Origin of the sequence: Domibacillus sp. PGB-M46 (genome assembly GCF_022668875.1) — a bacterium.
Classification (GTDB): domain Bacteria; phylum Bacillota; class Bacilli; order Bacillales; family Domibacillaceae; genus Domibacillus.
The window spans coordinates 57,672-171,263 of sequence record NZ_JAKGCR010000007.1; the positions used below are offsets into that span (position 1 = coordinate 57,672).

General features: G+C 46.3%; 116 protein-coding genes, 2 pseudogenes and 3 riboswitches (2 of these 121 running past the window's edge). Of the genes and pseudogenes, 38 read left to right on the forward strand and 80 right to left on the reverse strand.

All coding sequences use genetic code 11. From position 1 onward, the window contains the following. Positions 1 to 163, reverse strand: partial view of a DUF378 domain-containing protein gene (locus tag L2D08_RS10965; RefSeq protein ID WP_242233815.1) — the 5' portion only. Its footprint begins 59 nt before the window's first position; only the first 163 of its 222 coding nucleotides appear in the window; it begins with the start codon at positions 161 to 163; its stop codon lies beyond the left edge, outside the window. 175 nt (positions 164 to 338) lie between these two features. On the opposite strand from L2D08_RS10965, the gene L2D08_RS10970 reads away from it, so the two are divergent. Then, entirely contained in the window at positions 339 to 1,601 is a 1,263-nt protein-coding gene (locus tag L2D08_RS10970; protein ID WP_242233816.1) for an erythromycin esterase family protein, read from the forward strand. Between the two features lie 15 nt (positions 1,602 to 1,616). Here the strand turns inward: L2D08_RS10970 and L2D08_RS10975 are convergent, their stop codons facing one another. Beyond that, complete coding sequence (locus L2D08_RS10975; RefSeq protein ID WP_242233817.1) at positions 1,617 to 2,273, reverse strand: M50 family metallopeptidase; 657 nt, start codon at positions 2,271 to 2,273, stop codon at positions 1,617 to 1,619. 561 nt (positions 2,274 to 2,834) lie between these two features. Beyond that, on the reverse strand, positions 2,835 to 3,332 hold the full coding sequence (gene queF, locus L2D08_RS10980) for a preQ(1) synthase (RefSeq protein ID WP_242233818.1): 498 nt from the start codon (positions 3,330 to 3,332) through the stop codon (positions 2,835 to 2,837). A gap of 77 nt (positions 3,333 to 3,409) precedes the next feature. Here queF and L2D08_RS10985 point away from each other — a divergent pair, with 77 nt between their 5' ends. Both L2D08_RS10985 and L2D08_RS10990 read left to right on the forward strand, forming a co-directional pair. Then, positions 3,410 to 3,730 carry a thioredoxin family protein gene (locus L2D08_RS10985; protein ID WP_242233819.1) on the forward strand — a complete coding sequence of 107 codons (321 nt, stop codon included), beginning with the start codon at positions 3,410 to 3,412 and terminating at the stop codon, positions 3,728 to 3,730. Positions 3,731 to 3,786: 56 nt separating this feature from the next. Then, a complete protein-coding gene (locus L2D08_RS10990; RefSeq protein ID WP_242233820.1) occupies positions 3,787 to 4,362 on the forward strand; it encodes a beta-class carbonic anhydrase in 576 nt (191 codons plus the stop codon). Between the two features lie 14 nt (positions 4,363 to 4,376). Here L2D08_RS10990 and L2D08_RS10995 read toward each other — a convergent pair whose 3' ends face one another. Genes L2D08_RS10995 through L2D08_RS11005 form a run of 3 tightly spaced genes read right to left on the reverse strand, consistent with a single transcriptional unit; the run spans position 4,377 to position 6,127 of the window. Beyond that, positions 4,377 to 5,513, reverse strand: a complete 1,137-nt coding sequence (locus L2D08_RS10995) for a zinc-dependent alcohol dehydrogenase (RefSeq protein ID WP_242233821.1) — start codon at positions 5,511 to 5,513, stop codon at positions 4,377 to 4,379. Between the two features lie 29 nt (positions 5,514 to 5,542). Then, entirely contained in the window at positions 5,543 to 5,902 is a 360-nt protein-coding gene (locus L2D08_RS11000; RefSeq protein WP_242233822.1) for a spore coat protein, read from the reverse strand. An 18-nt stretch (positions 5,903 to 5,920) separates the two neighbouring features. Beyond that, entirely contained in the window at positions 5,921 to 6,127 is a 207-nt protein-coding gene (locus tag L2D08_RS11005) for a spore coat protein (RefSeq protein WP_242233823.1), read from the reverse strand. Between the two features lie 149 nt (positions 6,128 to 6,276). Here L2D08_RS11005 and L2D08_RS11010 point away from each other — a divergent pair, with 149 nt between their 5' ends. Both L2D08_RS11010 and L2D08_RS11015 read left to right on the forward strand, forming a co-directional pair. Then, positions 6,277 to 6,483 (forward strand): hypothetical protein, encoded by a 207-nt coding sequence (locus L2D08_RS11010; protein WP_242233824.1) that lies wholly within the window; start codon positions 6,277 to 6,279, stop codon positions 6,481 to 6,483. Continuing rightward, positions 6,480 to 6,776: a spore coat protein gene (locus tag L2D08_RS11015; protein ID WP_242233825.1), complete on the forward strand. Its 297-nt coding sequence runs from the start codon at positions 6,480 to 6,482 to the stop codon at positions 6,774 to 6,776. Before L2D08_RS11010 ends, L2D08_RS11015 begins: the two co-directional genes overlap by 4 nt. Before the next feature lie 112 nt (positions 6,777 to 6,888). Here the strand turns inward: L2D08_RS11015 and L2D08_RS11020 are convergent, their stop codons facing one another. After that, positions 6,889 to 8,925 carry a catalase gene (locus L2D08_RS11020; RefSeq protein ID WP_242233826.1) on the reverse strand — a complete coding sequence of 679 codons (2,037 nt, stop codon included), beginning with the start codon at positions 8,923 to 8,925 and terminating at the stop codon, positions 6,889 to 6,891. Between the two features lie 288 nt (positions 8,926 to 9,213). Between L2D08_RS11020 and L2D08_RS11025 the strand changes: the two genes are divergently transcribed. Then, the gene (locus L2D08_RS11025; RefSeq protein WP_242233827.1) at positions 9,214 to 10,254 is read left to right on the forward strand and encodes an N-acetylmuramoyl-L-alanine amidase family protein; all 1,041 of its coding nucleotides are present in this window, start codon (positions 9,214 to 9,216) and stop codon (positions 10,252 to 10,254) included. A 44-nt stretch (positions 10,255 to 10,298) separates the two neighbouring features. On the opposite strand, the gene lplA is transcribed toward L2D08_RS11025, so the two are convergent. The 14 genes from lplA to L2D08_RS11095 form a co-directional block, all read right to left on the reverse strand. Beyond that, positions 10,299 to 11,288: a lipoate--protein ligase gene (gene lplA / locus L2D08_RS11030; protein ID WP_242233828.1), complete on the reverse strand. Its 990-nt coding sequence runs from the start codon at positions 11,286 to 11,288 to the stop codon at positions 10,299 to 10,301. Between the two features lie 81 nt (positions 11,289 to 11,369). Further along, the gene (locus L2D08_RS11035; protein WP_242233829.1) at positions 11,370 to 12,200 is read right to left on the reverse strand and encodes a DUF1206 domain-containing protein; all 831 of its coding nucleotides are present in this window, start codon (positions 12,198 to 12,200) and stop codon (positions 11,370 to 11,372) included. Positions 12,201 to 12,405: 205 nt separating this feature from the next. Then, on the reverse strand, positions 12,406 to 12,621 hold the full coding sequence (locus L2D08_RS11040; protein WP_242233830.1) for a hypothetical protein: 216 nt from the start codon (positions 12,619 to 12,621) through the stop codon (positions 12,406 to 12,408). 247 nt (positions 12,622 to 12,868) lie between these two features. Further along, a complete protein-coding gene (locus L2D08_RS11045) occupies positions 12,869 to 13,783 on the reverse strand; it encodes a sensor domain-containing diguanylate cyclase (RefSeq protein ID WP_242233831.1) in 915 nt (304 codons plus the stop codon). A gap of 94 nt (positions 13,784 to 13,877) precedes the next feature. Next, complete coding sequence (locus tag L2D08_RS11050; protein ID WP_242233832.1) at positions 13,878 to 15,092, reverse strand: NRAMP family divalent metal transporter; 1,215 nt, start codon at positions 15,090 to 15,092, stop codon at positions 13,878 to 13,880. Positions 15,093 to 15,094: 2 nt separating this feature from the next. Further along, a complete protein-coding gene (locus L2D08_RS11055) occupies positions 15,095 to 15,859 on the reverse strand; it encodes a LamB/YcsF family protein (protein WP_242233833.1) in 765 nt (254 codons plus the stop codon). An 18-nt stretch (positions 15,860 to 15,877) separates the two neighbouring features. Next, entirely contained in the window at positions 15,878 to 16,630 is a 753-nt protein-coding gene (locus L2D08_RS11060) for an IclR family transcriptional regulator (RefSeq protein ID WP_242233834.1), read from the reverse strand. A 97-nt stretch (positions 16,631 to 16,727) separates the two neighbouring features. Further along, positions 16,728 to 17,507 (reverse strand): putative hydro-lyase, encoded by a 780-nt coding sequence (locus L2D08_RS11065; protein WP_242233835.1) that lies wholly within the window; start codon positions 17,505 to 17,507, stop codon positions 16,728 to 16,730. 2 nt (positions 17,508 to 17,509) lie between these two features. Beyond that, complete coding sequence (gene accC / locus L2D08_RS11070) at positions 17,510 to 18,874, reverse strand: acetyl-CoA carboxylase biotin carboxylase subunit (RefSeq protein WP_242233836.1); 1,365 nt, start codon at positions 18,872 to 18,874, stop codon at positions 17,510 to 17,512. Between the two features lie 13 nt (positions 18,875 to 18,887). Continuing rightward, positions 18,888 to 19,349, reverse strand: a complete 462-nt coding sequence (accB, locus tag L2D08_RS11075; protein ID WP_242233837.1) for an acetyl-CoA carboxylase biotin carboxyl carrier protein — start codon at positions 19,347 to 19,349, stop codon at positions 18,888 to 18,890. 19 nt (positions 19,350 to 19,368) lie between these two features. Then, complete coding sequence (locus tag L2D08_RS11080) at positions 19,369 to 20,373, reverse strand: 5-oxoprolinase subunit C family protein (RefSeq protein ID WP_242233838.1); 1,005 nt, start codon at positions 20,371 to 20,373, stop codon at positions 19,369 to 19,371. Next, positions 20,370 to 21,074, reverse strand: a complete 705-nt coding sequence (pxpB, locus tag L2D08_RS11085; protein ID WP_242233992.1) for a 5-oxoprolinase subunit PxpB — start codon at positions 21,072 to 21,074, stop codon at positions 20,370 to 20,372. Before pxpB ends, L2D08_RS11080 begins: the two co-directional genes overlap by 4 nt. A 171-nt stretch (positions 21,075 to 21,245) precedes the next feature. Further along, positions 21,246 to 22,871: a family 14 glycosylhydrolase gene (locus L2D08_RS11090; RefSeq protein WP_242233839.1), complete on the reverse strand. Its 1,626-nt coding sequence runs from the start codon at positions 22,869 to 22,871 to the stop codon at positions 21,246 to 21,248. Positions 22,872 to 23,013: 142 nt separating this feature from the next. Then, positions 23,014 to 24,237 (reverse strand): MFS transporter, encoded by a 1,224-nt coding sequence (locus L2D08_RS11095; protein WP_242233840.1) that lies wholly within the window; start codon positions 24,235 to 24,237, stop codon positions 23,014 to 23,016. A 194-nt stretch (positions 24,238 to 24,431) separates the two neighbouring features. Between L2D08_RS11095 and L2D08_RS11100 the strand changes: the two genes are divergently transcribed. Next, positions 24,432 to 25,856, forward strand: a complete 1,425-nt coding sequence (locus L2D08_RS11100; protein ID WP_242233841.1) for a PstS family phosphate ABC transporter substrate-binding protein — start codon at positions 24,432 to 24,434, stop codon at positions 25,854 to 25,856. A 1-nt stretch (position 25,857) separates the two neighbouring features. Here the strand turns inward: L2D08_RS11100 and L2D08_RS11105 are convergent, their stop codons facing one another. The 6 genes from L2D08_RS11105 to L2D08_RS11130 form a co-directional block, all read right to left on the reverse strand. Beyond that, on the reverse strand, positions 25,858 to 26,958 hold the full coding sequence (locus L2D08_RS11105) for a GGDEF domain-containing protein (protein WP_242233842.1): 1,101 nt from the start codon (positions 26,956 to 26,958) through the stop codon (positions 25,858 to 25,860). A 297-nt stretch (positions 26,959 to 27,255) separates the two neighbouring features. After that, the gene (locus L2D08_RS11110) at positions 27,256 to 27,513 is read right to left on the reverse strand and encodes a YciI family protein (protein WP_242233843.1); all 258 of its coding nucleotides are present in this window, start codon (positions 27,511 to 27,513) and stop codon (positions 27,256 to 27,258) included. A 64-nt stretch (positions 27,514 to 27,577) separates the two neighbouring features. Beyond that, positions 27,578 to 28,972 (reverse strand): amino acid permease, encoded by a 1,395-nt coding sequence (locus tag L2D08_RS11115; protein WP_242233844.1) that lies wholly within the window; start codon positions 28,970 to 28,972, stop codon positions 27,578 to 27,580. 20 nt (positions 28,973 to 28,992) lie between these two features. Then, a complete protein-coding gene (locus L2D08_RS11120; RefSeq protein ID WP_242233845.1) occupies positions 28,993 to 30,387 on the reverse strand; it encodes an NAD-dependent succinate-semialdehyde dehydrogenase in 1,395 nt (464 codons plus the stop codon). Continuing rightward, on the reverse strand, positions 30,384 to 31,709 hold the full coding sequence (locus tag L2D08_RS11125) for an aminotransferase family protein (protein WP_242233846.1): 1,326 nt from the start codon (positions 31,707 to 31,709) through the stop codon (positions 30,384 to 30,386). Before L2D08_RS11125 ends, L2D08_RS11120 begins: the two co-directional genes overlap by 4 nt. Positions 31,710 to 32,036: 327 nt before the next feature. Then, positions 32,037 to 33,434, reverse strand: a complete 1,398-nt coding sequence (locus tag L2D08_RS11130; protein ID WP_242233847.1) for a sigma-54 interaction domain-containing protein — start codon at positions 33,432 to 33,434, stop codon at positions 32,037 to 32,039. An 80-nt stretch (positions 33,435 to 33,514) separates the two neighbouring features. Between L2D08_RS11130 and cidR the strand changes: the two genes are divergently transcribed. The 3 genes from cidR (at position 33,515) to L2D08_RS11145 (ending at position 35,476) form a co-directional block, all read left to right on the forward strand. Beyond that, on the forward strand, positions 33,515 to 34,411 hold the full coding sequence (cidR, locus tag L2D08_RS11135) for a cidABC operon transcriptional activator CidR (RefSeq protein ID WP_242233848.1): 897 nt from the start codon (positions 33,515 to 33,517) through the stop codon (positions 34,409 to 34,411). A gap of 146 nt (positions 34,412 to 34,557) precedes the next feature. Further along, positions 34,558 to 35,088, forward strand: a complete 531-nt coding sequence (locus L2D08_RS11140; protein ID WP_242233849.1) for an acyl-CoA thioesterase — start codon at positions 34,558 to 34,560, stop codon at positions 35,086 to 35,088. Positions 35,089 to 35,101: 13 nt separating this feature from the next. Next, positions 35,102 to 35,476, forward strand: coding sequence for a hypothetical protein (locus L2D08_RS11145; protein WP_242233850.1), 375 nt, complete (start codon positions 35,102 to 35,104; stop codon positions 35,474 to 35,476). A 77-nt stretch (positions 35,477 to 35,553) separates the two neighbouring features. Here the strand turns inward: L2D08_RS11145 and L2D08_RS11150 are convergent, their stop codons facing one another. Next, entirely contained in the window at positions 35,554 to 36,105 is a 552-nt protein-coding gene (locus L2D08_RS11150; protein WP_242233851.1) for a DUF1836 domain-containing protein, read from the reverse strand. A 138-nt stretch (positions 36,106 to 36,243) separates the two neighbouring features. Here L2D08_RS11150 and trhA point away from each other — a divergent pair, with 138 nt between their 5' ends. Next, positions 36,244 to 36,888 (forward strand): PAQR family membrane homeostasis protein TrhA, encoded by a 645-nt coding sequence (trhA, locus tag L2D08_RS11155; protein ID WP_242233852.1) that lies wholly within the window; start codon positions 36,244 to 36,246, stop codon positions 36,886 to 36,888. A 48-nt stretch (positions 36,889 to 36,936) separates the two neighbouring features. On the opposite strand, the gene L2D08_RS11160 is transcribed toward trhA, so the two are convergent. From L2D08_RS11160 to L2D08_RS11230, 15 genes are all read right to left on the reverse strand, one after another. Beyond that, positions 36,937 to 39,006 carry an amidase family protein gene (locus L2D08_RS11160; RefSeq protein WP_242233853.1) on the reverse strand — a complete coding sequence of 690 codons (2,070 nt, stop codon included), beginning with the start codon at positions 39,004 to 39,006 and terminating at the stop codon, positions 36,937 to 36,939. Between the two features lie 155 nt (positions 39,007 to 39,161). Next, a complete protein-coding gene (locus L2D08_RS11165; RefSeq protein ID WP_242233854.1) occupies positions 39,162 to 39,611 on the reverse strand; it encodes a DUF6376 family protein in 450 nt (149 codons plus the stop codon). 247 nt (positions 39,612 to 39,858) lie between these two features. Further along, positions 39,859 to 40,533: an ATP-binding protein gene (locus tag L2D08_RS11170; protein ID WP_242233855.1), complete on the reverse strand. Its 675-nt coding sequence runs from the start codon at positions 40,531 to 40,533 to the stop codon at positions 39,859 to 39,861. Further along, positions 40,526 to 41,014 carry an ECF transporter S component gene (locus tag L2D08_RS11175; RefSeq protein WP_242233856.1) on the reverse strand — a complete coding sequence of 163 codons (489 nt, stop codon included), beginning with the start codon at positions 41,012 to 41,014 and terminating at the stop codon, positions 40,526 to 40,528. The genes L2D08_RS11170 and L2D08_RS11175 overlap by 8 nt, the downstream gene beginning before the upstream one ends. Then, the gene (locus L2D08_RS11180) at positions 41,011 to 41,598 is read right to left on the reverse strand and encodes a cob(I)yrinic acid a,c-diamide adenosyltransferase (protein ID WP_242233857.1); all 588 of its coding nucleotides are present in this window, start codon (positions 41,596 to 41,598) and stop codon (positions 41,011 to 41,013) included. The genes L2D08_RS11175 and L2D08_RS11180 overlap by 4 nt, the downstream gene beginning before the upstream one ends. Further along, positions 41,595 to 42,020 carry a bifunctional adenosylcobinamide kinase/adenosylcobinamide-phosphate guanylyltransferase gene (locus L2D08_RS11185; protein ID WP_242233858.1) on the reverse strand — a complete coding sequence of 142 codons (426 nt, stop codon included), beginning with the start codon at positions 42,018 to 42,020 and terminating at the stop codon, positions 41,595 to 41,597. Before L2D08_RS11185 ends, L2D08_RS11180 begins: the two co-directional genes overlap by 4 nt. Continuing rightward, positions 41,972 to 42,583 carry a histidine phosphatase family protein gene (locus L2D08_RS11190; protein ID WP_242233859.1) on the reverse strand — a complete coding sequence of 204 codons (612 nt, stop codon included), beginning with the start codon at positions 42,581 to 42,583 and terminating at the stop codon, positions 41,972 to 41,974. Before L2D08_RS11190 ends, L2D08_RS11185 begins: the two co-directional genes overlap by 49 nt. Continuing rightward, positions 42,541 to 43,317 (reverse strand): adenosylcobinamide-GDP ribazoletransferase, encoded by a 777-nt coding sequence (cobS, locus tag L2D08_RS11195; protein WP_242233860.1) that lies wholly within the window; start codon positions 43,315 to 43,317, stop codon positions 42,541 to 42,543. The genes L2D08_RS11190 and cobS overlap by 43 nt, the downstream gene beginning before the upstream one ends. After that, positions 43,314 to 44,771, reverse strand: a complete 1,458-nt coding sequence (locus tag L2D08_RS11200) for a cobyric acid synthase (RefSeq protein WP_242233861.1) — start codon at positions 44,769 to 44,771, stop codon at positions 43,314 to 43,316. Before L2D08_RS11200 ends, cobS begins: the two co-directional genes overlap by 4 nt. Continuing rightward, a complete protein-coding gene (locus tag L2D08_RS11205) occupies positions 44,759 to 45,301 on the reverse strand; it encodes a bifunctional adenosylcobinamide kinase/adenosylcobinamide-phosphate guanylyltransferase (RefSeq protein ID WP_242233862.1) in 543 nt (180 codons plus the stop codon). The genes L2D08_RS11200 and L2D08_RS11205 overlap by 13 nt, the downstream gene beginning before the upstream one ends. Then, entirely contained in the window at positions 45,298 to 46,368 is a 1,071-nt protein-coding gene (gene cobD / locus L2D08_RS11210; protein ID WP_242233863.1) for a threonine-phosphate decarboxylase CobD, read from the reverse strand. The genes L2D08_RS11205 and cobD overlap by 4 nt, the downstream gene beginning before the upstream one ends. Then, complete coding sequence (gene cbiB, locus L2D08_RS11215) at positions 46,343 to 47,305, reverse strand: adenosylcobinamide-phosphate synthase CbiB (RefSeq protein ID WP_242233864.1); 963 nt, start codon at positions 47,303 to 47,305, stop codon at positions 46,343 to 46,345. The genes cobD and cbiB overlap by 26 nt, the downstream gene beginning before the upstream one ends. Beyond that, positions 47,302 to 48,771 carry an adenosylcobinamide amidohydrolase gene (locus L2D08_RS11220; protein WP_242233865.1) on the reverse strand — a complete coding sequence of 490 codons (1,470 nt, stop codon included), beginning with the start codon at positions 48,769 to 48,771 and terminating at the stop codon, positions 47,302 to 47,304. Before L2D08_RS11220 ends, cbiB begins: the two co-directional genes overlap by 4 nt. Continuing rightward, positions 48,771 to 49,808: a FecCD family ABC transporter permease gene (locus L2D08_RS11225; protein ID WP_242233866.1), complete on the reverse strand. Its 1,038-nt coding sequence runs from the start codon at positions 49,806 to 49,808 to the stop codon at positions 48,771 to 48,773. Before L2D08_RS11225 ends, L2D08_RS11220 begins: the two co-directional genes overlap by 1 nt. Further along, positions 49,792 to 50,754, reverse strand: coding sequence for an ABC transporter substrate-binding protein (locus tag L2D08_RS11230; protein ID WP_242233867.1), 963 nt, complete (start codon positions 50,752 to 50,754; stop codon positions 49,792 to 49,794). Before L2D08_RS11230 ends, L2D08_RS11225 begins: the two co-directional genes overlap by 17 nt. Before the next feature lie 106 nt (positions 50,755 to 50,860). Beyond that, a riboswitch (cobalamin riboswitch) is annotated at positions 50,861 to 51,047 on the reverse strand. A gap of 133 nt (positions 51,048 to 51,180) precedes the next feature. Between L2D08_RS11230 and L2D08_RS11235 the strand changes: the two genes are divergently transcribed. Next, positions 51,181 to 51,357: a hypothetical protein gene (locus L2D08_RS11235; RefSeq protein ID WP_242233868.1), complete on the forward strand. Its 177-nt coding sequence runs from the start codon at positions 51,181 to 51,183 to the stop codon at positions 51,355 to 51,357. Between the two features lie 102 nt (positions 51,358 to 51,459). On the opposite strand, the gene rraA is transcribed toward L2D08_RS11235, so the two are convergent. Further along, positions 51,460 to 51,942, reverse strand: coding sequence for a ribonuclease E activity regulator RraA (gene rraA, locus L2D08_RS11240; RefSeq protein ID WP_242233869.1), 483 nt, complete (start codon positions 51,940 to 51,942; stop codon positions 51,460 to 51,462). A gap of 113 nt (positions 51,943 to 52,055) precedes the next feature. Here rraA and L2D08_RS11245 point away from each other — a divergent pair, with 113 nt between their 5' ends. Further along, the gene (locus L2D08_RS11245; RefSeq protein ID WP_242233870.1) at positions 52,056 to 52,391 is read left to right on the forward strand and encodes a YflT domain-containing protein; all 336 of its coding nucleotides are present in this window, start codon (positions 52,056 to 52,058) and stop codon (positions 52,389 to 52,391) included. Here the strand turns inward: L2D08_RS11245 and pabC are convergent. The 4 genes from pabC to L2D08_RS11265 form a co-directional block, all read right to left on the reverse strand. After that, a complete protein-coding gene (gene pabC, locus L2D08_RS11250; RefSeq protein ID WP_242233871.1) occupies positions 52,360 to 53,196 on the reverse strand; it encodes an aminodeoxychorismate lyase in 837 nt (278 codons plus the stop codon). The two genes, L2D08_RS11245 and pabC, sit on opposite strands and share 32 nt — an antisense overlap. Continuing rightward, complete coding sequence (gene pabA / locus L2D08_RS11255; protein ID WP_242233872.1) at positions 53,181 to 53,771, reverse strand: aminodeoxychorismate/anthranilate synthase component II; 591 nt, start codon at positions 53,769 to 53,771, stop codon at positions 53,181 to 53,183. Before pabA ends, pabC begins: the two co-directional genes overlap by 16 nt. Further along, a complete protein-coding gene (locus tag L2D08_RS11260; protein ID WP_242233873.1) occupies positions 53,768 to 55,141 on the reverse strand; it encodes an anthranilate synthase component I family protein in 1,374 nt (457 codons plus the stop codon). Before L2D08_RS11260 ends, pabA begins: the two co-directional genes overlap by 4 nt. Before the next feature lie 63 nt (positions 55,142 to 55,204). After that, complete coding sequence (locus L2D08_RS11265; RefSeq protein WP_242233874.1) at positions 55,205 to 55,717, reverse strand: class I SAM-dependent methyltransferase; 513 nt, start codon at positions 55,715 to 55,717, stop codon at positions 55,205 to 55,207. A gap of 71 nt (positions 55,718 to 55,788) precedes the next feature. Beyond that, positions 55,789 to 55,890, reverse strand: a riboswitch (SAM riboswitch). A gap of 101 nt (positions 55,891 to 55,991) precedes the next feature. On the opposite strand from L2D08_RS11265, the gene L2D08_RS11270 reads away from it, so the two are divergent. Further along, positions 55,992 to 56,768: a carbon-nitrogen family hydrolase gene (locus L2D08_RS11270; protein WP_242233875.1), complete on the forward strand. Its 777-nt coding sequence runs from the start codon at positions 55,992 to 55,994 to the stop codon at positions 56,766 to 56,768. Positions 56,769 to 56,871: 103 nt separating this feature from the next. On the opposite strand, the gene metA is transcribed toward L2D08_RS11270, so the two are convergent. Together metA and L2D08_RS11280 are read right to left on the reverse strand one after the other, a co-directional pair. Further along, entirely contained in the window at positions 56,872 to 57,780 is a 909-nt protein-coding gene (gene metA / locus L2D08_RS11275; RefSeq protein ID WP_242233876.1) for a homoserine O-acetyltransferase MetA, read from the reverse strand. A 164-nt stretch (positions 57,781 to 57,944) separates the two neighbouring features. Further along, positions 57,945 to 60,098, reverse strand: coding sequence for a DNA topoisomerase III (locus tag L2D08_RS11280; protein ID WP_242233877.1), 2,154 nt, complete (start codon positions 60,096 to 60,098; stop codon positions 57,945 to 57,947). Positions 60,099 to 60,235: 137 nt separating this feature from the next. Here L2D08_RS11280 and L2D08_RS11285 point away from each other — a divergent pair, with 137 nt between their 5' ends. From L2D08_RS11285 to L2D08_RS24060, 6 genes are all read left to right on the forward strand, one after another. Next, positions 60,236 to 60,949, forward strand: a complete 714-nt coding sequence (locus L2D08_RS11285) for a TspO/MBR family protein (RefSeq protein WP_242233878.1) — start codon at positions 60,236 to 60,238, stop codon at positions 60,947 to 60,949. A 25-nt stretch (positions 60,950 to 60,974) separates the two neighbouring features. Beyond that, on the forward strand, positions 60,975 to 63,152 hold the full coding sequence (locus L2D08_RS11290) for a GDYXXLXY domain-containing protein (RefSeq protein ID WP_242233879.1): 2,178 nt from the start codon (positions 60,975 to 60,977) through the stop codon (positions 63,150 to 63,152). A 572-nt stretch (positions 63,153 to 63,724) separates the two neighbouring features. Continuing rightward, positions 63,725 to 64,174, forward strand: a complete 450-nt coding sequence (locus tag L2D08_RS11295) for a C40 family peptidase (RefSeq protein WP_309241340.1) — start codon at positions 63,725 to 63,727, stop codon at positions 64,172 to 64,174. A gap of 136 nt (positions 64,175 to 64,310) precedes the next feature. Continuing rightward, positions 64,311 to 64,583, forward strand: coding sequence for a hypothetical protein (locus L2D08_RS11300; protein WP_242233880.1), 273 nt, complete (start codon positions 64,311 to 64,313; stop codon positions 64,581 to 64,583). 108 nt (positions 64,584 to 64,691) lie between these two features. Beyond that, the gene (locus tag L2D08_RS11305) at positions 64,692 to 64,838 is read left to right on the forward strand and encodes a hypothetical protein (RefSeq protein ID WP_242233881.1); all 147 of its coding nucleotides are present in this window, start codon (positions 64,692 to 64,694) and stop codon (positions 64,836 to 64,838) included. Next, complete coding sequence (locus L2D08_RS24060; protein ID WP_255821928.1) at positions 64,835 to 64,960, forward strand: hypothetical protein; 126 nt, start codon at positions 64,835 to 64,837, stop codon at positions 64,958 to 64,960. Before L2D08_RS11305 ends, L2D08_RS24060 begins: the two co-directional genes overlap by 4 nt. A gap of 46 nt (positions 64,961 to 65,006) precedes the next feature. On the opposite strand, the gene L2D08_RS11310 is transcribed toward L2D08_RS24060, so the two are convergent. Both L2D08_RS11310 and L2D08_RS11315 read right to left on the reverse strand, forming a co-directional pair. Then, entirely contained in the window at positions 65,007 to 66,347 is a 1,341-nt protein-coding gene (locus L2D08_RS11310; protein ID WP_242233994.1) for a hemolysin family protein, read from the reverse strand. A gap of 106 nt (positions 66,348 to 66,453) precedes the next feature. Further along, positions 66,454 to 67,488 carry an STAS domain-containing protein gene (locus L2D08_RS11315; RefSeq protein WP_242233882.1) on the reverse strand — a complete coding sequence of 345 codons (1,035 nt, stop codon included), beginning with the start codon at positions 67,486 to 67,488 and terminating at the stop codon, positions 66,454 to 66,456. Between the two features lie 124 nt (positions 67,489 to 67,612). Between L2D08_RS11315 and abc-f the strand changes: the two genes are divergently transcribed. Together abc-f and L2D08_RS11325 are read left to right on the forward strand one after the other, a co-directional pair. Next, entirely contained in the window at positions 67,613 to 69,169 is a 1,557-nt protein-coding gene (gene abc-f / locus L2D08_RS11320; protein ID WP_242233883.1) for a ribosomal protection-like ABC-F family protein, read from the forward strand. After that, the gene (locus tag L2D08_RS11325) at positions 69,169 to 69,834 is read left to right on the forward strand and encodes a Dph6-related ATP pyrophosphatase (RefSeq protein WP_242233884.1); all 666 of its coding nucleotides are present in this window, start codon (positions 69,169 to 69,171) and stop codon (positions 69,832 to 69,834) included. The genes abc-f and L2D08_RS11325 overlap by 1 nt, the downstream gene beginning before the upstream one ends. A 68-nt stretch (positions 69,835 to 69,902) precedes the next feature. Here L2D08_RS11325 and L2D08_RS11330 read toward each other — a convergent pair whose 3' ends face one another. Beyond that, positions 69,903 to 71,075: a DEAD/DEAH box helicase gene (locus L2D08_RS11330; protein WP_242233885.1), complete on the reverse strand. Its 1,173-nt coding sequence runs from the start codon at positions 71,073 to 71,075 to the stop codon at positions 69,903 to 69,905. Between the two features lie 106 nt (positions 71,076 to 71,181). Here L2D08_RS11330 and L2D08_RS11335 point away from each other — a divergent pair, with 106 nt between their 5' ends. After that, on the forward strand, positions 71,182 to 71,382 hold the full coding sequence (locus L2D08_RS11335) for a hypothetical protein (protein ID WP_375337577.1): 201 nt from the start codon (positions 71,182 to 71,184) through the stop codon (positions 71,380 to 71,382). Positions 71,383 to 71,409: 27 nt separating this feature from the next. Here L2D08_RS11335 and L2D08_RS11340 read toward each other — a convergent pair whose 3' ends face one another. Further along, entirely contained in the window at positions 71,410 to 72,036 is a 627-nt protein-coding gene (locus tag L2D08_RS11340) for a DNA-3-methyladenine glycosylase (protein WP_242233887.1), read from the reverse strand. Then, the gene (locus tag L2D08_RS11345; protein ID WP_242233888.1) at positions 71,990 to 73,225 is read right to left on the reverse strand and encodes a DUF2254 domain-containing protein; all 1,236 of its coding nucleotides are present in this window, start codon (positions 73,223 to 73,225) and stop codon (positions 71,990 to 71,992) included. The genes L2D08_RS11340 and L2D08_RS11345 overlap by 47 nt, the downstream gene beginning before the upstream one ends. Before the next feature lie 117 nt (positions 73,226 to 73,342). Here L2D08_RS11345 and L2D08_RS11350 point away from each other — a divergent pair, with 117 nt between their 5' ends. From L2D08_RS11350 to L2D08_RS11360, 3 genes are all read left to right on the forward strand, one after another. Next, positions 73,343 to 73,672, forward strand: coding sequence for a DUF948 domain-containing protein (locus L2D08_RS11350; RefSeq protein WP_242233889.1), 330 nt, complete (start codon positions 73,343 to 73,345; stop codon positions 73,670 to 73,672). A gap of 151 nt (positions 73,673 to 73,823) precedes the next feature. After that, on the forward strand, positions 73,824 to 75,254 hold the full coding sequence (gene putP / locus L2D08_RS11355) for a sodium/proline symporter PutP (RefSeq protein WP_375337580.1): 1,431 nt from the start codon (positions 73,824 to 73,826) through the stop codon (positions 75,252 to 75,254). A 77-nt stretch (positions 75,255 to 75,331) separates the two neighbouring features. Further along, positions 75,332 to 76,984: a glutamine--tRNA ligase/YqeY domain fusion protein gene (locus tag L2D08_RS11360; protein ID WP_242233891.1), complete on the forward strand. Its 1,653-nt coding sequence runs from the start codon at positions 75,332 to 75,334 to the stop codon at positions 76,982 to 76,984. Between the two features lie 374 nt (positions 76,985 to 77,358). Here the strand turns inward: L2D08_RS11360 and L2D08_RS11365 are convergent. Both L2D08_RS11365 and L2D08_RS11370 read right to left on the reverse strand, forming a co-directional pair. Further along, a pseudogene (locus L2D08_RS11365) lies at positions 77,359 to 78,816 on the reverse strand (alpha-amylase); the annotation flags it as partial. A gap of 122 nt (positions 78,817 to 78,938) precedes the next feature. Beyond that, complete coding sequence (locus L2D08_RS11370; RefSeq protein WP_242233892.1) at positions 78,939 to 79,397, reverse strand: N-acetyltransferase; 459 nt, start codon at positions 79,395 to 79,397, stop codon at positions 78,939 to 78,941. Between the two features lie 170 nt (positions 79,398 to 79,567). Between L2D08_RS11370 and argJ the strand changes: the two genes are divergently transcribed. The 4 genes from argJ to L2D08_RS11390 all read left to right on the forward strand — a co-directional run bounded on the left by argJ (position 79,568) and on the right by L2D08_RS11390 (position 81,986). Continuing rightward, positions 79,568 to 80,716: a bifunctional glutamate N-acetyltransferase/amino-acid acetyltransferase ArgJ gene (argJ, locus tag L2D08_RS11375; protein WP_242233893.1), complete on the forward strand. Its 1,149-nt coding sequence runs from the start codon at positions 79,568 to 79,570 to the stop codon at positions 80,714 to 80,716. 90 nt (positions 80,717 to 80,806) lie between these two features. Then, the gene (locus L2D08_RS11380) at positions 80,807 to 81,343 is read left to right on the forward strand and encodes a TetR/AcrR family transcriptional regulator (protein WP_242233894.1); all 537 of its coding nucleotides are present in this window, start codon (positions 80,807 to 80,809) and stop codon (positions 81,341 to 81,343) included. Continuing rightward, positions 81,340 to 81,675 (forward strand): DMT family transporter, encoded by a 336-nt coding sequence (locus tag L2D08_RS11385; RefSeq protein ID WP_242233895.1) that lies wholly within the window; start codon positions 81,340 to 81,342, stop codon positions 81,673 to 81,675. The genes L2D08_RS11380 and L2D08_RS11385 overlap by 4 nt, the downstream gene beginning before the upstream one ends. Then, the gene (locus L2D08_RS11390; RefSeq protein ID WP_242233896.1) at positions 81,672 to 81,986 is read left to right on the forward strand and encodes a DMT family transporter; all 315 of its coding nucleotides are present in this window, start codon (positions 81,672 to 81,674) and stop codon (positions 81,984 to 81,986) included. Before L2D08_RS11385 ends, L2D08_RS11390 begins: the two co-directional genes overlap by 4 nt. Before the next feature lie 29 nt (positions 81,987 to 82,015). On the opposite strand, the gene L2D08_RS11395 is transcribed toward L2D08_RS11390, so the two are convergent. From L2D08_RS11395 to L2D08_RS11435, 9 genes are all read right to left on the reverse strand, one after another. Then, a complete protein-coding gene (locus L2D08_RS11395; RefSeq protein ID WP_242233897.1) occupies positions 82,016 to 83,347 on the reverse strand; it encodes a DUF2252 domain-containing protein in 1,332 nt (443 codons plus the stop codon). Positions 83,348 to 83,414: 67 nt separating this feature from the next. After that, on the reverse strand, positions 83,415 to 84,344 hold the full coding sequence (locus tag L2D08_RS11400) for an AEC family transporter (RefSeq protein WP_242233898.1): 930 nt from the start codon (positions 84,342 to 84,344) through the stop codon (positions 83,415 to 83,417). Positions 84,345 to 84,509: 165 nt separating this feature from the next. Further along, entirely contained in the window at positions 84,510 to 85,391 is an 882-nt protein-coding gene (locus L2D08_RS11405; RefSeq protein WP_242233899.1) for an alpha/beta fold hydrolase, read from the reverse strand. A 120-nt stretch (positions 85,392 to 85,511) separates the two neighbouring features. After that, the gene (locus L2D08_RS11410) at positions 85,512 to 86,522 is read right to left on the reverse strand and encodes an ABC transporter substrate-binding protein (protein ID WP_242233900.1); all 1,011 of its coding nucleotides are present in this window, start codon (positions 86,520 to 86,522) and stop codon (positions 85,512 to 85,514) included. Further along, positions 86,519 to 87,262, reverse strand: a complete 744-nt coding sequence (locus L2D08_RS11415) for an ABC transporter permease (RefSeq protein WP_242233995.1) — start codon at positions 87,260 to 87,262, stop codon at positions 86,519 to 86,521. Before L2D08_RS11415 ends, L2D08_RS11410 begins: the two co-directional genes overlap by 4 nt. Continuing rightward, positions 87,262 to 88,026 (reverse strand): ABC transporter ATP-binding protein, encoded by a 765-nt coding sequence (locus tag L2D08_RS11420; RefSeq protein WP_242233901.1) that lies wholly within the window; start codon positions 88,024 to 88,026, stop codon positions 87,262 to 87,264. The genes L2D08_RS11415 and L2D08_RS11420 overlap by 1 nt, the downstream gene beginning before the upstream one ends. Beyond that, the gene (gene tenA, locus L2D08_RS11425) at positions 88,019 to 88,693 is read right to left on the reverse strand and encodes a thiaminase II (protein WP_242233902.1); all 675 of its coding nucleotides are present in this window, start codon (positions 88,691 to 88,693) and stop codon (positions 88,019 to 88,021) included. The genes L2D08_RS11420 and tenA overlap by 8 nt, the downstream gene beginning before the upstream one ends. Before the next feature lies 1 nt (position 88,694). Further along, the gene (locus tag L2D08_RS11430; protein ID WP_375337578.1) at positions 88,695 to 89,978 is read right to left on the reverse strand and encodes an acetylornithine deacetylase; all 1,284 of its coding nucleotides are present in this window, start codon (positions 89,976 to 89,978) and stop codon (positions 88,695 to 88,697) included. Positions 89,979 to 90,055: 77 nt separating this feature from the next. Continuing rightward, positions 90,056 to 90,157: riboswitch (TPP riboswitch) on the reverse strand. Positions 90,158 to 90,203: 46 nt separating this feature from the next. After that, positions 90,204 to 91,196 (reverse strand): zinc-binding dehydrogenase, encoded by a 993-nt coding sequence (locus tag L2D08_RS11435; protein ID WP_242233903.1) that lies wholly within the window; start codon positions 91,194 to 91,196, stop codon positions 90,204 to 90,206. Between the two features lie 231 nt (positions 91,197 to 91,427). Between L2D08_RS11435 and L2D08_RS11440 the strand changes: the two genes are divergently transcribed. Further along, positions 91,428 to 91,991, forward strand: a complete 564-nt coding sequence (locus L2D08_RS11440) for a DUF3267 domain-containing protein (protein ID WP_242233904.1) — start codon at positions 91,428 to 91,430, stop codon at positions 91,989 to 91,991. A 50-nt stretch (positions 91,992 to 92,041) separates the two neighbouring features. Here L2D08_RS11440 and L2D08_RS11445 read toward each other — a convergent pair whose 3' ends face one another. Then, positions 92,042 to 93,043 (reverse strand): quinone oxidoreductase family protein, encoded by a 1,002-nt coding sequence (locus L2D08_RS11445; protein WP_242233905.1) that lies wholly within the window; start codon positions 93,041 to 93,043, stop codon positions 92,042 to 92,044. 112 nt (positions 93,044 to 93,155) lie between these two features. Between L2D08_RS11445 and L2D08_RS11450 the strand changes: the two genes are divergently transcribed. Next, positions 93,156 to 93,536, forward strand: coding sequence for a ferritin family protein (locus L2D08_RS11450; protein WP_242233906.1), 381 nt, complete (start codon positions 93,156 to 93,158; stop codon positions 93,534 to 93,536). A gap of 6 nt (positions 93,537 to 93,542) precedes the next feature. On the opposite strand, the gene L2D08_RS11455 is transcribed toward L2D08_RS11450, so the two are convergent. The 3 genes from L2D08_RS11455 to L2D08_RS11465 all read right to left on the reverse strand — a co-directional run bounded on the left by L2D08_RS11455 (position 93,543) and on the right by L2D08_RS11465 (position 95,696). Continuing rightward, the gene (locus L2D08_RS11455) at positions 93,543 to 94,319 is read right to left on the reverse strand and encodes an alpha/beta hydrolase (RefSeq protein WP_242233907.1); all 777 of its coding nucleotides are present in this window, start codon (positions 94,317 to 94,319) and stop codon (positions 93,543 to 93,545) included. 13 nt (positions 94,320 to 94,332) lie between these two features. Beyond that, positions 94,333 to 95,001, reverse strand: a complete 669-nt coding sequence (locus tag L2D08_RS11460; protein WP_242233908.1) for a thermonuclease family protein — start codon at positions 94,999 to 95,001, stop codon at positions 94,333 to 94,335. A 296-nt stretch (positions 95,002 to 95,297) separates the two neighbouring features. Continuing rightward, positions 95,298 to 95,696 carry a hypothetical protein gene (locus L2D08_RS11465; RefSeq protein ID WP_242233909.1) on the reverse strand — a complete coding sequence of 133 codons (399 nt, stop codon included), beginning with the start codon at positions 95,694 to 95,696 and terminating at the stop codon, positions 95,298 to 95,300. A 212-nt stretch (positions 95,697 to 95,908) separates the two neighbouring features. On the opposite strand from L2D08_RS11465, the gene L2D08_RS11470 reads away from it, so the two are divergent. Next, positions 95,909 to 96,928: a C40 family peptidase gene (locus L2D08_RS11470; RefSeq protein ID WP_242233910.1), complete on the forward strand. Its 1,020-nt coding sequence runs from the start codon at positions 95,909 to 95,911 to the stop codon at positions 96,926 to 96,928. 33 nt (positions 96,929 to 96,961) lie between these two features. Here L2D08_RS11470 and L2D08_RS11475 read toward each other — a convergent pair whose 3' ends face one another. From L2D08_RS11475 to L2D08_RS11490, 4 genes and pseudogenes are all read right to left on the reverse strand, one after another. Next, positions 96,962 to 98,635, reverse strand: coding sequence for a ribonuclease J (locus L2D08_RS11475; protein ID WP_242233911.1), 1,674 nt, complete (start codon positions 98,633 to 98,635; stop codon positions 96,962 to 96,964). Positions 98,636 to 98,761: 126 nt separating this feature from the next. Beyond that, positions 98,762 to 99,781: an STAS domain-containing protein gene (locus L2D08_RS11480; protein WP_242233912.1), complete on the reverse strand. Its 1,020-nt coding sequence runs from the start codon at positions 99,779 to 99,781 to the stop codon at positions 98,762 to 98,764. Between the two features lie 975 nt (positions 99,782 to 100,756). After that, entirely contained in the window at positions 100,757 to 102,133 is a 1,377-nt protein-coding gene (rlmD, locus tag L2D08_RS11485) for a 23S rRNA (uracil(1939)-C(5))-methyltransferase RlmD (RefSeq protein ID WP_242233913.1), read from the reverse strand. Between the two features lie 16 nt (positions 102,134 to 102,149). Beyond that, positions 102,150 to 102,269 (reverse strand): annotated as a pseudogene (locus tag L2D08_RS11490) (TrmB family transcriptional regulator); the annotation flags it as partial. Between the two features lie 470 nt (positions 102,270 to 102,739). Between L2D08_RS11490 and L2D08_RS11495 the strand changes: the two are divergent. The 3 genes from L2D08_RS11495 (at position 102,740) to L2D08_RS11505 (ending at position 104,708) form a co-directional block, all read left to right on the forward strand. Continuing rightward, the gene (locus L2D08_RS11495; RefSeq protein ID WP_242233914.1) at positions 102,740 to 103,798 is read left to right on the forward strand and encodes a 2,3-butanediol dehydrogenase; all 1,059 of its coding nucleotides are present in this window, start codon (positions 102,740 to 102,742) and stop codon (positions 103,796 to 103,798) included. A gap of 20 nt (positions 103,799 to 103,818) precedes the next feature. Beyond that, positions 103,819 to 103,977, forward strand: a complete 159-nt coding sequence (locus L2D08_RS11500; RefSeq protein ID WP_242233915.1) for a hypothetical protein — start codon at positions 103,819 to 103,821, stop codon at positions 103,975 to 103,977. A gap of 314 nt (positions 103,978 to 104,291) precedes the next feature. After that, positions 104,292 to 104,708, forward strand: coding sequence for a pyridoxamine 5'-phosphate oxidase family protein (locus L2D08_RS11505; RefSeq protein ID WP_242233916.1), 417 nt, complete (start codon positions 104,292 to 104,294; stop codon positions 104,706 to 104,708). A gap of 198 nt (positions 104,709 to 104,906) precedes the next feature. Here L2D08_RS11505 and L2D08_RS11510 read toward each other — a convergent pair whose 3' ends face one another. The 6 genes from L2D08_RS11510 to L2D08_RS11535 all read right to left on the reverse strand — a co-directional run bounded on the left by L2D08_RS11510 (position 104,907) and on the right by L2D08_RS11535 (position 112,225). Then, positions 104,907 to 106,637: an ABC transporter ATP-binding protein gene (locus tag L2D08_RS11510; protein WP_242233917.1), complete on the reverse strand. Its 1,731-nt coding sequence runs from the start codon at positions 106,635 to 106,637 to the stop codon at positions 104,907 to 104,909. Beyond that, complete coding sequence (locus L2D08_RS11515) at positions 106,618 to 108,348, reverse strand: ABC transporter ATP-binding protein (RefSeq protein ID WP_242233918.1); 1,731 nt, start codon at positions 108,346 to 108,348, stop codon at positions 106,618 to 106,620. Before L2D08_RS11515 ends, L2D08_RS11510 begins: the two co-directional genes overlap by 20 nt. 654 nt (positions 108,349 to 109,002) lie before the next feature. Then, entirely contained in the window at positions 109,003 to 110,193 is a 1,191-nt protein-coding gene (locus tag L2D08_RS11520; RefSeq protein ID WP_242233919.1) for an MFS transporter, read from the reverse strand. Continuing rightward, positions 110,186 to 110,614 (reverse strand): MarR family winged helix-turn-helix transcriptional regulator, encoded by a 429-nt coding sequence (locus L2D08_RS11525; RefSeq protein ID WP_242233920.1) that lies wholly within the window; start codon positions 110,612 to 110,614, stop codon positions 110,186 to 110,188. Before L2D08_RS11525 ends, L2D08_RS11520 begins: the two co-directional genes overlap by 8 nt. Positions 110,615 to 110,721: 107 nt before the next feature. After that, positions 110,722 to 111,639 (reverse strand): diacylglycerol kinase, encoded by a 918-nt coding sequence (locus L2D08_RS11530; RefSeq protein WP_242233921.1) that lies wholly within the window; start codon positions 111,637 to 111,639, stop codon positions 110,722 to 110,724. Positions 111,640 to 111,661: 22 nt separating this feature from the next. Then, entirely contained in the window at positions 111,662 to 112,225 is a 564-nt protein-coding gene (locus L2D08_RS11535) for a thioredoxin family protein (protein WP_242233922.1), read from the reverse strand. A 167-nt stretch (positions 112,226 to 112,392) separates the two neighbouring features. Here L2D08_RS11535 and argC point away from each other — a divergent pair, with 167 nt between their 5' ends. After that, positions 112,393 to 113,430, forward strand: a complete 1,038-nt coding sequence (gene argC, locus L2D08_RS11540) for an N-acetyl-gamma-glutamyl-phosphate reductase (RefSeq protein WP_242233923.1) — start codon at positions 112,393 to 112,395, stop codon at positions 113,428 to 113,430. A gap of 13 nt (positions 113,431 to 113,443) precedes the next feature. Then, positions 113,444 to 113,592 carry the 5' portion of an acetylglutamate kinase gene (argB, locus tag L2D08_RS11545; protein WP_242233924.1) on the forward strand. Its footprint extends 616 nt past the window's final position, so only the first 149 of its 765 coding nucleotides appear in the window; the start codon lies at positions 113,444 to 113,446; the stop codon falls past the right edge of the window.

Sequence of the window (113,592 nt, forward strand, 5' to 3'; positions counted from 1 at the left end):
ATAATGCAGACAATCCAACAAGAATATAAACGATTCTTGCCAGAAGAGCATCTTGTCCACCGAAAATGGAAGCCACTAGGTCAAATTGCAGCAAACCGACAAGAAGCCAGTTAATACCACCTACAATCAACAAAATGAGTGCAACAGAATCAAGAGCCTTCATGTTTCTGCACCTCCTTTCACTTCGTTACAATTAGTATTACCGTTATCCTCCATTTTGAAACATACAGCCAAAATAAGTTTTAAAAAAGCAGAATTGGGTTATAAATAAAACGTTTTACAACCGCAATGAAGTTTGTGATTATGGCCATACTAACAAAAACGTGAGGAGTGAAAAAATGCTCAAAACAGAACAGTACGTGGACCGCCTTAAACAGCACGCTGTCCGTTTTTCGCATGCTGAAGGTCTGTCTCCTGTTGTTCAAGCGGCCCAAAATGCAAAATATGTCCTGCTTGGCGAAGCATCACATGGAACGTCCGAATTTTACACTACACGTGCCGCCATTACGAAACGACTGGTTGCGGAGCATGGCTTTTCCTTTATTGCAGTGGAAGGAGACTGGCCAGCCTGCTTTGAAGTGAACCGCTATATAAAAGGACAGGCGCCGGAATATGCTAATGCGGAAGAAGTGCTTCGTTCTTTTCGCCGCTGGCCATCCTGGATGTGGGCAAACGATGAAATAGAAGACCTGGTAAATTGGCTATACGATTTTAATCAAACAAATGAAAAACAGGTTGGGTTTTATGGGATGGATGTGTACAGCCTGTGGGAATCCATGGAAGCTATTGTTGATTACTTGGAAGAGGCTGGATCTCCTGATGTGGAGAAAGCGAAGCGGGCATTTGAATGCTTTGAACCCTTTCACCGCCAGGCCGAGCAATATGGCATTTCTGCTGCTTTTTACGGTGAAAGCTGCATGGAAGAAGTCATAGATTTACTCAAGACTATCCAGCAAAACCGAAAAATGTATACGCGTGATCCGGAAGCAGCCCTTAATATGCAGGTAAATGCCCTTGCAGCGAAAAACGCAGAATCGTATTATCACGCAATGGTAACCAACGGAAATGAATCATGGAATATCCGTGACCGTCATATGGTAGAGGCTCTTGGATTTATTACCGCTCATTACGGAGCCGGCTCAAAAGGGGTCATATGGGAGCATAATACACATATTGGCGATGCGCGTGCCACAGATATGGCAGAAGAAAATATGGTAAACGTCGGGCAGCTGACCCGGGAAATATACGGGCACGATCAAGTGTTTGCAATCGGATTTGGCACTCACCGTGGTACTGTGATTGCTGCTGACAGATGGGGAGAAGAAATGGAAGTGATGCCGGTGCCGGAAGCAATGCCTGGAAGCTGGGAAGATATGCTTCATAAGGCTGGCGCCTTTAATCAATACATTTTATTTGGCCCTGAAAACCAGGAGCTGTTTCGGGAAACAGTCGGACATCGGGCTATCGGTGTTGTTTATCACCCCGGAAGGGAACGATTTGGCAATTATGTTCCGTCGCGCTTATCCGAACGCTATAACGCTTTTATCTATATCGACAAAACGCACGCTTTGTCGCCGCACTTTTTTCATGGACTGCTTTAACAAAATAAAATTTTCCTACCCGGCAAGCAGCTTGCCGGGTAAATAAATGCCGAAATACAAAGCCTGAATCAAAAAAAGCAGTCCCCAAACGCGGCTTGAAATCCCGGTAGAGCGCTTTAAAGCAGAAGCATCTCCCGCTTTTTGAGGAGAAATAAGGCTTAAGTAAAAAATGACCCAGCTGCTGCGGACAGATTCCACCAGCAAAACCGCTGTAATTACATACATATATGCCTGCTGAACAGCCCCGGATGCGTACATATAAATGGCCGCGGTTCCTGCAAAAAACGCTACAAGCCAAAGAAAGCCGAACCAGTTGCGCACCCATAACACTAAACTGACCGCTAAAATCATAAACAGGCCGTAATACAGCCAGCCGGTATAACCATTCAGCGATGCCCAGGCAACAAAAAACGCAGAAGCAGATGCGAACGGATAGCCGGCAAGCGATGTAACAATCGCAGCGAGCCTGTTGGCATGCGTTGTATAAGCCACGCCGCTCGTATCCCAAAACAGCTGGACGTGGTGGATGCCGCCGCCCGACAAGAGACTTGCGAGTACGTGGCCAATCTCATGCAAAAGCGTATTTAACACACGAAAGTATTTCCCCGCTATCGGAATACACGTTAAAAGGATTGCTGCTCCAACGAACAACATCGCCTGGCTGATTGTCATCGCATCCCCTTCTTTATCCGTTTATTTCATACGCATAAGAACTAATTACATGCTTCAATTTATTTATTTTATCATGCACGAATAAAGTCCACCAACTTTCGGATGACTGGTGAAAAAAGCGATGCAGAGCATCGCTTTTTATTCGAGCCCGGCTCTTGCATGAGCGGGCTGTACAATCATTTATCTCCATGCTGCCGCTTTTCTAGTCCTTATTAAAAGAACAGCATGTTTAATACGATCGTTAAAACAATTGATAAAACAATGGAAATGAGAATGCTTCCCATACAGGACATACGCATAATTTATAATCCGCCTTTTGTAGTAGTGGTGCCTTTCTTTTACCCCCTTTTGTCAACGCTTTAAACCAGCCGGATCGTTGGGATTTAAGAGACATTCCTTCCTTATACTGCACTTTTTATGGGTTCTTATTTTCTTTGCTGCCCTTACTAACACCAAAAAAGCTTTAACACACTATGGCACTCCTTACGCAGGCAAAAATAAAAGAGATGTCTTATTCAGACATCTCTTTTTCATGTGAATGATCCCGGTCTTTCTTTATCCTTACCGGTTATCCACCGTTTCTGGATACAGGTCATGGTTCATCATGCGGTATTCGGCCATTTTCTCGTATTTCGTGCCAGGCTTCCCGTAGTTCGTGTACGGGTCAATGGAAATTCCGCCACGGGGCGTGAATTTGCCCCATACTTCAATGTAGCGTGGATCCATCAGTTCAATCAGGTCATTCATGATGATGTTCATGCAGTCCTCATGAAAATCACCGTGATTGCGGAAGCTGAACAAGTACAGCTTCAACGATTTACTTTCGACCATTTTCACGTCGGGAATGTAGCTGATGTAAATAGTCGCAAAGTCCGGCTGACCCGTCATTGGGCAAAGTGATGTGAATTCCGGGCAGTTGAATTTTACAAAGTAATCACGGTTTTGATGTTTATTGTCAAACGTCTCAAGAACGGATGGATCATAGTCAAATATATAGTTTGTTCCTTGATTGCCAAGCAGCGTAATGTCTTTTAGTTCTTCTTCTTTTCGTCCAGCCATGCCGGAGCCTCCTTATAAATCATATTCTTTTTTATTATAGCAGAGACAGTTTACAATGAGAAAAAGGAGTGGTGCAAATGCAGCCTGTAACCTCATACACGGAATTTTCAGATATTCTTTCATCCAGCGAAGCCGTACTGCTTTATGTTTCAAGCCCCGGCTGTTCTGTTTGTCACGCCCTGCTTCCGCAGGTTCAAGCACTTATGGAGGAGTTTCCCCGTGTCACAACGGTTTACGCAAATACGGGAATTGCACCAGATATTGCCGGACAGTTTACTGTTTTTTCTGTGCCAGCTGTTCTTTTCTTTTTAAAAGGAAAGGAACAATTCCGTGTGGTACGCTTTGTTCCGGTTGGAGGCTTAAGAAAAAGTATAGCCAACGCTTTAAAAATCATTTGACAAAAAATTATGAAATCCTTCACAATAATAAGGGAGTATTGAAAGGAGAGAATACAGTGACATTATTAACAGACATTTTAGCGTTTAACGAAACATTTGTAGAAAACAAGGAATATGAAAAATTTGAGACAACAAAGTTCCCGGATAAGCGTGTCGTCATTTTAACGTGCATGGATACACGCCTTGTTGAACTTGTAACCGAAGCTATGAATTTTAAAAATGGAGATGTAAAAATCGTTCGTAACGCCGGCGCGATCGTCAACCATCCGTTCGGATCGATTATGCGAAGCCTGCTGGTTGCTGTGTATCAGCTTCAAGCAGACGAAGTATTGATCGTAGGGCATCATGATTGCGGTATGGGCTCTCTCTCAAGCGATGTCATTATTGATGCAATGAAGGAGCGGGGCATCCAGCAGGAAGTAGTGGATACACTCCGCAACGCTGGAATTGAAGTAGATAAATGGCTGAGCGGCTTTAACAGCGTAGAAGAAAGTGTCGAGCACAGCGTGAAAATGGTCAAGTCTCATCCATTGATGGTGGATTCTATTCCTATACACGGTCTTGTTATTGACCCTGCAACGGGCAAATTAGATCTTGTGGTGGATGGATACAAAAAAGAAGCGGCTCTTTAAAAGAGCCGCTTTTTTTATGGCTTTAACACTACCTTTATACAGTCATCCGTTTTTGTATCAAACAATTCATAGCCTTTTTTTGCTTGATCGAGCGGCAAAATGTGGGTCACGACATCACCCGGATCCACTTTTCCTTCCGCAATCAGCTGATATAAATAAGGCATATAGTGAATAACAGGAGCCTGGCCGCCCCGAATGTTAATGTTGCGCTGAAAAATGTCACCGAGCGGAAAAGCGTTATAGATTCCGCCGTATGCACCTGTTATTTGAATCGTACCGCCTTTGCGGACAGCCTGAGTGGCTGCCACAAGAGCACTTAAAGCACCGCCCTGGAGCTTCATGCCGACTGCAAGAAATTCGATCGGTGTCATTTTCGCATCCATTCCAACACAATCCATGACGACCTCTGCCCCGCCGCCTGTTATTTCTTTCAGGTGATTGCCAATATTTTGCTCGTCTTCAAAGTTCACAATTTCTACTTTATTTGTCCTCTTCGCATGCTCAAGCCGATATCCCACATAATCAACCGCAATGACACGTTTTGCCCCTTTTAACCAGGCAAATTTTTGAGCAAGCAGTCCAACTGGGCCGCACCCAAAAATAATGGCTGTATCTCCTTCTTTTAAGCCGGAATTGTCGACGGTCCAGTAAGCCGTTGCAGCGGCGTCCGCCAGCAGGACGAGTTTCTCATCCTCCACCTCACTGTCTTCCGGAATTTTAAACGGTGTAAAATTCCCATACGGAACGCGCATATATTCGGCCTGCCCGCCAGGATATCCCCCTGTCGTGCCGCTATATCCAAAATAAGCGCCCATTTCGCCATTATCATTAGAATTGTCACACTGACTTTCGAGGTCATGCTTACAAAACCAGCATTCTCCGCAGCTGATGTTAAACGGAACAATGACACGGTCTCCTTTTTTTACTTTTGTCACAGCCGGTCCGACTTCTTCTACAATCCCCATCGGTTCATGCCCGATAATATAATCTTGTTGAAGATTCGGAATCATGCCATGAATCAAGTGCAAATCGGACCCGCAAATAGCTGTTAATGTAGGCTTGACGATAATATCGTCCGGTTTTTGAATGCTGGGTGCTTCTACTTCTTTTACAACCACATTTTTCACACCTTGATATGTGACGGCTTTCATTTTTTAAACCTCCTCCACGATAATGGCATTTATTTAGGCGGGGTTGGAAATAACCCTTTTCGATTTGTATTGGTCGGGAAGAGCGGCAGCCGGGCAATGTCGACAGCCGTTTCAGCGGACTTAATGTCCAGCTGCATTTGTTTATCGACGTCATACGGATAGAGCCAGCCTTTATGCAGCATTAATTCCGTTACTTCACCATGCAGGTCAATGCCCTGTTCCAGATGCTTGATCAGTACAGAACGAACTTCCGGCGTAGCCGCTTCTGTTATAGCCAACGCACAGTTTCTTACCCCATTTTTTACAGAGGTCAAAAATTCAAGCGCAATAGCAGAATCAGCAAGTTCCGGCATTCCCACTGAATTGATCGGATCTAAATAATCGTTCACATCTTCCACCTCCAAAAATTAAAATGTTCTGGCTCCCTTATAAAGCTCTAACAACTCATTCGTTTGGTGAATCGACTGCTGTGCGTCTTTTTCCAGCATCGCTTTTAAATCACTGTCAAAGCAGGCACCCTGCATTAGTTTTGATTTGAGCATGCAGATCGTTTTAAAGTTGATCATCTCATGGAGCTCCATTGTTTCATGAAAGGCCAATTTTTTTTGGTCCATATTTCTCACCTCTACAGTTAGTCACAACATTCATTTTCCCTTTCATTTTCTCTATTTATTCAGATGGTTCAATCTGTGCATGTTTGAATAAGGAACAGATGAAAAGCCAAAATAAGAAGTGTGTATGAATAACTGAAGAGGTGATAAATGTGAGGAAGCATTTTGGTCAGCACGAGTCTCTGGAACTGCATGAACTGGTCGTTTTTAAAAGTCTCTGTACGACAAAATCAGCGACGATGAGCAAACTTGCACAGGATCCGGAATTAAAAACCCTGCTTGAAGCAGACGCACAAGCGGGCCAGCAGCATCTTCAACAGCTGAAGCAGCTTTTGCCCGGAGGTGGCGTGGCACAATGAATGATTTATTTAAAAGCATAGCAGGCATGGGCGGCATGACGGATCAGGTGATTGCAACGGACTTTTTGATTTCCGCCAAATCCGGTGTCAGGAATGCAGCGTTCGCGCTTACGGAAGCCGTAACACCTGAATTGCGTTCAGCCCTGCGTGAACAGCTTATGGCCACTGTTTCAACTCATGAAAGCATCAGCAGATATATGATGGAAAAAGGATATTACCATCCTTACAACCTGGAAGAACAGGCGAAAATCGATCTAGCTGTCGCACAAACAAGCCAGGATCTTGTAAAATAGCACCCCATCCTCCTGCTTTGTCTGCTTCTACTAATTGAAAGACGAGGCTTTTATTCACCTTTAAAACCAAAAAAACTGCCGACATCCCATTCGGCAGTTTTTATTTCTTTCTTTATACAGAGCGGTTCCAGTGACGGTGTTCAGCAAGAGCGGCGAGGAAGTTGTCTGCATAGCCTTCAGATGGAGATGCTTCCGCTATTACGCCCGGATCACCAGGCAGATCCGCGATCAAATCCACGCTGTCATCTGTCGCTCCTACGGTTTTAAAGTGTTCATATGCTTCTGTTAAAAAAGCTTTTGCCTGCTTTTTCGCTTTTGGATCTGCACTCAGCCCGCCTGCTGCGTAAACGGCATCAAATAAAACCGAGTCGGCTGTCAGGAAAGTATGGTCTACTTCAAGCTCCGCTCCGTCATCGCCTTTGATTGTTCCCTGCTTTGTGCTCACCACTTCGGGACGGGTGCCTGCTTTTTCAAAGGCTTTGTAAATATCGGTCATCGTTTTGCCCGAGAAGCCCTCGCCTGCTAGGATTGCAATTTTGCGAGTTGCCACCCCTTTAACTGGGTTTGCCTCCTGGCTTAGCGCCGGCGAAGATTTGGTAATGGACGATTCCTCTATATCGGATGGTGCCTGCACACCAATGGCGTCAGCTACTTGTGCCGCCAGGCCTGCATTGACATTCGCAAACATATTCACAACCTGCTGGCGAATATCTTTGCTTTTTACTTTGCCCAGTTCAAAGCTGAATGCTTCAATAATATGTTTTTTTTCAACCTCTGTCATACTGTTCCAGAACAGGGCTGCCTGTGAAAAATGGTCTTTAAAACTGTCGCTGCGGCGCGCTACTTTGCGGCCTTCTACTTTTTCCTGGTAATGAGCGTAGCCGCCTTCTTCTTCCTTGGCCGGTGACGGCGTATTTTGAGCCAGCGAGTTTTTATGGTAGCTCACCTGCCCGACGTTAATTGTCTGGCGCCCGTATCCATCACGCTGGTTATTAAAGAACGGGCAGACAGGGCGGTTAATCGGCAGCTCATGGAAGTTTGGCCCGCCGAGGCGGATAAGCTGTGTATCGGTATAAGAGAAAAGCCGTCCCTGCAACAGCGGATCATTGGTAAAATCAATTCCCGGTACAACGTGGCCCGGATGGAAAGCCGCTTGTTCCGTTTCGGCAAATACATTATCGACATTACGGTTAAGTGTCATTTTCCCAATGATTTTTACCGGTACGTCTTCTTCCGGCCAAATTTTAGTTGGATCAAGCACATCAAAATCAAATTTAAATTCGTCTTCTTCGTCAATCATCTGCACGCCAAACTCGAATTCTGGATAATCCCCCATTTCGATCGATTCCCACAGGTCGCGGCGGTGGAAATCCGGATCTTTACCGGCAATTTTTTGCGCTTCATCCCACACAAGTGATTTAATACCGAGAACCGGCTTCCAATGAAACTTTACAAACCGCGCTTTTCCTTCGCCGTTCACAAAACGGAATGTATGAACACCGAATCCTTCCATCATCCGGTAGCTGCGCGGAATCGCACGATCGGACAAATGCCACATAACCATATGAGCTGATTCCTGGTTGTTAGCAATAAAATCCCAGAATGTATCATGGGCACTTGCTGCCTGAGGCATTTCATTGTGAGGCTCCGGCTTGACGGCATGAATCAAGTCTGGAAACTTGATCGCATCCTGGATAAAAAAGACCGGGATGTTATTACCGACAAGGTCGTAGTTTCCTTCCTCCGTATAAAACTTTGTTGAGAAGCCGCGCACGTCACGAACGGTATCTCCTGAACCGCGGGAGCCCGCTACAGTCGAATAACGGACGAAGACCGGTGTTTTCTTCGATGGATCCTGTAAAAAGCCGGCTTTTGTATATTCTTTCATAGACTCATACACTTGAAAGTACCCATGCGCCGCAAATCCGCGTGCATGAACAACCCGCTCTGGAATGCGCTCATGGTCAAAATGGGTCATTTTTTCACGAAAATGAAAATCTTCCATCAATGTAGGCCCGCGGTCCCCTGCTTTCAACGAATGTTCATCTTCTGACACGCGAAGCCCTTGATTCGTTGTTAGGTTTTCTCCTTGATCGCTTACACGGAACTCATCCAGCTGTTTGTTTTTGCTGTTTTCGTTAATCGCCATGCTTTAGCCCCCTTATTGGTACATTCCCTAAAAGTTCATTACTTACTATCCGTACCACCTTTTAAATGGACTAAAACAAAAAAAGACAGCATATTCATCCTAAATAGGCAAAGTTTGTGAATTAAATTTCCATATTCGACCCAATTATTCAAAATATCCTGCCCAAACAGGGAAATTTTTCTTTTATTCAGACCATTTTTCTTACGAAATGAATCATTATTTTTACGGATGTGACGCTTTCTTCCAGATGATACGATAGAAGTGAAATGAATGAATAGGCGGTGTATTATGGAAAAAGCAAAGCTCGGCATTTTACTTCTTTTTTTACTCGGCTTTGCCGGACTGGCAGGACAGCCGGCTTCAGCCTACGCTCAAACGGGCTCCATCACAGGAGACCGCGTAAATGTACGTGAAAGCTCTTCTCTTTCGGCTTCTGTTCTTGGACAGGTACATACGGGAGACCATGTCTCTATTCTTTCATCCCAAAACGGCTGGGTGCAGATCTCCTATGGAAGCCAAAAAGCCTGGGTTAGCGGACAATTTGTCGGTGGAGCAGCCGAAAAAACAGCTTCTTCAGGAGAATTTATCCGCATTCAAACAGAGGGGACCAATTTGCGAAGCGGCCCTTCGACATCTTCCTCTGTCATTGTTCGGGGATCTGTCGGTGAGCGCTACCCGGTTACAGGACGAAGCGGCGATTGGATTCGTATTCGCCTTGCAAGCGGAAATGAAGCTTATGTAGCCAGCTGGGTTGTATCAGGGCAAGGCCAAGGAACCCATGCCTCTACTTCTGCTTCTTCTTTACAGGGCAAAGTGATTGTTCTGGATCCCGGCCATGGGGGAGTGGACGGCGGAACATCTGGTTTATACGGCACCATTGAAAAAAATGTGACGCTTCAAACCGCTTGGAAGCTGCGTGATACCCTGGCTGCGAGTGGAGCAACTGTTGTATTAACCCGTACGGGTGATCAATATGTACCGCTGCCAGCCCGGACAGCTGACTACGGAGCAGACGCTTTTATCAGCCTTCATTATGACGGGGCACAGAGCCAGCAGGCAGCCGGGCATACAGCTTATTACTATCGGGCGGGGCACCAAGAGCTTGCCCGTTCTTTAAACGAAGGGCTAAATGGAACGCTGCCGAACGCAAACCGCGGGACACAGTATGGCGATTATTTCGTTCTTCGTGAAAATCAGCAGCCCGCTGCCCTGCTTGAGCTTGGTTATTTAACAAATCCAGCCGAAGAATCTTCAATCGTGTCAGCTGCCTACCAGCAGCAGGCAGCTGACGGGATTCGAGACGGCTTAGCCTCTTATTTTTCTCGTTAACAGCAAAAACAGCGCCCGGCTTTTTGCCTGGCGCTGTTTTTTTATCAGTATATTAGGTCAACAAGATCCTCGGTCGTAACATTTCCGAAGTAATGCTTCATATCCAGCGGCTCAAGCGCCTGGCGAATAGCACCCTTTTCATATTTTGTTCCAAGGAGCGCCTTTTCCACTTCGGCTACATCCCCCGCACCAAAAAAGTCACCGAAAACACGTGCTGTTTGAATGTCTCCTCCTTTTACATGGAGGCGCACATCAATAAGCCCGACCGGAAATCGATGAGAGCGTTCGATATTAAAAGCCGGCGATTTGCCGTAGTTCCAATCCCAATTTCCGTAGCGCTCGGCTGAGATCTGATGAATGGCTTTCCAATCTTCTTCTGTCAGCACATATTCTTTTGCTTGCTCTTCACCATTAAAAATTTGGGTTAAAATAAATTGTTTAAACTGGGTAATAGACATTTTTTGCTCAATCAAGTCAGATATATTTGCCACACGGCTGCGAATCGATTTAATGCCTTTAGATTCAATTTTGTCTTTACGCACCTTAAGGGCAGCCACGACATCATTCATGTTGGTATCAAACAGAAGCGTCCCATGTGTAAACATACGCCCTTTTGTGGCAAATTGGGCGTTTCCTGAGATCTTAAACCCGTTAGCTGTTAAATCATTGCGCCCGCTCATTTCTGCATTCAAGCCGAGTTTGTTCAATGCTGCTACAACAGGCTCGGTAAACTTGCGGAAGTTATGAAAGCTGTCTCCATCATCTTTTGTAATAAAGCTGAAATTTAAATTGCCAAGATCGTGGTAAACCGCACCGCCGCCGGACAGACGGCGGACAACGTGAATGCCGTTTTCCTCGACATAATCTATATTTATTTCTTCAATGGTATTCTGGTTTTTACCGATAATGATAGAAGGTTCGTTAATGTAAAAAAGCAGATAAGATTCTTCAATATCCAAGTGTTTAACGGCATATTCTTCAATCGCTAAATTAATGCGCGGATCGGTAATCCCTTTGTTGTCAATAAAAAGCATCGTACACCTCCGAATTGGTTTAGTTCAAATGTAGCATATTGAGATTCGTTCTCAAAGAAAAAGCACCCGATTCCGGATGCTTTATTCTCTGCCGAAATTCATGCGCTGGTAACGGCCGCGAATTATTTCGTATATGCCATATAATAGAAGCCCTGCTGCGGCAAGGCCGAGTAAAAACTGTCCGTACGGCTGCGAAGCAAGCTCTGCCAACGCTCCGTCAATGCCTTTTGTTTCGTTCGGATTAGCTGTAACAGCCGTTTTAATAAAGAAAAAACCGATCATCGCGAGCACAATTCCACGTGCAAGGAGTCCAGCTTTTCCAGCTCTTCGGGCAAGGCCTATTTCTTTTTTATTCATTTCACTCGTTTTAAAATATTGCATAAATTTCCCCTTAAAGCCCCGGTATAATTCTATACATCCATACAAAATAATGATAAGTCCAATACAGCCGACGATCCACTGCCCAAACGGCTGGGCCAGAAGCTTTGCGGAAATGCTCTTCTCCGAGTTTCCTCCTCCGCCGGCATGGACAGCAAGCCGGATGGCAGTGAGAGCCAGGCTGCCATAAATAAACGCACTGATCATGTAACCAATCCGTTTTGCCGTTCCTTTAGCTCCAGTGCCTTCATGCTGAACATCTTTTATCGACTTGATGAGTTCCCATATCACATATCCAATCAGGCCAATGCCAATAAGCCAGAGCAGTATCCGGCCAAATGGTTCGTCAGCTACAGTCACGAGGGCGCCGCTTGTATCGGTCGTTCCTCCGCCGGCGCCTGCTGCTGCCATCAGGGCAAAGAGGCCAACGAGCGCATACACCGTTCCTTTTGCCATATGCCCCATCCGCCCAAACCTCCGAATCCACGGTTTGGCTTCATGTACTTTTGATCGCATGCTTTCTTTTGCTGTCATCCTTTCTCCCTCCCCCCGCTTTCGCTTTCCTTTCTTATTCCCGTTTTTTGTTTTTACGCAAACTGGTATTTTTTTGGTTCATAAGCCCTTTTTGGTACGCTGCCACGGAAAAGAATGAATAAACTCATACATCCCTGCTTAACTTTCTTTTCTGCCAGTTAAGCGGACTGTATAGCAGAACAAAAAAGCACCCTTTCTAGGTGCTTCAGCCCGTAGACAAATGATATGGATGACCGTGCACATGAATGGGATGGATCAGCGGCGTCCAGGCCGCTCCGCTTTCCATCGGGCAGGCGCCGGGCCCGACTTCGCCCGGCAGCTCCACCGGCCTCAGCTGCCCGCTCGTCCTATAGGAGTCTGCGCTGCCTTCCCGCCTCCAAGTGGCTTGCGACAAGATTGCATAGAACGAATAAGGTCGCATCTTTCTGTTTAAAAAAGAGAAAATGTCTATTCAGTCCCTGCTTATTGATCTTTAACACCACTTCATGAAGCCTGCCGGACGAAGACTCCTGCGGGAAGTACAGTGAGTCGGGAGACCCCACAGGCGCAGCCGAGGAGGCTCACGCACTGCCTTAGGATGCGCGAATTCCGGCAGGCTTCACTTACCGGCTCTTTTTTAAAAGCGAAAGACTTTGTCTACACCTGAAGCGCCTTCTTCAGGTGTTTTCTCAGATAGATACACGGCAGCCGCCGTTTCGCTTTGATTGATACAGCAGTCCATCTGCTTCTTTCATTAAAGACTGAACCGGTACTCGTTTTGTATCAGTGATCCCAGCCGATAAAAACACACCATATGTACGGAGTTCTTGATTCCGCTTGCTTTCATCGATTATTTCCTGGGCAAATAGAGATGCTTCCTCTGCTGGCCGGTGCAAAAACAGCACACCAAATTCATCACCGCCAAATCGAAAACCATAGGCATCGTCAGGGATGATCTGCTTGATAACTGAAGCAACCTCCATTAAAACATGGTCTCCCGCTTCGTGTCCAAACCGGTCATTTACTTGTTTAAACTTATCCAGATCGATCATTAAGAGAGCATGTGTCTCTTTTTCAATCCAATCAGATGTCAGGATCCGCTTCCAGTAAACCCGGTTGTACAAGCCTGTTAATCCGTCCTGGATGAGCAGCCGCTCGGTATCAATGGCATAAGACAGGAAGGAAGCAAGCTTCTTCAGAATTTCAACTGTTTTGTTGTCGTATCGATTTAAGGATGTGTGAATGGAGCAAAGAGCACCGAATGTGCTGCCGTCCCCCAAAGAAATAGGTACACCCGCGTACGAGCCAATATTCAGCGAGTATGTAAGATTATGACGCTTTGTACGCTCGTCTTCCTTAGCATTCTTAACCAGCATCGGCTGTCCGCTTGCATAAGGGATTTGGCAATATGTATCTTGGAGCCGGACAGTTTTCCCGGCTTGAACCAAAATATCACTTTTAGAAAGGGTCTGTAATACCTTCAGACGATCCCTTTCAACCAAGCTGATATAAAACGTTTCATCGCCGATTAAATCGTTGGCTACCGACAAAATATCCGCAAAGACGCGGGAAAACCCTGCTGTTTCCAGCCAGTCTGTTTCCACTTCCTCACCTTCTTTCATCCACGCTATCATTCATTTCAGTATAACGGTGAAACAGCAAAAAGTCAGCTCTGCGCGGCTGACTTTTTGCTGTATTTTATTCGAATAAGGTTGGGAGCTGGTTGATTAATGTGTAGCCGCCCATAAAAGCCATAAGCACAACGACAATTACTCCTGCGGCTGTCATCCAAATCGGGTGACGGTATTCACCAACAATCGATTTTTTATAAGCTGCAATGAGCATAACCGTAAGTGCCACCGGCAGAATAAGACCATTTAATGCCCCGGCTAAAATAAGCATTTTCACCGGTTTACCAATGGTTATGAAAATAATAGTGGAAAGCAAAATAAATGCGACAATGATTGACTTATCATACTTTGCAATCGTTGGGTGGAACGTGCGGATAAACGAAACAGATGTGTAAGCTGCGCCGACAACAGATGTAATGGCAGCTGCCCACATTACCACACCAAACAGGCGGTATCCGATGTCACCCGCAGCCAGCTGGAACACAGACGCCGGCGGGTTTTCCGGATTAATCGGCAAGCCCTGCGCCACAACACCGAGTGCAGCAAGGAAAAGAAAAATACGCATGATTGAAGCGATCCCGATAGCAGATACTGAGCTCTTCGTCACCTGCGGAACTGCACCGACTCCTTTTATTCCTGCATCTAAAAGACGATGTCCTCCAGCAAATGTAATATAGCCTCCCACTGTACCGCCAACAAGGGTGACGATCGCAAGCAGGTCAATTGTATCCGGGGCAAACGTTCTGATTACTGCTTCCCCGACCGGAGGGCTTGCCTTAAAAACAACAAACAGGGTAAGGCCAATCATGACAAACCCCATTATCTGTGTAAACTTATCCATTAATAGACCGGCTTCTTTCACAAGAAAGATGGCGACGGCAATGACAGCACTGATAATAGCACCCATCACAGGGTCTATACCGAAAATAACATTGGCACCAAGACCGGCACCGCCAATATTACCGATATTAAAAGCAATGCCGCCCAAAACAATCAGCACAGCAAGCACGTAGCCCAGACCCGGGAAAACGAGGTTTGCAATATCCTGCGCCCGCTTTTCTGCCACAACAAGAATTCTCCAGATATTCGTCTGAGCGCCAATATCCAGCAAGATTGAAACTAAAATGACAAAACCGAAGCTGGCGGCGAGCTGCTCAGTAAAAACCGTTGTCTGCGTTAAAAAGCCAGGTCCAATGGCGGAAGTTGCCATCAAAAAGGCAGCGCCTAATAATATACTCCAATTTGATTTTTCCTGCTGCTGAAGCTGTTTTTGTTTTGACATATTTATTCCTCCCTGGAAATTGAACGCACTTTAATGCCTTCTTCCTGCAGCTTTGTCCGGATCAGCCGGGCAAAAGAAAGCGCGTGAGGTCCGTCGCCATGTATACAGACCGTGTCCGCTTGAATATCGACCTCTGTTCCGTCTGTGGCCTGTACTTTCTTTTCTTTTGCCATACGGATTACCTGAGATACCGCATCTTCCGAGTCCTCAATTAATGCATAGGGCAAACGCCGCGGTGTCAGCATCCCTTCCCGGGTATAAGTACGGTCCGCAAAAACTTCACTGGCTGTTTTCAGCCCTGCTTTTTGGCCGGCTTCAACCAGTTTGCTTCCCGCAAGGCCGTATAGAATAAAAGATTTATCCACATCTTTAACGGCTGCCGCAATAGCAGATGCCATCTCTTCATTTGAAGCTGCCATATTATAAAGTGCACCATGCGGCTTCACATGATGCAGGGCGGCTCCTTCTATTTGCACGAACGCCTGAAGAGCCCCGATTTGATACACAACAAGCGAGTATACTTCTTCTGGCGAAAGTGCCATGTTCCGGCGTCCAAAGCCGGCTAAATCTTGAAAGCCTGGATGGGCGCCCATTTTGACGCCCTGCTCCATCGCTAAATGAACCGTTTTTTTCATCACATCCGGATCGCCTGCATGAAATCCACAGGCAATATTCGCTGATGTAATGTATGGCATGATGTCCTGGTCATGGCCGATAGAGTATGCGCCAAAGCTTTCTCCCATATCACAGTTAATATCTATTTTCATAAACCGCCCCTCCAAAAATCAGCGATCTACGGCACCGAGTTCAGCGGAGATCTGCCGTGATGCTTCTGTTAGCTTTTCAACCATTTTTTTTGCATGTGCTTCGTCCTGAAAGCGGACCTCGGGGCCTACAAGGCTGATCCCGGCTACTACGTCTCCTTTATAATTAAAAATAGGAGCAGCAATAGCAGAAGAATGATCCTCTAATTCAGAATGGCTGATCGACCAGCCATCCTTCCGTGCTTTCTCAATCAGCTGCCGCAGTTCCTCTTTGTTTTCCGGTGTTCCTTTTGCGTATCGTACAATCTGGAATGATTCAATCAACCGCTCTTGTTCGGCGTGCTCCATAAAAGACAGCAGCACACGCGGGCATGCCCCTCCATACAGCGGGGCACGGCGGCCAATTTGTGTGTAAACACGGACACGTTCCTGCGTATCAACCTTCTCAATGTAAACCGCTTCATCTCCATCCCGGATCACAAGATTCACAGCTTCCCCTGTTTCTTTCCGGAGTTTTTGCATGTAGGGCAATGCAATGGAGCGGATATCCAGCCGTTCAGCGACAAGATTGCCGAGCGCCAGAAAAATCAATCCTAAACGGTAGGCACCATCCTGGTCTTTCTCCAGAAATCCGAGTTCAAGCAACGATTCTGCCATTCGGTAAACAGATGTTTTCGGCAGCCCCGTTTTTTCTATCATTTGCAGCAGCGTTAATTTTTCTTCTGTAAAAAACAATTGAATGATTTCCATTGATTTAAGGACAGTTTTATTCACTTTTCTTCCTTCTCCCTGTTCCGATAAATGGAATAGTCCCTCCATTTATGGTTTTGCTCCATTATATATGAAACAGTGGACAGAGGCGCAGCCAAATTTATAAAACGGAGTACTGGCTGTCTTTCTGATCAGTAATAAACATATGTCCAGGCGCATGGGTAATCATTAATGCGGGCTTGCTTGACATGGCAATAGATTGCGGGGTTGCACCGCATGCCCAGAAAACAGGCGACTCACCTTCTTTTACGGTTACAGTATCGCCAAAATCCGGCTTGTCTAGCTGGGCAATACCTATTTGCTCCGGCAGGCCGATATGTACAGGTGAGCCATGCACCGCGGGAAAGCGGGACGTTACTTCAACTGCGCGTATCACATCTTTTGATCCAAACGGCCGCATGCTGACCACGAGGTTCCCATGAAACACACCAGCCGGTTCACATGGCTGATTTGTAATATACATCGGCACATTCCGCTGTTCATCAATGTGGCGGATCGAAAGGCCGTTTTCGATCAGGGCATGCTCAAATGTAAAGCTGCAGCCGATTAAAAAGGAAACAAAATCGTCCTGCCAGCAGGATTCTATGCTCGTTACTTCTTCAACAAGCTCTCCATGCCGGTAAATCCGGTACTTTGGTGTGTCATAACGTAAGTCAGCCGTTGGTGCCGTCAATCTCGGAACCGGCGAACCGACATCCGTTACTTCGAGGAGCGGGCACGCTTTTGGATTCCGCTGGCAAAACAGCAAAAAGTCATATGCCTGTTCTTTCGGCAAAATTACAAGATTGGCTTGTGTATATCCAGGGGCCAAACCCGCTGTCGGCTTCGTCCATTTGCTTTCCCGAATCTCCTTGCGAATCCGTTCCAATGATGTTTCCATTTTTACACCCCCTTTTGCTTCTCTGGAAAAAGCTGAACCTCTTCTAAAAAACGTGTTGTGAACGTTCCTTTTTGGAACTGTTCCTGATCAAGAAGCCTTAAATGAAAGGGAATTGTCGTTTCAATTCCTGTGATGACCATTTCATTTAATGACCGTTTCATTTTTTGCAGCGCTTCGTCCCTTGTTTCTCCCCACACAATCACTTTTGCAGCCATTGAATCATAAAAAGGAGGGATAGCATACCCGGTATAAACGGCACTGTCCACCCTTACCCCAAAACCGCCTGGCGGAAGATATTCCGCTACGCGTCCCGGAGACGGCCGAAAGTCATGTTCGGGGCTTTCCGCATTGATCCGGCATTCAATAGCCCAGCCCGTTATCCGGATATCTTCTTGTTTATACGAAAGCGGCAGGCCGGCTGCAATCTTTATTTGTTCTTTAATAATATCTATTGTAGTCACAAGTTCCGTTACAGGATGTTCGACCTGAATGCGGGTGTTCATTTCCATAAAATAAAACTGGCCATGCTTATCAAGCAAAAATTCAATGGTTCCCGCACTGTGATATTGAACCGCTTGAGCTGCTTTTACTGCTGCTTCACCCATTTGGCGGCGAAGCTGTTCACTTAGCGCTGGCGAGGGTGCTTCTTCTACCAGCTTTTGATGCCTTCTTTGAATGGAACAGTCCCGTTCGCCCAGGTGAATCACCTGTCCGAAGCGGTCTGCCAGCACTTGAATTTCAATATGGCGCGGTTCCTCGATATATTTTTCAAGGTAAACAGCAGCATTGCCAAAGGCTTTTTCCGCTTCAGACTGCGCCTGATGAATCGCCTGCTGCAGGTCCTGCTCTGTTTCCGCCAGGCGCATCCCTTTTCCGCCGCCTCCCGCTGTTGCTTTGACAATAACCGGATAGCCAATTTCTTTTGCCACTTTCAAGGCTTCATCCTGACTTTGGATGATGCCTTCTGTTCCTGGCACCGTTGGCACTCCTGCTTCTTTCATCGTTGAGCGCGCCACCGCTTTTTCGCCCATTTTGCGAATTGCTTCCGGCTCGGGTCCAATGAACACGACATTGCATGCACGGCACATTTCCGCAAAATCTGCATTTTCGGCCAAAAACCCGTACCCTGGATGAATCGCATCCGCCTGCGTTACCGCAGCAGCACTCATGATATTATGCATATTCAAGTAACTATCTTTAGCGGGCGTTTTCCCGATACAAAGTGCTTCGTCCGCAAGCTTTACATGCAGTGATTCGCGATCCGCTTCAGAAAAAATGGCAACCGTCTGGATGCCCATCTCTTTGCAGGCGCGAATAATACGTACCGCAATTTCTCCTCTGTTTGCAATCAATACTTTTTTAAACATGTGTATGCTCCTTTTACGATCGCTTCTTCAGCTTAAAAAGCGGCTGCCCATACTCCACCACTTCTCCATCTCCCACCAGCAATTCAACAATTTCACCATCTACATCCGCCTGAACTTCATTAAACAGCTTCATCGCTTCTACAATGCAGACAACTTGTCCTTTCTGGACAGTGTCCCCCACTTGAACGAGCCGTTCTTCGCCTTCGTTAGCACGCGTGTAAAAGGTGCCCACCATTGGAGAAGTAATGACTTCTTCCTTCGATACAGCTTCATCCTTCGCTGCTTTATCTGTTTGTTCATTTGATAGCAGCGGATCGGATACTGATACACCGACTTCTTCCTTTTGTACCTTATCTTGGAGGATAGGCTGTTTTTCAAGCTTTATCTTCATTCCTTCATATTCAAACGTGAAGATATTGACACTCGACCGGTCAATAATATTCACCATTTCCTGAAAGTCACTCATTTTAATCATGGGCTGTCTCCTTATACATTCATTCAAATGACCATTTCTTTAACAAAAGAGCGGTACGAATTTGTTTGATTTCCTTTTCGCGTTCCATGTAAAGCTGTTCTGCTTCATAAAGCGAAATTTCTTGAAAGCGGACGCAGTCTCCCGGCTTCATTTGAGCGATGACCGGTAAATCGGCCGCTGCAATTTGTCCAATTCTCGGGTAGCCGCCGGTTGTCTGACGGTCTGCAAGCAGTACAATTGGGTTGCCATCACTCGGCACTTGAATCGTTCCATTGGCTACCGCTTCAGACAATAATTCAAACGGCTGTTTTAGCCCGAGAGAAGCACCTGAAAGACGGTATCCCATCCGGTCCGACTGCGGGGTAATTTGAAATTCCTGTTCGAAAAACTGCTTTTGGGCAGATTCCGAAAACTTCTCAAATTCGGTTCCTTTTAAGACACGGACCACACTTTTATTGACATAACGTTCAAACGGCACATACCAGTCAACTGACGCAAATGACCTTTGTTCCAGCTTGCTTTGAAGGACCTTTTTTATTTTACGGGAAAAGCTGTTTTCCTCTCCCAGCGGAATCAAATCACCTTCCTGGAGAGCGCGCCCTTTAAAGCCGCCAATTTCCCCGCGTATATAGGTGCTTTTGCTGTTCATCACATTTGGAATGGAAAAGCCGCCTGCCACAGCAACGTACGCGCGGCATCCCACTTTACAGCCGGTGAACGAAAGAACCGTATTCTTTTGTACAAAAATGGGTCTCCATAAAGGAACGGGATTTCCATCGATGACCGGGTTTAAGTCTCCGCCCGTAATGGAAATCAATGTGTCTTCGTTAAACTGAAGAGATGTACCCATCATCGTTACTTCAATGGCTGCTTCTCCCTCTTCATTTCCGACTAATACGTTTGCGAGACGAAGCGAAAGCGAATCCATTGCGCCGCCAACCACAACTCCGTACTGTTGAAATCCGTATCGCCCTAAATCTTGAATCGTTGCCAAGAGTCCCGGGCGGATGATTTGTACACTCATTGCCATCTCTCCTGATACTGGTCATATTCTTCCTTGGTGATCGGTATGAATTTCACGATGTCACCCGCCGACAGAACACTTGGCTGATCACGGTCCGGACGGAAAAGAGCCATCGGTGTCCGTCCGATCAACTGCCATCCGCCCGGTGTAGAAATCGGATATACGCCTGTTTGGCTGCCTGCTATTCCAACACTGCCGGCCGGGATAGACGTGCGCGGTGACGGCCGGCGCGGGGCATGTATTTTTTCAGAAAGGCCGCCCAGGTAAGGAAAGCCCGGCGCGAATCCGATCATGTAAACGGGATACTCGGCCGATGCATGCAAATGAATCACTTCGTCAACTGAAAGGTTGTTATGAGCTGCTACAAAATCAAGGTCCGGTCCAAAATCATTGCCATAGCAAACGGGAATTTCTACAATCCGCGGCTTGCTTTCTTCCTCTTCAACAAGTACCTCTAACATCCGTTCTAAGATCGCATGAACAATTTGAAAGGACGTTTTTGCTTTTTCCCCATATGCCTGTTTAACGATAAAGGGGTCATAAAAAACCGTTACACTGGCAAAAGCAGGTGTACATTCAATAAATCCGGAGAATGATTCATGCTGAAGCTTTGATGCTAGCGCTTTCACTTTTTTATTGATAGACGGGCTGATTTCGGCTCCAAATTGAACAGTTATCGCCGACTCCCCTAATGCTTTCATTTGGATTTCTTCCAGGTTATTTTTTATCGTTTGAATCAATCTCACCACCTTCGTTCCAAATATCGGAACAGTAATTCTTATTTTCGGAATATAGAATCATTATAATTATCAGAAAAATGAAATGCAAGAAAAATAAAAAGCGACCAGAATCTTTCCTGGTCGCTTTTAGTATTACCATTCGCCGTTAAAAAACGCTTTCCCGGCTGAAGGAGTTGTGTAGTGATTGTTTTCACCGCTTTGCCAAATGCGCTCACCTTCTGCATTTTCATACCAAAACTTAAATGAGTATGAACGGTCTGCTGCAAGATTTACGGAACCGCTCCAGCTGCCATCCGTATTTTTAGTCAGCTCATATTTATACTGCTCCGGATTCCAGCGGCCCATTTCCCCACGGTCTCCAACTACATACACACGCTTTGCTTCTTTCGGGACATTTGAAACCGTAAATGTGACGGGCATTTGCACTAACGCCAGCTTATCCTTCATCATACGAAATTCATGAGTCGGATTGCCTGCTTCATCAAATAAATAATTCATGCGGAGTAGTGTAAAACCATCAAATCCATAGTTAAATACCATTTCTGCTGCGTTGTTAAAGCCCCACTCATTATTAATCAGTGCCAGTGCGTTTTCGCCATTCAGCGAAATGCCCCGCTCATTCGCGAGTGTGGCGATTTGGGTTACAAGCGTTTTGGGTGCGCTGTAATAAGGGGCGGTTTGCGCATTGTTGTCATCCATTTCCAAGCAGGTGAAGGTAAGGGCAAGATCTGCTTTTTCCACATGATCCAGCAGCCTGCCATACTCATAGTAGCCTGTGCTGTATTCCGCTGCATGCGGCATTTCCGGGTCATTCATTTTCCAGTGTACACCTGAAATTTTAATCCCGATCGGCACATCAAATGTACGGTCAAACTGTTTATGGGCGGCTTTTGAGATGTTCTTCATATGTTTTTCTAACGCACCCTGATACCAGCTCATAAACTCCTGACCGTACCCCGGCTTGTAAGCATCACCGCTCGTAAAAAATGCATCTCCATTTGCTGGAGGCTCGATTTCAGCCCAGCTCTTGTACGCTGTGCCCCACGCTGCGTTGAGCTTTTTCACATTTTTGTATTTCGTTTTCAAATAATCTTGATAGTCTTTTTTTGCTCCTTCTGTATAAGCCTGCAGCTGCCCTCGCTCAGGCCATTCCCATCCGTCCGCAAATTGATAAGACGGATACCGAAGTTCACCGGCTGGTCCGCCGCTCAAGTAAATCTTGACAATCAAGTCTTCCTCATCAGCAAACTGCCTCGCAAAAGCACGGTAAAATTCCTCATACTGCTTAGCTGTCCCTTCCCACCAGGGAGCCAGTGCTTCTTTATTAAAGTAACCGCTTTCACTTTTGAAGGCCATATTTTCAACACTGTCTTTTTTCCACAGCCAGGATGGAATAGGATAATTACAATCATCTCCGACATTGCCGCCGCACTGATGGGTGGACATAATCGGCACCCATTTTAATCCAGACGCCTGGACAGCCTGTGCGTATTTCTCATAATAAGACCAGTCGAATTGATTATCTCCTTTACCTTCTACCATTCCCCACCAGATGTCTGTAGTGAGCGCGTAAACACCGTTTTCCTTCATCGTTTTAAGCTTTTTTTCAAATGCTTCCCAGTCGGTAATTTCCGTTAGCGGTGCCATCACATAAAGCTTGTACTCTTTCTGTACATCCGCCTGAGCCGGCTGTACACCCCCAACCGCAGATACAAACAGTAAACTGAACAGCAGCCATCCGTACCATACTTTCCTCACTTAACACGACCTCCTTCGTTTTGTGCAAACGTTTGCAATTTAAAGCAAAAAAAGAAGCTCATTCCTTCTTTTCAAAGAAAGTATAGTAAATGAACTTCTATTCAGTCAATCCTGTTTTTAAAAATGAATCTTTATAGCTAGATTAAGAGAGCACTCTCCGCTCTATATCTGCATCTTTTGGCTTTCTGACGATTTTTCCGTACCGATAGTAAACAAACGCCGCGGCTACAAAGCCGATCACGGCTAAAAAAGCATCAAAAATAAAAATAATCGCGATGTTGCCGGTTTCGGATAAAAGTCCAGTCAATAGGGGCATCACAATGGCTGCCAGCCCTCCTGCTGTCGCAACAATTCCTGTAACCGTACCTTTTTTCTGCCAAAACAGCTCTGTTATGACCGTAATCGCAAGCTGGAAAATACCAGCTGTTGAAAAGCCGATAAAAAAAGCTGTTACCACGGCGACGGCCGGAACTTTCACCATTAAAATCGTTGTGATCGCGATAAATGTCATAATTGGGTAAATGACAATCACAGTGACCGGACGAACCATTTTTTTCAACAATATAGATAAAGAGAGAACGGAAATAAGCGCTCCGATACTGTAGTAGCTCAACAATTTTACTGCACTGTCTGCGGCCATTCCAAGCACTTCCTCCCCGTAGCTTGGCAGCCAGATTTGCGCGACTGTAAACAATCCGGTCGATGTAAACCCGATGATCACAAGCGCAATCCCTTCACGTGAAAATCTCGGTTCTGATAAAAACTTCGACTGGCCGGCGTTTTCAGCTGCCTGGCTGGCCACAATGGCCCGGTGATCCGGAAATGTAACCGTCATGAGAAACAGCATGTTTACAAAGAAAATAGCCGCCGGCACAAAAAAAGCATAACTGTACGATGCGCCCTGATTGGCAAAAAACAAAATCATAAATGGCAGCAGCGCCGCCCCGAGAGAGATAAATGCCTTGACCATTACATTGGCAGAGCCGCTCGAACGCGGAAAAATTTCAACCAGGCCAGGATACGAGCCTGAATCCATTGCTGAGTTTGCGACTCCTGCTAAAAGCGCAAACATAAAAGCTACTTCATAAACGGGCGACAGTGGAATGCCCACAAGAAAAATCCCCATCGCAAGCGCCGAAAAAATCACAAGCGGCTTCCGCCCAAACCGGTCCGAAAGATGGCCGGATAATGCGTAAGTAAGCAGCTTCCCGATCCCGATTGCACTGATAATGTAACTGATCCCAGCCTTGTCTGTATCCCATTGCTCGGATAATGAGGCCATATTGGATGATAGAATAATATTGACCATACCAAGCAAAAAATAGTTTACATACAGGCCGGAAGCAGCTTTTGTATATGTATTCATCGTAACCACCCTTCTTTCTACAAACTTTTTTCATTATAGCAAATATTCCAATTTCCTGTTTTTCTACAATTTGTCTTGCTTAACGCCTCTGTTACCACTAAAATACAAATAGTGTATTATTACACTAAACAAAACATATATTTATAAAAAGTGAAAATGTATGGAGTGTAATATGACAGAAGGGATGTGCATGGATGAATACAAACAAAGGAGTTTTTTACTTTTTTAATTATGGATTGGTTCCATTTCTGCTTGCTTTGCTTGCTGCCGGAGGACTTCTGATTTTTGAGCAGTTAACAGTGGTTTTTGCTGTCGTCTTTGCAATTGGCGGTTTTGCTGCCGGCATGTGGGCAGGCAGTAAAGCAATTGTCAGGCCGCTGGATATATTTCTTTATCCGCTTCTTTACACACTTGGATTATGGGCGGCGTGTATGATTGTAAGCAAAGGCTTTTACGGAGCAGACGCATGGTCCTTGTTTGCTCTGCTGCATCTTCCGTTCGGGCCTGCGTACTTTTTCTCTTCGCTTTATGGAATTGGCTATTTATTTATTATGATTCCTGCACTGTATGAACTCGCTTTTTTAATCGGCTTTTTGGCCAGAAATCGAAAGCTGAACATTCAAGCTGTGAGAAAAATGATTCTGACAGCAGCAGCGATAGTCCTTTTTGCCGGAACAGGCTTATTTATCACATGGGAGCGGGCTAAAACGGTCCTCCCTTCTCATGGATTTGATTATGAAGGAGGCAACTCGAGTACAGATTTAACTCCTTATAACGTGACCAATCCAGACAACATTCTTCCCAAACTGAATGAAAAATCTTTGTTTTGGATCGATAAGCGGCAAAATATGCTTGTACTTGATGGTGCTGAAGCGGCGTTTCCTGTTTACTCCGCTTTTGCACAGGCCGTTTATAAAAATGCAAATCAAAACAGCGATTTTATTACGTTTACCAATACAATCCATGCCTATGAACGGCTGATTCGAGGGGAGACAGATATTTATTTTGGTGCTGAACCGTCTAAAGCTCAGCTCAAAATGGCCAAGGACGCCGGGGTCGAGTTAGTGATGACTCCGATCGGCAAAGAGGCGTTTGTATTTTTTGTTAATCAGCACAACCCGGTTCAAAACCTTTCAACTAAACAAATTCAATCCATTTACAGCGGCGAAACGAGAAACTGGAAAGAGGCAGGCGGAAACAGCCAGCATATTCTTGCTTTTCAACGCCCTGAAAATTCAGGAAGCCAGACGTGGCTGCAGAAAATCATGGCGGGCAAAACAATCATGACTCCTGTAAAAGAAGAAGTGCCGGAAGGGATGGGCGGTATTTTAGAAGAAGTCGCTGACTACCGCAATTACAAAGGAGCGATTGGCTTTTCTTTTCGTTTTTTCGCTTCCGGCATGCAAAGCTATGAGCAGCTCCGCTTTTTGTCCATTGACGGTGTAGCACCGATTCCACAAAATATAGCAGATGGAAGCTACCCTTTTACCGCCACTCTTTACGCCATTACGCTAAAAGAAAATAAAAAGCCTTCCCTGGCGCCTTTTCTTCAGTGGATGCAAGGCGAACAAGGGCAGCAACTGGTTGAGGAAACCGGTTATGTGAGGCTAAATCAATAAGTTAAGAGCAGGCCGCCGCCGGCTCGGCACAGACAATCCGGTTGCGGCCAGCCTGCTTTGCTTTATAAAGCGCATGATCCGCTTCTTTAAGCAGCTGTTCAGGGATAAACTCATCCGATGTAGCCAGTCCTGCCGAAAACGTAACGGGCACTTGGACATTATTCACGGAGACCGGTTGGCTGGCAACCGTTTCACGAATTCGTTCAATGGCCGCCAGCGCATTTTTTTTCGTACAGTCCGGCAGAATGATAACAAACTCTTCGCCTCCGTACCGGGCTACAATATCCACGCTGCGCACATTATTCAGCAGCCTCCCGCTCACTGCCTTTAGCACGCAGTCGCCGACAATGTGTCCGTATGTATCATTTACCTGCTTAAAATGATCAATATCAATGAAAACTAAAACAAACGGCTTTTTTCCACGCTTTCCAGTTGAAAACTGCTGAAAGTAAGCCATAAATGCCCCGCGGTTATACAGCTTCGTTAATGGATCTCTCCTGGCTGATTCAAGCAAATGCTGTTTGGACAGAAATTCACGGCGCAGGTCGTGGATCATCCAGACGATTAAAAAGCTGAGCAGGATGCCTGCCGGCAGAGCAACCGGTGTTATTTCAACTAAATAGGTCCGGGCAGGAATTACACCTAAAAAAGCAATAAACAACACATTTACACTGTTTAAAGCTAAAACCGTCCAAATCACTTGCTTGAGCGGGTCCCAGTTTGAAAAAGCAGTACGTAAAATAACGCCTGCTGCTGAAACAGCCACTGCCGCCCAAAAGCCTGAGAGGGCTGCTTCATTTACACCAAAAGACAAACGGGCCAGGCCAATTCCCAGTCCGGCCAATAAAATACATTCTTTTTTCCGCATAAACAACACGGCAATAATAATAGGCACAAAGCGAAGATCAAAAATAACATGGTCATTCAGATGGATGCCAAAAAACATAGAAGCCCATCCTGAAAACACCAGCATGGCTGTCAGCAGGCTGTTTTTCAGCCTCGGTCCGGCGTTAACTAAAAATTGTTTATATACCAAGCCGCCCATCGTAATAATAGCCATCAATACGGATGCATTCATGACAAATTCTTTGATGTTCATCATACCGTTTCCCCATCTCTCTTTGTGTCATTTCTTTATGTGCTTTACAAACGGTTTAAAGTGCTGCTCCCGGGTGAGGCGTATTTTCCTTTTTAGCCAGCCGCCCTTTACATTTGCTTTTCTTATTACAAGCAGGTCTTATCCCATACAAAGTGTCATTTAACCCTTCAAATCTAATTCTTTCGAATCGATATATTAGTCCCTTTTCTGCACATTCCTCTACCTTATACCCCCTTTTCAGTTATTTAGCACTATTAAACACAAAAAAGACACCTGGAATGTGCCAGGTGTCTCTCTCTTTTAATTTTTCAGCCACTCTTTTAACTCAAGACGGCGTACCTTGTGCGTAACAGCCGGATCATTTTCAGCCAGCTGAAGTGCTTCTTCATATGTATCGGCTACATACACAACCATTCCGCCGGATCCGTCAGCAAAAGGCCCTTTCCCAAACACTTTGTTTTCTTTTTCAAGCTCCGCCAGATACTCCAGGTGAAGCGGCCGTACTTCCTTGTTTTTCTCTGGATCGATCATGTGCAACAACGCTGCATAATACCCCACGTTTATTCCTCCATTCGATTCTGAATACTCTGTCAGTATAGCAGAAAAAAAGGAAAGATAACGGTTACGAGTTTAAGATTTTTTGCTCTGCTGTTTTATAGCTCTCCTGCCCCTCGACCGGTCTTTTTTTCTTGAAAAAGAAAGAAAGGATCAGCCCGCCGGTAATAAGCAGAGTCAATAAAAGCTGAGACTTCATAGAATCAATAAAAATCATAGATATTAAAATGATCCCAATGCCGGCAATCACCGCATACGTGATATACGGAAAAAGCCACATTTTCATTTCAAGCTGAATATGTTCATGCTCTGCTTTTTTTCTCAGCCGCAAATGGGACACCGCAATAGCCAAGTACACAAGTAAAGCAATGGCCCCCGATGCATTCACAAGGAAAAGAAACAATTTATCCGGAGACACAAAGCTGAAAACAGCACATACATAAGCAAGAACGGTGCTGAGCCAGACCGAACGAGCCGGTACGCCATGCTTATTCAGCTTGAGCAGCATTTTTGGCGCATCTCCTTTTTTCGCCAACGAATACAGCATTCTGGAATTGGTATAAAGCGCCGAATTCAAGCATGACAGGACCGCCACAAGCACGACTGCGTTCATAATTTGAGCGCCGCCGGGAATCCCCGCCATCTTCAGCATGGTCACATACGGGCTTGTTAACAGCTCCGCTGAATTCCACGGCAGGAGCATGACTAAAATGGATACAGAGCCCACGTAAAAAATTAAAATACGCCATACGACACTGTTGATCGCCATCGTTGTAGACTTAACAGGATCCTTCGATTCACTTGCCGCAATAGCCGCAATCTCCGCTCCAAAATAAGAAAAAATAACCGTTACGACTCCAACAAAAACCGAGCTGAATCCATTTGGCATAAAGCCGCCGTTTCCTGTTAAGTTAGATAAGCCTGGTGAATTGGTTCCCGGAATCCATTGAAATAAAATAGCGAGACCAACAAGCATAAATACAACAATCGCTGCTACTTTAATCATGGCAAACCAGTACTCAAATTCACCAAACGACTTTACTGAAAAAATATTTGTTAACGTTAGAAGGAACGTCAGAATTAAGCTCCAGACCCAAATCGGCACGGCAGGCACCCATTGATTCATAATGGCTCCGCCTGCTGTTGCTTCAATCGCAATGACAATCAGCCAGAAAAACCAGTAGAGCCAGCCGACCGTATACCCTGCCCACGGGCCAATTGCCTGGCGGGCGTAGGTGGAAAACGAGCCGCTGTCCGGATTTGCCGTTGCCATTTCCCCAAGCATTCTCATTAGAAAAATAACGAGAAGGCCGGCAACCGCATAGGACACAATCGCCCCCGGCCCGGTCGCATTAATCACGGAACCGCTCCCGACAAACAAGCCGGCTCCGATAATGCCCCCGATGGAAATCATGGAAATATGCCTGGTTTTTAATTGATTGGTTAACTGCTGCTCTTTCATTCTTTCCCCTCCTCTGTTTTTCAAAGGTGCATAGAAATGTACTTTACCTCCACGTATTCATCGAGCCCATAATGCCCGCCTTCACGGCCAAGTCCGCTTTGTTTCCAGCCGCCGAATGGTGCTTGGCTCACAGATGGCAGTCCATCATTGATTCCGACGATTCCATACTCCAGCCCTTCACTGATCCGAATCGCATCGGACAGGTTTTTCGTGTACAGATAAGCGGCTAACCCGTATGGCGTATTGTTCGCCCGGCGAATCACTTCATCCATCGTTTGAAACGTGGCAACAGGAGCAAGCGGGCCAAATGTTTCTTCCTTCATGCACAGCATATCATCTGTTGCACCGGCAATCACTGTCGGTTCAAAGAAAGTACCCTGTCCCCCGTGCTCACGGCCGCCGGAAAGAAGAAGAGCCCCCTTTAAAACAGCATCTTCTACATGAGCCTTTACTTTTTCGAGAGCAGCTTGATTAATAACAGGACCGATATCGGTACCAGCATCGAGCCCATTTCCTACTTTCAGCTTTGAAACGGCCTCAGCGAGTTTTCCTGTAAACGCCCCGGCGCATGACTCATGAACAAATACACGGTTTGTACAAATGCACGTCTGTCCTGCATTGCGGTATTTCGAGGCAATAAGTCCTTCAACCGCCTGATCGAGATCCGCATCCGGCATCACGATAAAGGGAGCGTGGCCGCCAAGCTCTAGTGACAGCTTTTTCATCGTATCTGCCGCTTTTTTCATCAATAGCTTGCCAATACCCGTCGAACCCGTAAAAGACAGCTTGCGGATACGGCCGTCTTTCATCCATGTATCACCGATTTCTGCTGGATCGCCCGCTACAACAGCAAGCACATCACGGGGAATGCCTGCTTCATAAGCCAGTTCGGCCAGCTTGAAGGCAGTCAGAGGCGTGAATTCAGAAGGCTTTACAACGACCGTGCATCCGGCCGCAAGTGCCGGTGCCACTTTACGGGTAATCATCGCGGCAGGAAAATTCCATGGCGTAATCGCTGCAACTACGCCGACTGGCTGCTTTTGAACGATAATCCGCTTGTTTCGGTCTGAAGCCGGAATGGTCTGTCCATACAGGCGTTTCCCTTCTTCCGCATACCAGGAAATATAGCTGTTCGCATACCGGATTTCTCCGAGGGCTTCTTTCAGCGGTTTTCCCTGCTCCTTTGTCATCAGCTTTGCGAGTTCCTTCTCTGACTGGCTGATCAGGCGGTGCCAGTTCATCAAAAGAACACTGCGCTCTTCCGCTGTCCGCCCCGACCATTCCGAAAAAGCATTGTGTGCAGCGTCTGCTGCCTGCTTCGCTTCCTTTTGTCCTTGTTTTGGCAGCCGGCCCACGATCTGGCCGGTTGCCGGGTTGATCACTTCGATGATGTCAACAGCTGCTGCGTTCATCATTCCCCCTCACTCCCCATTGCCTTTTCTACTTCCTGCAAAGCTGTATTTAAGCTTACAATCAGTTCCTTGATTTCTGTTTCGTTAATGATCAGCGGCGGTGCAAACACAAGCGTGTCCTGCCCATCAAATGTGACGGACCGGCAAATCAATCCGTGCTTTGCTGCCTCGGCCACCACTGTTGGCGCAAGCGGCTCGCTGCCAGCCGGCGTGGCCAGTTCGACCGCACCCATTAATCCGCGCGCCCGTACGCTGCGCACAATAGAACGCTCTGCTTTGATCGCCTCAAATCCTTTGAGCAGCTCCGCTCCCATTCTTTCTGCGTTCGCAACAAGCCCTTCCTGCTCAATGATTTCAATGTTTTTTAAAGCAACAGCACAGGCCATTGGATGTCCGCTGTATGTGTATCCATGCAGAAGCGTCCCTGTAGAAAGATCACCCAGTTCTTTATAAAGCGACTCAGAAAACACGACACCGCCAAGCGGTGCATATCCGCTTGTAACCCCTTTTGCAAAACACATCATGTCCGGGACAACTTCATCGTGTTCAATACCGAAAAATGTACCCGTGCGGCCGAAGCCGGTAATGACTTCATCTGTGATAAACAAAATGCCATATTCATCACAAATGCGGCGAACCTCTTTGAAATATCCGTCCGGCGCAATATGAACGCCGCCTGCCCCCTGAACCGGCTCAGCCACAAATGCAGCCACTGTTTCCGGCCCTTCTTCTTCAATAACGCGGCGCAGCTCTTCTGTGGACATGTGATCTGCATAATGAAAGTCCGGCGCGAGTGAATTCGTAAAATCACGGAATGGCTTTAAGCCGGTTGCGCTGGTCGCCCCAATATTGACGCCATGGTACGCTTTTGTTCTGGAGATAATTTTCTGGCGATCGGGCTGCCCTTTTAACAACCAGTAGTGACGTGCGAGTTTATAAGCTGTATCATTGGCTTCTGATCCGCCCGAAGTGAAAAACACCGCATTTAAATCACCGGGTGCAAGCTCCGCGATTTTGGCCGCCAGACGGATAGCCGGCTCATTGCTAAAGGATGCGAAAGACGAACTGAATGCAAGCTTTGACATTTGTTCTAACGCTGCTTCCCCTAGTTCCCTTCGCCCATGGCCGACATTTACATTCCAAAGCGAAGACATTCCATCGATTACTTTTCTGCCGCTTTCATCATGCAAATAAACGCCTTTTCCTTCTGTGAAAATAAAAGCGGGCCCGCTTTCCTGCTGTGATTTCACAGCGGAGGTAGGGTGAAAAAAGTGCTTTTTATCTAATTCTAATAGTTCCTGTAACTTTGCTTTTTCTTGAATCATGGTGATCTTCCTTCCTTGTTTAAATTGCTTAAATTTATTATTTCAAAAAATCTACATTTTGAAATTACTATTGTCAGATTTTATAACAAACTTCCTTTAGACTCTTTTAAATCAATAAAAATTCCTCTTAATGGAATCGCTTACAATGTTAGATGATAAAATTTTATTATTTTAATATATTTTTGTAAAATCTTGCATCTCCTTTGTTTTACTTATTGCAAGAAGTGTGCCAACAGCCGGATGTGCTATACATTCGCGTTTGTTATTTCTTTTGATTCAAAATGAATCAAAAAAGGAAAAAACCGATTCAAAATGAATTAATTTAATTCATTTTGAATCGGTTTTTATTTTTTGAAGCCGGCGGACAACAGTCGGCTGGCTGATCCCTAATGTTTTTGCCATTTGGTAAGTGGAAAGCCCTTTTCTTTCTGCTTGCCGCAGCCATTGCGTTTCCACATCAGCGATCATTTCTTTTAGTGTTTTTCCTCCCTCCTCAAACAGGGAGAGAGAAGACCATTGTTCAGGCTGATCAGGTGTTTCCATATGGAATGACAACAGGCCCGGTGAAATCACAGGCTGGTCAGACATAATAACAAGGCGTTCGATTGTGTTTTCAAGCTCCCGCACATTTCCCGGCCAGTGGTATGAAAGACATTTTGCCATTGTTTCTGAATGAAGACGCAGCGCTTTATTGTACTTTTGATTAAACTGTGTTAAAAACAGATCGACGAGCATTGGAAAATCTTCTTTTCGTTCACGCAGCGGGGGAATTTCTACCGGCACAACATGCAGGCGGTAAAATAAATCTTCGCGGAATTCTCCTTTTTCCACCAGCTGTTTTAAGTCACGATTGGTCGCAGCAACGAGCCGGAAATCGACTTTTGTACTTTTGATGGCTCCAATTTTTGTAATTTCCTTTTCCTGAAGGACTTTTAACAGCTTCACCTGCATTTCAAGCGAAAGCTCACCGACTTCATCCAAAAACAAGGTTCCTTTGTCTGCAGATTCAATCAATCCTTTTTTGCCTCTTTGACTTGCACCAGTAAAAGCACCAGGCTCATAGCCAAACATCTCCGATTCCGCCAGGCTTGCAGGAATAGCTCCACAGTTCACTTCAATAAACGCCCCGTCATGCCGCCCGCTTTCCTGGTGGATGGCCCGGGCAAAAATGGTTTTACCTACTCCCGATTCCCCAGAAAGCAGAACCGCTGCTTCACTCGGAGCCACACGCCACATCGTTTCGCGTGCTTTTCTCATTTTCGGGCTGTTTGTGGCGAGACGGTCAAAAGCTGTTTCCTGTTCGCGCAGTTTTTCGATCTCCGACTCGTAACGTTCAACTTTTGACTGCAGCTTCTCATAATCTTCCTTGAGCTTTTGAATTTCTGTTAAATCATGGGAAAGGCTGATTACACGGACGATATTCCCCCCACGGTCAAATACGGGAATGCCTTTCGCCATGATCGTTTTCCCGACCGCTGTTTTTTGCATAAGCTGCACTTCCTGTCCCTGCTCAAGCACTTTCACGGTAACGGATGGTGAAAAAATATTTTTTTGTTCCAGCTCGTAAACGGAGCGGCCGATCATAGATTCCGACGATTCTCCGTAAAATTCATCGCTGTTTTTGATAGCGCGCAACACAATTCCGTTGCCATCCGTTACAATGATATTATCATTGGATGCATGCAATATCGCTTCAAGCTCAAGTTCTAGATGCGTATGGTCCATCGCAATCACTACTCCGTTTTTTTGTTTTATTGTATCAAATGAAAAATAGAGCGACTACGGAAGAAATGGATGAATAACAAATGGATATTAAACACTTGCAATATTTTATCGAGGTTTCAAATTTCAACAGCTTTTCAAAAGCAGCCGATCACTTGTTTATCACGCAGCCGACTATCAGCAAGATGATTAAAAACCTGGAAGCGGAGCTTGGCGTGGAATTGTTTGACCGTTCCCGCAAAAAACTGGTACTCACCGACGCAGGCAAAATTTTATTGGAGCAGGCAAAGCTCGTTAACAAAGCATTTGGCAATCTGGAAACCGAGCTTGATAATTTGCTGGAGCTGAAAACTGGACACATTCGAATCGGCCTGCCGCCCATTTTTGATGCACACTTTTTTTTGAAGGTCGTCGGATTGTTTCATGAAAAATACCCTGGTATTACGTTTCAGCTAAAAGAAGAAGGTTCAAAATCTATTGAAGATGCCGTGGAACAAAACGAGCTGGATGTTGGTGTGATTGTTCTCCCTACACAAGATGAACTGTTTCATCACTTTGCCTTTATGGAAGAAGATTTAATGCTCATTCTCCCTACATCCCATCCTCTTGCCGGATGTGCGGAAATCGATCTGGCATCACTTTCATCTGAATCCTTTATTTTATTTAATAAAGACTTTGCGCTGAACGATCGGATCATTTCTTCCTGCAATGATGCCGGATTCCAGCCCCGTGTGATTTCTGAAAGCTCACAATGGTCATTTATCGAAGAAATGGTCGCTTCAAAGCTTGGCATTTCCCTTCTTCCAGAAAGCATATGCCGGCATTTAAGCGATCACGTTTGTACAGTGAGAGTGGTCAATCCATCGATTAATTGGAATTTGGCTATTATTTGGAGAAAAAATCAATATTTATCCTATGCAGCCAAAGAGTGGCTGTCATTTACTAAGAAAGAGCTTTCAAAAGCGGCCTCTACCCAATGAAGCCGCTTCCTTTCATGCTGTTTATTTATGAATGAAAACATTTACATAGATAAAAGCTATACTGAAAATGAAAAACAACCATTTTACTTACATTGTAAACGGGCGTACACTGAGAGCGTGATTCCAACATGGAAGGATTGAAAACCATGAGCGCAGTAAAAGAAGCGATCAAAACACGTGAAAGCCGTATTGTACATACCGACCAAGTATTGTCATGCGATTTAAATAATTATCAAACTTTGTTCGGCGGCGTGCTGATGAAAAAAATCGACAGCGCTGCCTGCCTGTCCGCAAGACGCCATTCTCGCGTAAAACAGTGCGTGACTGCTTCAACCGATTCCATCGACTTTTTAGATTCGATTCGTGAAACGGATTCGGTTTGCGTTGAGTCGTTCGTTACTTATACAGGCCGGACATCAATGGAAGTGTTCTGTAAAGTGATTGCCGAAGATATCGGCACAGGCGAACGCCGTATTGCAGCCACTGCTTTTTTAACCTTTGTAGCTATTGGCGAGGATAAAAAGCCTGTCGAAGTACCTGGCGTTATTCCTGAAACCGAAGAAGAAAAGTTTTTATTTGAAACAGCAAAAGACCGTGCGGAAATGCGTAAAATCCGCAGAACAAAAAGCAAAGAACTTGCTGAATACATGACTCTTAAAAAACCATGGGACAGATAAAGGAGGAACGAGAATGATTACAACATTGTGCAGTATTGATGAATTAAAAGAAGCGAAAACAGCGCTTGCCGATTTGCAGGATTCTTATCCTGCTCTTTGTGAAAAATTCGTTCATGTAGCCGGATTAACACGCTCACTTCAGTTAAAGTATCAATATATGGGCTGCTTGATTATGGACGAAAATTCTGATGACTGCATCCCAAATATCCCATACAGCTCTGTGCTTCGCCTTTATAAAAAAGAAGTTCAAACGCTGAAAAACGATGAGCACATTGATGCCTTGAAAAAGCTTTTCCGTTCATTTAAAGACACGGGCTATGCGAAAATCAGCCTGCTTGCTCTTGGCCGTTCACCTGAATCTCTTATCGGGGCATCAAGCGTAAAATAAACAGAACCGGGAGAACTCTTCCCGGTTTTTTTGTTTTTCAGCAGGCTTATATTCAAAAAGCAAAAAGAATCTCCTTTTTACGAGAGATTCTTTTTTTCTGCCAGCTGATCGACCAGCTTTTCTGCTGTTTTGCGGTACATGTTGCTCATATGAACAAGAGCCAGGATCTGCATGATCTGGCCAAGCTCATCGGTACGAGCCGTAATGTCTTCGATCCGGCCGGCAATGTCTGCCCTTCCATGCTTCACATTATCAGCCGCTACCGTTAAAAATTCTTCATAGAAAGAATCCAAATCAATGTCACCGATCCGCTCATTAATACCGGAGAGAGTTGTTTTAATATCATTGATCGACAATGACCCTTTCAGCTGGTAAATGAGGCTGATCAGCAGCAGATGCTCTTTCGAATACTTTTTTTGCTGAATAGGAAACAACAGTTTTCCTTTTGCATAATTGTTGATCATTGTTTTTGTTAATACTTTTTCTTCTTCATTCCGCGTCGAGCTTTCGAATGTTCGTTCGAATAATTGAATAACCTGATCCATGTATAAGTCAATACTCGGTATCTTATCCGGTGTCAACTGGTTATCAAGATGAAGTTCATTTAAAACGTCTGTCAGTTTTCCCACATAAACACCTGCTTTTTAGATCGTTATATTACTTTTATTATAAGGGAATATCCTCCACATGTAAAACTTGACTATATAACATAATAAAAGTATTATGTTATGTAGTTATTAAAACTACATAGAACAGGAGGAACGTCCATGACCTCTCTTATTCGCGAACCAATCAATGCCCTTACTCACTGGTTTGGAGCGTTTTTATCTGTAGCTGCTCTTGCTGCGATGCTGCTTAAGGCTTCTACAACCGGCTCTACACTCGCCCTTCTAGCTGTATCGGCCTTTGGCATCAGCTTAATTCTTTTGTACTCAGCTTCTGCGCTTTACCACTCCGTTATCGCGTCTGACGCGGTGATTGCCTTTTTCAGGCGCTTGGACCATTCGATGATTTTCGTGCTCATCGCAGGCTCTTATGCACCCTTTTGCTTAATCAGCCTGCATAGCCGGACCGGGTTGATTTTATTTTGGATTGTCTTAGCCGCAGCTGTTTTAGGTATTTTGTTTAAAATGATTTGGTTTACCTGCCCGAGATGGATGTCAACCGCTCTGTATATATTCATGGGCTGGATGGCTGCGTTTGTTTTTTCCCCTCTTGCTTCAAGCATGGAAACTGGCGGTCTTGTCCTGCTTGTAGCTGGCGGCATTTTTTATACGATCGGCGGCATCATTTATGGTCTGAAGCCGTCCTGGATGCAATTTGGACAGATGGGCTTTCATGAAATTTTCCACATTTTTATTTTGCTTGGCAGCCTCGCTCACTTTTGGAGTGTGTTTCTTTACGTCCTTTAATTTCAATAAAAAACCACGGGCTCGCGAGTCCCGTGGTTTTGTCCGGTTTTATTCAAAGTCTGGTCCCTGACGGTGTTCCGTCCCTTCTTGATACGAGTAAGCAAGCTTGATCAGTGTCGGCTCGCTAAACGCTGTCCCAAGCATCTCCATGCCAATCGGCAGTCCTTCATTACTGAATCCGATTGGAACCGACATCGCTGGATAGCCTGAGAATGGGCTTAATTTAGGATTTGGCCCGCCGCCCTGATCACCGCCAATTTTTTGCGGCAGTATAGCCGAAGTGGGATACACTAAAGCGTCTATATCCTGTTCTTCGTACACTTCCATTAAACTTCCAGTCGTCATTTTAGGACGATTTACGATGATGTCCTGATAAGTGGCATCTTCTTCTAGAGATACTTTCGCATCCCGCGCTTTCATTGATTCTTCCATTGCAGGGTGATATTTTCCGCTCGCGATAATCTCACTCAGCGTTTTTACAGGTGCATTTTCTCCAAGCGACGCTAAATAATCATTTAATTGAAATTTAAACTCATAAGAGCTTAAGCTTGGGTAAGCCATAATTTTATCCAGGTTTGGAATGGTAACGTCTACCACTTCCGCTCCAAGTGCTTCCATATCATCAATCGCCTGCTCGGTCGCTTCAATAATCTGCTCGTCTTCCCCAAACAGAGCTTTGACAACGCCGATCCGCGCGCCTTTTAACCCATCTTCATCCAGGTAATCGGTGTAGCTGTCCGGAATATGGCCATTGCTTTTTTCCGTGATCGGATCCGCCTCATCGTAACCAACAATTGCATCCAGCACAACAGCCGCGTCTTCCACAGTTCTAGCCAGCGGCCCGCCCGTGTCCTGCGTCAGTGCAAGCGGAATAATGCCATCCCGGCTGGCAAGACCCATTGTCGGCCTGATTCCAACCAGGTTGTTGAAAGAAGCCGGTACCCGAATCGAACCGCCTGTATCTGTTCCCAGTCCTGCTGCCGCAAAGTTTGAAGCAACAGCAGCACCCGTTCCACCGCTTGAGCCGCCGGGATAACGTGTTAAGTCATACGGATTCAAAGTCTGCCCGCCCAATGAACTGTATGTATTAAACCCAAAAGCAAATTCATGCAGGTTTGCTTTGCCGATAATGACGGCACCTTCCTCACGCAGCTTCGCTGTCTGGAAAGCATCATCCGGTGCCATCGATCCTTCCAATGATAAGGAACCAGCTGTAGTTGGCATATCGGCTGTGTCATAATTATCTTTTAACACAATAGGAATGCCATGCAGCGCTCCTCGAATTTTTCCTTCTGCCCGCTCTCTATCAAGCTGTTTTGCGGTTTCGATCGCTTGTGCGTTCACGGAGATCATTGAGTTGATCTTTGGCCCCTGCTGGTCAAACTTTTCGATACGATCCAAATAAAAACGGACCAGCTCCTCTGAACTCAATTCTCCTTCTTCCATCGCAGCACTCATTTCAGCAATGGTTGCTTCTTCTATATCGAACTGCTCAACCAGTTCTTTTTGGAGAAAGTGAAACAGCCGTAAAATGGTTGCGGCAGATTGTTCACGTGTCATATGCAAGGCCGGATTGAACTTGCCGTTCGTGTCGCCATACATAAATTCAGCTTTTTCAACCGCTCCAATCGAACCGGCGAACGCCCCTTCATCCTTTACATCCTCGAACGATTCGGCTGCAGACGCAAGCTCCGCGGTTTCGGCTAAAATTCTGGCAGCCTGCTCGCGCGAAACCGGCTCGTTTGGCCGGAATGTTCCATCACTGTAACCGGCAATCCAGCCTTTTTCCGCCGCTTTTAAAATCGCAGGGCCTAATGTGCTTGCAGCAGGAACATCTTTAAATGTTTTCGAGGAACCTTCCGGGAGCTCCTCTCCACCAGCTGACTCGTATACAGCCACAACGAGCCGGGCAAATTCCCCTCTTGTCACAGCCTGTTTCGGTTTAAATGTGCCATCTATGTATCCACTGACTAAACCACGCTCTTTTGCTTCTGTTACTTCTGCTGCCAGCCGTCCTTCTACATCTGAAAACTCGGCTCCCGCTGTTGTCGCAAACACGCTCAGCCCCATCGTGATACTTGCTGTAAATAGTGCTGCTGTTTTACTTTGTTTCTTCATGCCATCTCCTCCTCTAGCTATCTACTTTTTAAATTAGCAAATCCGAGTTCTCATTTCTCTTTTCATGTCATATTTCCTTACACGATTTAATAAAAGCCTTTTTTACTTGATTGGGAGGAAATAAAAAAACAAGCGCAAATCAATTTGCGCTTGTTTTACTGGCCGAGCTTTTCTATATTATTCCGGAGCTCCTGAAGTTCCTGGATCGTCTTTAACAGTTCTGTATTTTCTAAAAGAGCAGCCGGGTCAAGTGTACCGTTTTCGAGCTTGCTGTTTACTTCATTTAAACCTGATTCAAGCTGTGCACTGTAATCAAGGAGCTTTTCATGCACGCTTTCCGCAATGACCGGCGCTTCCATTTGCTGTACCTGGTCAATTTCCTGCTGCATGTTTTCAAGCTTTTCTTGTGCATCCTCCATCAAGTTCGGATTTGATGCAGCATTTTCAAGCAGCGCCGGAATATCACTTGCAAACTGCTGTGTTTCATCCAAAAAGCCTGATATATCATTGGCATAGGTTAACGTATCATTGGCTTGGTCGAGCAGGCTGCACCCGCTTAATAGAATAGCAGACAGCCCGGCAGCCGCGGCCCATTTTAACATCATATCGTTTCCTCCTGTTTCTTCGTTATCTAGTATACGAATGATACAAGCAAATGGATTCATTTCTTTTCACAAAAAATTCACCAGCTTTGAGCCGGTGAATGAGGGTGTAGACAAAATAAGAAAGCAGGCTGAGTGAAAACGCCTGCTCTTCCAGGAACGCCGCCGGCTGAGAAGTGATTGACCTTTTTCGGGTCATGAATATTCGCAGACGGCAAGTGACGCTGAAAGCGGACGTTTGCGGGCAGCCTTATTCAACGAGATGCAGCCGGTAAAGCCGCCCTGCTGCTTCTTCTATTCGCTGTGCCGTTCCTTCTTCAAAGGCAACTAAAAAACAAGTAGATGGTCCGGCTGATTTTTTGGTATCCAGCTCGCAGCGACCCTTTTTGCCGGAAAGCTGCTCAAGTTCATAGGCAATTCCTTTTGACCCGACAGGCAAAACAGCCCGGACACCTTCCATTTTGACGATTTGGTGAAAAACAGCAAGAGGCGCTACATCCTCTGCGCATTCCAGTACTTCATTGCCGACGAGCGGCTTGCCAACGACACCGTACTGTACTTCACTTCCTTCTACACAGCCGGCTTCCCGAGCATCCCGACCGATAATGACCATGCCGGCAGCTGACTGAAGCATGCTGAAGTTTGATTCTGTACTGCCGGTCACCTCCAGTGCACAGCCAAGCTCAGCAGCTGCCCGCTGAACCCCTTCCTCGAGCGCCTTCCACGCCGCATCTCCGGAGAAATTATGAAGAACTGCCGCAAACGGCTCTCCGCCCGCAGCGATACATTCCATTAAAGCAACCCGGGCTGAAAAGTAACCAACTACTTCGTACGGAGCCCGGACGGCATCATGCTCTTTTTCTCCAATAGCCCCGCTGTTATCAGCAGCAATAATGAGACCGTTTGTCCGAATCACATCACGCATAAAAATGGCCATACCGTTTCTTAAATAGGGGTACAAGGCGGGGAAGCAATATATAAGCGGCCGCACCGTTGGCCAAAGCAGCAACTCCAATCGCCGGTACCGAGCTTACATAAAAGACCATACCCATAAAGGGGATAAACAGCGCCGGCAGCACGATTCCATTTAAAAAGACAAAGACCGGCAGGGCAATCCATTTCCGGCCTGACCGGTATATCCGGCCGAAAACCCACATAACGGCGGCCATTTCCACTGCCACAATCCCGTGCAGCGGCCCCATCGGAAAGCCGCCGAACAGCGCCGAGACGATATGGCCAAAAGCACCGATCAAGGCACCTGCGGCCGGGCCCAGCAAAACCGCACCAATCAGTGCCGGAAATGAATCAAGCGCCACACTCGAAACAGGTACCGGTACTTTTATCATCCCGCCTGCCACAGACAGCGCAATAAACAGCGCCAGCCAGCTTACTTTTCCCGCTCTCATGATTTGTCCTCTTTCCGTTTTCCTTTCCGGAAAACATTGGCGCTCCGCACGTACTCCACGTCTTTCACGCCTTCACGAAAGTTAATGACACGGGCAATGGCAAAGAAATAGTCTGACAAACGGTTTAAATATTTCAGCGTCACCGGGTGCACTTCTTCACCCGTGCGCATAAGCGCGACAACAAGACGCTCCGCCCGGCGCGCTACTGTGCGTGCCAAATGAATATGGGCAGAGCCTTTTGAGCCGCCCGGCAGGATAAATCGTTCCAGCTCCGGCGCTTCCTGAATATACGTGTCAATTTTTGCTTCCATGTTATCAATCGATTCCTGCTGCAGCTTAAAACCACGCTTCCCGTTGATCGTGGCCAGATCGCCGCCACAGTCGAACAATTCATGCTGAATGGTTTCAAGATCCGCCAGAATATCATGAAACTTAACCGGATCAAGCTCAGTCATCGCTATGCCGACAACCGAATTTAATTCATCAACTGTGCCATAGGCGTCTACCCGGACATTGTCTTTGCCAACCCGCCCTCCGATAATGCTCGTTTCTCCTTTGTCGCCTGTTCGTGTATACAGTCTCATTCTGTTTCCTCCTTTATTGTTTCGGCAATACCATACCAGACGGTGTCTACACGCCTGGAGGCAGCTGCCGTATCTTGAAAACACCAGCCCGCTGCATCACGGAAAAAACGGTCAAAAGCATTCATTGGCACAATGCCTTTTGTAATATCCGTCCCAATCAAAATCACTGTCCGGTCTTCTTTTTGCCACTTCTCCAGCTGTTTTCGAAACAGCAGCCGGGCTTCCTCCGGTGTTCCAGACCGCTCCAGCAGGGCACGTATATACCGCTCTACCCCTTCCAGTACAACGATTTCTTCCCTTAATTCAGGTGCTTCCTTTTCTTTATAAAACGAATGCCACTGGTGCGGTGTCTGCTCCAGCTTATAAAAAGCGGTCACCCATTTTTTTTTGCCATTAAAGGCACCGCCCGTAACGAAGTGCATCGTTTCCCCCTCCTCATGTCGGCCAGACTTCCCGAAAGCTCGAACCCCTGCCCGTTTTCTGATGTCCATTCACCGAATCCTTTTGCTTCCGGTGCCCAAACTGATAATAAATGGCGGATCACACCGCCATGGGTGACAAGCGCCGTACGCTGGATGTTCCGCTCAGCCATTTCGTTTAATACATCGCAAAACCCTTCTTCCACCCGTTTGGCGAAGGAGGCATACGAATCGCCGCCCGGTACTGGAAGAGAGTAGTCCTCAAGCCAGCGCTGATAAGCAGGTTCATGCTCCAGCTCAACATGCGTTTTCCCTTCCCACTCCCCAAAATGAAACTCACGCAGCTTGTCGAACACGGTTTGCGGCTGCGGCCAAAACACTTTGGCAGTTTGCCTGCAGCGCACTAAATCACTTGTTACGATCCAGTCATATTCTGCCATTGGCCGCCAAAGCGCCGCTCTCCCGCTTTCGCTGAGCGGCACATCGGTCCAGCCGCAAAATTGCTTCCTCTCGTTTGCTTCTGTTATCCCGTGCCGAAAGAGACCGACAGCCACACAATCATCCATAACAGCAGTTCCGCTCCTTCCTGTGAGGCACCGAGTAAATCTCCGGTCATTCCGCCGAATTCTTTTTTCATGGCGCCTTTTATCCATATAAAATATATCAACGAAGCACCTGCCATTACCCAAAACATGGGGTGAAGCGCATAAACAAGCACAACCGCCAGGAAAAAACAGCCATAGACAAACGGCAATGAAGCAGAACGCCCTTGTTGAAAAAAAGCGGCTAAGCCTTCTTCTTTCGCCGGCGGTACGTACTGAAGCAGAAGGCCGGTCAGCGCCTGTGCAAAAAACGGGATAAGAACGATGCTGTACGTATACGCACTGCCAGCACGCACCGTTTCGTAAATAAATAGAAACTTAGCCGCTAAAAGCAAAACAAGGGCCAGGACTCCAAATGCACCCATATGGGGATCTTTTAAAATAGCAAGCCTCTTTTCCTTATCGCGAAAGGAAAAATGGGCGTCTGCCCAGTCCATCCATCCGTCCAAATGCAGTCCTCCGGTCAACGCAATGGGCAGCAGCCAGATAAGAAACGCAGCGGACAGCGCTGAAAAGGGACTCCATTCCAGCAGCATCCAAAAAGTGCCGGCATAGATACATCCTTTCGCCACACCAAGCAGCGGCAGTAAATGCAGAACAGCTTTTCGCTCAGCCCGCTCCATGGGCAAAGTTCGGTGCAAAGGCACGATCGTAAAAAACTGCAGGATGATCCCGGCAGCGTATAAGTAGGATTTCATTGCCGATCCTCCAAAATAGCCGCAAACGCCGGCCAATCAAGATGTTTCTCAAGATGAGCAGCAATCCGGTCATAGGTGCCATCCCGGTTTATATCTGCCGGCGGCCGCTTCGTCAGGCCCTTTGCCTGACGAAGCCTATTCAGCCAGTCGGCTCGAAAAGCATCATTGTAAAATAAATGATGTAAGTACGTGCCGCAGAGCTGCCCATCTTCTGAACGATAGCCGTCCGCATGCGAAGCCCCCGTTAAAAATGGCGGGCCGTCTACGGTCGTCCGGCCAAAGTGAATTTCATAACCGGACAGCGGAATCCCATTCGCTGTTCCTGTTGTACGGATGACCGTTTTTTTCTTTTGGAATACCGTATCAGCCGGAATCAGGCTAAGTGCTCGTTCGATCGAACCCGGCACTCCGGTGTCACGGCCTTCTGGATCAATCAGCTCTCTTCCCATGAGCTGAAAGCCGCCGCATAAGCCCATAACCGTTCCTCCTTTTTCCGCAAAGGAACAGATTTTTTGGGCGAGGCCGGTGTCTTTTAAAAAGCGAAGATCCGCAAAAGCGCTTTTTGTACCTGGAATAATGACAGCATCCGGCTGCCCAAACGTATCCGCACTGCCCACCCAGCGCACACTCACATCTTCTTCAAATGCAAACGGTTCTATATCACTTCCATTGGATACGTACGGCAGACGGATAACAGCAAGCTCTATTTGGGCTCCTTCCCGGTTTACATTGCGGATCGAAAGAGAATCCTCTCCTTCAAGCGCATGCCCCGGCAAAAATGGAAGAACCGCGAGAACAGGGATACCTGTATAATCTTCGATCCACTTTTTCCCGTCTTCAAAGAAAGCAGGGTCACCGTGAAACCTGTTTACGATAATGCCTTTTACCCTCCTGCGTTCTTCTTCCTCTAAAAGAGCGAGTGTTCCGACAAGCGAGGCAAACAAGCCGCCGCGGTCGATATCTGCTGTTAAAAGAACGGGCACATCCGCAAGCTCCGCCGTTTTCATGTTCACGACTTCCCGTTTTTTCAAATTCATTTCAACAGGACTGCCAGCACCTTCAATCACAAGTGTATCGCCCAGCTTTTCTGCTTCTTTGAGCCCTGTTTGAATAGCGGAAATGGCCTGCTCATAATAGGACTTTCTGTACGCCATGCCGGACATGACTTCAAGCCTTTCCCCAAATAGCACAATTTCCGACGAGCCATTGCCCGCAGGCTTTAAAAGCAGCGGATTCATGAAGGGACTGGCCTCAAGGCCCGCCGCCTCGGCCTGCAGTCCCTGCGCCCGGCCGATTTCTTTTCCGTCAGCTGTCACATAGGAGTTATTCGATACATTTTGCGGCTTAAATGGAACAGGCCGGTATCCTTTTTGCAAAAGAAGACGGCAAAGAGCCGTCGCAATAAAGCTTTTTCCCGCATCGGAAGAGGTTCCTTGAATCATCACTCCGCGCATAAAATCCCGCCTTTCTTGACAATGGGAATACCATGCTCTACTAAAATAGCAATCTCGCATTCCTGTACAAGCCGCTGGTGAACCATGCCGAGCTTTTTCGCATATTGCGCCGTCAATTCACCCGGCATCGGCTCGAATGACAGCTCATTGGAAACAAGAACGACCGCATGCGTCCGGCCAGCCAGCGAAAGCAAATCACTTACGATTCGTTTGTCTGCTTCGGAGGCTGGCTTGTCCTCACGAAAAAACTCACCGGCCAAAAGCGTCGTAATACAATCGACCAGCAGTATATCAGACGGCGCTGTCTTGATCTGGCCCAGGTCAACAGATTGTTCCACCGTTGTCCATCTGGCACCTGAGTTTGCCCGGCGATCTTGATGGTGCCGGATACGTTCCTTCATTTCGCTGTCTGTCCGCTGTCCGCATGCTGCATAAACGAGCCGGCTTTCCTCACAGGCCAGCTGCATCGCTAGCTTTTCAGCCAGGCTGCTTTTTCCGCTGCGGACACCTCCCGTAATAAAAACGATCATTGTGCCTTCCACTCCTTTAGAGCAGTAAGCAGCTGCTCATTTTCCACCCTTCCTTTGACCGCAGAACGAAGCCATTTTCCATCCAGCCCGCGAAAGTTTTCTGTATGGCGCAGGACAACACCTTTCCCAAGCAAAAAGCGGAGCAGCGGCTTTTGGTCAACGAGTGCCGGATCCCGCAGTAAATAAAAATTTACAGCAGATGGAAGAACCATAAATCCTGCTTTCGCCAGCTCACTTGCGATCCAATCCCTTTCCTCTTCAATCCACTTTCTCGTCTGCTCGGCATGGAGCGTATCCTGCGCGATTCTTTCGGCGGTCCGAAGCGCAATCGCATTTACATTCCAGTGAGGCTGGTAAGGTGTAAGGGCATGAATGATTTCCTGTGAAGCCGCCACGTAGCCGATGCGCAGGCCGGCAACCGCGTACATTTTCGTCATGGAATGCAGCACCGCTAAATGAGGAAACGAAGCAATCTCTGCGACCAAAGACTCCCCGCTGTTAAAATCATAAAAAGCTTCATCCACAACAACCCATGTGCCAAACCGGCTGGTTTGGCGAAGCAGTGCAAGAAGCTCTTCCCTTTGAAACACCTGTCCGGTTGGATTGTTTGGCGTGCAGAGAAAGAGTACGGCTGCTTCTTTTGCCTGCTCGGCCAGTTCTTCAATTGGCAGCACCCAATTTTCCGGGTCAACCGGCACATGCCGAATCTCGCAGCCGTACGCCCGGCAGGCATCCTCATATTCAGAAAAAGCCGGCGTCGCAATCACCACTTTGCGGCCGGCAGCATGGCGGGCAATAAAATGAATAATCTCGGCCGCTCCATTGCCGAGCAAAAGATTTCCCGAACCAATGGAAAATCGGGCGGCAATGGCTGCTTTGGCTGCTTTACCGGACGGGTCCGGATAGTCTTCCACCACTTCAAAAAGGGACGGCCATGTTTCTTTGAGCCAGCGGGGCGGCCCATACGGATTTGTATTTACACTAAAATCTATCATGCTTTCCGGCTTTTCTACACCCGATGCCTCATATAAATGACCGGGGTTAGCCCCATGTGATGGCAGCTTCATAAATGATCACTCCTGCAAGGAACAGCAGCACAAATAAATAAGCAGCTCGTTCCATTAATTTAGCGGCTTCGATAATGTGTTCCGCGCGGCGGGGGCGAATGGCCTCTCCCATTCGGGCACGGTCTGACACAATGCCTTTGTATGTATTTAATCCACCCAGCTCAATTTGAAGCAGCCCCGCTACAGCTGCTTCGCACCAGCCGCTGTTCGGCGATGGATGCTTTTTCGCATCGCGCCGTACGATATGCCATGCATACCCCCGTCCTCCCTGCGGCTTTTTGGCCGCTAAAATAAGCAGGACGGCGGTCAAACGGGCAGGAATAAAATTAACGATATCATCAAAACGGGCAGATGCCGTGCCGAATCTGCCGTACCGTTCGTTTCGATACCCAACCATCGAATCACACGTATTGACAGCACGGTACAGGAGGGCAGCTCCGCCTCCGCCAACCATTGCCCAGAACAGCGGAGCGATCACGCCATCCGATGTATTTTCTGCGACAGTTTCTACCGCCCCGCGCGTAATTTCCCCTTCATCAAGCTTTTCCGTGTCACGCCCGACGATCCACGAAAGCTTATGGCGCGCTTCCTTCATATCACCGGCCATAAGCGGGTGATACACATCCATTCCTGCTTCTTTCAAGCTTCGCGGTGCAATTGATGCCCAGATCATGACGGCTTCTAAAGCAATGGATAAAAAAGGATGAAGACGGGCAGCGAGTGCCAGCGCGCCAAATGAACATACACCGGTCACGAAAAGAACAACGGCCAGCATAGCCAGTCCTTTTTCGAAACGGCGGGCTCCTTTATTCCACTTTCTGTCCAACAAAGCAATCAGCGCGCCAAACCATTTAACCGGATGCGGCCAGCTGCGCGGATCACCAACAAGCCAGTCCAGAAACAGGGCGATGACGATTGCCGCCGCATGCCCGATCACAGGCCGCCCTTTCTGCGGGCTGTTTTTTCAAGAGACGCCGTCACTGATTGATAGACCGCCCGGCCAATCGCAATGCCAAGCGGCGTAACCGATCCGGCAAACTGCTGATAGGAACCGTTCTGTGTTGCTGCTATTAATATACTATCTGTTGAAGTGCCCGTTGCCGTTGTTCCCGTACTCACATCCAACACTCCTCTATCCGCAAGCGCTTTTGTTTTTGCCTCGGTAGCTGTCATAATCCCTTGGACAAAAGCTTCTTCTGATAATTTTCCATTTACAAAAACCCATATATTGATCGTTCCTGGCGCAGGATGCTGCTTCCAGCTGCTGCGCGGATGCGTAACATCTACTGCATTGCCGGCACCAGCTGTTGCCACCGCAAAAACATAAGCATCTTCCTGCACTTCTTTTCGCCAGGCTGCATCCTCCATATAAACGGCCGTCATCATTCCAACTGTTTCCTGCAGGTTAAATCCATTTTCTATAAAAAAAGCAGCCGCTTCCTGCTCATAGTTATCGATATTGTAATGCTTGTCCACATGGCGGTTTACAAATGTGCTCCGCCATCCCCAGCCGGCGCCAATCACGCCGGATGACAGCGATTTAAGAGGAACGGGTGAACGAAGCACCAGGTGCCCGCCATGATGCTCAAGCAAATGCGCATCAATGTCAACGGCTTCTTTTGACAGAACCCTTTCCGGCAGGATACTGATCTGCGGCTTTGGCACTTCCGGATGCGGCTGCTTTTGTACCTCTGTGCTGTACACATCCCGAATTTCCTGCTCCACCATTAGATCAACCGGCTGGCCAAGCGCATGAATCCTTCCTTTGTTCATAAGCAGCAGCCGCTCGCAGTATAAAGAAGATAAATTTAAGTCATGAAAAATGGAAACGACCGTTAATCCATCTGCTGCCATTCTTTTCAGCAAATCGAGCAGGTCTTTTTGAAAAGGCAGATCTAAATGGTTGGTCGGTTCATCAAGCAGCAGAATTTCCGGCTCCTGTGCCAGTGCCTGTGCAAGGAAAACACGCTGCCGTTCACCGCCGGACAGGGCAGACAGCGGTTTTTCAGAAAATGCTGCTGTTCCGGTCCGCTGCATCGCTTCCTGTACCATTTCTTCGTCCCGCTCGGTCCATGATTTAAAAAAACCGGTTTGATGCGCGTACCGTCCAAGCGACACCGTTTCTTTTACCGTATAAGCAAATTGGCTGGACGTCATTTGCGGAAGAACCGCTACAATGCGCGCCAGCTCTTTCGGACTGTATGAATCAATCGGTCTTCCCTTTATGAGAACTTCTCCCGCAGCCGGCTTGATCAGACCACTGATCATATTCAGTAAAGTTGATTTACCACTTCCATTCGGCCCCAAAATACCGAATAATTCTCCCTGTTTAACAGAAAAGGATACGCCGCGGACAATAAGCCCGCTTCCGTATCCTCCTGAAAGCTCGTTCACTTGCAGCATCACGCGACGCCCCCTTTTCTTTTTCGGTTCATTAAAATAATTGCAAATACCGGTGCACCAATCAGCGATGTAATGACGCCAATGGGCAGCTCTGTCGGTGAAATGATCGTACGGGCGGCAAGATCTGCTAAAATTAAAAAACCCGCTCCCGCAATCATCGAGACTGGCAGCAAATGCCGATGATCTGGTCCAATTAAAAGCCGGACAAAATGGGGAATCACAAGCCCTACAAATCCAATCGTCCCTGATACTGCAACAGCAGCGCCTGTCAGTACCGAGCCGGCAATCATAACCATCATTTTTTTTCGTTGAACATCAATGCCAAGATGCCGGGCTTTTTCCTCTCCGAATGACATCGCGTTCAATTCTGGTGCCAAATACATCAGCCAGCAAGAGCCGATTATAAAAAACGGCAGCAGCAAGCTGATATACGACCACCCACGCATGGATACACTTCCCATCAGCCAGCCGATAATCTGTCTGAGCTCATCTCCTGTCAAAGCAATCATAAGAGAAATAAAAGCACCAAGAAATGAACTGAAAATAATACCGGTTAAAATAATCGTCTCCAGTTTCATTGACTGCTCAATCATCCGTGCAAACAAAAGAACAGAGAAAATAGTCAACACCGCAGCTGCGATACTAATGATAGGCAGCGTAAAGTTTCCTATAAAAGGAAGAGCCCAGCCAAAAAATAGCACCATTACCGCACCAAGAGACGCCCCTGATGAAACACCAAGCGTATAAGGATCTGCCAGCGGGTTACGGAGCAACCCTTGAAATGAAGCACCCGCAATAGAAAGCGAGGCACCGACAAGTCCGGCAAGCATTACGCGTGGAAGACGAATTTTCCAGACAATATTATGGAAAGCTTCATCTATGCCATTAAGACTTGTCCCAAATGTATGATGAGAGAGGATAATGGCAATTTGCATAAATGGGATGTGAATAGAGCCAACTGCAATTCCTGTAAAAACAGAGAAAACAAGAAATAGCAGAGCGGCCGGATACACCCATTTTTTACTGTGTGAAAACATCTGGATATACGGCTTCAGCCAGCGCTTCTACACCTTCTACTAAACGCGGTCCGGGACGGCTGACAAGATCGGAGTTTACATCTACGACTGATTTATTTTCTACAGCCGGGATTGTAGACCAGCCTTGGCGTGCCATCAATTGTTCTACCGCATTTTCTGTATAATAGCCGTATGTAGTAACAATTACGTCTGGATTTGCTTTAATAACTGCTTCTTCTGAAACCTGAGCCCATCCTGCCTGACTGCTCATCGCATTATTTGCATGAATTAACTCAAGCATTTCGTTCATAAATGTATTCTTCCCTGGTGTAAAAAGATTAGGCGCAGGTGACACTTCGATATAAACAGACTTTTCGTCTTCTCCTTTAATCCCGCTTGCTTTTTCTTCAATCTCAGCAAGCCCTTCTTTCATTTCCTTTACTTCTGCATCTGCTTCTTTCTTTTTACCCGTTGCTTCACCAATCATTTCAATCGAATCGTATACTTGTTCAAAATTTTGCGCATCATTTACAACAAGCACATCGATACCGGCATCCCGGAGCTGCTGAAGCCCTTCTTTTGAATTATGAGCACTTGAAGCATGAGCAAGCACTAAATCAGTATCAAGACCGATAATTTTTTCTACATTAAATTCCGAACCGCCGATTTTTTCTTTTTGTGCTACTTCTTCCGGATAATTGTCAAAATCAGATACACCGGCAATTTCATCACCAAGCCCCAATTCAAAAGCGATTTCTGTATTGCTTGGAATTAAAGAAACTATTTTATCCGGTGCTTCTTCAATTTCTACTTTTGTTCCTTCTGCATCTGTAACGGTCACAGGAAAAGCAGCCGTTTCCTTCGCCGGCTCATTTTCTTTGGCTGTATCAGTCTTTTTTTCTTCCCCGCCTCCGCAGCCTGCTAAGAGTGCTGCTGATAGTCCAAGTGTGATCCACGTTTTTTTCATTTGTATTTCCTCCTTTTTTAACACACAAAAAAAAGCACCTCTGTTTAAAAAAAGGCGCGTGAAGAACCCGAAACCAGGGTTCGTCACACCACCTATCCGCGCAGGTTTTTGGTGCATGAGCAAGGCAGGTCTCCTGGCTTATGTTCATCGCACCCGGCGCCTTCCCGTGCTTTTGCACAGTGGCAAGTCTGCCGGATACTCCCATTTACAGTGGCGGGACCGCGCTGGACTTTCACCAGCTTCCCTTTTCAGAATCCGCACAAAGCGGCTTCACCTTGCTCATTTCCTATATGTTTTCCGTCATCGCTCATTATACCCGAAGAAGAGTCGAAACTGAATACTTTTTGAATATTCCGTTTTAGAGAGTGAGATAAAGGTTTATTGTTTAAAATAAGTGGAAGAGAAGAAATAAAGGAGGCGGGCTTCATGAACGGACTAACAGTCTTTCTGATTTTGGCCGTCATCATCATTGCAGGTTTTATCCTAATCCGCTTTATCCGAGGCTCATCCTATCCTGCCGATGCGCCTAAAGTTGACAGGCCGCCAGATGAAGAGGGCCAATTTATTAATCATCGTGACCCTTCACATGATGACAAACTTTAAAAAGAAAAAAAACGGCTCCAGCATAAACAATAGGTTGGAGCCGTTTTTCTGCACGTTTAAAAAAGATAATAATAAGGAAGAAAAACGATCCACTTCCGAACTTTACTTTTCGTGTACCGGTTTTTCAGCGATCAGAATGCCGTCTTCATCTGCGTACACATATTGCCCCGGCACAAATTCAGCGCCGCCAAATGTGACCGAAATGTCCCTTTCTCCCTCGCCTTTTTTCACGCTTTTAAACGGGTTGCTGCCGAGGGCTAAAACACCGATATTTTGTTTGGCAAGCTCTGCTGTATCACGCACACAGCCATTGATAATGATGCCTGCAAGTTTTCTTTCTTCCGCGATCGCACCTAGCAAATCGCCAACAAGTGCACAGTTTTTTGAGCCGCCTCCATCCACCACAAGAACATGCCCGGACGGAATCGTCTGCAGCGCCTGCTTTACAAGTACATTGTCTTCAAATACCTGCACGGTTGAAATAGGCCCATGAAATTGCTTTCTCCCCCCGTATGACTTCAGCTCAAGTCCGACGAGCATGAGTTCTTCTGCATAATGATCACATAAATCAGCTGTTTTAATCACCTTTATCATCTCCCTTTTCCTTTAGGTTCGACAAAACCTAATTGATCCCTTCAGGTTTTCATGAAGAAAACCCAGGGAAAAGAATGATAATTCATTTTGCAGGGAGGTTTATCATGAAACAGGTAATTGGCTTATTTGATGGAGAAATTGATGTGATTCGTAAAATAGAAGATTTAAAAGTAGAAGGATATGATCCCGCTAAAATAACAGCCCTTACAAAGGATGCCGATGTATACTTAACCATCCAAAATCGGACGGAAGCAAACGTAGAAACAGCCGGTCCTTCCTTAAAAGAAAAAGTAAAATCAATTTTCACCCGTGAAAAGCCGGTCAAAGATGCACTCATTGATTTCGGCTTATCCGAAGAAGATGCGGAAAAATACCATGAAGGGCTCGCAAAAGAAAAAGTGCTGCTCGTCACTGACGAACAGCACGCCGGTACTGCTTAAATAATAGCTGCACTGCTTCGCCGGCAGCACCCGGAAATGCCTTTTCACCAAGTGCCCGCAATGGTACGATTTCTTGAATGGAATTGGTCACAAACACTTCATCCGCCGCTTCTGCCTCGGCCGGCGTGTATAGGCCTTCCTCAACGCGGAGACCTGTATCACGGGCAATATCCATGACAAACCGGCGGGTAACGCCGCCCAAAATACCTGTTTGGAGCGCTGGCGTATACAGTGTTCCTTTTTTAATCCAAAACATATTCGATACTACGCCTTCTGCGACAAACCCGTCTTCGGTCAAAAATATCCCTTCTATAGAAGGATCACTCCCGGCTTCCCTTTTTCCAAAAATATTATTTAGATAATGATGGGATTTCAGCCGGCTTTCACCTTCCGGACGGTTCCGCCTCGTTTGGAGCCAAACACCCCTTTTTTCGGTCATTGGCCCGGCGGATGCCACCTTTTTTTGAAACACGATCACATTTGGTTTTTGATATGGAGCGGTCTGCAGCCCAATGTCTCCTTCTCCGGCTGACACATTAAAGCGGATGTACGCATCGCGCCATCCATTTGCTTCTTCCAGCTGCGCTAAAATATCCAGCACTTCTTCACGCACAACGTGCAGATCAATATGAAGCTCCTGCAAGCTTCGATTGAGCCGGTTTAGATGCTCGTCGAGTAAAAAAGGCGCTCCGTCATATGTGCGAAACGTTTCAAATACGCCGACACCGTATAAAAATCCATGGTCAAACGGAGAAATACGCACTTCGCTGTTCGGGATAACCTGTCCATTTACGTATGTGAACATGGCCGCTCCTTGTACGTATCCATAAAGTTTTGCAGCATTTCTTTTCCATATTCGGTCATAATAGACTCTGGATGAAACTGGACCGCTTCCACCGCGAGTGTTTTATGGCGGATGGCCATAATTTCACCTTCTTCTGTCCAGGCCGATATCTCAAAGCAGTCCGGCAGTGTCTCTCTTTTTACAATCAGTGAATGATAACGGGTTGCCCGAAATGGGCTTGGCAGTCCTTTGAAAATGGTTTTGCCATCATGAAAAACAGGCGACGTCTTGCCGTGCATCAGCCGCTCAGCGCGCACAACATCACCGCCGAAGCTTTGTGCAATCGACTGCTGGCCAAGACAAACCCCAAAAAGTGGAACCCGGCCTGATAGCTTTTCGACTGTCTCCAAGCTGATCCCCGCTTCATTCGGTGTGCACGGTCCCGGGCTGATCATCACAAAATCCGGTTTCATCTCCTCAATGGCGGCAACGGTTATTTCATCATTCCGCCGAACAACCAGATCCTCACCAAGTTCTCCAAGATATTGAACAAGGTTATACGTAAACGAATCATAATTATCAATCATCAAAATCATGTGTGTGCATCCTCCGCAAGTTCCATCGCCTTTAACATGGCGGCTGCTTTTTTCAGCGACTCTTTGTATTCATATTCCGGCTTTGAGTCAATGACAATGCCTGCACCGGCCTGGACATAACCATAGCCGCCTGCACTAAGCATGGTACGAATGACAATGTTTAGTTCCATGTCTCCGTTATAGCCAATCCAGCCGATGGAGCCTGTATAAATGCCGCGGCGTACCGGTTCAAGCTCTTCAATAATTTCCATCGTCCGCACTTTTGGCGCGCCGGTAATGGTTCCGCCTGGGAAAACAGCATCAATCACATCAGCATTTGTTTTCTTTTCCGCCAGCTCTCCGCATACATTAGACACAATGTGCATGACATGTGAATACTTTTCGATGACCATAAATTCATCCACATGAACAGAGCCGTAGCGGGAAACACGGCCCAGGTCATTGCGCTCCAAATCCACAAGCATTACGTGCTCAGCTCGTTCCTTTTCATTGTCGATGAGCTCTTTTGCAAGACGCTCATCCTCAGCGTCATCCTTACCGCGTGAACGCGTCCCGGCAATCGGCCGGGTTGACAGCTTCTGTCCGCTTTTTTTCACCAGCAGCTCCGGCGAGCCGGAAACGACTTGAAAGTCCGGTGTTTGAATATAAGCCATATAAGGAGAAGGATTCAAGTTGCGAAGCGCCGCGTACACAGCAAGCGGCGGTACGGTGAGAGGACGGGCACGGCGAACCGATAAATTCACCTGGAACACATCTCCTGCCGCAATATATTCACGAATCCGTTCAACCGCTTCTTTAAACTGTTCCTCCGGGAAAGAAACGTCTGTTTTATCCGTTCCCTGTCCAGATGTCCAATCTATCGGTTCCGCTGGGTCACACCATGCTTCAAACCACTCATCCAGTCCTTCTTCCGTTTCGGCAAGCTGCATTACAAAAAGCTCATTCGTGTGATGATCAAACGCCGCCCACTGATCAAAAAACAAAAAGCATGTATCCGGCAGGCCAGTATCATCCTCAGCATGATCCGGCAGATCTTCGATAAACCGGACATAGTCATAGCTGATCCAGCCAATAGCGCCGCCTTGAAAATCCGGCAGCCCATCCTTCCTCGCTACTTTGCGTTCGTCAAGAAGCGAAACAAGCGCATGAACCGGATTGCCGGCTATCCGCTTCTCTTTCCCATCTTTTTTTACAACAAGTCCTTCTTCAGCGGAAACCGCGATGGCGGAAGGCTGAATACCCGCAAAGCTATAGCGGCCGCCTCGGCCGCTTTCAAGCAGTGCATGATGGGACTCATTTTTTGAAAGTACTGTATATTGATGAAAAAATTGTTCATGTGTATATGACGTTTTTCGGTAAAAAATGTTCACGTGGTGCCACCTTTCGCATGTTGTTGCCCTTATCATAATACGGCGGCACCCATTTTGAAAATGTTATTTCACAGCGATAAAACGATTGACCGTAACGGGATATTTAGACGATACAAGTTCTGTCCAGCCGTTTAATACAGCTTCTTGTGCTGACTTGGCGGACATCTGCTGAAATAAGATCGTGGAAAAGCCGGCCGCTTTTAGTCTCTCCCAGTAACCGGCAAGTGATTCGGCGTATGGGTAGTCTGATGCCGAAGGCAGAGAGCTTGATTCTGCAAAATCCGCAACAAACCGGCCCTCTTCCTTCAACGCTTCATAGGCTTTAGCGGTCCATTGTGCTCCGTCCGCATACGGATGAACAGACAGCGGCGCTGCTACTGTATCAAATTTGTGGTGCTGAACCTGCGCAAACGAAACGACCGGCAAAACGGCTGCTCCCGCGTCTGAACACCGCGCTGTCAGCGTTTCAGAGCCGCCGATAATCATGACACGCTCTCCCTGCTGAGGTCGAATAGTAGTATATAAATTTCCTTGTTCAATCTTTAACGGCTTGTCTGTTTTGTTTTTGACGGTCATGACCGACGCCTCCTTTTTAAAATAAAAAAACCTTTCTTCACGAAATAAGAAGAAAGGTTTTCTAGTTAGTCTTCTTATCTCTCAGCTTTCGCTGCAAGAATTAGCACCGTGCCTGCAATAGGTCGGTTGCCGGGTGTCATAGGGCTTGTCCCTCTACCTGCTCTTGATAAGATGTATGCAATTGTCCGTTTATTTGTTAAGGAGGATTATGACATGTTTCATTTTACCTGTCAACCATGTTACAATTTTTAAAAAGACAACGGAGATGAAAAACATGAAAATTGCCTGTCTGCAAATGGATATAGCGTTTGGCGACCCGGAAGAAAATTACAGTCGGGCGGCAGACTTTTTAAAAAAAGCAAGCGAAGCCGGCTGCGAGCTGGCTGTGCTGCCAGAACTTTGGACAACCGGCTATGATTTAACGCGCCTGAATGAAATTGCGGACCGCGGAGCAGAGCGGGCCAAGCAGTTTTTAACAGAGGCAGCCCAAAAATACGGCATGCACATCGTCGGCGGCTCGGTTGCCAATGATACGGGCAGCGGTGTTAAAAATACAATGATTATCGTTGACAAAGACGGACGCCTCATTCATGAGTACAGCAAGCTGCACTTGTTCCGGCTTATGCATGAGGAAAAATATTTAATTGACGGCGAGGAAGATGGTTTGTTTGAGCTGGCCGGTGAAAAGATGGCTGGATTTATCTGCTATGACATTCGCTTCCCGGAATGGTTCCGTAAACAAGTTGTAAACGGCGCCCGTGTTTTATTCGTTCCTGCCGAATGGCCGCTCGCCCGTGTAGATCACTGGCGCACACTGCTCACGGCGCGCGCAATTGAAAATCAGGCTTATGTGATCGCCTGTAACCGATCTGGTTCCGACCCTGACAATCAGTTTGCCGGGCATTCTATGATTATCGGCCCGTGGGGTGAAGTGATTGCTGAAGCAGGCGAAGCGGAGGAAATGCTTATCGGTGAAATAGATTTTGGTGCGATTGATGAAATCCGCAGCCGCATTCCTGTTTTCGAAGACAGAAGAACATCGTTTTATTAAGCAAAAAGCGCCGCTGGCACATGCCGGCAGCGCTTTTTTATGGAGCCAGGTATATTTTCTGCAAGCAAAAATCCGTCCATTATGCGTGGACGGTCTTGCTCTTTCATTTCCATTCGTATGGTGTTTCCTGGTAGACATAGTAGTTAAGCCAGTTTGAATAAAGCAAGTGAGCGTGAGAGCGCCATTTATTCGGCGGACGATTGGCAGGGTTGTTGCCTGGAAAGTAGTTTTCCGGCATGTCTATCTCAAGGCCTTTCGCACAGTCACGCTCGTATTCTTCCGCGAGCGTAGTTGCATCGTATTCAAGATGTCCGGTAATCATAATATTCCGCGCATCTTTTGACATGATGAGCAGCGGGCCTGCTTCTGGGGAAGAAGCGAGCAAAATCAGTTCATCATTTGCCTCAATCGCTTCCTGGCTGACATCAGTGTGACGGGAAACCGGTGCCGAAAATACATCGTCAAACCCGCGCAGTAGTTTTACAGTCGGATCGGTGATTGCATGTTCGTACACACCAGAGCATTTTTTAGGCAGTTCAAACTTGCCGATGCCGTAATGGTGATACAGCGCTGCCTGTGCTCCCCAGCAAATATGCAAAGTAGACGTTACATTTGTTTTTGCCCAGTTCATAACGTCCTGCAGCTCCGCCCAGTAGCTGACCGCTTCAAACTCCATCAGCTCAATCGGCGCTCCAGTAATAATCAAACCGTCATAACGGCGGCTTTTCGCTTCTTCAAGCGTAATATAAAATTGCTCGAGATGGGATTTACTTACGTTTTTTGATTCATATGTTGCCGTATATAAAAACGAGACATTCACTTGAAGCGGCGTATTACCAAGCAGACGCAAAAGGTGAGCTTCTGTTTTTTCTTTTTCCGGCATCAAGTTCAGAATTAAAATATTAAGCGGGCGAATATCCTGCGTTCTGGCGCGATCCGCGTCCATGACGAATATATTTTCTCTTTCCAGCACTTCGCGTGCCGGCAGCTGATGCGGTATATTTATCGGCATAATGTTCCTCCCTACAAGTCATAATGAATAAACAAACGATACAAGCAGCAGCCTAGCAGATGCTCCCTGCTCTTGTTTCTGAAATCATTATAGACACCTTTTTCAGAAAAAAACAACCGTCCCAAATCATTATTATAAAATAACAATAAAGAACGGTTGTTCGATTATAGTTTTAAGTTTTTCAGTGCATCTGCCAGCGCCGTATTCACCGGCTCATCCTGGTTTTGTTTTTTCAGGTACTGATTCACATCACGCTTTGTTGCCGCACCCTTGCCACTTTTTTGCTTTCTTTTTTCGAATGCAGACAGCTTTTCCCGGTGGCCGCATTTGCATACAAACAAGCGGCCTTCTCCTTCGCCCCGCATTTCCATTTTCTTGTGGCAGTTCGGGCAGCGGGCATTTGTTACACGGGCAACCTGCTTGCGGTAACCGCATTCGCGGTCCTGACACACGTGCATTTTACCCTTTTTCCCGTTCACTTCAAGAAGCAGCTTGCCGCATTCAGGGCATTGCTTGCCGGTTACATTATCATGCTTGAACTTCGCATCGCTGTTTTTAATTTCATTTGTTACATTTTTGGCATAAGTGCGGATTTCCGCCATAAACGTCTCGAATTTCAGCTTTCCTTTCGCGATTTTCTCAAGCTTTTGCTCCCAGTCCCCTGTCAGTGCGGGCGTCTGCAGGTCTTTAGGAACAAGATCAAGCAGCTGCTTTCCTTTAGAAGTCACACGAATGTTTTGCCCCTGCTTTTCAATTAAAAACGTATTAAACAGCTTATCAATCACATCCGCGCGAGTCGCTACCGTTCCAAGCCCGCCTGTTTCGGTTAATGTTTTCTTCACGTCCTGGTCTACATTCATTACCTTCGATGGATTTTCCATAGCGGATAAAAGAGTGCCTTCATTAAAAAACGGCGGCGGCGTTGTTTCCCCTTCTGTCGGGATCAGCTTGCTTACCGGCAGCTGCTGATTTTTTTCAACAGCCGGCAGTGATGGCTCCGCGTCTTCATCCCGGCCATATACTTCCTTCCAGCCGGCAGACTTGACCACGTTGCCTTTAACGGTGAAGGTTTCTCCGCCAATGCTGGCTTCAATGACCGTCTGCTCATACTCATATGGGGGGAGAAGCACAGCTAAAAAACGCTTTACGACCAAATCGTAAATTTTCCGCTCTTTATCGCTCAGCTCATTGAGTATTGGCGGCTGTTCGGTTGGCACGATGGCATGGTGATCGCTTACTTTTGCATCGTTTATAACCGATTTGCCCGGCTGAATGCTACGGCGCAGCACTTTTGCCGCAAATGGTGTATACGGACGCACTTCTACTGCTTCCACCCGTTCTTTTAAGGTAGACACCATATCCTGCGGCAGGTAGCGTGAGTCTGTGCGCGGATACGTAACAAGCTTGTGTCGCTCATACAAATTTTGCATGGCATTCAGCGTTTCTTTCGCTGAGTAGCCAAACAGCTTATGCGCATCACGCTGCAGTTCCGTTAAATCATACAGCTCTGGGGCATATGATTTTTTCGCTGTTTTTTTCACATTCGTAACTACTGCCTTGGCGCCTTCGATTGCCTCTATCCGTTCATTGCGTTTTTCCTTTGAAAACGTCCGGCTGTTTCCTTTTGCATCCTGCCACGTCAGTTTCATACCGCCTGCAGATGCCTGGATGCCATAGTAGCTCTTCGGCTGGAAATTCTTGATCTCCTCTTCCCGTTTGGCAATGATGGCAAGTGTTGGCGTTTGAACACGTCCGCATGACAGCTGCGCATTGTACTTTGTTGTCAAAGCACGCGTCGCATTGATTCCGACAAGCCAGTCTGCTTCTGCCCGGGCAACGGCAGATCGATACAGGTTCTCGTATTCGCGGCCGTCACGAAGTTTTTGAAACCCTTCCTTGATCGCTTTATCCGTCACCGATGAAATCCATAAACGCTTCACCGGCTTTTTCGCATGGGCTTTGTCGATAATCCAGCGTGCGACCAGCTCTCCTTCACGTCCTGCATCAGTCGCAATGACGATGGTCGAGACATCTTTTCGCAGAAGCTGTGCTTTTACCGCATGAAACTGCTTGCTCGTATGGCGGATCACCACGGTTTTCAACGTATTTGGCATAAGCGGCAGATCCGCTATGTTCCACGTTTTATATTGATCGCCGTAGCCCTCCGGATCTGCGTGTGTTACAAGGTGGCCAAGCGCCCATGTGACAATATATTGGTTTCCTTCTAAAAATCCGTTCCCTTTTTTGCTGCATCCTAGAACGCGGGCAATATCACGGGCAACGGATGGTTTTTCTGCAAGTACAACGGTTTTGCTCATATAACCATCCTTCCTATTGGTGCACTATTTCTATTATATCACACACTTAAAAATTATTCTGAAATAACAACTAGAAAAAGGACAAGAGTTAGCGCATATAAGTAAAAGGGAAAAGAACGAAAAAAGGAGGCGATTTTGTGCGAATTTTTTGGCTTAATTTAATTGGATTTCTTGTCGTTGTGGCCGTAAACAGCCTGGCAAACGCTATCCCCCTTAATAGACAGACGACCAGCGAAATTTCCGACAAAATAAACGTTCTTTTCACACCGGCCGGCTATGTATTTTCGATTTGGGGATTCATTTATTTCCTGCTGATTATTTGGCTGCTTCGAGGCTTCAAACCATCTCATATTGATCGGAAGGTTCATGTGCCCTTTTTATTCAGCTGTGCTTTTAATGCAACATGGATTTTTCTTTGGCACTATGAGTTTTTTGTACTTAGTACGCTGGTGATCATCGCCCTGCTCGTTTCACTTATCATCATTTATTCACGCATAAAAAGAGAACACTTTTCTTTTTGGGACCGGTTTCCATTTTCGGTTTATCTCGGCTGGGTCAGCGTGGCTGTAATGGCTAATATAAGCTATACCTTAACGTATTATGAATGGAGCGGCTTTGGTCTTTCTGCTGCCATCTGGACGATTCTTCTGATTGTTTTAGCTTCTGTACTGGCTGTGACGTTCCGCTTTGCACACCGGGATCCCGTGTATCCGCTTGTGTTTGTTTGGGCCTTCTCTGGCATCGCAGTCCGAAACTGGACAGATGAACCTTTTATCGCCTTTACAGCCGTCGGAGCTGCTTTAATCGTTTTTCTCTCTTCTCTCTTCTCCCGCAAAAAAATAGTATACTGAAAGAAAAAGAAGAGGAGGAATACCCATGTTTGCGCAAAAAAAAGGCGACATCCCTTATTTACTTGGCCTCATTTTTTTCTTTGCTGCCATTATTTATTTTTTCGCCGCCAACTGGCCCGGGCTTGACCGTCCGGTAAAAATCGGTTTAAGCATATCGATTTTGCTTCTTTGTGCCATACTGGCTTTTTTATACCGAAGAAGCCGCACATTTGCGTATCTCGGCAACTGGTGGCTGCTGCTGTCGGTTGTTGCGTTTGCGGTCGCCGCCGCGCTCATTGGCCAGATGTATAATTCACATGCGGATTCATACGTGCTATTTTTTGTTACACTGATTCCTGCCGTTCTCCTGGCCGCCTTTACCCGTTACCGGCCGCTGTACTGGCTCGCATTTTTACTGTTTGAGCTCACCTTCTGGCTGAAGCTGTATCCAACCGGTGCCTTTATTACCTACACGGATGGCGAGCAGCTGCTCATTTATTTAGGGGCCATTCTTTTGCACGGAGCGATTTATGTTTTCTGGCGCAAACTCCAGGAAGAAAAGCTTTCGTTTATATCTCTGGTTATCATGCAGGGGTGCGCGGTTTATTTGCTCGATACGCATATGCTTTATGATACGCTTGCAGGCAATATGGATTACCGTGCCGTTTTTCTGCTGCTTCATGCTGCGTATATTGTATTTATCGTTTTGTTTTGGAGAGCGTTTATCGGCTCACAAAAAAGCCATCCATTTGAATTAGGCGTTCACCTTTTGTTTTTCGGATTATACGTGGTTCCAAATGTGTTTTACATGACCTATCAGCTGCTTGGAGAATTTATTTTTTACACGGGTTTTCCGATGCTGCTTTTACTTTTTGCTTTTAGTATTATCGGCCTTCGAAAAATTGCTTCTTCCGGCAGCATGCATGATCATAAATGGAGACGGTATACGATTACTTTTTTCACAGGAGCCCTGGCATTCATCGGTACACTGATTGCCGTGTTTTCTCTGAGCTCGTTTGTCGGCATGCTTTTCGGGTTCAGCGGAAACTTTTCGCTCAGCTTTCTCGTTCTCGCCCTTCTTTGCACGGCTGCAGGCCTGGCTGTAAAAAAAGAATCGTGGCTGGTGGTCCGTCTCACACTTCAAATTACCGGACTTATCTTTTTGTTTTCTTATCTCGTGTCCGAATGGGACCGTACCTGGACAGCTTTTCTCCTTGCGGTTCCGCTCGTGCTGCTGACTGTACTGCTTTTTAAACGAAATGAATCCATTCTTTATTATATATCAGCAAACGCTGTGCTTCTGTATGGCATTTTACGCCTGCTGACTGAAAATGATGTATCGCTTTCTGTCAGCACGTGGGTGTTATTCTCGGCTGCTGCAGGAAATGCGGTCGTGTTTCTTTCTTTCAAAGAGCAGCCTGTCGGCATGTCTGGTTTTTGGCTGTCCCTTCTCTTTATGCTTTACTCGCTGACTGAAAAAGGCTGGGACTCTCTTTTTCTTCATGCCGTGTTTCTTTTATATATTTTCTGGCACCTTTTTAAGCCTGCTTCGGAAAGAAGGCTGTACCGCTGGCCGGTCTGGGCAGCTTTTATCGCCTTTTTTATCTGGAAATACTATGAGTACGCCTGGCTGCTTTTGCACAAGTCGCTTTCTTTTTTACTGATCAGCCTGCTGTTTTTCGTCCTTTGGTTCATCTGGGGAAGAAAACACACTGTCCCGGTTCCCGTCAAAAAATGGAGTGCTGGCCTGTTTGCAGTGGTGCTTATACTCCAATCTGCATTTTTAATCACGACTGCCTGGCAGAAAGAACAGCTTCTTCAAAAAGGAGAAGTGGCTGCGCTGGAGCTTGCTCCTGTGGACCCTCGCTCCCTTATTCAAGGAGACTATGTTCAGCTTGGCTACACCATCGGCACAGTGTACAGCGATCAATTTTATAACAGCGCCACAGCTCCTCCGGAAGGAAAAATCAATGTGTCCTTAAAGCCTACTTCAGAGTTTATATCCTATAACGGAAAACAGATTCCAGTCTATCAAGCAGAAACGTTTACGCACCAGCAGCCAGACGGCCTGTTTATAAAAGGTTCCGGGCGGTATGGCACATTAACCCTCGGTATTGAGCATTTCTTTATCCCTGAAAATACAGGAACAAAGTGGGAACAAAAAACACATGCGATTATCCGCATCGCTGAAAATGGAGATGCCCTTTTAGAAACCATTCACTAAAAAACAGCCCGATTTCTTTCGTGCTGTGAGACTGTAGACAATTGATATGGATGAGCGTGCACATGAATAGGGTAGGATCGGCGGGATCCAGGCAGCTTCGCCTTCCCGCCGCCAAATGGCTTGCGGCGGGATTGTACAGAGCTCATAAGGTCGTATCTTGCTGTTTAAAAAAGAGAAAAGGTCTATTCAGTCCTTGCTTATGGATCTGCACAACACCAGTGAAGCCTGCCGGACGAAGACTCCTGCGGGGAAGTACAGTGAGCCGGGAGACCCGCAGGCGCAGCCGAGGAGGCTCCCGCACTGTCCTAAGAAGCGCAAAGTCCGGCAGGCTTCATTTATCGGCTTTCATACAAATAGCTTACATCCCTTGCGTATAAAAAAATGAAAGGATACCCCAAAAATAGTTATATCCCTCTGTATTCCGATTATCCAACTTCTTTCGGGCTACTTTTGTCATGAAACTGTAATATGAAATACATAAAACTGTAACTTATTATCCGGAATTTTCTGATATATTTACATCAACTTACATGTAACCGTTTAGCAGCGGCCATCAGACCGGAGGGACTAGCGTGAAAAAAGGATTATGGATCTTCCTTAGCATTTGTTTCATTATGTTCGGCGGCCTTTTGCCCGCTCAGCAAACGAATGCAGCTTACAACGCCAAGGCGGCAATCGTTGAGGCAAAGGAGCATATTGGCACACCATATCAATTTGGCGGTACAACACCGGCAGGCTTTGACTGCTCGGGATTTATTCAATACGTACATAAACAAACCGGCTATTCACTGCCGCGTACAGCAGCCGACATGTACAAAAAAGGACAGGCTGTTTCTAAAGCCAACATGGAGCCAGGTGACCTTATGTTTTTTACAACATACAAAAAGGGTGCTTCCCACGTAGGCATTTACCTTGGCAATAATCAATTTATTCATGCTTCCTCCTCAAAAGGAGTTTCGGTTGATAAAACGTCTAACCCTTATTGGAGCAAGCGGTATATCGGTTCTAAAACACTAGATTAATAGCTCAAACGCCCGTCGTTGATCCTATCAGCGGCGGGCGTTTTTTCGTAATAAAAATGTCATAAAAGCACAGACTTTTTTATAATACTTATGGAATAAACAAGAAAACAGTTATGCCATCAGGAGACTTACGGTTATGAAAAGCACGGTTACATGGCAGCTTGGCATTATCTTTATCGGCACTATTATCGCAATGCTCATTATCACTTCTGTTGCTGCTTATAAAACCGCTTATGACAAATTATATGAAGCTGCCGGAATTGAAGCATATGGCTGTGCCAATATTACAGCCGGCTTGGCTACAGAAGACACCATGCGTGCCGTCCTAAAAGGAGACAAAGCAGAAGCTCAAGCTCTCGGCACTCAGTTAAACTGGACTACTGGCCATAAAGCTATCTTTGAAACATAATATATTATTGATCAAACCGGAATCCTTTTGGCGCTGGACGATCATTTAAAGGACAAAGTCTTTAACGTTGGGGACTCTTTTTATATTGATGGGGAAGCGATATCCCCATTGATCCAAACAAGTTATCCTGCCTACTCTAAAGCGTGCGAGTACGAAGGCATGAGCCGCTTGTCAGGCTATGCACCTGTTTATGTGAACGGGGAAATTGCGGCTGTCAGCGTAACATTGTATCCGGGCGGACGTCGGATGTTGTGAAAAACGGTATTTTAATCAGCTTGATTCCGATGGCTCTCACTTCTATTGCCATTGAATCCCTGGCGGACCGGTCTGTTCAAACAAACTTAGTGGCTGGAAAATTAAACGGCATTGTCGCTTAGTTCCGCCTTTTAAAAAAGAGTCTGCGAAAATTTTCGCAGACTCTTTTTATTCAGCTGATGCTGATTCGGCTTCCATCGGCTTGGACTTTTTCACTTCAATCGCATGGATATGGTGGCCTTCCGCATCGCGGATAATGAATTCATAGCCGTCCTGCTCAATCGAATCACCAAGCTTAACATCGATATTTTCAGTAAGCGCCCAGCCGCCAAGCGTATCTACTTCCTCATCAGAAAGCTCTGTGCCTAACAGGTCATTTACTTCTGAAATAAGCAGACGCGCATTTAATAAATAGTGCTTTTCACCAAGCTTTTGCACATCCGGTTTTTCATCGGTATCAAATTCATCCCGGATTTCTCCAACGATTTCTTCCAAAATGTCCTCAACTGTTACAAGCCCTGATGTACCGCCATATTCATCCATAAGCACAGCCATATGAATACGCTCTTTTTGCATTTTTAAAAGCAGGTCGTGAATCGGAATGGTCTCAATCACACGAATCACCGGCTTCACAAATTCTTCGAGCGGCCGGCTCCGGTCGCTGTTCCGGTTTAAATAATACGAAAGTAGCTCCTTCATATTTACCATGCCGAGAATATTATCCTTATCACCATCATCCACCGGATACCTCGTATACTTTTCCAGTTCAATGATGGAGGTAATTTCATCCCACTTTAAGTCCTTCGACAGCGTAACCATATCGGTACGCGGCACCATAATTTCTTTTGCGACACGCTCGTCAAACTCAAAAATACGGTCCACATACTTGTACTCTGATTGATTAATCTCTCCGCTTTTAAAGCTTTCTGATAAAATGATCCGCAGCTCTTCTTCTGAATGAGCCATTTCATGCTCAGACGCAGGCTTTAGTCCGAAAATACCGACAAGTCCGCGCGCAGAACCATTCAATGCTTTAATAAATGGATACATAATTTTATCAAAAATAATAATGAGCGGTGAAAACATTAATGTTACCCATTCCGCTTTTTGAATCGCAACGGTCTTTGGTGCAAGCTCTCCGACAACAACGTGCAGAAATGTAACCACCGCAAACGCAATAATAAAAGACAAGATGCTTGCAGCGGATGGAGCAACCTCGAAATGTTCAAATACCGGATGTAGTATAGCTTCTACCGTTGGTTCACCGAGCCACCCAAGTCCAAGAGCAGTAATAGTGATGCCAAGCTGGCAGGCAGATAAATATTCATCAAGGTTTGACGTTACTTTTTTCGCTGCCATCGCCCGCTTGTTTCCTTCTTCAACAAGCTGATTGATGCGTGACTGGCGCACACGAATAATAGCAAATTCAGTTGCTACAAAAAATCCGGTTAATACAATGAGTAATGCAAATGATACTAATTTAACAGCAATACCTATATCTATCAATATTCGGAAAAAGCAGTCTGACTGCCCTTTCCTCTCACCTCCTAGGGTAAAAAAGTAAGTTTTTCTGTACCCATGTTTTCTCCTATCATACCAAATGGCACCGGATTTCTTATAATGATTCGTCTTCTTTTTTCACGATTTGCATGCCTTCCAGCGCAATCGCATAATGAATCGCATGTTTTAGCGTAGCAAAGCACTTTAAATCGTTTAAATAAATGCCTTTTGAAGCCATCTCCATCCCCAGTTCCGGTGAAATGCCGGCGACAATCGGCACTGCGCCGATCAACTGAATGGATTGTGTCACTTTTTCAAGTGTGCTTAAAATCAAATTGTTCATTGCTTTAATGCCGGTAACGTCCAGAATCAGCATATTCGCTTTGTGCTCCACGATGGACTGAAGCGCTTTTTCCGTAAAATCATCTGACCGCTCTTGATCAAACCGCCCCATCACCGGCGTAACCAAAATGCCGTCAAGAACCGGAATAATTGGCGATGACAGCTCGCGGATCAGCTTGCGCAGCTCAATCGTCCGATTTTCAACCATCGCTTCAAGCTGGATGATTGTCTGCTGTTCCCGTGTTTGAATATGCTCGCTCACGTTTTCCGACGGTGTTTTTGAAGATGGAAACAATTCAATTTCTTTATATGACTTTTCTTCGTCCGCCTCATACTCCGTTACTTTGTACCAAATTGTTTCCCCGATCAATCCGCTCAGTACGCCAGCCCAGTGTCCTCCAAGAAATGTGCCCGCACCCTCTTTCCCCTGCGCCTGCACGACCTTGCTTTCCCAGTCATTGCGAATAGACAAAACCGCTCGGCGCTCTGCTAAGCACAGCCGCTTGAATTCTGTCGCTCCCCAGCCGGCCGATGCGTACATATCGGGCAGGAGCTCCAGCGTTTTTTCCACGCTCCATTTTTCTTTATAAAAACGGCTCACGATTTTTCCCGTCCGGTATCCTGCAGCTTCCATTACAACCCGGGCGGATTCTGCACCTGTTACTTCTTCAATCGTATCAATGAACGTTTTCAGCGCTGTTTTTGTCCAAAAAAGGACTACATCCGCTCCTTCAAACTGAAACAGCCCTTCTGCTCGGTCCCATTGAAGGCTCGTTCCATTGATTTCGAATTGCTGCTTTTCCTGCATCCATAATCCCTCCCGTGGTTTCTCATACAGTCATTTTACAATGAGTACCCGCCGTTTAACAGTTTTCTCCCGTTTTTTTCGGAAAATGATATAATGATCAAAAAAGAACAAGGAGTTTATATAGATGAGTATTTTATCAGTCAGCCGCTTGAGCCATGGCTTCGGCGACCGTGCTATCTTTAATGATGTGTCATTTCGTCTCCTAAAGGGCGAGCACATTGGTCTTGTTGGGGCAAACGGCGAAGGAAAATCTACTTTTATGAATATTATTACTGGAACGCTGCAGCCAGATGAAGGAAAAGTAGAATGGTCTAAAAATGTCCGTGTCGGCTATCTTGACCAGCACGCGGTATTGAAGCAGGGCATGACCATTCGCGATGTACTGCGTACAGCGTTTCAATATTTATTTGATATTGAAACAAAAATGAACGAATTGTTTGGGCAAATGGCCGAGGTTACGCCAGAAGAGCTGGAGAAGCTTCTTGAAGAAACAGGTACGATGCAGGACTTGCTGACGAACAATGACTTTTACGTGATTGATGCCAAAATTGAAGAAACAGCACGCGGGCTCGGGCTTGATGATATCGGCCTTGATCGTGATGTACATGACTTGAGCGGCGGACAGCGGACAAAAGTACTACTGGCCAAATTACTGCTCGAAAAGCCAGAAATTCTGCTGCTGGATGAGCCGACCAATTACCTGGATGAACAGCATATTGAATGGCTGAAGCGTTACCTGCAGGAATATGAAAATGCGTTTGTCCTTATTTCACATGATATTCCATTCTTAAACAGTGTGGTCAACTTGATTTATCATATGGAAAACCAAGAGCTGAACCGCTACGCCGGCACATACGAAGACTTTATGAAAGTGTATGAAATGAAAAAACAGCAGCTTGAAGCGGCTTATAAAAAGCAGCAGCAGGAAATTTCCGATTTGAAAGACTTTGTGGCCCGTAATAAAGCGCGCGTTTCCACACGGAACATGGCGATGTCACGCCAGAAAAAGCTTGATAAAATGGATGTCATTGAGCTTGCCGCAGAGCGTCCAAAGCCGGAGTTCCGCTTTAAAGAAGGCCGGACACCGAGCAAGCTGATTTTTGAAGCGCGCGACCTGGTAATTGGATACGGTGAGCCTCTTTCACGCCCGCTGAATCTGCGCATGGAACGCGGACAAAAAATCGCCCTGACCGGTGCGAACGGCATCGGGAAAACCACTCTGTTAAAAAGCCTGCTTGGTGAAATCAAGCCGGTTTCGGGTACAGTTGAACGCGGTGAAAATCTGCTGATTGGCTACTTCCAGCAGGAAATGAAAACGGATAAGGGTAATACGTGTATTGAAGAGCTTTGGACGGAATTCCCGTCATTTACCCAGTACGAAATTCGGGCGGCACTGGCCAAATGCGGTTTAACAACCAAGCATATTGAAAGCAAAGTGTCCGTTTTGAGTGGTGGGGAGAAAGCAAAAGTCCGCCTGTGCAAGCTAATTAACCAGGAATCGAATATTTTGGTGCTGGATGAGCCAACCAACCATTTGGATGTAGATGCAAAAGATGAATTAAAACGGGCTTTAAAAGACTATAAAGGCAGCGTTCTGCTTATTTCCCACGAACCTGAGTTTTACCGAGATGTTGTCACTGATATTTGGAACGGTGAATCCTGGACCACAAAGGTGTTTTAATGGGAACGCCAAAGCGAGTCGCCCTGTCGTGGAGCGGCGGCAAAGACTGCATGATGGTTTTTCATATGTTAAAAAAAAAGCCAATCGATATTGCCTGCCTCGTCACTACAGTGCCGATTGAAACAGGACGCACATTCGGACACGATGAGAAAATGGAGCTGATTGAAGCGCAGAGCAAAGCGCTTGGCGTTCCGGTTCACTTTATTCGATGCCGCTATGACCACTACACAGAGGACTTTATCCGTGACTTGCACGAGCTGAAAGAATCGTTTCAGCTGGACGGGGTTGCATACGGGGACATTTATACAGACGCTCATTTTGAATGGGGAGAAAATACAGCGGCCGCTGCAGGCCTGTCCGCTCTTTTCCCTCTTCGTGCCGGGCCGGATCAAGCTTCCCGCATGCTAGAAGAATTTATTGATACACAATATAAAGCATTCATTATCCGTACTCGTAAAGGCGTGATCAGCCCGGACTTTCTCGGCCGGACACTTGATGCCTCTTTTGCGGCGGATATCGCGCAGACGGACTGCTGCCCGATGGGTGAAAACGGTGAATTTCATACGTTTGTTTACGATGGACCGCTTTTTCAACATCCTATTTCGTTCCGCACTGGAGACGTTATGGAGTCAGATGCTTCATTCCGCCTGGAGCTATTTTTATAAAAAAGGAGACAGCTGCAGCTGTCTCCTTTTTCTTGTCCGTACTTTGTCCGGATATTTATTTCCCGGCTTCAATTATTTTTTTCGCTCCGGACCGGCTTGCTTTTTACCGGCAATGCTTTCCCTTTAAAAAACTCATATTTTTCGAGCTCTACGCCCATTTGGCGCGCCATTTTTTTCAGCTCTTTTTCCTGAAATTCACTTGTAATCAACGTGATGACTGTACCGTCTTCACCAGCACGTCCTGTACGGCCTGAACGGTGTGTGTACTCACGCACATTGTGGGGTGCCTCAAAATGCAGCACATGGGTCAACCCTTTCACATCGAGTCCGCGTGCGGCTACATCTGTTGCAAACAGAAGCGGTGCTTTGCCGTTTCGGAAATCCCGGATGGCTTTCACACGCTCTTCTTTGCGAAGCTCACTATGCAGCACCGCATTTTTAAGTCCTTTGTACGCCAGCTTCTCTGACATCACATTGACATCCGTAATGTCTTTGATAAAAGCAAGCATCCGCTCGGGCTGAAATACGCGCATGACCTTTTCGATCATTTGCTGCTTTTCTTTCCACGCGCAAGTAAAATAAAGGTGGCGCACTGTTCCTTCCTTAGGCAGGCTTCCTTTTTTGATATGGATGGTTTCCGGATCATTCATAAGCTCTTTCGCTTTCTCTTCAGCCGCAGCGGGCAGTGTAGCCGAAAACAGAGCAAGCTGGCGGTCCTTTTGTGTAGCTTTGATAATCGCCTGAACCGGCTCAAAAAGGGCAGTTGTAAATAGCTCATCCCCTTCATCCAGCACGATAAATTTCACTTCATGCATTTTTAATTTTTTCATTTGAATAAGTTCCAGAAGCCGTCCAGGTGTTCCGCAGACGATATGAGGCGGTTTTTTCAGCCTGTCCGTCTGCCGTTTAATGTTTGCGCCGCCAATCATGCCGGCAGATGTAATCACACCGCCGCCGAATGTGCGGATTTCTTCTTGTATTTGCATAATCAGCTCACGCGATGACGCCATGACGATCGCTTGAACTTGATTGCGTTTCGGATCGATTTTCTCCAGCATCGGTAAAACATAAGCCAGGGTTTTTCCCGTTCCGGTCGGTGATTCAGCAATCACATCACGTCCATCCAATAAAAGTGGAATGGCTTCTTCCTGAACGGGCATAGCCTGCTTAAAACCGGCCTTCTCCCATGATTCTTGTAAAAATGGCTGCAGTGATGATAAAAAAGCGGGTTGTGTTGACATAAAAGCTCCTTCATTGTTTTTTGTTTATTATCCATTTTTTTCTCATGTTTAACAATGACAAAATAAGGCTACAGTACAGAAAACGATTTCTTAGGAGATGAATCGAATGAATAAAAAGCTTGATCAAGGCAAAATGGACAACCCAGAGCAAATCGACACCGAAAACGAAAGCCTGTATGATAAATTTGAAGAAGAACAAAACGTAGATGCGATTCCACTTGAAGATTTGAAAATGGAACAGCGGGAAGAAAAGGACAAGCATAAAACAAAAGACTCTTCCTCAAGCGAAGAAAAATATCCGGATTAAAAGCAGCGGCCGTCTCGCCGCTGCTTTTTATCTGGAAACGTACGGATTGCCTTCCACCCAAAAACGCCACGGATAGTCTTTTGCTTCTCCGCTGTTTGGAATGCCGATTCTAGGGCCTGCGGCGATTTTTTCCGGGGCAAAGCCGTGGGCAATAAACAGAGGCGGCTCATCAAAACGACGTCCATAATCGATCATATGAATGCCAAGTGCTTTTGTCAGCTTGCCGGGACCGCTCGTTAAATTTTTCATCGGCATTTCTCCCCGCCGTTGGATCATTAAATCGACCCCATCGTACGGTTCCACTGCCCGGATCAATACAGCTTCCGGCAGTCCTTCTTCCCCGCTCACCACATTCACGAGGCAGTGTGTGTGCATCAAATAGGTGTATACGCGCCCAGGCTCCGCGAACATCACTTCTGTACGTTTTGTTCTTCTATTATTGTAGCTGTGCGCTGCACGGTCTAACGGACCACGGTATGCCTCTGTTTCCACAATAAAGCCTGAGGCTGTGCCTTCTTCTGTTTCCTTCACAAGAAGGCAGCCGAGTAAATTACGGGCCAGAGACAGCGTCGGTCCATGAAAAAACGCGTCACTAACCGGCTTATAGCTATAGCTGTTTGAACCGTTCTGTAATGTTTTGCCGGTCTGCTTCATTTAAAATATCCTCCTCTACTTTCGCCCGGACATAGCTTCCGAAATCGCGCACCTTTTTTTGAATGGCTGGGGTATTGTTATCCGAAATCATGTCTAATGCATCAAATACAGCCAAAAGGACAGACACGCGATCCCGCCCCGAGTAACAAATTTCATAAAATGTTTCATATAAAATCTTTTCAAACGGACGTCGAGGGATGATCACTCTATCTTCAAAAACAGTGTATTTTCCATCGAGGCGGCTTGCTTCATCAAGCGCCATCCCAATATGGCGGATGCCATCAATTGCTGTATTCGGATCGTTCGCTCCCGGAGCCAGGGCCCGCAGCGTAATTTCAGCGAGCTTTTGAACGGCAAACTCCACATCCTGTACCGGTGTCCGCTCTTCACCGACTTTTACGTAATCGCGCACATCCCGATGAAACGAACGAGAGCGGTACATCTTAACGAGAGGCGTTTTTTTTGTTACAAAAGTCCCGATTGGTTCCAGCAATTCGATTACACAATCGTGTTTTTTCGCTGTCTCTAAAAGCTTTTCCCATTCATATAATTGAATGTAGCCTTTTTTACCGGAGATCAGCATCTCCGGTTCTCCCTCTGGCACAGGAGGGTGCTCATCCACCCGGCTGCCTACAGCCTCCACTTTTTCAATGGTTTCCACTGCATCATCTGCCAGCCGGTCAATTAATTTGGTTACTTGAATAGAATCGGCCACATGCTGCAAGAAATGAGCAAAAAAACCGAGACAGACAAGCGCAATGCAGACTCCCACTGCAGCGGAAATAACCGGGTCATCTGCATTTACTTCGCGGATAAACAGCAGGGAAAACATAGAGTAAACAAACCCGCCCATAAACACACCGAGAACCCGAAGCGTGACTTTATCATGGATAAAGTTTTGTAAAATACGCGGTGAAAATTGTCCTGAATAAGTGGTTAATACAACCATTAGTGTAGAAAAAGTAATCGAGGTCATCGTCAAAAGAGAGCCTGCAATAGAGCCCAGAATGGTCTCAGACAAAGAGGTACTGGTTAAAAGCCGGTCCGGCACCCACCTTTTGAGTTCTGTGTAATGCGAAATATCCATCCAAACCACTAAACTGGCCAAAAGGAGAGCGCCGATACTGTAAATTCCCGGTACAATCCAAATATGGCGTGATAAATTTAATCTCGTCCGTTCCTTTATCATCAAACCACCTCTCTCTTCTTTTTTCCGTTTTGACTGTTTTCCAAAACATTTTCTGTTACTTTTCCGTTCGTTCCGGGTACAGTAAAGATAAGCATTGAATTTCAGGAGGTTATGTTTATGGAATGGATTGGCTGGATTAGTCTCGCTATTTTTGTGGCCGCGCTTATTTACCTTGCCGTTTCAGCGGTTAGAGCATTTAAATCGATCAAACCAAAAGTCGATCATTTAAAAGCAGCACAGCAGCGTATTCAGACAGAAACGGATAAAATCAAAGGCGAAACAGATGAACTAAAGGTTCACCAAGAACACATTATGGCGGATGTTGATCACGCAAAACAAGCGGTTACATTGACCGTAAATGAAGCAAAACAAATCCCACAAAACGCCAAATTTTTTGCCAAAACAGCGGCTGACCCAATAAAAAATAAAAAAACTGCTAAGGCTTAATGTGATAGGAATGAAAGGCTTTTCGGACGAGTGCCGAAGAGCCTCTTTTTTTTACATTTTCATTTAGTTCGTTATAATGGTTACCGTTACGCAAAAAACAAGAAAGGATGTTTGAATGAGTTTTTGGCTGTTGTTTTCAATTGGTATTTACATGGCCGGCATGTTGCTGATCGGGTGGTTAGCGTATCGAAAAACGTCTAACTTAACCGACTACATGCTTGGAGGCCGTGGGTTAGGTCCTGCTGTTACGGCGCTTTCCGCCGGTGCATCGGACATGAGCAGCTGGCTCCTGATGGGACTGCCGGGTGCCATTTATGTATCGGGTGTTAGTTCAGCATGGATTGTATTTGGATTAACTTTTGGAGCTTGGGCAAACTGGCTTTATGTAGCACCCCGGCTTCGTGTTTACACAGAAGTAGCAAATGACTCCATCACTATTCCCGGTTATCTGGAAAACCGCTTTGATGACCATAAAAAAGTGCTGCGTCTCGTATCGGGCATTGTCATCTTAGTTTTCTTTACGTTTTACGTGTCCTCTGGTATGGTATCCGGCGGCGTAATGTTTAATACAACGTTCGGACTTGATTATCATGCAGGACTTCTGCTTGTAACGGGAATTGTGGTGGCTTATACATTGTTCGGCGGCTTTCTTGCAGTGAGCTGGACTGATTTTGTACAGGGAATTATTATGGTTTTGGCACTGGTTCTTGTACCAATTGTGGCGCTTATCGAAATTGGCGGACTTGGTACAGCTGTATCAGAAGTACGATCGATTGATCCGAAAATACTGGATATTTTCCAGGGACAAAGTGTGTTAGGCATTGTTTCATTGATTGCATGGGGACTAGGCTACTTCGGGCAGCCGCACATCATCGTCCGTTTCATGGCGATCACGTCCAGAAAAGATGTGAAAACAGCGCGCCGGATCGGCATGAGCTGGATGATTTTCTCTATCGTTGGAGCAATGTTTACCGGTTTCCTTGGCATCGCGTACTACTCGATGAACGGTCTCACGATCGGTGATCCGGAAACGATTTTCATTAAACTAGGTGAAATTTTATTCCACCCCTTTATTACAGGCTTTATTCTGTCCGCTATTTTAGCGGCCGTTATGAGTACGATTTCTTCGCAGCTTCTTGTCACATCGAGTTCGCTCGTGGAAGATCTGTACAAAACGTTTTTACGCCGTGATGCGTCCGATAAAGAGCTGGTATTTCTTGGACGTTCCGCTGTACTGGTCGTTTCTGTTATCGCGCTTGCGCTTGGCTGGGAGAAAAATGACACGATCTTAGGGCTTGTCAGCTATGCGTGGGCCGGGTTTGGTGCTGCGTTTGGACCCGCGATTCTGCTCAGTTTGTACTGGAAGCGAATGACGAAATGGGGCGCACTCGCCGGAATGCTCGTTGGAGCCGTAACCGTCATCCTCTGGGCGGAAGTCCCTGCACTGGCAGACTTCCTTTACGAATTAATTCCAGGATTCGTTTTTTCTCTTTTAGCGATTATCCTCGTTAGTCTGCTGACAAAAACAGAGGGTAAAACAGAAGAACGATTCAATGAATTTACCGCGAAAATGAAAGAATAAGGTCCAGCCCTTTCTTTCGTGCGGTCAGTGAAATATAATAGGCATACATGACCTTAACAGAGAAAGGCTGGATTCACTTGGAACAATCATCTAACTTTATTCGCACGATCATCAAACAGGATCTGGAATCAGGCAAACGGGATCATGTTATCACCCGTTTCCCGCCTGAGCCGAACGGCTACCTGCATATCGGCCACGCGAAATCAATTGTCATCAACTTTGGGCTTGCTGACGATTTTGGCGGCAAAACGAATTTGCGTTTTGACGATACAAACCCATTAAAAGAAGATCAGGAATACGTGGATTCAATCAAAGAAGACGTGGCCTGGCTTGGCTATGAGTGGGATGAACTTCGCTATGCATCCGATTATTTTGATGAAATGTACGCACGCGCTGTGCTGCTAATTAAAAAAGAGCTCGCTTACGTGGACGACCTGTCTGCTGACGAAATCCGTGAATACCGCGGTACGCTTACAGAGCCAGGGAAAGAAAGCCCGTACCGCACCCGGACTGTAGAAGAAAACCTTGATTTGTTCGAACGGATGAAAAACGGCGAATTTGCAGACGGAACAAAAGTGCTTCGGGCAAAAATCGATATGGCTTCCCCTAATTTAAATTTGCGTGATCCGGTTTTATACCGTGTTTCCCATGCGTCCCACCACAATACGGGCGATAAATGGTGCATTTATCCGATGTATGATTTTGCGCATCCGCTTGAAGATGCGATTGAAGGCGTGACACACTCTCTTTGTACAACGGAGTTTGAAGACCACCGCCCTCTTTATGAATGGGTAGTCCGTGAATGTGAAATGGATATGCAGCCGCAGCAAATCGAATTTGGCCGTCTAGGCCTTACCAATACAGTGATGAGTAAGCGGAAATTAAAACAGCTTGTGGACGAAAAGCATGTAGACGGCTGGGATGACCCACGCCTTCCGACCATTTCCGGCATGCGCCGCCGTGGCTTTACAGCAGAAGCAATTCGTGAATTTGTGAAAGAAACAGGTGTATCGAAAAACTCCGGTGTGGTGGATTCAGCTATGCTTGACCACTTTGTCCGTGAAGACCTGAAGCTGAAAGCACCTCGGACAATGGGTGTACTCCGTCCATTAAAACTTGTTATTACCAATTACCCTGAAGGCCAGGTTGAATGGCTGGATGCGGAAATCAATCCGGAAAATCCAGAAATGGGTATGCGGAAAATTCCGTTTTCACGTGAGATTTATATCGAGCAGGAAGACTTTATGGAAGAACCGCCGAAAAAATATTTCCGCCTCTTCCCAGGCAATGAAGTTCGCTTGAAACACGCTTACTTTGTTAAATGTGAAGACTTCATTAAAGATGAGAACGGCAATGTAGTTGAGATTCACTGCACGTACGATCCACGCACAAAGAGCGGTTCTGACTTTAATGAACGGAAAGTAAAAGGAACGATTCACTGGGTAGATGCAACACACGCAGCACCTGCTGAGTTCCGCTTGTACGAGCCGCTCATTATGGACAGCGAAGCAGGCGAGGATACAGAAGGCAAAACGTTCCTCGATTATGTTAATAAAAACTCGCTTGAAACATTAAGCGGATTTATTGAGCCAAACTTGAAAGATGTAGATGTACAGGAAAAACTACAATTTTTCCGCCACGGCTACTTTAACGTAGATCCGAAGCACTCTAAGCCTGGCAAGCCAGTCTTTAACCGGATTGTCTCTTTAAAAAGCTCATTTAGACTGTAATGACAAAAAACCCGCCGTCATTCAAGACGGCGGGTTTTTCTTTATTTTTTCTTGTTTTTCTTTGCTGTTTTTTTACTTCTTTTGCCCGGTTGTTCTGTTTTCGCTATCCCCTCGTTCCACGGCTTTTCCCGTGCCAGCTCTTCTTTGATTTCCTTTTTAGCTTCTTCTATCGCTTCTTCTTCAATTTCAGCTTTTACTTCCTGCTTAATTTCCTGTTCGACTTCTTCCTTCACTTCTTGTTTCATTTTTTGTTCGACTTCTTCTTTTAATTCCTGTTTGATTTCCTGCTTGATTTCTTGTTTTACTTCCTCCATGAAGTCCTGTAACAGTTCGTTTTTTCGGTTCTTTTTATGATCCGGTTCTTCTACATCTGTTTCTGGAAGCGCCCAAACGGCAACAGAACCCGGATTGACCAGGAACGTGGCACAGCCGTCTTTGCCTATTTCGATAATCTCATCACGGGAATTCAGCATATCTACCCACTTTTCGCCGGCTCTTTCTTCTCCGACAAACATATGCTTTTCCCCGCCTTCTTCGCTGTTATTAATGACAACCGCACAGCCGGAGCGCTCAATTTCTTTTACGCCGCGCCGCACCCAGCCGATCGTATTCGGGTGGTCAAAGTAATCCTCCTGATCGCCGTATGCTTTATGTAGGCGGCAGTATAAAAGCGGGTCAATTGCTTCTTTTTTCCCTTCTATTGGATGTTCGCCGCTAATTCCATAATAATCACCATAAAAAACGCACGGATAACCATCATGCCGAAGCAGCGTCAGCGCATACGCACTTTGCTTGAACCAGTCTGCCAGAAAGGACTCCAGCGATTCTCCCGGCTGCGTATCGTGATTATCAACGAACGTTACGGCGTTTTGCGGATAATTTTGTACAACCGTGCCATCGAAAATTTTCGATAAATCATATTTCGCCCCTTCCTGAGAGGCCGTAAATAAATTGTATTTTAAGGGCACATCAAACAAATGCATCCGGCCGCCTGTTGCTTCAATCATATGAGCGCATGATTCGAGGTCGGGCACCCAGAATTCACCGACAAAAAAGAAATCCCCATCATGCTCCTCTTCTACTTCTTTCGTAAATTGATCAATAAACTTGTAATCAATATGCTTGATCGCATCAAGCCGGTATCCGTCACAATTTAATTCTTCTGCCAGCCATTTTCCCCACTTAATCATTTCTTCCCGCACGGCTGGATGCCGGTAGTCAATGTTGGCAAACATTAAATAATCATAATTGCCAAATTCGTCATCTACATTTTCATTCCACTTTTTATATTCGCCTTCAATTCGGAAAATACCAGTCCGGCCCTCTTTAGCATCATAATCAGTACCATTAAAATGATCAAATGTCCAAATAAAATCAGAGTACTTTCCTTTTCGTCCGGGGAATGTGAATTTGGTCCATCCCTCGATGTCAAACGGCTCTTTTGAAATTACTTTTTTGCGATCAAGCTCGTCCACTTCCACAACTGCAAACGTTTCGGTTTCATCCGCTCCCGCCTTATGGTTCATCACCACATCAACGTAAACATGAATACCGGCTTCATGGCATGCTTTAACCGCTTGCTGTAATTCCTCTTTTGTGCCGTACTTTGTTGGAATGGTTCCTTTTTGATCGAACTCGCCAAGATCAAATAAATCGTACACACCGTATCCCTGGTCCTCGGCCGACTGTCCTTTCGTAACCGGCGGAACCCACACGGCACCGATGCCTGCTTCCTTTAATTCTTTTGCCCGCTCGGCAAGCCTTTTCCAATGCTTTTGGTCGGCCGGCAAATGCCACTCAAAAAACTGCATCATTGTACGATTTCGCTCCATCTTCATCTCTCCTGTCTTCCTCTTGTGAAAAACTGTATAAACTCTTTATACCCAATTTGCAGAGAAAATGATCAGGTTGACAAAAATAAATCGGCTGCCCTATAGAAGGCAGCCGATGGTCGTTAAGCTGTTTGAATCGCCATCGCAATTTCATCACAGCTCGGAAATTTCGGGCAGTGCACACAATCCGTCCAGACTTTTTGCGGCATCTCTGTTTTTGAAATAACTTCAAATCCGCATTTTTCAAAAAAAGCGACTTGATACGTTAAGGAAATCAGCTTTGGAATCCCAATTAATTCAGTTTCTTCTATAATGCGCTTGACGAGCATCTTTCCAATGCCCCGCCCTTTTGCGCTGTCTTTCACCGCAAGCGAACGAACCTCAGCGAGATCGTGACCAAGTATCGCAAGGCTGGCAAGGCCAAGAATCTCTCCATCTTCTTCTGCAACAGAAATCGATTGCAAATTCAGAATGAGCGAGTCTTTCGTTCGTGGCAGCATCAGCCCTTCTTTTGCATAATGATTCACAAGTTCAAATATTTGCTCCACGTCACCTAGCACGGCTTTGCGCACTTTAATCACGATTTCTCACCCTTCCCGCTTCTCTTTTATCCTTTTATCTTACTTGATTCCGTAAAGATGTCAATACTATATATTCATTTAGTTTGAATAATTATTCAAATACTTTTCGCGTTCTCCCTTGTTTCCGTGTATAATAAAAGCATTGACATAAACGTATAGGGGGATTTTCTTTGACTCATTTTCCAAAAGGCTTTTCATCCTGCTCACTCAATGCAGGGATAAAAGACGACACACTTGATTTCACTATTATTTACTCAGACACACGGGCAGCGGCAGCGGCTATGTTTACGAAAAACCAATTTTGCGGTGCACCGATTGTAATTGGCAAAGAGCATGTGAAAGACGGTTACCTGCAGGCGATTGCCGTTAACAGCAAAAATGCCAACGTGGCGACCGGCGAGAAAGGGCTTCAGGATGCCCGGACGATGACGGAAGCAGTGGCGGCCGAGCTCGGAATTGACCCTTCTGATGTGCTTCCTTCTTCTACCGGTGTAATTGGCGTACCGCTGCCAATCGAAAAAATTGTGTCGGCTGTGCCTGGCTTAAAAGCCGAGCTTCGGCCAGATGGCCTTGAGCAATCTGCGAAAGCAATCATGACAACCGATACGTACCCGAAATTTCGGACCCGCAAAATTGGAGAGGCTACGCTTGCTGCAATGGCAAAAGGATCCGGCATGATTGAGCCGAATATGGCGACAATGCTTAGTTATATTTTAACGGATGCAAAAATAGAAGCAGACGATTTAAAAGCGATGCTTCAGCGAGCAGTAAATGTATCGTTCAACAGCGTGTCAGTAGATGGCGATACAAGTACAAGCGATACAGTTGCGATCATGGCAAACGGACTGGCAGGCGAAGTGAACCTGGCCGAGTTTGAAGCAGCACTTACAGATCTCTGCATCGAACTGGCGAAAGAAATCGCCCGGGATGGGGAAGGAGCGACGAAACTTGTGGAAGTGCAGGTTACAGGAGCTGACAGCGATACTGTGGCGAAGAAAATCGGTAAATCCATTATTAACTCGCCGCTTGTAAAAACCGCTCTCTTCGGCGAAGACCCGAACTGGGGCCGGATTATGTCCACGATTGGTAACTCAGAGGATGCTGTTGATACTTCTTCTGTTTCCGTTTCTTTTGCCGACGTGTATGTATTCCAAGACGGTGCACCGACAGAAGACAAACGCGCCGAGCTGGAAGAATATTTAAAGACAGATGAAGTACTCATTAAAATATCACTCGGAACTGGAACGGGCGCTGCTACCGTATGGGGCTGTGACCTTTCCTATGATTATGTGAAAATTAATGGCGAATACACGACGTGAAGCTCTGCCCGCCCCTCCTGGGCGGGCTTTTTGCTTTTTTCATCAAGCTGTGTTACTCTTTTACTAACGACCGTTAGGAAGGAAACTATTATGAAAGAAACCATTAAAAAAGCGGCTGCGGCTCTTTTTGCCGAGTATGGATATGCCGGAACATCACTGGCGCAGATCAGTGAAAAAGTCGGTATTAAAAAGCCCTCTCTTTACGCTCATTTTAAAAGCAAGGATCACTTGTTTGAATGTATTGTGGAAGATGCCTTTGACGCGGAAACAAAACGGGTTAAAGGAGCAGATGACTTACACAAGCTCCTTCAGTCTTACCTTTTTCTTTATGAGGAAGATGCGCTATTTCGATTTTTGCTGGCAAGCTCTTTTTTTCCGCCTGATTTTTTAAAGGAGCGTATTTTAGAAAAGTATGATGAATATCTTCACGCGCTTGAAGAAAAAGTAAAAACGGTACTGCCGCCCGATTCTGTTCATGCAGAAGACGCGGCCGTCATGTATACGATTATTTTAGACAGCTTATTTGTTGAGCTGTGTTATGGAACGCAGGAACGCTCGCAAAAGCGGCTCGATACAGCTTGGCGTGTGTATGAACAGGCTTTTATGAAAGGACAGAAAAAAAGATGAATGTAAAATGGTTTCTCGTTCTCGTAGCGGGATTTTTTGAAGTTGGATGGGCAGCAGGATTAAAGCATGCCGATTCACTATTTGAATGGATGCTGACCGCAGCAGCGATTGTAATTAGTTTCCTTCTTTTGCTGTATTGCTCAACTCAGCTGCCGGCCACGACGGTTTACGCCGCTTTTGTCGGGCTTGGTTCTGCCGGTACCGTTCTGCTTGAGATGACACTTTTTGATGAGCCCTTCAGCTGGATTAAAGTTGGCCTGATTGCCGTGCTCCTCATTGGGATAATTGGATTAAAGACCGTTACGGTTGAAAGAGATGTGACTGCTTCATGAGCTGGATATTATTAATTTCAGCCGGTTTGTTGGAGGTAGTCGGCGTGGCCGGAATGACAATGGTCAGCGAGCAAAAAACAGTCCGCTCTTTTCTCGTTATGTTCGGCGGCTTTGGATTAAGCTTTCTTCTTCTTACCATTGCGATGAGCTCTCTTCCAATGGGAACGGCATACAGCGTCTGGACAGGCATTGGAACCGTCGGCAGCGCGCTGGTCGGCATGATTGTTTACAAAGAGCCCCGGGATTCTCGGCGGATTCTTTTTATTGTCATGATTATTAGTTCAGTCATTGGCTTGAAGCTCGTTTCATAAAAAAACTGCCCTCGGGCAGTTTTTTGTTTTTAGATAAACTTCGTATTGAGCCAGCCGCAAAACAGAACGTAATCGCTTTTTACACGCTCTTTGTATGCCATAGACATAAAAATAAGCTGTGTTTCAAATGCGTCATATTCCTCCCCAATGGCTTTTAAAATTTCTTCCTCACTATGGTAGTCAAGCAGTGAATGTTCGATGTCACGGTCTGCACGGGCATGAATTTTTGCCGCGATGCCGCCGAACACTTCAAGTACTTTATCAAATTCCTGATTATTCTCGATATCTTCCGGCTTAATTCGTTTTTTGTATGGCGAGCGCTCCCGCACGTAAAAGTGGCGGCTATCAATCGTGACAAAACCTAAAAACGGATCGTCATGGTGATGCATCGCTTTTTGGGTCATCACTACCCGTTCACCTTGATGGCCATATCTCAGCCAAAATTCTTCATCGTACGGCATGAAGTAAGCCGGAACCGGTGCGCGAACTTCCTTCATTTCTAAAATAATATCATCAAGCTCTTGTTCGCATTCTTCTTTTCCTTCTATTAAAATGTAAAAGCGGTCGAGACCGATCGAAGCTGTTCCGGACCCGCTTTTACGAACAATATGCTTGATTTCATAAAATTCGCTTTTCTTTCTGTCTTCTTCATCAAGGCTTTCTACATACTGGCACCAGGCGGCCTCGATTTTTTGCTGTTCTTTCTGTGTAACAGGCTGGAGTTCTTCAGAAAGTGCAAACATCCGCCTGCCCGCTTCTTTAACGGTCCAGCGGTCAAGCAGTCTGGCAAGGTCACGCTTTTCAAGCTTTTTGAGTACTTTCCGGATCGGTCCTTTCGTGTTTTCCTCTGTGAAAAACAGCGTCACCGGACTCTCTTTGCCTTTTACAAACTTTTTCAGCTGTTTGTAATAAGCTTGAAGAAACGTACGCATTCTTTCTTCGGAATCGGTAAATCCATATTGTTCACAATAAAGTGCAATGCTGACCGTCATGCGGAGCAAATCATATACATAGGAACCCATATAACCTTCATCAAAATCATTCACATCATAAACAAGGTTCCCTTCACTATTTTGAAATGCCCCGAAATTTTCCAGATGCATATCACCTTGAATCCACGTCGGCTTATCTTCCGGTGTATGGAAAGAAAATGGAATTTTCGTTACGTCATAGTAAAATAAATACGCATTGCCCCGGAAAAAACGAAACGGATTTTCCGCCATTTGCCGGTATTTCTGTTTTCGTTTATCATGACTCAGGCCGGTAATCCGTGAGTCAAATTCATTCAGCACCGTTTCCAGCATATTGCAACGAAGTGTCCGGCGCGTTTTCTGCACTTCGGCCATCCAATTTTCAATCATCCCTACCCCTCCCTCGTCTTTTTTATTTTACCACAACAAAAAAGAGCACGGTTTGAAAAAACAGCGCTTACGCAGGGAACCATATTTTGGCCAAATAAATGACAACAGCGACTGTAATGCTGCTCAGTATCGTCGTAACGATCACCGCTTGAGAAGCGAACTCAGGATAATTATCGTACTCAAGTGCCAAAAGCGCACTGTTCCGCGAGGTCGGAAACGAGCTGGCAATAAACATAGCCTGTGCCAGTGTGCCATGCACATTCAAAATTGTAATCACGAGCAGCCCGATTGCGGGAGAAAGAAAAAGCCGGGTAAACACAGCCAGCACAAGCGGCCTTGAAAGAGAAGTAATTTTCATATACGCACACTGGGCCCCTAATGTAAGAAGAGCCACTGCCAAAAATGCGTTAGAGGCGTTCTGAATGGGCGACCATAAAAAAGAAGGGACGGTTATACCGGCCGCCTTCAGGATAACCGCTGCCACAAGAGCATGGAGCACTGGCAGCTTCAACACTTTTTTTAATACTTTCTCACCTTGGGCAGAAGCAGAAACGGAATTGTAAAACCCCCACGTGTAGGTGAGCAGGTTTTGAAAAATCGAGATAATAATCTGAACCGACAAACCGAGCGGGTTCGCCGCGAAGACAAGACCGCTTACCGGCAGCCCATAATTGCCGGAATTGCTTAACACTCCGCTGTTTTGATAGCTTGAGGACAGCTTTCGGTCAAAACCGGCCAGCTTGGAAATAAGGAGCGCTGCCACAATTAAAAGTCCATTGAATAACAGCAAATAGGCAAAAACAATCCCAGCTGTTTTGCCCGATAATTCCGTTTCATATATATTGACGAAGCAAACCATCGGCAGAAAAAAGTTAATCGTAAGCTTTGATAAAGTAGGCATATGCAGCGTGTACTTCCGGTGCAGCACAGCTCCCGCAGCGATGAGTAAAAACATCGGTAAAATAATTTGAAGGAACACACTAGCGAAAACTAACATCTTGAAAACGCCTCCATCTTGTCAAAAAAAGAAAACGGAGCGCGGCGCTCCGTTTTCCCTGGGGATGTGATCCACTTCTGTTCACATCAGGGGATAAAACAAGAGTAACATAGTACATTATGAAGGAACAGGTTATTGCTATTTTATTCTTTTTGTTCATATTGTTCATGATCCGGATGCTTCTTCTTTTAAAAATCGGCTGATCCATGCACTTACAATTTCAGGATATTCATGATGAAGCCAGTGAGTTGCTTCATCTATTAACACAAGCTGCCCGTTCCCACATTGCTCGACACTTTTCTTAGCCAGAATAAGAGACAACGTCGCGTCTTTTCGGCCCCATAGCATCCGTACAGGCACAGCCGGCCCAGGAGCTGAAATGTCGAAAAAATCCTGCTGCCGCATCGCTCTGTACCAATTAAGCATCGCTGTGACGGTTCCTTTTTCCGCCCATGCTTCTTTGTACACCCGCATATCCTTCTCATCAAAGGTTCCTGGATGGGCGGTTGCTTTCATCAGCTTTTCGAGCAGGCTGTATTCATTTCGCTTGAGCAGCCATTCCGGCAAAAACGGAAGCTGAAAAAAGAAAATATAAGCACTTTTGAGCCATTGAAGGGGATAAAACGGAGCGGTTTTGGCAAAAACAGCTGGATGCGGCACATTCAAAATGACCAGCTTTTGTACAAAATCGGGATAAACAGAAGCTAAAAACCAGCCGACAACGCCTCCCCAGTCATGACCCACCACAAGAGCTTTTTCACAGCCGAAAGATCGAATAAGGCTTATTATGTCTTTTGCAATCACATCGAGTGTATACGCCTCGAGCGGCTCAGGCTTGCTGCTTTTTGAGTAGCCCCGCATATTGGGCACGACCACCCGATAGCCTTGCTCCACTAAAGCATCAGCCTGCTTCTTCCAGCCGTAGGAGCATTCCGGGAATCCGTGCAGCAATAAAACAAGCTCTCCCTTCTCCGGCCCGGCCATTTCGGTGTAAAGATCGATTCCATTTACCCCAATGAGCCGCTTCGTCCATTTATATGTATCCACCTTCTTCACTCCTTTTCGCGAATGATTTTTCGTCTCTTTTTTCATTCCCCTTCACTGCCTAAATATGCAAAGAAAGAGAATAGAAAAAGCTGCCCGGTTTTCCGGACAGCTTCTCTTTTCTTATTTCGGCATATTGACAAACAGTTCATCGACAGCCGGTTTTCCTTTAACCAATCCTGTCTGTTCCATCCAATCGGCTGTTTTTTGCCACGTTTCTTCTTCCTGATAGCCAAAGCCTTGCCCTGATTCCATAAGCGGCAGCAAAATATCCAGGCTTTCTTTTTCCACTTTTTCTTCAAGAGGGAAGTTTTCTTTTTCCTGGTTCGCCATTAAAATATCCAATGCGCCGTCCGGATCTTTTTTCACATCTTCAAATCCTTTTTCGGCTGCACGCCAAAATGCTTCGATCAATTCCGGATTTTCTTTCCACGTTTTATCACTTGTCACAGCAATTAATTCATAAAAAGACGGCACACCATAATCAGTCAAATCAAAATTAGCGGTTTTGTACCCTTCAAATTCCAACAGCGGCACTTCGTGGTTAATATAAGCACCGACCACTGCATCCGCTTTTTTGCTGATAAGAGATGCGTTTAATTCAAAGCCGACATCCACTAAGTCTACTTTCGACGGATCGCCGCCGTCTTTCTCCACCATCGTTTTCACAATCGATTCATTCAGCGGAATTCCTGTGTAGCCAACTGTTTTGCCTTCTAAATCTTTTGGCGATTTAATATTGCTTTCTGCCAGCGACACAACCCGGTTCAACGGCTCCCGTACAATGGCACCGACTGATTTCACCCCAACATTTTGCTCAGTACGCGCTACAATCACGTCCGGCTGATACGTAATGGCCATTGTTACTTGGTCAGACGCGGCCATTCCAATCGGATCTGTTGCATTCGCCGGAAATTGAATGTCCAGGTTAATGCCTTCATCTTCAAAGTAGCCCTTTTCCTTCGCTACATATAAAAAGCTGTGTACGGCATTTGGATACCAGTCCAGCATAATGCTGACATCCTGCATCTCCTTTTGGCCGCCCTCCTCTGTTGTTTCTTTTGGTTTTTCTTCATTGGCTCCGCATCCTGCGAGCATAACCGCAGCAAGAGCACCCGCTATCCATTTTTTCATTCGTTTTTCCTCCATTTCATTGACCGCTTTTCAAGCAGTTTAACTAATACAAATAACACAATGCCTACAATCGAGAGCAGCACAACAGGCGCAAAAACAGCAGCTCCATCAAACTGGGTCATCATGCGGCGGCTGAAGTAGCCAAGCCCGGCCTGTGCCCCAAGCCATTCACCAATTGCCGCACCAATCACGCTTAGTGTAACCGCGACCTTTAACCCTGAATAAAAGTGCGGCTTCGCAGAAGGCACCTGCACTTTAAAGAAAATATCCTTTTTTGTTCCGCCCATTGTGAGCATCAATTCACGCAGCTCTTTACTGCTGGATTTCAAACCGTCAAATGTATTGACCGTGATCGGAAAAAAGGTAATGAGCACTGTTACCACGACCTTGCTCCAGATCCCATAGCCGAAAAACAAGATAAAAATAGGTGCCAGTGCAATGGTTGGAATCATTTGCGATGAAATCACAATTGGATAAAAAGCCCGTTCTGCCGTTTCACTTGCTGCCATCCAGACCGCCAGCGCCACGCCAAGCACAATCGAGATGGCAAGCCCGATTAAAATGATCGACAGTGTAGACGGCAGATGCTCTAGAAAAAGTGTTTCCCGAAGCTCCCAAAAACGAACCGCTACACCGGAAGGAGACGGAAAAATAAACGAAAGATTCACCAGGCGTGCGGCCAGCTCCCATAAGCCGAATAGGAGAAGCACAATCAGCAGGGCAGGTCCATATTTCTTCATCACGGCTTTTTCACCTCATTCCGCAGCTGGTCAATCAAGTCATTTTTCAGCTTTATTACAGCCGGATCATTTAAATCCCGCTGTGATCTTGGGCGGCTAAGCGGAACTGCTACTTCCTCAAGCGTACGGACCGGTGTATCCCGGAAAATAAAAATCCGATCCGATAAAAACAGCGCTTCATTCACGTCATGGGTAATAAAGAGGATGGTTTTCTCCCGCTGTTCCCATTGATCCAAGAGCCACTCCTGCATGGACAGGCGTGTAATGGCATCCAATGCACTGAACGGTTCATCGAGAAGCAGAATATTGGAACCGGTCAAAACAGAGCGTAAAAAGGATACACGCTGGCGCATACCGCCGGACAGTTCAGACGGATATTTGTCTGCCGATCCTTCAAGTCCAAACTCATCCAGCAGCGGTATAATACGTTTGGCTGCTTCCCTTTTGGATACGCCGGCCAGCTCAAGCGGAACAGACGCATTTTCAAGCACTGTCCGCCACGGCATTAACAAGTCCTGCTGCGGCATGTAGCCGGTACGGCCATGCCGGCTTTTGAACTGCTCTCCATTTAACCAAACAGCACCCGTCTCCTCCTGTTCCAGCCCGGTAATGAGCCGAAACAGAGTGCTTTTGCCGGAGCCGCTTGCTCCAATAATCGTCACAAATTCACGGTCGTACACCGTCATATTCAACTGATCAAGGATTGGTTTTTTGCCGCCGTACGAAAACGACACATCCCGAAACTCAAGCACCGGCTTACGCATTGCCAGGCCACATTTCTCCGTTGTATGCCATGTCCCAAAACATGTATTCAAACCGGGTCGTGTTTAGGAAAATGTCCTCAAGCCGTGCACGCTCCCGTTCCGACTTTCCATCCGCCTGCTCATCCATTAAATCAATGCACCACTGGGCAAGCTGGCCGAATTCTTCGGAAGCATACATCCGAATCCACTCACCATACAGCTCATGGTCTGCAGCGCCCGGCCGTTTACTTAATTCCTTGCCAATCTCCCAATAGCTCCAGGCACATGGAAGTACAGCCGCCATTACATCCGCCAGCGTTCCATTTTGAGCCGCGTGCAGCATGTAATGCGTATAAGCAAGTGTAACCGGCGACGGCTTTGCCGCTTCAAGCTCTTCTTCTGTAATACCAAAACGTGCAGCATACTGCCGGTGCAAAGCCATTTCCTCGTTTAACGTTCCATCTAAAAGTGCGGCAAACCGGCCCATCGTCGCCACATCTTCCGCTTTCACTGCTCCAATCGCAAACACTTTCGCATATTGAATTAAATACAAATAATCCTGCACCATGTAAAAACGAAACCGGTCGGGATGAAGGGTTCCATCTCCCATTCCCTGCACAAATGGATGCTGATGATTTTGCTTCCAGATCGGCAGGCATTTTTCCCGCAAATGATCACTAAATTTCATTTCAGCGCTCTCCTTTCTTTTGATGTGTCCAATTGTAGATAAACGCCGCCATCACTTTTGTGTAGCGAACGAGTTCATCAATGTCGAGCTGTTCATTCACCGCATGCGCATGACGAAGCGCGCCGGGTCCATAAATAGCCGTTGGAATCCCGGCATCTGCCAGCCAGCCGCCGTCCGTTACGGAAGGGGACACATCGAGTACAGGCTTTTCATGAAAAACCGTTTGATGGGCGTCTATCAATGCATGGACAGCCGCATGGTGAGGATCTACCTCAAACGAAGGGAAAACTTCGCCCCGGTCTTCAATCATAGATGTACCGCCCCACTTAAACCGCGGCGGATTTTCCTGCATCCACAAATCACTTTTGGCGATGTTTCCGATAAATTCTTCTACTTCCTGCGCTACACTTTCGTACGTTTCATTCGGATAAAAATGAACCGTAATCCATAGACGGCATTCATCCGCAATAAAAGCAGCATGACGTCCGCCTTCGATCACCGCTGGATTGATTGTCGTCGTTCCCGGCGGAAAGCCCGGATAGCTTTTCATTACCGCCCAGTGCCGTTCAAGCTCTTGCAGGCCATGGATGATTTTTGTCATTTTTTCAATGGCGCTCGCACCCATCAGCCGGCCGCCTGCATGAATCATCTGCCGCCGTGTAGCATCGTGAAAGGTCTGGTCGCTTTTTAGCGTAATCCAGCCGGTGATGACACCGCCCTGTCCCTGGATGTGCAGTTCACTCGTATCAGCTACAAGCGCAAAATCAGCATTGTAGCCGCGCTTGCAGCACTCCAACGTTCCAGCTTCGCCGACTTCTTCGCCGATTACGGACTGAACGATCAAGTCACCCGGAAGCTTTATGCCCGCTTCATGAAGAAGCTGGAGGGCAAACAGGGACCCGGCCAGGCCGCCTTTCATATCCGCCGCTCCACGTCCGATCACGGCATTTTCTTTTACGATTGGCGTAAACGGGTCTGACTCCCATTTCTCATCCGGCGTTACTTCTGCCACGTCCATATGGCCATTTATAATGAGACTTTTATAAGCTTCGCTGTTTGTTCCCTTTAACGTACCCACCACATTTGGATCGCCCGGGTATACATCCCACTTGTCAATATCAAAACCTTTTGTGCTTAAAAACCGGGCAACAAACTGCTGGGCTTCTTCTGTATTGCGGGCTGGCGGTGCCGGTGTCCGGAACGAAATTAACGTTTTCAGCAGTTCGACCAGCTCTTCTTTTCGTTCATCTATTTGTTTATGTATTCCTTCGATCGTCTCTTTCACAGCTCTCTTCCTTTCCCAAACAAAAAAAAACGTTTCTTCGCATGGAAGAAACGGTTGTGATGACATATCGGACATAAAGCGTCAAAACACCTCTTCCTTACGCCGGTCCAAACCGGATCAAGTTTTAAGGGTTAAGGCAGCTCGCCTCTCTCAGCCCGAAGGCACCCCCAGCGGTGATTCCTATTTAATTTGATCTTGATACTAGTTTTATCACACTAAAGCATCTCATTCAATAGCAAATGCAATTTTACCAATTTGTTCGGCCTTTTCCATTCGGATGAACGCGTCTTCAAATTGATCCAGCGTGTAGGTCCGGTCCATTACCGGACGCAGATTATGATTTTCAATAAACGCGAGCATCTCTCTCATTTCTTCTCCGCTCCCAAGCGTGGAGCCGTACATATTAAACTGTCCATAGAAAAATGTACGCAAATTGATCATCACTTCATCGCCGGCAGAAGCGCCAAACGTCACAATGGTGCCGCCTGTTTTTAACTGCTCAAGTGACCGGTTAAAAGTCGCGGCTCCAACAGACTCTATCACCAGATCCACTTTTTCTCCCCCTAGTGCTTCACGCCAACCAGCAGCTGAATCGATCGCCTTGTCCGCACCGAGTTTCAATGCTCTTTGGCGCTTTTCCTCTGACCGGGATGTTACATACACTATAGCACCAGCCGCTTTGGCAAACTGCAATAGGAAAGTGGCCACTCCGCTGCCAATCCCGGGAATAAAAACGGTCATGCCCGGCTTTACTTTTCCTCTTGTAAAAAGAGCACGGTAGGCAGTCAGGGCAGCAAGCGAAAGGACACCCGCTTCTTCCCACGACAAATGAGCCGGCTTCGGTACAGCATTTTCTGCCGGTACCGTAATAAACTCGGCAAATGTTCCATGAAAAGGCAGGCCGACAATTTCAAAGCCCTCCGGCGGGGCATCGCTTTTATCCGGCCACCCCAATCCCGGGTTGATGATCACTTCATCGCCGGTTTGGACTATGGTTACGCCAGCACCCACTTCATCTACAATGCCGGCACCGTCTGATCCGATTACAAGCGGCGGCTCTGTTTCTTTATGACGGTGCAGCACAAAAAGATCGCGGTGATTTAAGCCGGCGGCTTTTAACCGTATGCGCACTTCTCCCGGTCCGGGTACCGGCTTTTCAATCTGCCCGGCCAAAACGCCTGACAGGCCTGGTTTTCCTGCATGAAGAACGGCTTTCATCAAATTCCCCCTTCATTTTATCTATATGGTATGATTTTAACATACACATTGATAGAAACTGGTATTTTGTGTTTTGGTAATCAGGCTCGCAAAAAGAGATAATAGAATGAAAGAAATCGCAGTGGATCTTTTAGCTTTCGTTTTTTCGCTGTTACCTTCGTGTTAAACCGGTCGATGGAGGAGCTATGAACAGACCGCTCCCAAATAGCAGACGATCAAAGGAGGATAACAATGGATCTCCCGGGTAAACCAGATTATGTAATTGAGCTGAATATGAAAAGGATTCATATTTGGGCTCTTGTGCTGACTCTTCTTTTTGTCCTGATCGGCAGTTTTGCTGCTGTCATGCTTCACGGAGAAAGCTTTTTTTCCTTTTCCATGCTTGGTATCCTGTTATGGCTCGTTCTTTACGCCATACTTATTGTGCTTCATGAAATTTGTCATTTGATCGGGTTTAAACTTTGGGGAAAATGCAAATGTGAAGATCTTGTATACGGAGTGAACCGGGAACTTGGTGTTGCGTATGCGGGCACGAAAAAAATGCTGCCGGCACGTGCTATGAAAAAAGCGCTCCTGCTCCCGTTTTGGCTGACCGGTCTGCTTCCGTTTGTAATAGGTATTTGGCTGAACAGTGCTTCTCTTATGACTGCTTCTGCTTTTTTAATCGGGGGAGCTGCAGGTGACTTTTCTATGTACGGGCAGCTGCGCCGGGTACCTAAAAATGCGTTCGTTTTTGACCATCTTTACAAACCAATTTTGTATATTTTTAATCAAAAAATAGACAGTCCTTCTTGAGGAGCTGTCCACTTTTGCTTTCCAGCTTGATGCATTTCGATATGAGGTCATTAAATATCGAGTATGATTTTTCCGAATGAATCGCCATTTTCCATATAGTCAAGAGCTTCCGCAGCCTTTTCAAGCGGAAAATGCTTATCAATGACTGGACGAATTTTTTCCTGTTCAAATAATGTCAGCATATCGGCAAATTCCTGTGGACTGCCCATTGTGGTTCCGCGTATATCCAGATGCTTAAAAAACGCGCGGGGCAAAACGAGCTGGGGCACTGGACCCGCTGTAGCACCAAAGCTTACAATCCGGCCTCCCGGCTTGGCAAGGTCGATTAAACGGTCAAAGGTGTCCCCTCCAACCCCATCAACAATCAGATCGGCGCCGCCTATTTCGCTCTTTAATGCTTTGGCCCAGCCCTCACTCCGGTAGTTGATGCCGCCGGCTGCACCCATTCGTTTAGCCCGTTCAATTTTTTCATCATTGCTTGACGAAACAAATACACGCGCTCCCTTTGCAACAGCAATTTGAAGAGCAAACAAAGCTACACCGCTGCCAATGCCGGGAACGAAGACCGTATCGCCTTTTTTCAGTTCTCCGCGCGTAATGAGTGCCCGGTAAGCCGTAAGGGCGGAAAGCGGAAGAGCCGCTGCTTCCGGCCATGTTAAGTAAGCCGGCTTTTTATATACATTCTCGCATGAGATTTTTACATATTCGGCATAGGTTCCATCTGCAGGCATGCCAAGAACGTGAAAGTCCGGCTGATTGAATCGAATGTCATCTCCCCATTGAAGTCCGGGATTGATGACAACTTCATCCCCCGCCCGCAGACTTTCCACACCGTCTCCCACGGACTCTACGATACCTGCTCCGTCTGCCCCAAGAACAGCCGGCAGCTTCATACCCGGGTACATGCCATATGTAATAAAAACATCACGCCGGTTTAAGGAAGCATTTTTCAGCTTCACAATAATTTCCCAGCTTCCCGCAGATGGCTTTTCTACTTCCACGCGCTTTAGCGCATTCGGTCCGCCTGTTTCCTGCAGTAACATGGCTTTCATTGCATTCTCCTCCTTTGTTCGACATTTTTCTGCGTTTACCCGTTCATTTTAACAAGAAAACATACCCCTGCATACGATATAGCACTACGCTGCTGAAAAGGATGTGCTTGTGATGCTGACCGAGAAACTCACAAAAGCGATCAATGGAGAATATACAGCCATTCACATTTATGAGAAGCTGGCAGATATGGCTTCAACGCCTTCCCAGAAAGAAAGAATTTTAGCCATTCGCACGGATGAAGTCCGCCATTTGGAAACATTCTCCTCTCTTTATCATGCGTTAACTGGAAATACTCCTTCTCCTGTATGTGCCGAACCTTTTCCTAAAACATTTAAGCAAGGAATTTTGCGAGCTTTTAAGGACGAACAAGAAACGTCTGAATTTTATCAGGACATAGCCGATTCCACTCATCTTCCTTATGTGAAAAAAGTATTCAACCGGGCGGCGGCCGATGAACAGCGCCATGCGGTTTGGTTTCTATCTTTTTTATAATCTCTTTTAAAAACCGTGCTTGCGAAGCCAGCTTTCACATACAGATTTCCATTTAGACACTTCCTTATACCCCTCAGCAAGACCAAGTCCGTGAGGGCCGCTTTCAAAGATGTGCAAATCAAAGGGAACCGAAGCACGGCTCAATGCAGCCGCGAATAATAAGCTGTTTTCCACTGGAACCGGCTCATCATCTGCTGTGTGCCATAAAAAGGAAGGCGGCGTTTCTTTCGTTACGTGCCGCTCATTCGATAAAAACAGACGCTGTTCGCCCGATGAACCGGGTCCAAGCAGATTTTCCATTGATCCTTCATGGCGATGCTCGCCGAATGTAATAACGGGATAACCTAAAACGAGCAAGTCCGGACGAGACGGCTTCTGTTCAACTGGATCAGCAGCATCTGCTATTCCCTGATCGTATTTAGTGGCGAGCGTTGAGGCAAGGTGGCCTCCCGCCGAAAAACCGAGCACGCCAATTCGGTTCGGATCCACATTCCACGATACAGCATGATACCGGACAAGACGAATGGCGCGGGAAGCATCCAAAAGCGGAACGGGATGACGGTAAGGTGCTGTTCGATAATGAACAACAAAGGCATGAATACCAAGACCGTTCAGCCATTTTGCGATAGGTTCTCCTTCGTGATCAGCTCTTCTCGCATAGCTTCCGCCCGGAAAAATGAGCATAGCCGGCGCTATACTGTCCCCAGCTGGATAAGCCATCATAGAAGGTGTTTCCTCTCCCTCAAGTTTAAAAGGAATTTCCTCTTCCCACAGGTGAATCATTCTGCTTCCTCCTTTATTTTGAATTGAATCCACGCTCGGTCACATAGCCATCCATAGACCAGATACCTATTTTCTTCCTCTTGGCTATTTCTTGTTTCGCTTCAAACTCATCCAGGTAGCGTGTATTTGGCGGATATACATAAGCCACCCGTGCCAACCCCTCTTCAAGAAGCATTTCCTGTACGCTTCTTCTATCCACATAGACATACACTAATATTCGATTGTACTTGTCCAGGCGTTGTCCAATATCAAATTCAATCGTAATATCTCCGCCTTTGAGCAATTCTGCAGTCCGCTCCTTTGCTTCCTCACCGAGCGGCTGCCTGCCCAGCTGCGGATGACGGGTTTCTGGTGTATCAATAAGCAGAAACCGGGCACTGAATTCTTCTTCTTTCCCATCACGGTCCGCGTCAAAAGCAAAAACAGCGGTGTCACCGTCCACCGGGCGGACGAGCTTTGCCGGTATCGGCTCCATTACTCCTTTTGTTTTTAGAATGCTGCCTGCTTCACTAACCGGCTCCTCTGTCCCATCGGTATTCGTTTCTGTTTGCTTATTTTCTTGTTCAATCGCTGTTAATACATCTTCTGTTACTTCAAGAACATCGCTCACATCTTCTAAGCTGCAGGCTGACAGAACGAAAGCTGCGGCTGAACATAGAATCAGTGTCACCTTTCTTTTCACGTTTTAATCCTCTTTTCTATCTACTTGAACTTCTACAAAAAAAACCTCTTTGAAAGAGGTTTGAGACTGCCGACAAAGTCGGCAGTCTTTTTTTATGAAAGCTTTCACTATTAAAAAGGGCAGGTTTCTTTTCGGGAAACATTGCTTCTTGAAGGGAGCCGATAGGGGAAGCGGGGCTCCCGCCGCCTTCTCGTCTCTCTTCCCAACCGCCCTCTCTCTGCATGAAAAAGAAACAAAGCGGTCCTTTGGCAAAAGATTTATTTGTCTACAATCTCAAACTTCTTTGAAAGAGATTTTTATTTTCGGGCAGCTGCTTCCTGGATATAGTCGGCAATAACTGGAACAGACAGCTCGAGGCCGCTTGTAGACAAACTATTTTGTACATATTGAAGTTTATTATCATCACTTGCATACGACTGAATATTAAGTATGTTATTAATATATAAAATGCCTTCATTTGTAATCATCGGCTTGATTACATGCCCGTCCGTTTCATAGTAATGACGGATTTTTGCCAGGCCATTAATAAGCCCCTGGTCAAACAAGTCGTTCATGGCAATCTCATAAACCGCCGGCTTCATATTCTCACTCATCCGTTCATGCAGCTCGTACATGACATCCGGCTTGTTCTCTAAATAATACTGTACGTAATAAGCAAGAAGCACCTGTTCTGCTACTGATAACTGTTTTCCCATACAAACGCCTCCTTTTTAATCTTCTCTATTATACATGATGCAGGCGCCTATCAGTCAATTTCCATTCAACCTCTCTGTCTGAGGTACATATACTATGAATAATCTTAAATGCTCTGACGTAGGCATATTGACACAAAAATTCTATTAACAACTCTCTTAAATCATGATATAGTCATGACAACAAATACCATATAATAGAGGAGCTTTAAGATATGACCTTCAAAAAGGTGATGATAGCGATCATGCTTTGCGTAATGGCTTTATCACTCGTATCTCCCGCTGCAAAAGCCGCTGAACCTGCCGCTGCTTGTTATACAAAAAAAGCCGCCAGCAAAACATATATTAATGTATCTGTCGCCACGCTCTGGAAAGATGCGAGTGCAAAACGAAAAATGGATCAGCCGTCCCTATCAAATCCTGTCAACATGCGGGACTGGACAGCGAACATGTCCACTGTGAAAGACCGCCTTTGGCTTACTGGAAGGGCAGAAACACAGGCTCTGTATGGCCAGGAAGTCACTGTGCTTAAAACAAGCGGCAGCTGGGCACAAGTAGCTGTAAAAGATCAGCTCACGTCCAAAAACAGTAAAGGTTATCCAGGCTGGCTGCCTAAATCACAACTTACCACACAGCCTGCTGCCTACGAAGGCTGCCAGACGGCATGGGTAAAATCCAAGACTGCTTTTTTGTTTCATGATAAGAAACAGTCGTTTATGGAAATCAGCTTTAATACAGAACTGCCAATTATTAAATCAGAAACAAACTGGGTACAAGTCATGACTCCGGCAAATGGCGCCAAATGGCTTAAGAAAAGCGACATCCGGGTGCTTGCTGCAGTTCCAAACATTCCGAAACCGACCGGGTCTGCGCTTTTGGCAACAGGAAAACAGTTTCTCGGTCTTCCATATTTATGGTCGGGGATGTCGGCTTACGGCTTTGACTGTTCAGGATTCACTTCTTCGGTTTACCGGTATCACGGCATCAGCATTCCACGTGATGCGTCCGAACAGGCAAAAGCGGGTAAAGCAGTGGCAAAATCCGCTCTTCAGCCAGGCGACCTGCTGTTTTTTGCTTATAATAATGGCAAAGGACGTGTTCATCATGTCGCCATGTATGCCGGCAGCGGCCAGATGATCCATGCTCCCAAAGCCGGCAAGCGGGTTGAAATTATTTCTATGAATACTGCTCCATACAAACAGGAGTATGCAGGCGCACGCCGTTACATTCAATAAAAACATCCCCGGTTTTCTGCCGGGGATGTTTTTTTACACTTCAATAATAATAGGGACAATCATCGGACGCCTTTTTGTTTGAGCGTACAAAAACTTCCCAACCGTTTCCTTTAAGTTTTGTTTCATCACTTTCCATTGGGTCACTTCAGCTTCCTGCAATCGTTGAATCGTACTTGCTGCAATCTGGTTTACTTCATTCAACAAATCTTCTGACTGGCGGGCATACACAAACCCGCGTGAAATCGTATCAGGCCCTGAGACAATTTTGTTTTCCGCTTTGCTTAAAGTAATCACAATCACAAGCATGCCGTCCTCGGAAAGCTGTTTGCGGTCGCGCAGTACAATATCCCCAACATCCCCAATTCCAAGGCCATCCACAAAAATGTTTCCAGCCGGGATTCTCCGTGTCTGACGAGCTTCAGACTGGTTTATGTCCACAACGTCTCCGTTGTTTACCACAAAAATGTTCTCCCGCTGGACACCGACAGACTCAGCCAGCAGCCGGTGCTGCTGCAGCATTCTGAATTCGCCATGAATCGGGATAAAGTACTTCGGCTTCATCAAGGTCAGCATAAGCTTCAGCTCTTCCTGACAGCCATGGCCGGATACGTGCATCCCTGTCGCCGCTCCTGATCCATAAATAACATGAGCGCCAAGACGGAACAAGTTATCAATAATGCGTGCGACGTTTCGTTCATTTCCCGGAATCGGCGATGAAGACAAGATGACTGTGTCGCCCGGGTAGATTTCCACCTGCCGGTATTTTGAATTGGATAGTCGGGACAAAGCTGCCATCGGCTCTCCCTGGCTTCCCGTACAAAGGATTGCTACGTTTTCTGGATCCAGGTCATGGATTTCCTCTACATCAATGAGCATATCATCCGGAATATCTAAATAGCCAAGGTCAATGGCGACCGATACAACATTCACCATACTCCGTCCTAACAGTGCAAGCTTGCGGTTTGTTTTCCTTGCAGCATCCACTACCTGCTGTACACGATGAACATTAGAAGCAAATGTGGCAATAAATACTTTTCCCTCCGCTTTGCTGAATGCTTCTTCAATATGCCGCCCGACATGCTTTTCGGATGGCGTAAACCCCGGCCGCTCCGCGTTCGTGCTCTCCGATAAAAGAACAAGCACCCCGTTTTGGCCAAGCCCCGCCATTTTATGAATATCCGGATACTGATTATTGACCGGCGTCAAATCAAACTTAAAGTCCCCCGTATGTACGACTGTTCCTTCCGGCGTATGAAACGCAGCGCCCAAGCAGTCCGGGATACTATGGTTTGTTTTAAAAAAGGTCAGACGGATGGTTCCAAGTTCAATGGTTGAATCGGAATCAATAGGTGTCAGCTTGGTATCGCCGAGCAGTCCGTGCTCTTTCAGCTTAATTTCGATCAAGCCGATTGTCAGCCGTGTCGCATAAATGGGCACATTCAGCTGTTTCAGAAAATAAGGGATGCCCCCGATATGGTCTTCGTGTCCATGCGTTATGACAAGTCCCCTAATTTTATCTTCATTTTCACGTAAATACGTAATATCCGGGATGATTAAATCAATGCCTAATAAACTTTCGTCCGGAAACTTCGAGCCGCAGTCGATCAAAACAATATCATCCGCATATTGAACGGCATACATGTTTTTCCCAATTTCATTTACGCCGCCCAGGGCAACGATGGATAATGTATTTTCCTGTGCATTCATGATGTCTTCCTCCCAATGAACTCATTATCCAAATTGTGCCCTGTTTGAACACTTTTATGCCCTTCTTGAAGAAGAGGATTTTAACCTAAAAAGCGGCGCTTCAAAAGAAGCGCCGCTTTTTTCTGATTAAACGATTTTTCGGCCATGCTGCGCCAGCGCAAAGTAAATGCCGTGCTGCAGTGTTTGAAAGCAATCAAATCGAGACAAGTTGATTGTTGACTGTGAAATAACCATACCAAGTTCCGGGGAAATACCGACAAGAATCGTCTCAGTCCCGATCAAGGAGGCGGCAGAGCCAATTTTCTCAATCAAGCTGACAGTATGGCCGCTGATGTCTTTATCGAGTCCTGTTAAATCGAGGACAAGATAGTTTGCTTTATGGGCTGGAAGATTGTTGAGTGTTTTGACAACAAGCTCTTCTGAGCGGTCTTCATCATACTTGCCAATAAGTGGTACGACTACGATTCCTTCAAGCACAGGAATGATCGGCGAAGACAGCTGTCTGACCAATTCTTTCAGCTCTTTTGTTTTTTCTTCGACAATGGTTTCCAGCCGAAGAATTTCCTCCGCTTCTTTTTTACGAGCCAGCTCGTGAATGTTATGAGAGATGGTTACGTCTGATGGAAAATATTTAATAATGCTGTGCTCATGCCCATCCAGCTGATCCTGCACAACTTCATACCAGATGTTCTGCCCAAACAGCCCCGTAAAAATACCGGCATAATGAGCCGGAAGATAATTGCCGCCATGCTCTTTTTTCTGTGCTTTGTTGATTTTATATTCCCAGCTGTCTTTTATATGGGCGGTCAGCGTTTTTGCTTCAAAGTCCAAATCTTTGATCGTCGTCCGTCCCCAGCCTGCCGAGGCGTACGTGTTGGTAATCAGCTCTGCCGCCTGCGCTGCATCGACGTCTTTTATTTTTTCAAAATACTGTCCCACAACCAGTCCCTGCCGAAAACCGGTTGTTTCAAATACAAGGTTTGATGCTTCTTCGCCGGAAATTTCTTCGATCGTATCAAAAAATGTTCTCATAGCGGAAGAAATCCAAAACAGAACTGCGTCTTCTCTTTCAAATACAAATCTGCCTTTTTCCAAATCCCATTCAAACTCAAGCCCGCCAACTGTAATATGTGAATTCGCTGCCATCTATGATGCCCCTTTATAGTAAGTACGTTTTTTTATACAGTAATCCCATTATAGTTTTTGTCTAAGAACGTGTCCAATTTCGAATCTTTTTCTATTATAAAAGCACACCCAAAGTTGTCTGTACCTTTTTCCATATGTTAACATCTCGATATCCAAATAAAAGTAATGATTTTAATTTAAACGCAGAGGGGACAAAAATATGCTTGTTCAACTTAAAATAGAAATAACCAGCTTGTTCGAACCCATCCCAAATGCCCATGCACTTTATCTTTTTCAGGAAATTAATGCTTATATTGGCCATACTGCAGCTTGTATTTAAAGAGTATTCAGCTTGGAAAGCGCACGCTCGTTATTGAGAATGACTGTTTTCTACGGCTGATTGAAGTCCGCCTGCAGCCTTTTTTATCCGCCAGCCAAATGAATAAAATTCTTTTCCAAAATAACTTTGAATTCTTTCCTATTATCTTCAATCCGAAAGATCCATCCCAGCATCATTTTTTTAATAAAAAGCATAAAGAACATATTTATCATTATGCCGAGAGAATTTAGTCTCATACAGAATGGAACAAACAAACCGTCTTCTCTGCTCAGCTTGAAGAATTTGAACAAAAGCAAACTTGCCTTTAAAAGAAACGGGCGCCTCATGCGTATGTGCCTACAACCAGGAAAGCTTGACCAGCCTTCAAAAGCAGGCACTTCTTCTCTTTCACGATTTTAAGCTGACAGACCAAGGCAAACTGCTTCGTTTACCTGCTTAAAAAGAAGCCTTAGGTACAGGTGTGTTCCTTCCTCATTATTTATGCTTTCGCTATTGAATGATCATCCCTTTGTTTTTTTAATATAATTTAACAGGTGATCTTATATCTATAATGACATCTTTTGACCTGGAAAATAAGATTTATTTTATACAGCATTACAAAATAAAAAAAGCGGAGAATGCAGCCAATTGGCCTCTTCCCTGCTTTTTATATTTTGTTATCCTAATTCTAATACTGCTACCGCCTCGACATGGACCGTCTGCGGGAACATATCCACTGGCTGCACTTCACGTGTTTTAAAGCCGCCGTCTTCAAGTACGCGAAGATCCCGTGCGAGTGTACCCGGGTTACAAGACACGTACACAACCCGTTTCGGCTTCATTTTTAAAATTGTGTCAAGAAGTGCCTCGTCGCAGCCTTTACGCGGCGGGTCTACAACGATTACATCTGGCTTGATGCCCTGCTTATACCAGGCTGGGATCACTTCCTCTGCTTTTCCCGCTTCAAAATGAGCGTTTGTAATGCCGTTGAGCTCTGCATTTTGCTTGGCATCTTCAATGGCCTGCGGTACAATTTCAACCCCGTACACCTGCTTTGCTTTTTGTGCAAGAAACAGGGAGATCGTGCCGATACCGCAATAAGCGTCGATTACGGTTTCCTCACCAGTCAATCCGGCATACTCCAGTGCTTTATTGTAAAGCACTTCTGTTTGAACCGGATTAACTTGATAAAATGACCGGGCGGAAATGGCAAATCGAATGCCGCCGATCGTATCATAGATCACATCTTCTCCAAACAGCGTCCGCGTTTTGGAACCGAAAATAACGTTTGTTTTATCTGGATTCACATTTTGTACAATTGATGTAATATCTGGAACAGCCTGGCGAATCCCCTCTACAATAACCTCCTGGTTCGGCAGCTCATTGGTGCGTGTGATCAGCACAGCCATTTTTTCGCCGGTTTGATAGCCGATTCGTGCCATTACGTGACGGAGCACACCTTTATGGCGGCCTTCATCATAAGGCATAACCCCGTTCGCTGCACAAACATCTTTTACTTTTTGAATGATTGCGTCACTTTCTGTATGCTGGATCAAGCATTCTGTCATATCAATAATGTCATGCGAACGCTTTTTATAGAAACCGGCGACAACCTGACCTTCAGGCGACAGACCAACCGGCACCTGCGCTTTGTTCCGGTAGCGCCATGGATCCTCCAAGCCGAGCACCGGATGTACCGGCACGTCCGGAAGCTTAGCAATCCGGTCAATCACATTGCGTACCTGATTGTATTTCATATCCAGCTGCCCTGCATAGGATAAGTGCTGCATCTGGCAGCCGCCGCACTCATCGTAGACCGGACAAGGCGGCTCCACCCGCTCTTTTGATGCTTGATCAAGCCGGACCAGCTCGGCAAACCCGTACCCCTTATTTAATTTGGTTACTTGAATTTCTCCTGTTTCTCCCGGCAGAACACCTTCTATAAATAATGGATAGCCATCAATTTTGGCTACTCCTTTTCCTTCATGCGTCAAATCAGCCACCGTTACATGAACGGTATCGCCTTTTTGAACCGGAGCTTGAATCTTTGCCACAATTACTCTCCTCTTTCTATTTGAAAAATGATGCCCGCTCAGCCGAAATCCATTTTTCTATTTCTTTTTCCCTTACGGAACGATTCACTAAAATATCATGCCAGACGTAGTTTTTCAGTAAAAGAAGCTTGTCTGGCCGTACACACCAAGTCCATTGACTGGCTGCCCCGCTTGAAAACGATACCCTTCATCTTACAACGATGTGCCGCTTTCTTCAAGAGCGTTTCAAGCATTTCATACATTTCTCCTCATATGAACGGAATCATCTTCAGCTCCCCTTTATTCTGCTGACTGCGGCAGCAGTTTATACAGTTTTTAAAAGAGATTATGGCAGCGGATCCACCTATCGAAAATGAACAATTCTGTTCGTGTCAGTTATTTTGATGAACGTTTTTTATAGCGCTTCGCCGCGTTGGACGGATCAAAATGTGCGATTCTAAAAGGCACCTTGTATGGACGGCTTTTGCTTGTTATCGTGACAGTCTCTTCCACTGGTCAAAACGTTTATTACTTTTATCCGTTCACTAATCTGCTCGTATTCGTCACTCCTACTGGAAAATGACGGAATAATAGTGCAGGCAAATACTTTATCAGGAGGTTTTACGTATGAAAGCTTTGCGTTGGTATGAAGCGAAAAATATCCGTGTTGAAACCATTGATGAACCGGTAACGGCGCCCGGAAAAGTAAAGATTCAAGTAGAATGGACAGGTATTTGCGGCAGTGATTTGCATGAATACGCAGCAGGTCCTATTTTTGTACCGGTGAAAGAACCGCATTACGCCAGCCGGGATAGGGCACCGATTGTAATGGGGCATGAGTTTTCCGGCAGGGTTATCGAAGTAGGTGCAGGCGTCACACGTGTTCAGCCGGGCGATCCGGTTGTGGTGGAGCCTATTCTTTCCTGTGGTGAATGTGCGGCGTGTAAAAAAGGAAAATACAACTTGTGTAAACACCTCGGCTTTCATGGATTGTCTGGAGGAGGAGGCGGGTTTCCTGAATATACAGTGGTCGATGAGCATATGGTACATAAAATGCCGGACGGCCTTCCTTTCGAACAGGGCGCACTCGTTGAACCGGCGGCGGTCGCTCTTCATGCAGTCCGCCTGAGCAAATTAAAAGCGGGTGATAAAGCGGCGGTTTTCGGAGCGGATCCTATTGGCCTGCTTGTGATTGAAGCGCTCCGGGCAGCAGGTGCATCCGAAATTTATGCCGTTGAGCTTTCTCCTGAACGAGCAGCAAAAGCAAGAGAGCTGGGAGCACGCGATGTGATTAACCCGAAAGAGGAAAATGTCGTAGAGCGTCTTCAGGAGCTGACAGACGGCGGCGTAGATGTGGCGTTTGAAGTTACAGGTGTGCCGGTTGTTCTCCAGCAGGCGATTGACGCTGCAACATTTGAAGGAGAAACCGTCATCGTTTCTATTTGGGAATCCGAGGCGTCTGTGCAGCCAAATAATGTTGTGCTTCAGGAACGGACTGTAAAAGGCATTATTGCCTACCGTGATATTTCCCCGGCCGTTATGGAGCTTATGCAGCAAGGCTATTTTCTGGCGGAAAAGCTTGTAACAAAACGCATTTCGCTTGATGATGTGGTAGCGGAAGGGTTTGAAGCACTGGTGAAGGAAAAAAATCATATAAAGATTTTAGTTAAAGCCCAGCCTGATTGATAAAAAAAAGAACATCCTTGTTGGATGTTCTTTTAGATTTTGGGAAAATTATGTTAATGACAATGCACATGAATGGGATGATCGGCGGCGTCCAGGCAGCTCCGCTTTCCATGGGGCAGGCGCTGAGCCCGGCTTCGCCTGGCGGCTCCATCGGTCTCAACTGCCCGCTCGTCCCATAGGAGTCTGCGCCGCCCTCCCACCGCCAAGTGGCTTGCAACAAGATGGTATAGAGCTCATAAGGTCGTATCTTTTTGTTTAAAAAAGTGGAAATGTCTATTTAGACCTTGCAACACCACTTAGTGAAGCCTGCCGGACGAAGACTCCTGCGGGAAGTACAGTGAGTCGGGAGACCCCGCAGGCGCAGCCGAGGAGGCTCTTTTTTAAAAGTGAAAGGCTTTGTCTATAAACTGAAAGAACATCCTCCCTGGATGTTCTTTTTTTGTTTAGAACCGGCGGAAAGTGGAATAGTAATCCATATAAGGAGTGATTGAAAATGAGTTCACTAAAAGATCAAATTGCCTCAATTATCGACAGCAACCTTGTGGGAACGATGGCCACTATTCATGATAACAAGCCGCGTTCACGCTATATGACTTTTTTTAATGACGATTTAACACTGTACACGGCCACAAGTAAAGACACTCATAAAACAGAAGATATCGAGCAGAACCCATACACTCATATTCTGCTTGGCTATAACGGAGAGGGAATCGGCGATGAATATGTCGAAATCGAAGGAAAAGTGACCGAGTCCGACGATGAAGGCTTAAAGAAAAAAGTATGGAATGAACATTTAGAGTCATGGTTTGACGGGCCGGAGGATCCAAAGTTATTGATTTTAAAGGTTACCCCTGAGCAAATCCGGCTTATGAATAAAAAAGGACAGCCGCCGCAAACGCTGGAGCTGTAACAGAAATCAAAAGCACCGCCTTTTAAGGCGGTGCTTTTTGGTTGTAGACAAAGTAAGAAAGCAGGCTGATTAAAAACGTATGACTTTCCAGGAACGCCGCCGGCCGGGAAGCGGAGTGACCTTTTGGAGATCGTGAGCACTCACAGCCGGCAAGTGACGACGAAAGCGGGTGTTTGCCAATAGCCTGAGGGGGTGCTTTTACCGGGCGGCTGCTACAACCTCTTCATATGAGCCGATTGCTTGAATACCGCCATTTTTCAGCCGGATCACTTGATCGGCACGGCGGATGGTGTTCAGCCGGTGAGCGATGACGAAGCTGGTCCGTCCTTTCATCAGGCGGCCGAGCGCTTCCTGAATATGCAATTCAGTGATTGTATCGATACTGCTTGTTGCTTCATCTAAAATCAACAAAACTGGATCAGCCAAGATCGCCCGGGCAATCGCCAGAAGCTGGCGCTGCCCCTGGCTGATGCCTGATCCATCCTGCTTGAGCATGGAATGGTATCCGTCCGGCATCCGTTCAATAAACGAATGGGCATTGGCCTGCCTGGCGGCTTCTATAACTTCTTCATCGGTTGCATCCAGCCGGCCATAGCGGATATTTTCCATCATGGTTCCTTCAAAAAGTACCGTATCCTGCAGCACAAATCCCATTTGGCTGCGCAGTGCTGCTCCGGAAATATCCCGGCTGTCTATACCGTCAAACAAAATTTTGCCTCCATCCGGCTCATAAAACCGGACAAGTAAATTCATAATTGTCGTTTTACCTGAACCAGTCGGGCCGATCAAAGCGACCATCTCTCCGGGTAAAGCGTGGAATGAAACATGAGATAATGTTTTTTTTCCTTCTTCATATGAAAAAGAAACATCATCAAACACTACTTCCCCCGACAGAAGCGGTGTCTGTCCTTTCTTCCCGTCAACCGCTTCATCCGTATCCATAATATCAAATACCCGTTCCGCTCCGGCGACTGCTGACAGCATTGTGTTGTATTGATTGGCCAGATCATTGAGGGGGCGCGTGAATTGGCGGGCGTATTCTGTAAAGATCACAATGGTGCCAACCGTTGCCTGCCCGTTCAGCGCTAGAACACCGCCGACAAGAGCAATCACAGCGAAACCAGCGTTATTCAACACATTCATTAATTTCGGAATAAAGCCCGAATAAGCCTGTGCCAGATAACCGGCTTCACGCAGACGCTCATTTTTTTCCATAAATTCTTCAATGATATCTTCTTCCCGGGAAAACATTTTGACGATATGCCGGCTCGAAATCGCTTCTTCAATAAACCCGTTTAAATCGCCAAGGTGGCGCTGCTGCTCTTTAAACCTTGGGCCGGTGCGGCTTGTGATCCATTTCATTCCGCCAAACATCAGCGGGATAATGAGCAAAGTCACAGCAGTTAAAAGCGGGCTTAAATAAAGCATCACGACAATGGAGCCGGTGAGTGTCAACAGCCCCGATGCCACTTGAATAATGGAACTGTTCAGTGTACTGCTGATATTATCGATGTCATTGGTGACACGGCTCATCAGCTCGCCGTGGCGGCGCTTATCGAAAAAAGAAATCGGCAGTGTATGAAAATGGCGGAATAAATCATCACGAAGCTCGTAGACGGTTTGTTGGGCAATTTCCACCATCCAATAGTTTTGCAGAAAGCTGACGGCTGAATAACTGACATATACTAGTGCCAGGCCGGCGAGCAGCAGAAGCAGGCCGCGTTCATTCCCCGATGCCATATAATCATCGATCGCCTTCCCGGTTAAAAAAGGGCCGGCCAGGGCTAATGCGGAACCCAGCGCCACCATTATCATTGTCAGCACCAGTTTTCCTTTTCTCTTCAGCAAATAGCGGCCAATCCGCTTCAGCGTCTCAGACATGTTGCTGATCTGCGGCTTGGTTTCCCTGTTATTGCCCGGATGCTTCATGAATTCCACCTCCTCTGCCCTGCGACTCCAGCAGGCGTCTGTACAAGCCGTTTTCCCGTGCCAGTTCCCCGTGCGTGCCGGAAGTAGCAATTCGACCGTCTTCCATTATAAAAATACAATCCGCTTGTTCAGCAGTTGAAATTTTTTGCGTTACAATCACTACAGTGCATGGCTGGGCAGTGATTGCCTCAATAAGTGCGGCTTCCGTTTTTACATCCAACGCGCTCGTACTGTCATCCAACAGTAAAATATCCGGCTGCCGAACGAGCGCCCTTGCGATGGACAGCCGCTGCTTCTGTCCTCCTGAGAGCGTAACGCCTTTTTGCCCGATCACCGTATGGTATCCGTCCGGCAATGAAACGATCGTTTCATGAATTTGCGCTTTTTGAGCGGCTTCCATTACTTCTTCATCGGTCGCATTTTTTTTGCCCCAGCGAATGTTATCGATAATTGATCCGGTAAACAAATGAGATTCCTGCGGGACAAAGCCAATATGGCGCCGAAGCAGGCCGACGTCCATCCGGCTTATATCACGGCCGCCGATGGCAACACGCCCTTTCTCCGGCTCGTACAAGCGCGGAATCAAAGAAAGCAGTGCTGACTTGCCGGAGCCGGTTTCTCCTAGAACAGCGGCCATGCTGCCGCTCTTAATATTCATGGAGAGCAAATGAAGCACGGGCGTTTTACCGCCCGGGTATGTAAAGGTAATTTCCTCCAATGAGAGATCTCCTTCTGCTGGATAAGTCTCTGTTACAGCCGGGTGCTGCTCCTCTTTCACCATTAATACTTCATTGACCCGGGCAGCAGAAGCTCTGCCGCGGGCAAACGCAAGTGTAATAAACGTAAGGATTGATAGTGAAATAATAATCCGTGCCGCGTAGTTGATCACAGCCACAATTTCACCTGTGGTCGCTGTGCCGCTTTGCAGCTCGGCAAAGCCGAACCACAGGATAAATAAAAGGCCGCCATTCATCACAAGCATCAAAATCGGCACAATGCTTTCAAATGTGCGGATGACGCCGATCGTATTTTCCATGAGTGCTTTGCCAGCCCGTTCAAACCGCGCCGTTTCATGTCCGCTGCGGACAAATGCCCGGATCAGCCGGATGCCCGTCAAGTTTTCACGCATTACGCTGTTTACACGGTCGAGCTTAAGCTGCACACGTTGAAACATACCCGCTCCCTTTCGCATCATAAACAGCATAAAGATGGTCATGACCGGCACCGTTATAAGCAGCACCGACGCTAGCTTAAAATGAACGAACAGCGCCATCATTGTGCCAAAGAGAATCATTAACGGTGCACGCAGCATAATGCGCAGACTCATAAAAACAGCGTTTTGCAGCTGGGTCACATCGTTTGTCATCCTTGTAATTAATGTCGACGTATCAAAGTAGCCGTACTGCCCGAACGAAAAAAACTGCACTTTCTCGATCAGTTTCTTTCGAATATCGAACCCGTAGTTTTGGCCAATCCGCGCAGCAATAAATGAATTGGTAATTCCAGCAGAGAATGAAAACAGCGACAGCCCGACCATGATACTGCCCCAAAATAAAATCGCGTTCATCTCTCCAGCCGCGATGCCGTCATCGATCATTTTCGCCATTAAAACCGGCAGCACGAGTTCCACTGCAAGCTCAAGCAGCATCAGTCCCCAGGCAGCAGCCATCCGCAGACGATACGGCTTTAATAACACCCAAACATGATTCATCCCCATTCCTTCTTCCATCTCTTTGTTTATCTTTAGTGTAGCAAACATAAAAAGAAATCGCTTCTTTCAAGAAGCGTCCGGTATGCCTGTCCGCTCAAGGAGCAGAAGGCATTCTCCAGCCTGTTCTATTTACCAGCTGGAGAAGTGACCTACCATTTTGGCTCGATAAACGCTCTTTTCACCATCAGCTCCATATCCAGGCATTGAATGGCGCTGATTCCTTCTATGCGGACGATTACGCACACATTTGTCTGCTCTAAAAAGAAAGCTCATGAAAGCAGACTGCTGTACCGCAGCACACATCTAACGGCTGAAGCTGTGATAGGGTCACTGTTTTTTTCTTTTCATCGAGATGTTCGATGCAGAAGTACCCGGGCAATGGACTTTGAATATTGGGCGATAACAAGGTAAGTAAAGCGGACGGGAATGACAATATCCTGGACAGGTATTCCGCTCTTTACAAGAAAAAACGCCATGGTGTACGGCTGATGCGCAAAATGTTTACGCGTTTCTTCTTGGGTAGGACCTATTTTCAATTTGGCATAGTCATTCGCCATGCATGGAACAAAAAAGCACGGCTTTTCATGCGGATGATCTGAAAAATTTAAAAAAGCCTGCCGGCATCGAACGAAGCGATGCCGGCAGGCGGGCAGTTTATAGCTGAGGAAACTGTTCTGTCTCCCTCTTACTTTTTTGTACAAAATAATAAACAATCACACCGGCGAGCACGTATACCGCACACGCAGCATAAAGCATTTTAAAGCCGAGACCGGATGCTACAACCCCCATTACAAAGGACCCAAAGCCGATGCCGAGGTCAAAAAGAGACAAAAATGTTGCTGTCGCCAGCGCTTTTTTCTCAGGCCGCGCTTTTGATATGGCAATCGTTTGAAAGCCAGGGAATAAAGTGCCCCAGCCAAGCCCGATCACCCCTGCTGCAATCAGAAAAAGACCGGCGCCGCCAGCCTGGCTCAGCAAAAGCATCCCCACTGCGAATACAACAATCGACGGATAAACGATGGCATTGGCACCATAACGGTCAAACCACCGGCCGGTAAACGGACGGGACAGTACAATAACAACCGCATACACAACAAAAAAGAAGCCTGATACGGCACCAATATGCAGCTCTTCAGCATAAACCGAAACGAAGGATAAAATAGCTGAATAAACAATGGCGAAAAATGTACCGGTCAGCGCGATCGGCAGAGCAGACTTTTCAATTAAATTACCCGGAGACAGATCCAGCTTAAATTGTGCAGCAGGCTTGCGGCTGTCCGCTTTCTCATTTTTCAATGACCAGCCGATCATCAGCGCAATCAAGGCAACTGCTGCACACACGATAAAGCCCGCTTGAATACTCCATTTGTTCATAATGGCAAGTCCCGCAAACGGGCCGATCGCCATAGCCAGGTTCATGGACATCACATAGTAGCCCATTCCCTCACCCCGGCGTGAATTCGGGATAATATCCGCTACGACAGCTCCGGCTGCGGTAGTCGCCATCCCAAAGCCAATACCGTGGAAGAATCGAAGCACAAGAAGCGCTGTAAGTCCATTTGTGAACGGGTATAAAACCGATGCTGCAAAAAAGATCACAAGTGACGCAATCAATACTTTTTTCTTGCCGAAATGCTCGACCCATTGCCCAGAAACAAACCGGATCAAAATCGCTGAAATGAGAAAGACGGTTGTAGCCAGTCCTGCTTCACTTTCCGTGCTGTTCAATTCGTTTAATACATAAACGGGCAGCGTGACAAGCAGAAAATAAAACGTCATAAATAAGAAAAAGTTTGTTAATGAGATGCTGATAAAATCTTTTGTCCATAGAGCTGGTTTATTCATGTAAATCCCCTTTCATTTTTCCAAGCCAATCATGAAGTGCCATTTGCACAAGCATCCGCTGTTCCCACGGCACCTGCTCAAGCAGACGGTCATTCATCGTTAAAACGGCTTTCTCCCATTCTGGATATGCCTCGTGCGCTTTATCCGTTAAGTGAATCACTTTTACCCGCTTATCTTCACCCGGCACCTGCTGTACATATCCCTGCCTGGCAAGACGCTGAATCGTCCGGGTCATCGGTGGTGCTTCAACTGCCAGGTATTCGCATAGCGCCGACTGCGGCATGGCCCCTTTTGTTTTCAGCACAAATAAAACCGCCCACTGTGCACTGTACAGACCGAACGGATGCAGCGTTTCATTCACTTGCTTAGTCAGCGTGCGAGACAGCTGATGAATCGTATGAAATAGCTCATGTGTTTCCATTCCATCCTCCAATTGATTACTTAGGTAACTAAATTATAACACGATTCTTCGCCACACGAAATACTTTCTATAAAAAAGCTGCTTCGGTATCACCGAAGCAGCCCATATTAATAAATGCGGTCCTGTGGACGAAGCTTTTCGATTGGCGCAAAAACATCAAGATGGCGGTATAAATTTTCAAAATCAGCCGGAATCTCGCCGCCAAGCTCCCCGTCAAGATTAATCAGCAACGGTTCCGATGATTGAACATGAATCCGGCTTGCTTTTGTATAAATAACATGAGGGTCATTTAAATGATCTCCCCGCAGGGCAAGGCTTGCAATTCTGATAAATTCAGCCAGGTTGGTTTTCTTTAGGATAATCAGCGTAAATAAACCGTCGTTAACAGATGAATCCGGCGCCAGCTTTTCAAAACCGCCGACTGAATTCGTCAGCCCGATTAAAAAAAGAAGGGATTCTCCTTCAAACACTTCACCATCATATTCAATTCTAATATCTGTCGGCTTAATCGAAGGCAGCATTTCGATGCCTTTTAAATAATAAGCAAGCTGGCCGAGCATCGTCTTCAGCTTGCTTGGCACTTCATACGTAAGCTCTGTTAAACGGCCGCCCCCTGCAATATTAATGAAATAGCGCTCATTCATGCGCCCGACGTCCACCGGAATGGTTTCACCGGCTGTGATCACATCAATGGCTCCTTGAATATCACGTGGAATATGCAAGGCCCGGGCGAAGTCATTGGTCGTGCCCATTGGAATCACGCCGAATTTCGGACGATGCTCCTGGCCGGCCAGGCCATTCACTACTTCATTTAACGTTCCATCGCCGCCTGCTGCAATGACAACATCGAATTTCCGTTCCGTGGCGATTCGTGCCGCTTCGGTCGCGTCTCCTTCTCCCGTTGTTGCATGCGCGGAAGTTTCATATCCGGCTTTTTCAAGCTTTTCGAGCGCTTCCGGCAAATGCTTGCGGAATAATTCGCGCCCAGAGGTTGGATTGTAAATAATTCGTGCTCGTTTCGTCATCTTTATCCCAGTCTTTCTGCTATTAATATAATCGTTCCGCAAGCGTTGTTTTTATGCTGCGGTATATTTCCTGCCAGATCGATTCGTCCGTGCGGTAGGTTTCTGTTAATGCCTGGATCATATCACGGCTCTTTTTCTCGAAATCTTCATGGTCACGCGGCGGCAGAGATGAACGGTACTGTGTGACCATTTCCTGCACGGCTGGAGCACGCGGCCCCCATACGGCCTGCTCCGCTCCTTCTTCGTTTATAAAAATAAAAATAGGAATTGCCCGTGATGTTCCATTTGTTAAATACTGGTCCATCAGCTCCAGATTTTCATCGCGGTGCAGCATACGTACTTCCATCTTTGCTGCTTTTGCCATGGCAAGCAGAATAGGAACGTTTACCATAGCGTCCCCGCACCAGTCTTCTGTGAGGACAATGACACGCCAATTGGCTTCGCTTACTTTATCAATAAGAGAAGCTTCTTCGCTCGATAAGTGAAAATTTTTTAATACATAAAGAAGATTTTCTTTATGCTCCGACATATTGTTTATATAGTCCTCAGGTGTCAGTCCTTTTTCAAACCATTCCTGCAGATTCATTTTTCGTTCCTCCGTTACGGATTTTCAAAACATCCTATCCTCCATTATGCACAAAAACGGCCGATTTGACAAAATCGGTTGATTTCAAGGAAGCACAATTCTATAATGAAGAAGAATAAATTAATAAATATTAATAATTATAAATAAAAATACAAAGGAGTTTTCCCATGAAAGCATCAGTCATCGGCGCTTCCGGCTACGGAGGAATTGAACTTATACGCCTTTTATCCAATCATCCACATTTTGAGCTGCACGCTGTTTATTCATCCAGCAAAGACGGCGTTCCTGTTACAGAAGAGTATCCTCATCTTGCCGAGATTTGCCCGCTTCCCTTAACGAAAATTGATACAGAAGCGATCAAACAGGAGTCAGACGTTGTGTTTTTAGCGGTTCCTTCCGGCGCAGCCGCTGCCCTTGCCCCCCAGCTTGCCGGCGGACGGGCCAAAGTCGTCGATTTATCCGGAGACCTTCGCTTAAAAGAAACAGAAGATTATAAAAAGTGGTATAAAAAAGACCCGGCTCCGAAAGAATTTGTCGCCGATGCCGTGTACGGGCTGACAGAATGGAACCGTGAAAACATTAAGTCGGCATCCGTGCTATCCAATCCAGGCTGTTATCCGACCGCAGCGCTTTTAGGGCTTGCTCCTGCTGTACAAAACGGTGTAATTGATATGAAAAATATTATTATTGATGCCAAATCGGGTGTATCGGGTGCTGGACGCGGCTTGTCTCCGATCGTTCATTTCGCGGAGATGAATGATAACTTCCGCATTTATAAAGTAAATGAGCATCAGCATATTCCGGAAATTGAGCAGCAGCTTTCCTGGTGGAACGAATCAGCCGCCCCTATTACGTTTTCTACACATCTTCTGCCGGTATCCCGCGGAATTATGGCAACGATGTATGCACCGCTCACACGCGATATAACAACAGAAGAAGCGCATGCTCTTTACGCTGATACCTATAAAAACGATCCATTTGTCCGTGTGCGCCCGGTGAAACAGTTCCCTGGCATTAAAGAAGTGGCCGGTTCAAACTTCTGTGATATTTCTGTTGATGTGGATACACGCACGAACCGTCTTGTAATTGTGTCCGTTATCGATAACCTTGTAAAAGGTGCAGCGGGACAAGCCGTTCAAAATGCAAATATTATGTTTGGATTCGAGGAAACATCGGGGCTTAAAGGCTTTCCGATGTACCCATAAGAGGAGGAGACCGATGAAAACAGTAGTCGTAAAATGCGGCGGCAGTGTGTTAAAAGAATTGTCACAAAGCTTTTTTGACAGTATGAACGCGCTGATCGCCGATGGATATAAAATTGTGTTCGTTCACGGCGGCGGTCCGGAAATTAACGCTATGCTCGAGAA

What these genes read in the sequence shown, in the direction of transcription:
- L2D08_RS11450 (WP_242233906.1), top strand. Translation starts at nt 93,156, where the DNA reads ATGCTGACCGAGAAACTCACAAAAGCGATCAATGGAGAATATACAGCC.
- L2D08_RS11175 (WP_242233856.1), bottom strand. Translation starts at nt 41,014, where the DNA reads ATGAGAGCGGGAAAAGTAAGCTGGCTGGCGCTGTTTATTGCGCTGTCT.
- L2D08_RS11470 (WP_242233910.1), top strand. Translation starts at nt 95,909, where the DNA reads ATGACCTTCAAAAAGGTGATGATAGCGATCATGCTTTGCGTAATGGCT.
- L2D08_RS11245 (WP_242233870.1), top strand. Translation starts at nt 52,056, where the DNA reads ATGAAACAGGTAATTGGCTTATTTGATGGAGAAATTGATGTGATTCGT.
- L2D08_RS11380 (WP_242233894.1), top strand. Translation starts at nt 80,807, where the DNA reads ATGAAAGAAACCATTAAAAAAGCGGCTGCGGCTCTTTTTGCCGAGTAT.
- L2D08_RS11330 (WP_242233885.1), bottom strand. Translation starts at nt 71,075, where the DNA reads ATGTCAACACAACCCGCTTTTTTATCATCACTGCAGCCATTTTTACAA.
- L2D08_RS11125 (WP_242233846.1), bottom strand. Translation starts at nt 31,709, where the DNA reads ATGATTCAAGAAAAAGCAAAGTTACAGGAACTATTAGAATTAGATAAA.
- L2D08_RS11005 (WP_242233823.1), bottom strand. Translation starts at nt 6,127, where the DNA reads ATGGACCAAAAAAAATTGGCCTTTCATGAAACAATGGAGCTCCATGAG.
- L2D08_RS11040 (WP_242233830.1), bottom strand. Translation starts at nt 12,621, where the DNA reads ATGCGACCTTATTCGTTCTATGCAATCTTGTCGCAAGCCACTTGGAGG.
- L2D08_RS11180 (WP_242233857.1), bottom strand. Translation starts at nt 41,598, where the DNA reads ATGAGACTGTATACACGAACAGGCGACAAAGGAGAAACGAGCATTATC.
- L2D08_RS11395 (WP_242233897.1), bottom strand. Translation starts at nt 83,347, where the DNA reads ATGATTGAAAATTGGATGGCCGAAGTGCAGAAAACGCGCCGGACACTT.
- L2D08_RS11035 (WP_242233829.1), bottom strand. Translation starts at nt 12,200, where the DNA reads ATGACAGCAAAAGAAAGCATGCGATCAAAAGTACATGAAGCCAAACCG.
- L2D08_RS11055 (WP_242233833.1), bottom strand. Translation starts at nt 15,859, where the DNA reads ATGAAAATAGATATTAACTGTGATATGGGAGAAAGCTTTGGCGCATAC.
- pxpB (WP_242233992.1), bottom strand. Translation starts at nt 21,074, where the DNA reads ATGAAAGCATTAGGGGAGTCGGCGATAACTGTTCAATTTGGAGCCGAA.
- argC (WP_242233923.1), top strand. Translation starts at nt 112,393, where the DNA reads ATGAAAGCATCAGTCATCGGCGCTTCCGGCTACGGAGGAATTGAACTT.
- L2D08_RS11340 (WP_242233887.1), bottom strand. Translation starts at nt 72,036, where the DNA reads ATGAAGCAGACCGGCAAAACATTACAGAACGGTTCAAACAGCTATAGC.
- L2D08_RS11415 (WP_242233995.1), bottom strand. Translation starts at nt 87,262, where the DNA reads ATGAAGAAATATGGACCTGCCCTGCTGATTGTGCTTCTCCTATTCGGC.
- L2D08_RS11480 (WP_242233912.1), bottom strand. Translation starts at nt 99,781, where the DNA reads ATGGCAGCGAATTCACATATTACAGTTGGCGGGCTTGAGTTTGAATGG.
- L2D08_RS11385 (WP_242233895.1), top strand. Translation starts at nt 81,340, where the DNA reads ATGAATGTAAAATGGTTTCTCGTTCTCGTAGCGGGATTTTTTGAAGTT.
- L2D08_RS11020 (WP_242233826.1), bottom strand. Translation starts at nt 8,925, where the DNA reads ATGGCGATTAACGAAAACAGCAAAAACAAACAGCTGGATGAGTTCCGT.
- L2D08_RS11525 (WP_242233920.1), bottom strand. Translation starts at nt 110,614, where the DNA reads ATGGAAACACATGAGCTATTTCATACGATTCATCAGCTGTCTCGCACG.
- L2D08_RS11465 (WP_242233909.1), bottom strand. Translation starts at nt 95,696, where the DNA reads ATGGGAAAACAGTTATCAGTAGCAGAACAGGTGCTTCTTGCTTATTAC.
- L2D08_RS11140 (WP_242233849.1), top strand. Translation starts at nt 34,558, where the DNA reads ATGAGCGCAGTAAAAGAAGCGATCAAAACACGTGAAAGCCGTATTGTA.
- L2D08_RS11050 (WP_242233832.1), bottom strand. Translation starts at nt 15,092, where the DNA reads ATGTCAAAACAAAAACAGCTTCAGCAGCAGGAAAAATCAAATTGGAGT.
- tenA (WP_242233902.1), bottom strand. Translation starts at nt 88,693, where the DNA reads ATGAAATTTAGTGATCATTTGCGGGAAAAATGCCTGCCGATCTGGAAG.
- L2D08_RS11440 (WP_242233904.1), top strand. Translation starts at nt 91,428, where the DNA reads ATGGATCTCCCGGGTAAACCAGATTATGTAATTGAGCTGAATATGAAA.
- L2D08_RS11325 (WP_242233884.1), top strand. Translation starts at nt 69,169, where the DNA reads ATGGGAACGCCAAAGCGAGTCGCCCTGTCGTGGAGCGGCGGCAAAGAC.
- L2D08_RS11185 (WP_242233858.1), bottom strand. Translation starts at nt 42,020, where the DNA reads ATGCACTTCGTTACGGGCGGTGCCTTTAATGGCAAAAAAAAATGGGTG.
- accB (WP_242233837.1), bottom strand. Translation starts at nt 19,349, where the DNA reads ATGATTAAAATGAGTGACTTTCAGGAAATGGTGAATATTATTGACCGG.
- putP (WP_375337580.1), top strand. Translation starts at nt 73,824, where the DNA reads ATGGCCGGCATGTTGCTGATCGGGTGGTTAGCGTATCGAAAAACGTCT.
- L2D08_RS11220 (WP_242233865.1), bottom strand. Translation starts at nt 48,771, where the DNA reads ATGCTGCAAGTGAACGAGCTTTCAGGAGGATACGGAAGCGGGCTTATT.
- L2D08_RS11510 (WP_242233917.1), bottom strand. Translation starts at nt 106,637, where the DNA reads ATGAAGCATCCGGGCAATAACAGGGAAACCAAGCCGCAGATCAGCAAC.
- L2D08_RS11420 (WP_242233901.1), bottom strand. Translation starts at nt 88,026, where the DNA reads ATGCGTAAGCCGGTGCTTGAGTTTCGGGATGTGTCGTTTTCGTACGGC.
- L2D08_RS11145 (WP_242233850.1), top strand. Translation starts at nt 35,102, where the DNA reads ATGATTACAACATTGTGCAGTATTGATGAATTAAAAGAAGCGAAAACA.
- L2D08_RS11495 (WP_242233914.1), top strand. Translation starts at nt 102,740, where the DNA reads ATGAAAGCTTTGCGTTGGTATGAAGCGAAAAATATCCGTGTTGAAACC.
- L2D08_RS11400 (WP_242233898.1), bottom strand. Translation starts at nt 84,344, where the DNA reads ATGTTAGTTTTCGCTAGTGTGTTCCTTCAAATTATTTTACCGATGTTT.
- L2D08_RS11475 (WP_242233911.1), bottom strand. Translation starts at nt 98,635, where the DNA reads ATGAATGCACAGGAAAATACATTATCCATCGTTGCCCTGGGCGGCGTA.
- accC (WP_242233836.1), bottom strand. Translation starts at nt 18,874, where the DNA reads ATGTTTAAAAAAGTATTGATTGCAAACAGAGGAGAAATTGCGGTACGT.
- L2D08_RS11225 (WP_242233866.1), bottom strand. Translation starts at nt 49,808, where the DNA reads ATGTTTTCACACAGTAAAAAATGGGTGTATCCGGCCGCTCTGCTATTT.
- L2D08_RS11165 (WP_242233854.1), bottom strand. Translation starts at nt 39,611, where the DNA reads ATGATGTTAAAATGGGCCGCGGCTGCCGGGCTGTCTGCTATTCTATTA.
- L2D08_RS11160 (WP_242233853.1), bottom strand. Translation starts at nt 39,006, where the DNA reads ATGAAGAAACAAAGTAAAACAGCAGCACTATTTACAGCAAGTATCACG.
- pabA (WP_242233872.1), bottom strand. Translation starts at nt 53,771, where the DNA reads ATGATTTTGATGATTGATAATTATGATTCGTTTACGTATAACCTTGTT.
- cobS (WP_242233860.1), bottom strand. Translation starts at nt 43,317, where the DNA reads ATGAAATCCTACTTATACGCTGCCGGGATCATCCTGCAGTTTTTTACG.
- queF (WP_242233818.1), bottom strand. Translation starts at nt 3,332, where the DNA reads ATGGCTGGACGAAAAGAAGAAGAACTAAAAGACATTACGCTGCTTGGC.
- L2D08_RS10985 (WP_242233819.1), top strand. Translation starts at nt 3,410, where the DNA reads ATGCAGCCTGTAACCTCATACACGGAATTTTCAGATATTCTTTCATCC.
- L2D08_RS11130 (WP_242233847.1), bottom strand. Translation starts at nt 33,434, where the DNA reads ATGGACCATACGCATCTAGAACTTGAGCTTGAAGCGATATTGCATGCA.
- L2D08_RS11410 (WP_242233900.1), bottom strand. Translation starts at nt 86,522, where the DNA reads ATGAAAAAATGGATAGCGGGTGCTCTTGCTGCGGTTATGCTCGCAGGA.
- L2D08_RS11445 (WP_242233905.1), bottom strand. Translation starts at nt 93,043, where the DNA reads ATGAAAGCCATGTTACTGCAGGAAACAGGCGGACCGAATGCGCTAAAG.
- L2D08_RS11170 (WP_242233855.1), bottom strand. Translation starts at nt 40,533, where the DNA reads ATGCGTGATGTGATTCGGACAAACGGTCTCATTATTGCTGCTGATAAC.
- L2D08_RS11120 (WP_242233845.1), bottom strand. Translation starts at nt 30,387, where the DNA reads ATGATGAACGCAGCAGCTGTTGACATCATCGAAGTGATCAACCCGGCA.
- L2D08_RS11235 (WP_242233868.1), top strand. Translation starts at nt 51,181, where the DNA reads ATGAACGGACTAACAGTCTTTCTGATTTTGGCCGTCATCATCATTGCA.
- L2D08_RS11535 (WP_242233922.1), bottom strand. Translation starts at nt 112,225, where the DNA reads ATGAATCTGCAGGAATGGTTTGAAAAAGGACTGACACCTGAGGACTAT.
- L2D08_RS11335 (WP_375337577.1), top strand. Translation starts at nt 71,182, where the DNA reads ATGAATAAAAAGCTTGATCAAGGCAAAATGGACAACCCAGAGCAAATC.
- L2D08_RS11065 (WP_242233835.1), bottom strand. Translation starts at nt 17,507, where the DNA reads ATGGAAACATCATTGGAACGGATTCGCAAGGAGATTCGGGAAAGCAAA.
- L2D08_RS11190 (WP_242233859.1), bottom strand. Translation starts at nt 42,583, where the DNA reads ATGGATGATTGTGTGGCTGTCGGTCTCTTTCGGCACGGGATAACAGAA.
- L2D08_RS11515 (WP_242233918.1), bottom strand. Translation starts at nt 108,348, where the DNA reads ATGAATCATGTTTGGGTGTTATTAAAGCCGTATCGTCTGCGGATGGCT.
- L2D08_RS11015 (WP_242233825.1), top strand. Translation starts at nt 6,480, where the DNA reads ATGAATGATTTATTTAAAAGCATAGCAGGCATGGGCGGCATGACGGAT.
- L2D08_RS11205 (WP_242233862.1), bottom strand. Translation starts at nt 45,301, where the DNA reads ATGATCGTTTTTATTACGGGAGGTGTCCGCAGCGGAAAAAGCAGCCTG.
- L2D08_RS11095 (WP_242233840.1), bottom strand. Translation starts at nt 24,237, where the DNA reads ATGAATACATATACAAAAGCTGCTTCCGGCCTGTATGTAAACTATTTT.
- L2D08_RS11115 (WP_242233844.1), bottom strand. Translation starts at nt 28,972, where the DNA reads ATGAAAGAGCAGCAGTTAACCAATCAATTAAAAACCAGGCATATTTCC.
- L2D08_RS11100 (WP_242233841.1), top strand. Translation starts at nt 24,432, where the DNA reads ATGAATACAAACAAAGGAGTTTTTTACTTTTTTAATTATGGATTGGTT.
- L2D08_RS11105 (WP_242233842.1), bottom strand. Translation starts at nt 26,958, where the DNA reads ATGATGAACATCAAAGAATTTGTCATGAATGCATCCGTATTGATGGCT.
- abc-f (WP_242233883.1), top strand. Translation starts at nt 67,613, where the DNA reads ATGAGTATTTTATCAGTCAGCCGCTTGAGCCATGGCTTCGGCGACCGT.
- L2D08_RS11290 (WP_242233879.1), top strand. Translation starts at nt 60,975, where the DNA reads ATGTTTGCGCAAAAAAAAGGCGACATCCCTTATTTACTTGGCCTCATT.
- L2D08_RS11270 (WP_242233875.1), top strand. Translation starts at nt 55,992, where the DNA reads ATGAAAATTGCCTGTCTGCAAATGGATATAGCGTTTGGCGACCCGGAA.
- L2D08_RS11300 (WP_242233880.1), top strand. Translation starts at nt 64,311, where the DNA reads ATGAAAAGCACGGTTACATGGCAGCTTGGCATTATCTTTATCGGCACT.
- L2D08_RS11200 (WP_242233861.1), bottom strand. Translation starts at nt 44,771, where the DNA reads ATGCGCGGAGTGATGATTCAAGGAACCTCTTCCGATGCGGGAAAAAGC.
- L2D08_RS10970 (WP_242233816.1), top strand. Translation starts at nt 339, where the DNA reads ATGCTCAAAACAGAACAGTACGTGGACCGCCTTAAACAGCACGCTGTC.
- L2D08_RS11230 (WP_242233867.1), bottom strand. Translation starts at nt 50,754, where the DNA reads ATGAAAAAAACGTGGATCACACTTGGACTATCAGCAGCACTCTTAGCA.
- L2D08_RS11435 (WP_242233903.1), bottom strand. Translation starts at nt 91,196, where the DNA reads ATGAAAGCCGTTCTTCATGCAGGAAAACCAGGCCTGTCAGGCGTTTTG.
- L2D08_RS11280 (WP_242233877.1), bottom strand. Translation starts at nt 60,098, where the DNA reads ATGAGCAAAACCGTTGTACTTGCAGAAAAACCATCCGTTGCCCGTGAT.
- L2D08_RS10975 (WP_242233817.1), bottom strand. Translation starts at nt 2,273, where the DNA reads ATGACAATCAGCCAGGCGATGTTGTTCGTTGGAGCAGCAATCCTTTTA.
- pabC (WP_242233871.1), bottom strand. Translation starts at nt 53,196, where the DNA reads ATGTTCACATACGTAAATGGACAGGTTATCCCGAACAGCGAAGTGCGT.
- L2D08_RS11315 (WP_242233882.1), bottom strand. Translation starts at nt 67,488, where the DNA reads ATGCAGGAAAAGCAGCAATTCGAAATCAATGGAACGAGCCTTCAATGG.
- cobD (WP_242233863.1), bottom strand. Translation starts at nt 46,368, where the DNA reads ATGAAGCTGCCATCACATGGGGCTAACCCCGGTCATTTATATGAGGCA.
- lplA (WP_242233828.1), bottom strand. Translation starts at nt 11,288, where the DNA reads ATGCTTTTTATTGACAACAAAGGGATTACCGATCCGCGCATTAATTTA.
- L2D08_RS11390 (WP_242233896.1), top strand. Translation starts at nt 81,672, where the DNA reads ATGAGCTGGATATTATTAATTTCAGCCGGTTTGTTGGAGGTAGTCGGC.
- L2D08_RS11025 (WP_242233827.1), top strand. Translation starts at nt 9,214, where the DNA reads ATGGAAAAAGCAAAGCTCGGCATTTTACTTCTTTTTTTACTCGGCTTT.
- L2D08_RS11080 (WP_242233838.1), bottom strand. Translation starts at nt 20,373, where the DNA reads ATGAGTGTACAAATCATCCGCCCGGGACTCTTGGCAACGATTCAAGAT.
- L2D08_RS11520 (WP_242233919.1), bottom strand. Translation starts at nt 110,193, where the DNA reads ATGAATAAACCAGCTCTATGGACAAAAGATTTTATCAGCATCTCATTA.
- cidR (WP_242233848.1), top strand. Translation starts at nt 33,515, where the DNA reads ATGGATATTAAACACTTGCAATATTTTATCGAGGTTTCAAATTTCAAC.
- L2D08_RS10995 (WP_242233821.1), bottom strand. Translation starts at nt 5,513, where the DNA reads ATGAAAGCCGTCACATATCAAGGTGTGAAAAATGTGGTTGTAAAAGAA.
- L2D08_RS11455 (WP_242233907.1), bottom strand. Translation starts at nt 94,319, where the DNA reads ATGATTCACCTGTGGGAAGAGGAAATTCCTTTTAAACTTGAGGGAGAG.
- L2D08_RS11345 (WP_242233888.1), bottom strand. Translation starts at nt 73,225, where the DNA reads ATGATAAAGGAACGGACGAGATTAAATTTATCACGCCATATTTGGATT.
- metA (WP_242233876.1), bottom strand. Translation starts at nt 57,780, where the DNA reads ATGCCGATAAATATACCGCATCAGCTGCCGGCACGCGAAGTGCTGGAA.
- L2D08_RS11350 (WP_242233889.1), top strand. Translation starts at nt 73,343, where the DNA reads ATGGAATGGATTGGCTGGATTAGTCTCGCTATTTTTGTGGCCGCGCTT.
- L2D08_RS11530 (WP_242233921.1), bottom strand. Translation starts at nt 111,639, where the DNA reads ATGACGAAACGAGCACGAATTATTTACAATCCAACCTCTGGGCGCGAA.
- trhA (WP_242233852.1), top strand. Translation starts at nt 36,244, where the DNA reads ATGACCTCTCTTATTCGCGAACCAATCAATGCCCTTACTCACTGGTTT.
- L2D08_RS11505 (WP_242233916.1), top strand. Translation starts at nt 104,292, where the DNA reads ATGAGTTCACTAAAAGATCAAATTGCCTCAATTATCGACAGCAACCTT.
- L2D08_RS11265 (WP_242233874.1), bottom strand. Translation starts at nt 55,717, where the DNA reads ATGACCGTCAAAAACAAAACAGACAAGCCGTTAAAGATTGAACAAGGA.